The sequence below is a fragment of the Enterobacter sp. RHBSTW-01064 genome (genome assembly GCF_014103035.1).
In the GTDB taxonomy this organism is placed as follows: domain Bacteria; phylum Pseudomonadota; class Gammaproteobacteria; order Enterobacterales; family Enterobacteriaceae; genus Enterobacter; species Enterobacter mori.
Map to the genome: position 1 here is coordinate 455,027 of NZ_JABXOU010000002.1, position 111,567 is coordinate 566,593.

118 protein-coding genes, 2 tRNA genes, 1 other RNA gene and 5 pseudogenes (1 of these 126 running past the window's edge) are annotated in these 111,567 nt (G+C 54.6%); 59 read left to right on the forward strand and 67 right to left on the reverse strand.

Annotated elements, in window-relative coordinates; genetic code table 11:
* The first annotated feature begins 326 nt into the window (after window positions 1–326).
* The 3 genes and pseudogenes from HV355_RS24410 (at window position 327) to HV355_RS24180 (ending at window position 2,830) form a co-directional block, all read left to right on the forward strand.
* Window positions 327–647 (forward strand): hypothetical protein, encoded by a 321-nt coding sequence (locus HV355_RS24410; RefSeq protein ID WP_275943569.1) that lies wholly within the window; start codon window positions 327–329, stop codon window positions 645–647.
* Window positions 648–847: 200 nt separating this feature from the next.
* Window positions 848–1,307, forward strand: a pseudogene (locus HV355_RS08050) (beta-galactosidase subunit beta).
* 70 nt (window positions 1,308–1,377) lie between these two features.
* Window positions 1,378–2,830 (forward strand): annotated as a pseudogene (locus tag HV355_RS24180) (amino acid permease).
* 210 nt (window positions 2,831–3,040) lie between these two features.
* On the opposite strand, the pseudogene HV355_RS08065 reads toward HV355_RS24180, so the two are convergent.
* The 13 genes and pseudogenes from HV355_RS08065 to HV355_RS24020 all read right to left on the reverse strand — a co-directional run bounded on the left by HV355_RS08065 (window position 3,041) and on the right by HV355_RS24020 (window position 9,507).
* A pseudogene (locus tag HV355_RS08065) lies at window positions 3,041–4,105 on the reverse strand (glycosidase).
* Between the two features lie 174 nt (window positions 4,106–4,279).
* Complete coding sequence (locus HV355_RS24185; RefSeq protein ID WP_249420845.1) at window positions 4,280–4,516, reverse strand: hypothetical protein; 237 nt, start codon at window positions 4,514–4,516, stop codon at window positions 4,280–4,282.
* Window positions 4,517–4,624: 108 nt separating this feature from the next.
* Window positions 4,625–4,867 (reverse strand): alpha-amylase family glycosyl hydrolase, encoded by a 243-nt coding sequence (locus HV355_RS24190; RefSeq protein WP_346010238.1) that lies wholly within the window; start codon window positions 4,865–4,867, stop codon window positions 4,625–4,627.
* A 16-nt stretch (window positions 4,868–4,883) separates the two neighbouring features.
* Complete coding sequence (locus HV355_RS24195) at window positions 4,884–5,033, reverse strand: hypothetical protein (protein ID WP_249420846.1); 150 nt, start codon at window positions 5,031–5,033, stop codon at window positions 4,884–4,886.
* 470 nt (window positions 5,034–5,503) lie between these two features.
* Window positions 5,504–5,569 carry a hypothetical protein gene (locus tag HV355_RS24200; protein WP_249420860.1) on the reverse strand — a complete coding sequence of 22 codons (66 nt, stop codon included), beginning with the start codon at window positions 5,567–5,569 and terminating at the stop codon, window positions 5,504–5,506.
* A gap of 51 nt (window positions 5,570–5,620) precedes the next feature.
* Entirely contained in the window at window positions 5,621–5,830 is a 210-nt protein-coding gene (locus tag HV355_RS24205) for a hypothetical protein (protein WP_249420847.1), read from the reverse strand.
* A gap of 497 nt (window positions 5,831–6,327) precedes the next feature.
* Window positions 6,328–6,555, reverse strand: coding sequence for a hypothetical protein (locus HV355_RS24210; RefSeq protein WP_249420848.1), 228 nt, complete (start codon window positions 6,553–6,555; stop codon window positions 6,328–6,330).
* Window positions 6,552–6,812: a hypothetical protein gene (locus HV355_RS24215; RefSeq protein WP_249420849.1), complete on the reverse strand. Its 261-nt coding sequence runs from the start codon at window positions 6,810–6,812 to the stop codon at window positions 6,552–6,554. The genes HV355_RS24210 and HV355_RS24215 overlap by 4 nt, the downstream gene beginning before the upstream one ends.
* A 407-nt stretch (window positions 6,813–7,219) precedes the next feature.
* Complete coding sequence (locus HV355_RS24220) at window positions 7,220–7,441, reverse strand: hypothetical protein (protein WP_249420850.1); 222 nt, start codon at window positions 7,439–7,441, stop codon at window positions 7,220–7,222.
* A 31-nt stretch (window positions 7,442–7,472) separates the two neighbouring features.
* Window positions 7,473–7,859 (reverse strand): hypothetical protein, encoded by a 387-nt coding sequence (locus tag HV355_RS24225; RefSeq protein WP_249420851.1) that lies wholly within the window; start codon window positions 7,857–7,859, stop codon window positions 7,473–7,475.
* Window positions 7,860–8,082: 223 nt separating this feature from the next.
* Window positions 8,083–8,376, reverse strand: a complete 294-nt coding sequence (locus tag HV355_RS24230) for a hypothetical protein (protein ID WP_249420852.1) — start codon at window positions 8,374–8,376, stop codon at window positions 8,083–8,085.
* Complete coding sequence (locus tag HV355_RS24235; protein ID WP_249420853.1) at window positions 8,321–8,578, reverse strand: hypothetical protein; 258 nt, start codon at window positions 8,576–8,578, stop codon at window positions 8,321–8,323. The genes HV355_RS24230 and HV355_RS24235 overlap by 56 nt, the downstream gene beginning before the upstream one ends.
* A gap of 755 nt (window positions 8,579–9,333) precedes the next feature.
* Window positions 9,334–9,507: a hypothetical protein gene (locus tag HV355_RS24020; protein ID WP_220470688.1), complete on the reverse strand. Its 174-nt coding sequence runs from the start codon at window positions 9,505–9,507 to the stop codon at window positions 9,334–9,336.
* A gap of 551 nt (window positions 9,508–10,058) precedes the next feature.
* Here HV355_RS24020 and HV355_RS24240 point away from each other — a divergent pair.
* The 6 genes and pseudogenes from HV355_RS24240 (at window position 10,059) to HV355_RS08105 (ending at window position 14,650) form a co-directional block, all read left to right on the forward strand.
* Entirely contained in the window at window positions 10,059–10,211 is a 153-nt protein-coding gene (locus HV355_RS24240) for a hypothetical protein (protein WP_249420854.1), read from the forward strand.
* A gap of 11 nt (window positions 10,212–10,222) precedes the next feature.
* Window positions 10,223–10,429 (forward strand): hypothetical protein, encoded by a 207-nt coding sequence (locus tag HV355_RS24245; RefSeq protein ID WP_346010234.1) that lies wholly within the window; start codon window positions 10,223–10,225, stop codon window positions 10,427–10,429.
* A 358-nt stretch (window positions 10,430–10,787) separates the two neighbouring features.
* Window positions 10,788–10,970: pseudogene (locus HV355_RS24250) on the forward strand (hypothetical protein); the annotation flags it as partial.
* 39 nt (window positions 10,971–11,009) lie between these two features.
* Complete coding sequence (locus HV355_RS24255; protein ID WP_249420866.1) at window positions 11,010–11,366, forward strand: hypothetical protein; 357 nt, start codon at window positions 11,010–11,012, stop codon at window positions 11,364–11,366.
* 597 nt (window positions 11,367–11,963) lie between these two features.
* Entirely contained in the window at window positions 11,964–12,212 is a 249-nt protein-coding gene (locus HV355_RS24260) for a hypothetical protein (RefSeq protein WP_249420855.1), read from the forward strand.
* A 416-nt stretch (window positions 12,213–12,628) separates the two neighbouring features.
* Entirely contained in the window at window positions 12,629–14,650 is a 2,022-nt protein-coding gene (locus HV355_RS08105; RefSeq protein WP_182401586.1) for an NADPH-dependent 2,4-dienoyl-CoA reductase, read from the forward strand.
* Between the two features lie 138 nt (window positions 14,651–14,788).
* Here the strand turns inward: HV355_RS08105 and rlmG are convergent, their stop codons facing one another.
* Window positions 14,789–15,925 (reverse strand): 23S rRNA (guanine(1835)-N(2))-methyltransferase RlmG, encoded by a 1,137-nt coding sequence (rlmG, locus tag HV355_RS08110; RefSeq protein WP_023333530.1) that lies wholly within the window; start codon window positions 15,923–15,925, stop codon window positions 14,789–14,791.
* Window positions 15,926–16,008: 83 nt separating this feature from the next.
* On the opposite strand from rlmG, the gene HV355_RS08115 reads away from it, so the two are divergent.
* The 4 genes from HV355_RS08115 (at window position 16,009) to sstT (ending at window position 20,295) form a co-directional block, all read left to right on the forward strand.
* Window positions 16,009–16,512: a M48 family metallopeptidase gene (locus HV355_RS08115; protein WP_047347756.1), complete on the forward strand. Its 504-nt coding sequence runs from the start codon at window positions 16,009–16,011 to the stop codon at window positions 16,510–16,512.
* A 70-nt stretch (window positions 16,513–16,582) separates the two neighbouring features.
* Complete coding sequence (locus HV355_RS08120; RefSeq protein ID WP_182401588.1) at window positions 16,583–17,581, forward strand: Gfo/Idh/MocA family oxidoreductase; 999 nt, start codon at window positions 16,583–16,585, stop codon at window positions 17,579–17,581.
* A 250-nt stretch (window positions 17,582–17,831) separates the two neighbouring features.
* Window positions 17,832–18,797, forward strand: a complete 966-nt coding sequence (locus tag HV355_RS08125; protein ID WP_120158574.1) for a TerC family protein — start codon at window positions 17,832–17,834, stop codon at window positions 18,795–18,797.
* Between the two features lie 256 nt (window positions 18,798–19,053).
* Window positions 19,054–20,295, forward strand: a complete 1,242-nt coding sequence (sstT, locus tag HV355_RS08130; protein ID WP_126815499.1) for a serine/threonine transporter SstT — start codon at window positions 19,054–19,056, stop codon at window positions 20,293–20,295.
* A gap of 86 nt (window positions 20,296–20,381) precedes the next feature.
* Here sstT and HV355_RS08135 read toward each other — a convergent pair whose 3' ends face one another.
* The gene (locus HV355_RS08135; RefSeq protein ID WP_182401590.1) at window positions 20,382–21,869 is read right to left on the reverse strand and encodes an altronate dehydratase family protein; all 1,488 of its coding nucleotides are present in this window, start codon (window positions 21,867–21,869) and stop codon (window positions 20,382–20,384) included.
* Between the two features lie 17 nt (window positions 21,870–21,886).
* A complete protein-coding gene (gene uxaC, locus HV355_RS08140) occupies window positions 21,887–23,299 on the reverse strand; it encodes a glucuronate isomerase (protein WP_182401592.1) in 1,413 nt (470 codons plus the stop codon).
* A gap of 475 nt (window positions 23,300–23,774) precedes the next feature.
* Between uxaC and HV355_RS08145 the strand changes: the two genes are divergently transcribed.
* From HV355_RS08145 to HV355_RS08195, 11 genes are all read left to right on the forward strand, one after another.
* Complete coding sequence (locus HV355_RS08145; RefSeq protein ID WP_089600214.1) at window positions 23,775–25,073, forward strand: MFS transporter; 1,299 nt, start codon at window positions 23,775–23,777, stop codon at window positions 25,071–25,073.
* A 190-nt stretch (window positions 25,074–25,263) separates the two neighbouring features.
* The gene (gene exuR, locus HV355_RS08150) at window positions 25,264–26,040 is read left to right on the forward strand and encodes a transcriptional regulator ExuR (protein ID WP_010435883.1); all 777 of its coding nucleotides are present in this window, start codon (window positions 25,264–25,266) and stop codon (window positions 26,038–26,040) included.
* 344 nt (window positions 26,041–26,384) lie between these two features.
* On the forward strand, window positions 26,385–27,047 hold the full coding sequence (gene yqjA, locus HV355_RS08155; protein ID WP_010435886.1) for a DedA family general envelope maintenance protein YqjA: 663 nt from the start codon (window positions 26,385–26,387) through the stop codon (window positions 27,045–27,047).
* 2 nt (window positions 27,048–27,049) lie between these two features.
* Entirely contained in the window at window positions 27,050–27,433 is a 384-nt protein-coding gene (gene mzrA / locus HV355_RS08160) for an EnvZ/OmpR regulon moderator MzrA (protein WP_010435888.1), read from the forward strand.
* Window positions 27,434–27,576: 143 nt separating this feature from the next.
* Window positions 27,577–27,945 (forward strand): DUF1090 domain-containing protein, encoded by a 369-nt coding sequence (locus tag HV355_RS08165; RefSeq protein WP_010435889.1) that lies wholly within the window; start codon window positions 27,577–27,579, stop codon window positions 27,943–27,945.
* 29 nt (window positions 27,946–27,974) lie between these two features.
* Complete coding sequence (locus tag HV355_RS08170) at window positions 27,975–28,280, forward strand: YqjD family protein (RefSeq protein ID WP_010435890.1); 306 nt, start codon at window positions 27,975–27,977, stop codon at window positions 28,278–28,280.
* 2 nt (window positions 28,281–28,282) lie between these two features.
* Window positions 28,283–28,681: a phage holin family protein gene (locus HV355_RS08175; protein WP_010435891.1), complete on the forward strand. Its 399-nt coding sequence runs from the start codon at window positions 28,283–28,285 to the stop codon at window positions 28,679–28,681.
* Window positions 28,678–28,974 carry a YqjK-like family protein gene (locus HV355_RS08180; RefSeq protein WP_010435892.1) on the forward strand — a complete coding sequence of 99 codons (297 nt, stop codon included), beginning with the start codon at window positions 28,678–28,680 and terminating at the stop codon, window positions 28,972–28,974. The genes HV355_RS08175 and HV355_RS08180 overlap by 4 nt, the downstream gene beginning before the upstream one ends.
* A gap of 254 nt (window positions 28,975–29,228) precedes the next feature.
* Window positions 29,229–29,621: a DoxX family protein gene (locus HV355_RS08185; RefSeq protein ID WP_182401594.1), complete on the forward strand. Its 393-nt coding sequence runs from the start codon at window positions 29,229–29,231 to the stop codon at window positions 29,619–29,621.
* A 72-nt stretch (window positions 29,622–29,693) separates the two neighbouring features.
* On the forward strand, window positions 29,694–30,680 hold the full coding sequence (locus tag HV355_RS08190; protein ID WP_182401596.1) for a glutathione S-transferase family protein: 987 nt from the start codon (window positions 29,694–29,696) through the stop codon (window positions 30,678–30,680).
* Window positions 30,681–30,911: 231 nt separating this feature from the next.
* Window positions 30,912–31,277 carry a DUF805 domain-containing protein gene (locus tag HV355_RS08195; protein WP_010435895.1) on the forward strand — a complete coding sequence of 122 codons (366 nt, stop codon included), beginning with the start codon at window positions 30,912–30,914 and terminating at the stop codon, window positions 31,275–31,277.
* A gap of 41 nt (window positions 31,278–31,318) precedes the next feature.
* Here HV355_RS08195 and yhaJ read toward each other — a convergent pair whose 3' ends face one another.
* Window positions 31,319–32,221, reverse strand: a complete 903-nt coding sequence (gene yhaJ / locus HV355_RS08200; RefSeq protein ID WP_003862655.1) for a DNA-binding transcriptional regulator YhaJ — start codon at window positions 32,219–32,221, stop codon at window positions 31,319–31,321.
* 104 nt (window positions 32,222–32,325) lie between these two features.
* Between yhaJ and HV355_RS08205 the strand changes: the two genes are divergently transcribed.
* Window positions 32,326–33,027: a pirin family protein gene (locus HV355_RS08205; RefSeq protein ID WP_010435898.1), complete on the forward strand. Its 702-nt coding sequence runs from the start codon at window positions 32,326–32,328 to the stop codon at window positions 33,025–33,027.
* Between the two features lie 62 nt (window positions 33,028–33,089).
* On the opposite strand, the pseudogene HV355_RS08210 reads toward HV355_RS08205, so the two are convergent.
* A pseudogene (locus tag HV355_RS08210) lies at window positions 33,090–33,283 on the reverse strand (serine dehydratase subunit alpha family protein); the annotation flags it as partial.
* Window positions 33,284–33,526: 243 nt separating this feature from the next.
* On the opposite strand from HV355_RS08210, the gene HV355_RS08215 reads away from it, so the two are divergent.
* The 3 genes from HV355_RS08215 to tssD are packed head-to-tail and all read left to right on the forward strand — an operon-like array spanning window position 33,527 to window position 34,804.
* The gene (locus HV355_RS08215) at window positions 33,527–33,976 is read left to right on the forward strand and encodes an STM2901 family protein (protein WP_010435901.1); all 450 of its coding nucleotides are present in this window, start codon (window positions 33,527–33,529) and stop codon (window positions 33,974–33,976) included.
* Between the two features lie 2 nt (window positions 33,977–33,978).
* The gene (locus tag HV355_RS08220) at window positions 33,979–34,296 is read left to right on the forward strand and encodes a DUF1493 family protein (protein ID WP_010435902.1); all 318 of its coding nucleotides are present in this window, start codon (window positions 33,979–33,981) and stop codon (window positions 34,294–34,296) included.
* 22 nt (window positions 34,297–34,318) lie between these two features.
* A complete protein-coding gene (tssD, locus tag HV355_RS08225) occupies window positions 34,319–34,804 on the forward strand; it encodes a type VI secretion system tube protein TssD (protein ID WP_010435904.1) in 486 nt (161 codons plus the stop codon).
* Window positions 34,805–34,879: 75 nt separating this feature from the next.
* On the opposite strand, the gene HV355_RS08230 is transcribed toward tssD, so the two are convergent.
* The 13 genes from HV355_RS08230 to HV355_RS08290 form a co-directional block, all read right to left on the reverse strand.
* Complete coding sequence (locus HV355_RS08230; protein WP_182401598.1) at window positions 34,880–35,290, reverse strand: Spy/CpxP family protein refolding chaperone; 411 nt, start codon at window positions 35,288–35,290, stop codon at window positions 34,880–34,882.
* A gap of 153 nt (window positions 35,291–35,443) precedes the next feature.
* Entirely contained in the window at window positions 35,444–37,738 is a 2,295-nt protein-coding gene (gene pflB, locus HV355_RS08235) for a formate C-acetyltransferase (protein WP_182401600.1), read from the reverse strand.
* Window positions 37,739–37,753: 15 nt separating this feature from the next.
* Window positions 37,754–38,962: a propionate kinase gene (gene tdcD / locus HV355_RS08240; RefSeq protein ID WP_182401794.1), complete on the reverse strand. Its 1,209-nt coding sequence runs from the start codon at window positions 38,960–38,962 to the stop codon at window positions 37,754–37,756.
* A 30-nt stretch (window positions 38,963–38,992) separates the two neighbouring features.
* Window positions 38,993–40,324, reverse strand: a complete 1,332-nt coding sequence (tdcC, locus tag HV355_RS08245; protein ID WP_182401602.1) for a threonine/serine transporter TdcC — start codon at window positions 40,322–40,324, stop codon at window positions 38,993–38,995.
* A 9-nt stretch (window positions 40,325–40,333) separates the two neighbouring features.
* The gene (tdcB, locus tag HV355_RS08250; RefSeq protein WP_126815490.1) at window positions 40,334–41,323 is read right to left on the reverse strand and encodes a bifunctional threonine ammonia-lyase/L-serine ammonia-lyase TdcB; all 990 of its coding nucleotides are present in this window, start codon (window positions 41,321–41,323) and stop codon (window positions 40,334–40,336) included.
* Window positions 41,324–41,419: 96 nt separating this feature from the next.
* Window positions 41,420–42,340 (reverse strand): transcriptional regulator TdcA, encoded by a 921-nt coding sequence (gene tdcA, locus HV355_RS08255; protein ID WP_108416148.1) that lies wholly within the window; start codon window positions 42,338–42,340, stop codon window positions 41,420–41,422.
* Between the two features lie 793 nt (window positions 42,341–43,133).
* The gene (locus HV355_RS08260; RefSeq protein WP_220470689.1) at window positions 43,134–43,550 is read right to left on the reverse strand and encodes a hypothetical protein; all 417 of its coding nucleotides are present in this window, start codon (window positions 43,548–43,550) and stop codon (window positions 43,134–43,136) included.
* Window positions 43,540–44,961, reverse strand: coding sequence for a PAAR domain-containing protein (locus HV355_RS08265; RefSeq protein WP_182401604.1), 1,422 nt, complete (start codon window positions 44,959–44,961; stop codon window positions 43,540–43,542). The genes HV355_RS08260 and HV355_RS08265 overlap by 11 nt, the downstream gene beginning before the upstream one ends.
* A gap of 311 nt (window positions 44,962–45,272) precedes the next feature.
* An RNA gene (gene rnpB / locus HV355_RS08270) (RNase P RNA component class A) lies at window positions 45,273–45,649 on the reverse strand.
* Window positions 45,650–45,681: 32 nt separating this feature from the next.
* The gene (garK, locus tag HV355_RS08275; RefSeq protein WP_182401606.1) at window positions 45,682–46,827 is read right to left on the reverse strand and encodes a glycerate 2-kinase; all 1,146 of its coding nucleotides are present in this window, start codon (window positions 46,825–46,827) and stop codon (window positions 45,682–45,684) included.
* A gap of 76 nt (window positions 46,828–46,903) precedes the next feature.
* On the reverse strand, window positions 46,904–47,794 hold the full coding sequence (garR, locus tag HV355_RS08280) for a 2-hydroxy-3-oxopropionate reductase (protein WP_063143548.1): 891 nt from the start codon (window positions 47,792–47,794) through the stop codon (window positions 46,904–46,906).
* A 20-nt stretch (window positions 47,795–47,814) separates the two neighbouring features.
* Window positions 47,815–48,585, reverse strand: coding sequence for a 2-dehydro-3-deoxyglucarate aldolase (gene garL, locus HV355_RS08285; protein ID WP_010435924.1), 771 nt, complete (start codon window positions 48,583–48,585; stop codon window positions 47,815–47,817).
* A 15-nt stretch (window positions 48,586–48,600) separates the two neighbouring features.
* The gene (locus HV355_RS08290) at window positions 48,601–49,935 is read right to left on the reverse strand and encodes an MFS transporter (protein WP_010435927.1); all 1,335 of its coding nucleotides are present in this window, start codon (window positions 49,933–49,935) and stop codon (window positions 48,601–48,603) included.
* Between the two features lie 411 nt (window positions 49,936–50,346).
* Between HV355_RS08290 and garD the strand changes: the two genes are divergently transcribed.
* From garD to HV355_RS08330, 8 genes are all read left to right on the forward strand, one after another.
* Window positions 50,347–51,918, forward strand: coding sequence for a galactarate dehydratase (gene garD, locus HV355_RS08295; protein WP_108416144.1), 1,572 nt, complete (start codon window positions 50,347–50,349; stop codon window positions 51,916–51,918).
* Window positions 51,919–52,094: 176 nt separating this feature from the next.
* A complete protein-coding gene (locus HV355_RS08300; RefSeq protein WP_108416143.1) occupies window positions 52,095–52,949 on the forward strand; it encodes a tagatose bisphosphate family class II aldolase in 855 nt (284 codons plus the stop codon).
* Between the two features lie 34 nt (window positions 52,950–52,983).
* A complete protein-coding gene (gene gatZ, locus HV355_RS08305) occupies window positions 52,984–54,255 on the forward strand; it encodes a tagatose-bisphosphate aldolase subunit GatZ (protein ID WP_182401608.1) in 1,272 nt (423 codons plus the stop codon).
* Between the two features lie 13 nt (window positions 54,256–54,268).
* Window positions 54,269–54,736 (forward strand): PTS galactitol transporter subunit IIA, encoded by a 468-nt coding sequence (gatA, locus tag HV355_RS08310; protein ID WP_182401610.1) that lies wholly within the window; start codon window positions 54,269–54,271, stop codon window positions 54,734–54,736.
* Window positions 54,737–54,764: 28 nt separating this feature from the next.
* The gene (gene gatB, locus HV355_RS08315) at window positions 54,765–55,049 is read left to right on the forward strand and encodes a PTS galactitol transporter subunit IIB (protein ID WP_021242240.1); all 285 of its coding nucleotides are present in this window, start codon (window positions 54,765–54,767) and stop codon (window positions 55,047–55,049) included.
* Window positions 55,050–55,053: 4 nt separating this feature from the next.
* Window positions 55,054–56,427 carry a PTS galactitol transporter subunit IIC gene (locus HV355_RS08320; RefSeq protein ID WP_108416141.1) on the forward strand — a complete coding sequence of 458 codons (1,374 nt, stop codon included), beginning with the start codon at window positions 55,054–55,056 and terminating at the stop codon, window positions 56,425–56,427.
* Window positions 56,428–56,471: 44 nt separating this feature from the next.
* The gene (gene gatD, locus HV355_RS08325) at window positions 56,472–57,515 is read left to right on the forward strand and encodes a galactitol-1-phosphate 5-dehydrogenase (RefSeq protein WP_120159673.1); all 1,044 of its coding nucleotides are present in this window, start codon (window positions 56,472–56,474) and stop codon (window positions 57,513–57,515) included.
* 110 nt (window positions 57,516–57,625) lie between these two features.
* A complete protein-coding gene (locus tag HV355_RS08330) occupies window positions 57,626–58,399 on the forward strand; it encodes a DeoR/GlpR family DNA-binding transcription regulator (RefSeq protein ID WP_100166503.1) in 774 nt (257 codons plus the stop codon).
* Window positions 58,400–58,454: 55 nt separating this feature from the next.
* Here HV355_RS08330 and rsmI read toward each other — a convergent pair whose 3' ends face one another.
* Complete coding sequence (gene rsmI / locus HV355_RS08335; RefSeq protein WP_063146524.1) at window positions 58,455–59,318, reverse strand: 16S rRNA (cytidine(1402)-2'-O)-methyltransferase; 864 nt, start codon at window positions 59,316–59,318, stop codon at window positions 58,455–58,457.
* 62 nt (window positions 59,319–59,380) lie between these two features.
* Between rsmI and HV355_RS08340 the strand changes: the two genes are divergently transcribed.
* Genes HV355_RS08340 through dolP form a run of 4 tightly spaced genes read left to right on the forward strand, consistent with a single transcriptional unit; the run spans window position 59,381 to window position 63,071 of the window.
* On the forward strand, window positions 59,381–61,522 hold the full coding sequence (locus HV355_RS08340) for a penicillin-binding protein activator (RefSeq protein WP_182401612.1): 2,142 nt from the start codon (window positions 59,381–59,383) through the stop codon (window positions 61,520–61,522).
* On the forward strand, window positions 61,480–61,875 hold the full coding sequence (locus tag HV355_RS08345; RefSeq protein WP_042717561.1) for a YraN family protein: 396 nt from the start codon (window positions 61,480–61,482) through the stop codon (window positions 61,873–61,875). The genes HV355_RS08340 and HV355_RS08345 overlap by 43 nt, the downstream gene beginning before the upstream one ends.
* 20 nt (window positions 61,876–61,895) lie before the next feature.
* Window positions 61,896–62,486 (forward strand): DnaA initiator-associating protein DiaA, encoded by a 591-nt coding sequence (gene diaA, locus HV355_RS08350; protein ID WP_003861754.1) that lies wholly within the window; start codon window positions 61,896–61,898, stop codon window positions 62,484–62,486.
* 9 nt (window positions 62,487–62,495) lie between these two features.
* Window positions 62,496–63,071 (forward strand): division/outer membrane stress-associated lipid-binding lipoprotein, encoded by a 576-nt coding sequence (gene dolP, locus HV355_RS08355; RefSeq protein ID WP_089599837.1) that lies wholly within the window; start codon window positions 62,496–62,498, stop codon window positions 63,069–63,071.
* A gap of 49 nt (window positions 63,072–63,120) precedes the next feature.
* Here dolP and HV355_RS08360 read toward each other — a convergent pair whose 3' ends face one another.
* Together HV355_RS08360 and HV355_RS08365 are read right to left on the reverse strand one after the other, a co-directional pair.
* Window positions 63,121–64,158 carry a permease gene (locus HV355_RS08360; protein WP_010435957.1) on the reverse strand — a complete coding sequence of 346 codons (1,038 nt, stop codon included), beginning with the start codon at window positions 64,156–64,158 and terminating at the stop codon, window positions 63,121–63,123.
* A 40-nt stretch (window positions 64,159–64,198) separates the two neighbouring features.
* Window positions 64,199–64,843 carry an NAD(P)H-binding protein gene (locus HV355_RS08365; RefSeq protein ID WP_182401614.1) on the reverse strand — a complete coding sequence of 215 codons (645 nt, stop codon included), beginning with the start codon at window positions 64,841–64,843 and terminating at the stop codon, window positions 64,199–64,201.
* Window positions 64,844–65,096: 253 nt separating this feature from the next.
* Between HV355_RS08365 and HV355_RS08370 the strand changes: the two genes are divergently transcribed.
* Entirely contained in the window at window positions 65,097–65,615 is a 519-nt protein-coding gene (locus HV355_RS08370) for a type 1 glutamine amidotransferase domain-containing protein (protein ID WP_048981198.1), read from the forward strand.
* Here the strand turns inward: HV355_RS08370 and HV355_RS08375 are convergent.
* The gene (locus HV355_RS08375; RefSeq protein ID WP_126815480.1) at window positions 65,595–66,029 is read right to left on the reverse strand and encodes a YhbP family protein; all 435 of its coding nucleotides are present in this window, start codon (window positions 66,027–66,029) and stop codon (window positions 65,595–65,597) included. The two genes, HV355_RS08370 and HV355_RS08375, sit on opposite strands and share 21 nt — an antisense overlap.
* Before the next feature lie 14 nt (window positions 66,030–66,043).
* Here HV355_RS08375 and HV355_RS08380 point away from each other — a divergent pair, with 14 nt between their 5' ends.
* A complete protein-coding gene (locus tag HV355_RS08380; protein ID WP_174340077.1) occupies window positions 66,044–66,373 on the forward strand; it encodes a GIY-YIG nuclease family protein in 330 nt (109 codons plus the stop codon).
* On the opposite strand, the gene HV355_RS08385 is transcribed toward HV355_RS08380, so the two are convergent.
* Both HV355_RS08385 and HV355_RS08390 read right to left on the reverse strand, forming a co-directional pair.
* A complete protein-coding gene (locus HV355_RS08385; protein ID WP_010435964.1) occupies window positions 66,360–66,863 on the reverse strand; it encodes an N-acetyltransferase in 504 nt (167 codons plus the stop codon). The genes HV355_RS08380 and HV355_RS08385 overlap by 14 nt on opposite strands.
* Window positions 66,857–67,381: an SCP2 domain-containing protein gene (locus HV355_RS08390; protein ID WP_042715095.1), complete on the reverse strand. Its 525-nt coding sequence runs from the start codon at window positions 67,379–67,381 to the stop codon at window positions 66,857–66,859. Before HV355_RS08390 ends, HV355_RS08385 begins: the two co-directional genes overlap by 7 nt.
* Window positions 67,382–67,601: 220 nt before the next feature.
* Between HV355_RS08390 and HV355_RS08395 the strand changes: the two genes are divergently transcribed.
* The 3 genes from HV355_RS08395 (at window position 67,602) to HV355_RS08405 (ending at window position 70,569) form a co-directional block, all read left to right on the forward strand.
* Entirely contained in the window at window positions 67,602–68,597 is a 996-nt protein-coding gene (locus HV355_RS08395) for a peptidase U32 family protein (RefSeq protein ID WP_174340076.1), read from the forward strand.
* Between the two features lie 7 nt (window positions 68,598–68,604).
* Entirely contained in the window at window positions 68,605–69,483 is an 879-nt protein-coding gene (locus HV355_RS08400) for a U32 family peptidase (RefSeq protein WP_042715089.1), read from the forward strand.
* A gap of 78 nt (window positions 69,484–69,561) precedes the next feature.
* The gene (locus HV355_RS08405) at window positions 69,562–70,569 is read left to right on the forward strand and encodes a luciferase-like monooxygenase (RefSeq protein ID WP_182401616.1); all 1,008 of its coding nucleotides are present in this window, start codon (window positions 69,562–69,564) and stop codon (window positions 70,567–70,569) included.
* An 86-nt stretch (window positions 70,570–70,655) separates the two neighbouring features.
* Here HV355_RS08405 and mtr read toward each other — a convergent pair whose 3' ends face one another.
* The 12 genes from mtr to HV355_RS08465 form a co-directional block, all read right to left on the reverse strand.
* Window positions 70,656–71,900 (reverse strand): tryptophan permease, encoded by a 1,245-nt coding sequence (mtr, locus tag HV355_RS08410; protein ID WP_108416133.1) that lies wholly within the window; start codon window positions 71,898–71,900, stop codon window positions 70,656–70,658.
* A gap of 141 nt (window positions 71,901–72,041) precedes the next feature.
* Window positions 72,042–73,928, reverse strand: a complete 1,887-nt coding sequence (locus HV355_RS08415) for a DEAD/DEAH family ATP-dependent RNA helicase (protein ID WP_108416132.1) — start codon at window positions 73,926–73,928, stop codon at window positions 72,042–72,044.
* Window positions 73,921–74,001 (reverse strand): protein YrbN, encoded by an 81-nt coding sequence (gene yrbN / locus HV355_RS08420; RefSeq protein ID WP_098946273.1) that lies wholly within the window; start codon window positions 73,999–74,001, stop codon window positions 73,921–73,923. The genes HV355_RS08415 and yrbN overlap by 8 nt, the downstream gene beginning before the upstream one ends.
* 106 nt (window positions 74,002–74,107) lie before the next feature.
* A complete protein-coding gene (gene nlpI / locus HV355_RS08425) occupies window positions 74,108–74,992 on the reverse strand; it encodes a lipoprotein NlpI (RefSeq protein WP_003861782.1) in 885 nt (294 codons plus the stop codon).
* A 109-nt stretch (window positions 74,993–75,101) separates the two neighbouring features.
* The gene (gene pnp / locus HV355_RS08430; protein ID WP_089599830.1) at window positions 75,102–77,234 is read right to left on the reverse strand and encodes a polyribonucleotide nucleotidyltransferase; all 2,133 of its coding nucleotides are present in this window, start codon (window positions 77,232–77,234) and stop codon (window positions 75,102–75,104) included.
* Between the two features lie 242 nt (window positions 77,235–77,476).
* The gene (gene rpsO, locus HV355_RS08435; RefSeq protein ID WP_003861789.1) at window positions 77,477–77,746 is read right to left on the reverse strand and encodes a 30S ribosomal protein S15; all 270 of its coding nucleotides are present in this window, start codon (window positions 77,744–77,746) and stop codon (window positions 77,477–77,479) included.
* 155 nt (window positions 77,747–77,901) lie between these two features.
* Complete coding sequence (truB, locus tag HV355_RS08440; protein ID WP_108416131.1) at window positions 77,902–78,852, reverse strand: tRNA pseudouridine(55) synthase TruB; 951 nt, start codon at window positions 78,850–78,852, stop codon at window positions 77,902–77,904.
* Complete coding sequence (gene rbfA / locus HV355_RS08445; RefSeq protein ID WP_010435986.1) at window positions 78,852–79,256, reverse strand: 30S ribosome-binding factor RbfA; 405 nt, start codon at window positions 79,254–79,256, stop codon at window positions 78,852–78,854. Before rbfA ends, truB begins: the two co-directional genes overlap by 1 nt.
* Window positions 79,257–79,345: 89 nt before the next feature.
* Window positions 79,346–82,033 (reverse strand): translation initiation factor IF-2, encoded by a 2,688-nt coding sequence (gene infB, locus HV355_RS08450; protein WP_089599828.1) that lies wholly within the window; start codon window positions 82,031–82,033, stop codon window positions 79,346–79,348.
* Window positions 82,034–82,057: 24 nt separating this feature from the next.
* A complete protein-coding gene (nusA, locus tag HV355_RS08455) occupies window positions 82,058–83,560 on the reverse strand; it encodes a transcription termination factor NusA (protein ID WP_089599826.1) in 1,503 nt (500 codons plus the stop codon).
* Between the two features lie 28 nt (window positions 83,561–83,588).
* Entirely contained in the window at window positions 83,589–84,041 is a 453-nt protein-coding gene (gene rimP, locus HV355_RS08460) for a ribosome maturation factor RimP (RefSeq protein WP_032639709.1), read from the reverse strand.
* 207 nt (window positions 84,042–84,248) lie between these two features.
* Window positions 84,249–84,325 (reverse strand) — tRNA-Met (locus tag HV355_RS08465).
* A gap of 287 nt (window positions 84,326–84,612) precedes the next feature.
* On the opposite strand from HV355_RS08465, the gene argG reads away from it, so the two are divergent.
* A complete protein-coding gene (gene argG / locus HV355_RS08470; RefSeq protein WP_006178761.1) occupies window positions 84,613–85,959 on the forward strand; it encodes an argininosuccinate synthase in 1,347 nt (448 codons plus the stop codon).
* A 187-nt stretch (window positions 85,960–86,146) separates the two neighbouring features.
* Here the strand turns inward: argG and HV355_RS08475 are convergent.
* The 6 genes from HV355_RS08475 to rlmE all read right to left on the reverse strand — a co-directional run bounded on the left by HV355_RS08475 (window position 86,147) and on the right by rlmE (window position 91,740).
* A tRNA-Leu gene (locus HV355_RS08475) sits at window positions 86,147–86,233 on the reverse strand.
* Between the two features lie 9 nt (window positions 86,234–86,242).
* On the reverse strand, window positions 86,243–86,575 hold the full coding sequence (gene secG, locus HV355_RS08480) for a preprotein translocase subunit SecG (protein WP_182401618.1): 333 nt from the start codon (window positions 86,573–86,575) through the stop codon (window positions 86,243–86,245).
* 223 nt (window positions 86,576–86,798) lie between these two features.
* Window positions 86,799–88,136, reverse strand: coding sequence for a phosphoglucosamine mutase (glmM, locus tag HV355_RS08485; RefSeq protein ID WP_010436000.1), 1,338 nt, complete (start codon window positions 88,134–88,136; stop codon window positions 86,799–86,801).
* Window positions 88,129–88,977 (reverse strand): dihydropteroate synthase, encoded by an 849-nt coding sequence (gene folP / locus HV355_RS08490; RefSeq protein ID WP_182401620.1) that lies wholly within the window; start codon window positions 88,975–88,977, stop codon window positions 88,129–88,131. The genes glmM and folP overlap by 8 nt, the downstream gene beginning before the upstream one ends.
* A 99-nt stretch (window positions 88,978–89,076) precedes the next feature.
* A complete protein-coding gene (gene ftsH, locus HV355_RS08495; protein WP_010436002.1) occupies window positions 89,077–91,011 on the reverse strand; it encodes an ATP-dependent zinc metalloprotease FtsH in 1,935 nt (644 codons plus the stop codon).
* A gap of 102 nt (window positions 91,012–91,113) precedes the next feature.
* On the reverse strand, window positions 91,114–91,740 hold the full coding sequence (gene rlmE, locus HV355_RS08500; RefSeq protein WP_010436004.1) for a 23S rRNA (uridine(2552)-2'-O)-methyltransferase RlmE: 627 nt from the start codon (window positions 91,738–91,740) through the stop codon (window positions 91,114–91,116).
* Between the two features lie 127 nt (window positions 91,741–91,867).
* Between rlmE and yhbY the strand changes: the two genes are divergently transcribed.
* Window positions 91,868–92,161: a ribosome assembly RNA-binding protein YhbY gene (gene yhbY / locus HV355_RS08505; RefSeq protein ID WP_003861814.1), complete on the forward strand. Its 294-nt coding sequence runs from the start codon at window positions 91,868–91,870 to the stop codon at window positions 92,159–92,161.
* A gap of 151 nt (window positions 92,162–92,312) precedes the next feature.
* Here yhbY and greA read toward each other — a convergent pair whose 3' ends face one another.
* The gene (greA, locus tag HV355_RS08510; RefSeq protein WP_010436008.1) at window positions 92,313–92,789 is read right to left on the reverse strand and encodes a transcription elongation factor GreA; all 477 of its coding nucleotides are present in this window, start codon (window positions 92,787–92,789) and stop codon (window positions 92,313–92,315) included.
* 228 nt (window positions 92,790–93,017) lie between these two features.
* Between greA and dacB the strand changes: the two genes are divergently transcribed.
* From dacB to pmrB, 3 genes are read left to right on the forward strand one after another with little or no spacing between them, the layout of a single operon-like run.
* Window positions 93,018–94,451 carry a serine-type D-Ala-D-Ala carboxypeptidase gene (gene dacB / locus HV355_RS08515; protein WP_010436012.1) on the forward strand — a complete coding sequence of 478 codons (1,434 nt, stop codon included), beginning with the start codon at window positions 93,018–93,020 and terminating at the stop codon, window positions 94,449–94,451.
* Between the two features lie 2 nt (window positions 94,452–94,453).
* The gene (gene pmrA / locus HV355_RS08520; RefSeq protein ID WP_182401622.1) at window positions 94,454–95,116 is read left to right on the forward strand and encodes a two-component system response regulator PmrA; all 663 of its coding nucleotides are present in this window, start codon (window positions 94,454–94,456) and stop codon (window positions 95,114–95,116) included.
* Complete coding sequence (gene pmrB, locus HV355_RS08525) at window positions 95,113–96,156, forward strand: two-component system sensor histidine kinase PmrB (protein ID WP_010436015.1); 1,044 nt, start codon at window positions 95,113–95,115, stop codon at window positions 96,154–96,156. Before pmrA ends, pmrB begins: the two co-directional genes overlap by 4 nt.
* Window positions 96,157–96,189: 33 nt before the next feature.
* Here the strand turns inward: pmrB and cgtA are convergent, their stop codons facing one another.
* From cgtA to rplU, 4 genes are all read right to left on the reverse strand, one after another.
* Window positions 96,190–97,365: an Obg family GTPase CgtA gene (cgtA, locus tag HV355_RS08530; RefSeq protein WP_029739622.1), complete on the reverse strand. Its 1,176-nt coding sequence runs from the start codon at window positions 97,363–97,365 to the stop codon at window positions 96,190–96,192.
* Window positions 97,366–97,380: 15 nt separating this feature from the next.
* Window positions 97,381–98,346, reverse strand: a complete 966-nt coding sequence (locus HV355_RS08535; RefSeq protein ID WP_010436020.1) for a DMT family transporter — start codon at window positions 98,344–98,346, stop codon at window positions 97,381–97,383.
* A 95-nt stretch (window positions 98,347–98,441) separates the two neighbouring features.
* A complete protein-coding gene (gene rpmA, locus HV355_RS08540) occupies window positions 98,442–98,699 on the reverse strand; it encodes a 50S ribosomal protein L27 (protein WP_004385076.1) in 258 nt (85 codons plus the stop codon).
* Between the two features lie 19 nt (window positions 98,700–98,718).
* Complete coding sequence (gene rplU, locus HV355_RS08545; protein ID WP_010436026.1) at window positions 98,719–99,030, reverse strand: 50S ribosomal protein L21; 312 nt, start codon at window positions 99,028–99,030, stop codon at window positions 98,719–98,721.
* Between the two features lie 257 nt (window positions 99,031–99,287).
* On the opposite strand from rplU, the gene ispB reads away from it, so the two are divergent.
* Both ispB and sfsB read left to right on the forward strand, forming a co-directional pair.
* A complete protein-coding gene (ispB, locus tag HV355_RS08550) occupies window positions 99,288–100,259 on the forward strand; it encodes an octaprenyl diphosphate synthase (protein WP_108416129.1) in 972 nt (323 codons plus the stop codon).
* Between the two features lie 229 nt (window positions 100,260–100,488).
* On the forward strand, window positions 100,489–100,776 hold the full coding sequence (gene sfsB / locus HV355_RS08555) for a DNA-binding transcriptional regulator SfsB (RefSeq protein ID WP_120159724.1): 288 nt from the start codon (window positions 100,489–100,491) through the stop codon (window positions 100,774–100,776).
* 64 nt (window positions 100,777–100,840) lie between these two features.
* Here sfsB and murA read toward each other — a convergent pair whose 3' ends face one another.
* From murA to mlaF, 7 genes are all read right to left on the reverse strand, one after another.
* A complete protein-coding gene (gene murA, locus HV355_RS08560; RefSeq protein ID WP_089597743.1) occupies window positions 100,841–102,100 on the reverse strand; it encodes a UDP-N-acetylglucosamine 1-carboxyvinyltransferase in 1,260 nt (419 codons plus the stop codon).
* 51 nt (window positions 102,101–102,151) lie between these two features.
* On the reverse strand, window positions 102,152–102,406 hold the full coding sequence (gene ibaG / locus HV355_RS08565; protein WP_108416128.1) for a BolA family iron metabolism protein IbaG: 255 nt from the start codon (window positions 102,404–102,406) through the stop codon (window positions 102,152–102,154).
* A gap of 126 nt (window positions 102,407–102,532) precedes the next feature.
* Entirely contained in the window at window positions 102,533–102,826 is a 294-nt protein-coding gene (gene mlaB, locus HV355_RS08570; protein ID WP_108416127.1) for a lipid asymmetry maintenance protein MlaB, read from the reverse strand.
* Window positions 102,826–103,461 carry a phospholipid-binding protein MlaC gene (mlaC, locus tag HV355_RS08575; protein ID WP_010436040.1) on the reverse strand — a complete coding sequence of 212 codons (636 nt, stop codon included), beginning with the start codon at window positions 103,459–103,461 and terminating at the stop codon, window positions 102,826–102,828. The genes mlaB and mlaC overlap by 1 nt, the downstream gene beginning before the upstream one ends.
* 18 nt (window positions 103,462–103,479) lie before the next feature.
* The gene (mlaD, locus tag HV355_RS08580; protein WP_010436042.1) at window positions 103,480–104,028 is read right to left on the reverse strand and encodes an outer membrane lipid asymmetry maintenance protein MlaD; all 549 of its coding nucleotides are present in this window, start codon (window positions 104,026–104,028) and stop codon (window positions 103,480–103,482) included.
* A gap of 4 nt (window positions 104,029–104,032) precedes the next feature.
* Window positions 104,033–104,815 (reverse strand): lipid asymmetry maintenance ABC transporter permease subunit MlaE, encoded by a 783-nt coding sequence (gene mlaE, locus HV355_RS08585; protein ID WP_010436044.1) that lies wholly within the window; start codon window positions 104,813–104,815, stop codon window positions 104,033–104,035.
* Between the two features lie 7 nt (window positions 104,816–104,822).
* Window positions 104,823–105,635 carry a phospholipid ABC transporter ATP-binding protein MlaF gene (mlaF, locus tag HV355_RS08590; protein WP_010436047.1) on the reverse strand — a complete coding sequence of 271 codons (813 nt, stop codon included), beginning with the start codon at window positions 105,633–105,635 and terminating at the stop codon, window positions 104,823–104,825.
* 228 nt (window positions 105,636–105,863) lie between these two features.
* Between mlaF and HV355_RS08595 the strand changes: the two genes are divergently transcribed.
* The 7 genes in view from HV355_RS08595 to rpoN are tightly spaced (at most 47 nt apart) and all read left to right on the forward strand, a layout consistent with a single transcriptional unit that may run on beyond the window.
* Window positions 105,864–106,841 carry a calcium/sodium antiporter gene (locus HV355_RS08595; RefSeq protein ID WP_089597745.1) on the forward strand — a complete coding sequence of 326 codons (978 nt, stop codon included), beginning with the start codon at window positions 105,864–105,866 and terminating at the stop codon, window positions 106,839–106,841.
* 13 nt (window positions 106,842–106,854) lie between these two features.
* Window positions 106,855–107,841 (forward strand): arabinose-5-phosphate isomerase KdsD, encoded by a 987-nt coding sequence (gene kdsD, locus HV355_RS08600; protein ID WP_010436053.1) that lies wholly within the window; start codon window positions 106,855–106,857, stop codon window positions 107,839–107,841.
* A 14-nt stretch (window positions 107,842–107,855) separates the two neighbouring features.
* On the forward strand, window positions 107,856–108,422 hold the full coding sequence (kdsC, locus tag HV355_RS08605) for a 3-deoxy-manno-octulosonate-8-phosphatase KdsC (protein WP_148401075.1): 567 nt from the start codon (window positions 107,856–107,858) through the stop codon (window positions 108,420–108,422).
* Window positions 108,419–108,994 (forward strand): LPS export ABC transporter periplasmic protein LptC, encoded by a 576-nt coding sequence (gene lptC, locus HV355_RS08610; RefSeq protein ID WP_108416125.1) that lies wholly within the window; start codon window positions 108,419–108,421, stop codon window positions 108,992–108,994. The genes kdsC and lptC overlap by 4 nt, the downstream gene beginning before the upstream one ends.
* Window positions 108,963–109,517, forward strand: coding sequence for a lipopolysaccharide ABC transporter substrate-binding protein LptA (gene lptA / locus HV355_RS08615; RefSeq protein WP_010436059.1), 555 nt, complete (start codon window positions 108,963–108,965; stop codon window positions 109,515–109,517). The genes lptC and lptA overlap by 32 nt, the downstream gene beginning before the upstream one ends.
* Before the next feature lie 6 nt (window positions 109,518–109,523).
* Entirely contained in the window at window positions 109,524–110,249 is a 726-nt protein-coding gene (lptB, locus tag HV355_RS08620; RefSeq protein ID WP_010436061.1) for an LPS export ABC transporter ATP-binding protein, read from the forward strand.
* 47 nt (window positions 110,250–110,296) lie between these two features.
* On the forward strand, window positions 110,297–111,567 hold the 5' portion of the coding sequence (gene rpoN / locus HV355_RS08625) for an RNA polymerase factor sigma-54 (protein WP_042717706.1). Its footprint extends 163 nt past the window's final position; only the first 1,271 of its 1,434 coding nucleotides appear in the window; its start codon is at window positions 110,297–110,299; its stop codon lies beyond the right edge, outside the window.

The following is a 111,567-nucleotide window of genomic DNA, read 5'->3' on the forward strand; positions in this document are numbered from 1 at the left end:
TGGACCGTTAACGGGTGAGGAGCTGGATGCCCGCAGCCGAAGATGCTTCATTTCTTTCAAACCAACCATTGATAACCACAAACAAGAGTTCGAAAAGGCCTTTGGCAACCAAATCATTTACAGATTATTGCAGGAGCATCTCGCGATTTTGCCATTGAGCAAACCGATGCTACGCGATGACTGATGATTATCGCGCCCGCCGGTATTTGATTTCGGTATGCGCTGTACCTACCGCTGGCGGATTGCCGCAGACGGTCAGTTGAAGTGGAGCTTTCCGGCCAGCCTTACGGCGAGTACCGGGACATTATTCGTGCATCGCGGCTTCGATGGGCATCAACGGCGATTTGGGGCAGGTGGCGTATTACGGACGTGGTCCCGGTGAAAACTATGCCGATAGCCAGCAGGCCAACATCATCGATATATCTCGGCGCAGCAGCGTGGATGAGATGTTCGAAAACTATCCGGTCCGCAAACAACGGCAATCGTCAGGACGTGCGTGGGCAACGCTAACCAACCGCCACGGCACGCGGTCTGCTGGTGGCTCCGCAGCGCCCTATCGCCTGAGCGGCGCCGGCGCTATACGCCAGAAAATATCTTTGCCGCACAGCACTGTAATGCGCTGCAGCGCAGCGATGACATCACCCTGAATCTGGAGCACCAGGTGCTGGGCTTAGGTTCCAACTCGGGAAGCGAGGTGCTTGATTCCGGCGCGTCTGGTTTCCCGTTCGTTCAGCTACGGCTTCACGTTGTTGCCGGTTTCCGGTAGCGAATCTAGCGCTCAAACCGCCGCCAGCCGCGTCTTTTGGTACCGGTTCTTTTCCACGAATTTGCACAGCGAGAATACAAAATGAGGATCATCGACAACTTAGCGCAGTTCCAACAAATTTTTACGCATCCGGGAAGAAGTGGCAGCGCTGCGTCGAGAGCGATTGAAAATATTGATAATATTCAAACCGGGTCGCCCACTCTATCGGTGATTCCCTGAGCTATCGCGTGGAGACAGACTCCGCGACCGATGCGCTGTTTACCGGTCATCGTCGTTATTTTGAGATCCTCATTTACTACCTGCAAGGACAGCAAAAAAATAGGTATGCCGCCAAAAAGAGGAGTATCCGTGGTTGAATATTATCGCGATGAAACCGATCGCGAATATCTGAAAGGCTGTGGAAAAACCGTAGGGAAGTGCGCGAGAAGGACAAATGGTTATTTGTGACAACCATGAAGCCTATCGTTTTATTTGTAATAACGCAGTGAAAAAGTCGTACTCAAAGTCACCATCGAAAGATGGTTATTTTCATAATAAATAAAAAACACCAGGCGCGGCGCCGACGTTTGCGCCGCCAGTACCCTATAATAATCAGGAATCGGAGATGTGCTATGTCTGATACCAAACGTAACTCATCGGCAAGTTCGGCTTACTTTCACTCCACCTTGCCGCGGTTTATAGCTTTAATAACGTTATCAACAAAAATAATATTGAGCTTGGTCTGGCATCCGCACCGATGTTTTCCTCGCGACGATCTTCTACTTTATTCCGTTCTGCTTAATCATCGCTGAATTTGTCTTTCGCTGAATAAAAACTTCCCGAAGCCGGTGTCTATTGCATGGGTACTTGAAAAGTTCGCTGGGCGGACGTTGGGCATTTATTACCGCCTATACCTATTGGTTCGTTAACCTGTTCTTTTTTTTTACCTCGCTGTTACCCCGTGTTATCGCCTACGCCTCATATGCTTTAGGCTACAGGAATACATTCTGGACGCCGTTCCAACCCCACTGTGTTAAGTATGGTGCTGGTTGCCTTCTCCACTGGGTTTCGACCAACGGCGCAAAAATGTTAGGACCAATTACTTCTGCACCTCCACATTGATGCTGCTGCTGCAACCCTGTCCTACATCCTGCTGGCGGGTACTGCGCTGGTTGGCGGCGTACCTGCTGACCCTATCACCGTAGAACGCAATGATCCCGAATTTTTAACTGGGCCTTCCTCGGTATCTACAGATCTTTATGGCGGCAGGCGGTGCGGAGTCAATGCGTGTGTACGTCAACGACGTCAAGGGCGGGTCAAAATCTCGTTCGTGAAGGTCATTATCGTATTGCCGGGATTTTATTGGCGTGCTCTATTCCATCTCCTCGGTACTGATCAACGTCTTTTCGTGAGCAGCAAAGAGCTGAAAATTTACGGTGGTTCGGTACAGGTATTCCACGGCCCGGCGGCATACTTTGGCCTGCCGGAACTGATCGTTAACCGCTTTGTTGGCCGGTCTCCTTTACCGCGATGTTCGGCTCTCTGCTGATGTGGACCCAACGCCGGTGAAAATTTTCTTCTCTGAAATTCCGGCGGGTATTTTCGGTAAAAACCGTCGAATCTGAATGAAAATGGCGTTCCGGCCCGCACAGCTCGATTCAGTTTCCTGATTGTTATCCCGCGATGATTATCCCGCTCGGCTCCAATACCGTCGCAGGATTTAATGAACTTTGACCATCATCAACATGACCGCCGCCGCATCGATGCTGCGCCGGCTGTTTATTATGCTGGCTTTACCTGAATCTGCGCGCAAAACTGGACCACTTACCGCGCGACTTCCGTATGGGTTCGCAAAAAACCGGCATTATTGTGGTATCGATGCTGATTGTCCTTTTTCACCATCGGGTTTTTATTCCTCGACCTTCCCGACCGGTGGTAACATCATGACCATTATTTTCTATAACGTCGGGGATTGTTGTTATTTTCCTCGGTTTTGGCTGGTGGAAATACAGTAAATACATCAAAGGAGCTAACCAAAGAAGAAAAAAGCTATTGGAGGCGGCTCCCGCGTCAGATATTAATTAAAATATTAATAACGATTAGAGCGGTCTGTTTTCTTGCTCACCTGAAATAAAATGTGAAATTAAATATACAGACTTGGGCATTTTATTGCCCCTGCTCTTCTGTTGTGTACTTTTCATTATTTGCAGCAAAGATTCGTCCACCAGCGGCCGCAACGTGTGAATCGCCCCCTTGCCAGAAGGAGGTTTAGCAACCCAGAACGCTCTGCGGCATTTATTTAACCCCCAGATGCCGCCACAGTTTGTCCAGCGGCATTGTCGCCAGCGCCACACACCCTTCATCGGCGGCGCCGTACCAGACGTGCAGCGTCATCGGCGGATCGGCCCCCCCACAGGTGAACACCACGTTTGCCGAAGAAGCCTTCGCTCGTAGGGCGCATCTGGCTCAGCGCAACGGTACCGGTGATTTCGCCAGAATGCGGGTCGGCTCGTTGAGATCCAGCAGCAGCGCGCATGCACGTGGCGCTGATCGGCATCCACACCGTGGTGAATCTCCAGCCAGCCGCGATTCGGTTTTAATACCGGCGCGCCGCCGCTGATTTACGGCAAGTCCCGTGCATCGCCGGACCGTCCCAGCAGGGCGATGGTTGCGTGCAACATATCCGGCGACTCCGCAGATCCAGATTTCCGGATGACCGAAGTGGCACGGGGCCGGACGGGTCAGGGCGTGATATTTACCGGCGATCTTTTCCGGGAAAAGCAGACGTCGCGGTTGTCCGGACAGAGGGGGATCAACCCTTTTTTTCTCCACCGTGACAAAATCTTTGGTCACCGCCAGCGCGGGAGATCCCCAGCGACGACACCGCCGAGTAGTTGATGTACGGCGGTATCATCGATGCGGGTGATCCGGCGCGATCTTCGCAGCCGAACTCTTCATATTGCGTATCGGCGATGATAAACGGCTGGCTGTCAATCCGGAAAGTCACCCCGTCGCGACTGCGCGCCAGACGCAGATGCGACATGGAGGTCAGCCACACCCGCGCCGGATCGCTTTTCAGCACGATCACCCGCGGATCGCTGAAATCTATAAGGCGTTCTCATCCCGACGATCAAAACTGCGCGGTGGCCTGTACCCAGCCCGCATCGGTTTTTTCCAACAGCGGTACGACACGCTGCTGCGGATCGGAATTGATCACGCTTTCCGCCACCCGCGCAGCAAAACGATCTCCCCGTCACACTCCGTTACGCCAGCATTGAAAACACAATCGACCTTCCTGCCGGGCAGTGAAGGCGTCACGTCCGCCGGGGTAATCAACGGGTTTTTACTGTGCCTGTCCATGTACTCTCCTTTTGATCAAACATTGATTCTTGCCAATCCATTGCGCGTCCTCCCCGTACAAGCACTTCAGCCTCAATCTCCTGCCACGGATTGCGAGAACGGGCGCACCAAAGTTGATGGCGACCCAGACCTGCTCCGCCGCCGTCGAACAGGGTAAAAAACCAGACGCATTCGTCAGTGCGAGGTCAAGCGAGTCCTGCTGTCCCTGATGCAGCGCCGCAACGCGGCGGCGCAGGGAACGATAAGCAGCCGGTACTGATGCCAGAACGATGTTTCATCCTGCTGCTGGCGCTCCGGCGTTAAGTTCAGGGCGATATCGCCGCCGACGGGCATCCACGGCGCGACGGAAAAATCCGCCAAAGGGGCGTCGCGCCAGAGCGGCGCGCGCGAACCATCCCGCGAAATGTTCAATAGCCAGCGCCAGCGCCTGCGGGCTGCTGCGGCTGGCAGGGCGGTGCGGTAATGGGTTTTTCCCTGTATATCAAAAAGCTGCTCTGCCGTTTGCGGACGGGTAGTCGGTCACCCCAGCTCTTCGCCACGGAAGATAAACGGCACGCCGCTCACCGTTAGCTGAGCGCCAACACCGCCAGCGCCCCGCCCGGTATCTGCGCTCGTTTTCCGCCAAAGCCGGCTGATCATCCGCGACATATCATGGCTGAGAAAAACAGCGTCGGTAAACCCCGACTGCGCAGCCAGCGTAGTTTTTAACTGGCTGAAAAGACGGGAAACATCAAAAGGTTTTCTGGCTGCCGATATTAAAATTCAAACACCACGTCCATCAGTTTGCGGACTTTGGATAGCGGCTGAGCACGTCAGGGTCCTCGCTGCCGATTTCGCCAATCAGGAAATAGTCACCCTGCGCCCGAACATGGGGCACAGCCGTTGCAGCGTCTGCCCGGGAGTCGCGGCTGATTAACGTCAAATTCATGGCGCTGCTCGCCGTTCTCTTCCGGGATTTATCAGGCCCAATGCCGTCGGTAGTAAGAAAGTTGATGACGTCAAGAAGCGAAAACCGTCCACCCCCTGCCAACCGAAATCCACTACCGGTAAATTTCCTGTTCCACCGCGGGGTTGGCCCAGTTGAGATCCACGGCCGGGCGCGAATTTATGGTAATAAAACTCGCCGGTGTCTGGCTCAGCGGTCCCACGCGCTGCCGGAAAAGAAAGAACGCCAGTTATTCGGCTAGGCGGCGAAAAAGGGAAAATAATCACGATAGCGGCTGCCCGGATTATTCCACGCATCGCGAAACCGGGGATGTTCAGAGGAGACGCTGATTGACCACCAGATCGATAATCACCGAATGCCTCTGGCATGGCAGCCGTCAACCACCCGGCGAAAATCGTCGAGAGTAGCCGAAACGGGCGTCAACGGCGCAGTAATCGCTGATATCGTAGCCGTTATCCACCAGCGGGAGAGGGATAAAACGGCGTGATCCACACCGCGCCGATGCCCAGCGCCTGCAAATAATCCAGCCGGGAAAAATCAGGCCCGGAAAATCGCCCCTTCCGTCGTTATTAAGTTGCCGTCGCAAAACGAAGGCAGAGATAATTGGATAACAGGTACACGCCTGCCACCACGGTTGCTTTTTCACCGTCAACGTTCCTTATTTCAGTGATAACGACATGCCTTCGAGGAAGTATTTTTCTGAACAGAATAAACAGGACAACGATTGGCAGCATCTGCACCACCGACCCCGCCAGCACCGGTCCTGTTGTAGATGCCATAGGATTTGCTGAAGGTGGCGAGCAGCACCGAAAACGGCATTTTGTCCACTTTCCGCATCACGATCAGCGGCCAGAGAGGAAGTTGTCCCATGAGCTGGAAAAGGTGAACAGCGCGACACAATCGCCAGAATGTGGGATTTATTGAGCGGCATCATCACATGCCGCAGGATCCCCACAGGCTGGCGTGATCGAGCCTTGCGGCGTACAGGTAATCATTCGGCGTGCCCTTAAGCTCCTGCCGAAACCATAAAAATGCCCCCGTGCGCTCATCGCATACGGGCGGATCACTCGCCCCGTAGCTGTTGATCGGGCCCCAGTTCACGCATCAGGACAAACTGTGGAATGATGAACATAAAAGACCGGGAAAACCATCTGCACAATCAACAGGTTGCGAAACGCATTTTTGCCGCGAAACTCCGGTTTCGCGACGGCATATCCCACCAGCCATTGAGGTCAGCGTGACGCAGACGGTAATGGTGAGCGACACGAACAGCGAGTTAACGGGGTGCGCAAAAAGGTTTGTCCGCCCGGTTGCTGTTATCCAACAGAAAAAAGCGTAATTCTCGATCAGATGACCGGAAAACAGCCCGGTCGTGTAGATTTGCGCCGTCGGTTTCAGCGAGGGCAAGATCACCATCCAGATAAAAGGATAGAGCGGTGAGCGCCAGCAAAAACATCACACGGCGTGAATGAGCAGCGTTAAGGGAGTCAGTTTCTTCATTCACACAATCTCGATATGTTTTCGAATACTTTGCGGAAGACCCAGATGGCGAGGAAACTGCATGCCGCAACGAATAATCGACATGGTCGCCGCCCAGTTGGCTTCATTTTCTGGAACGCCACTTCCATACATCACCACCATCGGACTGGTGGTGCTGTTGAGCGGTCCACCGCCGGTGATAAGATACGGCTCGGTAAAGATGCTGAACGCCACACGGTGCAATCGCAGCACCATCACCATCACGATTTGCGCGTTCATCATCGGCAGGGTAATCGCCCAACTTTGCTTAAACTTCCCCGGTTTTATCCAACTGGTGCCGCGCTGTAAATATCCGCGGGGATCGCCACCATCCCGAATTAGAGAATCAGCCCGTAATAAACCAACGAATTTCCGGGTAACAATTAACGCAATGGATAACATGGCGCAGGTCAGGGTTGGTAAACCAGGAGTACAGAGATGCCGAAACTGGTCTGTAAAAATTGATTGACCGGCCCGTATTCGCTGAACAGTTTGCAAAGACGATGGAATAGGCCACCCCCGAAGAGATATTCGCCAGTAAAAAGCTCAGGGCAATAAAACTTTTCCCATTACTTAATTTTTTTTTTTTTTTTCGTAATCCCGCGGCAAACAGCAGCGAGGCAAGAAAAAGACAATCGGGATATACCACATTAAAAACGGCACACGTTCCACATCGACTGCGGCAGAAATAACGCGTCATGAAACACGCCAATGATATTCTGTAATCCGCTAAACGTCGGCGTGCCAATAAATTGCCAGTTCGTCACGCTAAGCACGACCAGCCAGCACAGCGGATAAAACCAGAACAGCAACGAATAACCGATCCACGTGGAGGCCAACAGGCCTCCGGTGCGGATTATCAATCCAGCCATTTTTTCCCCTTATTTCGCCCAGCGCAATGTGTTAATTTCCTGCGCGATTTATCGAGGGTGGCTGCCGGATCGGCGTGGTTGAAAATGACCTGGCTCCAGCATCTGCGTCATGCTGCGCTGAATCTCCGTGGTTTGCGTAGTGGCCGCTGGCGGCAGCGCGACGTCCACGTAAGATGCGATCGCCTTCTCCAGCGGGTTTTTCCTCAAAGTAATTCACAAACAGCGGATTACTCATTAAATCACTGCGTGCTGGCGGCATACCGGTCAACTCCAGCCAGCTCCGGTCGTGCTCGGCGTTGTTAAAGACCCACTGAATAAACGCCCACGCCTGCGCCTTTGCGCTTGCTGGAACTGAAAGATCACCACCCCCTTTGCTGTCGCCGAACGTATACGGTGGTCGCCTCTTTCCGGTGAGCATCGGCCCAATTGCAGCGTTTGGAGGATCTCCGGATACTGCTTGTGATAGCGAGCGATATCCACGGACCGCGCGCGGACGCCAGCACCTGTCCGGTCGCTAACGGATCGTCGGCGGCGGTGAAGTCGTAGCTGCTCCACTTGCTGTTAAAAGACTTTCCCCATAAAGGTCAGTACCGCCTGTCCGGCAGGATCGGCAAAACGTCGCCTGATGACCCGCGGAAGGTTTACCGCCGTTTGCGCATAGTAAAAGCGGAATAAAAATCGAACCAGCGTTCCCACCAGTTTTTCCCGGCGGTCATCTGGATAACATAGCCGTTATTATCCGCCGCCCGGCGCTCTGCCAGCTGATAAAGCTCATCATAACGGGGTCGGAACATGGTCAAAACCATACTGCTTGAGTAAATCGCCCGCCACCACCAGACGATAGGATTATCATAGATTGGCAGAACGTGTTGCTCCTGTTTAATTGCCAGCAGGAAAATAATTTTTGCCCATCTGTCGGTTATTAACGAGTTCATTAAAACCACTCATTTTAGACAGGTCTTCAAGCTGACCAATTTCCACCAACTGGCTGGCAAAACCGATAAAGATATTACGGAAATATCGGGTTCCGTGCCGGGAAGCCAGCGCGTTCATTATTGCCTCTTCAGAACTGCTGGCGGCAGGAATGGGCGTAAATTCGACCGGGGTATGCGCCGGGTCTTTATTCCATTCTTTCATAGTATTCCAGAAGGCTTCTTCATTTTCGTTTAGTGCCACCACATTTTAATTGGCATTTTTTGCTGTCTCTGATTTTTTATCATCCGGACCGCAACCAGCAAATACAAAATGTGAATAGTACACAGGCTGTTAATTTAGCTAATATTACAATTCTACGATAATTCTCCATTTACTTTCAATAAGTATTGATTTACCCTACCTGCTATTGAATGGAGCGTAAATTAACACCTTTTATGTTTAACGTTAAACAAATCACAAAACGATTTTTTGTTTAACGTTAAACTTTGCATCAACGTTCAACACAATGGACGATAGAAATAAATAATTCACGCCAATATATAAACCCAGCCAAATATATTAAACATGAAAATAAACGTTAATGATAATAAAGATAAGAAACGTATTACGATAAAATTATTGCTGAAGATTATGGGTATTTCCCATAATACCACGGTGTCCGAACGCATGGAATAATCCGGAAAAAATTATCTCGGAGCTGCGCCGCGAATTTTGCAATATGCCAGCGAGCTTGGCTTTCCACAGGGACCGGACGCTGGCGCGCGCTGCGTACCGGCAAATCCTGACACCATCGGCGTGATATTCAAACGACTCTATGAGTTACGTGTTTATCGATCCCCACGACATTGCGCTGATGCGGGGGATCGCCGTCCAGTGTGAAGAACAAAACGTCAATCTGAGTCTTTGATCCCTTTGCGTAAGCGGCAACAGACGCCGCTCAACACCCTGGTTGATGGCTATATTCTCAACCGCCACGCTAACATGCGGCCATGATCCAGCACGCGCTGGCTCATGGGCGTCCGGTGGTCACGCTCGATTTTCAGTTTTCCGACCACAGCAGCGTCTCCATCGATAACGCCTGCGCCATGCGCGATATTGCCCGCTATCTGGCCGATAAAGGTCATCGACATTTCGGCATCATCGCCTTTCCATCACAGCCCCTCGGCACAGGGAATGTGCGATTTGACCGCCCCCGTCACCGGCGACAACCTGCTGATGCTCTCCCCGCGTGAATGCCTGCCGGGAGGTTTTCCAGCAGCACGGCTTCGCCCTTGATACGTGCTGGCTGTATCAAACCCGACACGATGATGAAGAACACGGCGAACAGGCGGCCAAAGCGTTACTGGAACCCATCCGGAGATCACTGCGCTTATCTGCTCTTCCGATCGTTTCGCCGTCGGCGCGATCCACTGCCAACGGCAGCAGCTGGCGGTTCCGCAGCGGGTTGCCGTTACCGGTTTCGGATAATCTCGCCGTTGGAGGTGGCGGGAATACGTCTGACCACCATCGCGCAAGACGGAAAGAAAGGGGAAATGGCCGTCAAATTGCTGCTCACCAGAGGACCGGTGACCCACTGAATTGCCTTACCAGTTCCTCATCATTCGGGAGTCAGCCTGACTCATTAATTGAGAAGAGTAGATTATGGATGAACTAACCTGTTTTAAAGCCTACGACATTCGCGGTGAGGTTGGCGGTCAACCTGACGCGGGATATCGCGCTGCTTTCGCATCGGTCGCTTACGCCGCTCGGCGCCATCCGCGCCGGGGTAGTGATCGGCGCCGACATTCGCCTTAGCTCGGAATCGTTAAAATCCCGCCGTGACCGGACGGGCTGATTTCCAGCGGCGTGGATGTTATCGACATTGGCCTGTCAGGCACCGAAGAGATCTATTTCGCCACCCGGGAACTGCGTGCCGACGGCGGTCAGATAACCGCCAGCCATAATCCGGCGCAGTACAATGGTATGAAGCTGGTGCGCGAAGAGGCGCGTCCGATCAGTAACGACAACGGCCTGCTGGAGATAAAAGCGCTGGCGGAGCGCAACGATTCTTGACCGGTTGGTCCATCGTGGCAGCCTCATCCCTTATGATAATCGCCCCGCACGGATTGCCTGCCTGCTGCGCTTCCTTCAGCATCCGCCGACTCGCCCACTACGTATTGTGACCAACGCCGGACATGGCACCGTCGGGCCTGCGCTTGACGCGATCGCCGACGGACTGGCCCGTGCGGCGTTCAGATTGAGTTTATTCGCCTGCACCATCAGCCGGACGGTCATTTCCCCGGCAGGCGTGCCGAATCCGGATGCTGACGGATGAAAACCGCCTCATCCCCAGCAGGCGGTTATCGAAAATCAGGCTGATTTCGGCATCACTTGCGGATGGCGGATTTCGGATCGCACTGCTTCTTCTTTGATGAGTGTGGCCGCTTTATTGAGAGCTACCACTGGTTGGCCTGTTCGCCGAGCACTTCCTGCAACGCTCCGCAGGGCAGTCACATCATTCTCGACCCGCGCCTGGACGTGGAATACGCTGGACGTTGTAACCTCGCTGCGGCGGAATCGGTCATCAGCAAAAACCGGGCATGCCTTTATCAAAGCGAATGCGCGAAGAGGACGCGCGGTCTACGGCGGAGAAATGAGCGGCCACCACTACACCGCGATTTTGGCTATTGCGACAGCGGAATGGATCCCACTGGTATTGCTGCTGCAAATTATCGGCAGCGCGACAGCCGTCCGCTGTCGGCGTCGAACACGCCCAGTACGCTTTCCGGTTTCCGGCGAAATCAATCATGACGGTGGCCGATCCGCAATCGGTCATGCAATCCATCGCCTCCACTATCTGCAACCGGTGGCCTGCGTGACGATTGGCGATGGGTTGAGTATCGACTTCGTTGACTGGCGCTTCAACTACGCGCCTCCAACCGAGCCGCTGCTGCGCCTGAACGTGGAAAACCCGCGCGGATACGGCACTGTTGGCGCGCAAAACCGATGAACTTAACGCTGATTGCAGCCACGGGATTCTGACAAGGGGAGAGGTTATGACCGCGCTAAGCTTCTGAGCAATATTCACAAGGGGCAAGAAACACCATCATTGAAAATCTGTCGCTGGAGATCGCTCCGGGAGTTCATTGTGCTGGTTTGGCCTCCGGATGCGGGAAATCCACACTGCTGCGGATCATCGCCGGATCAAAATCCCCGACGGCGGTAAACTGGTGATGGAGGAAAAAGAGGTTCACGGCTTGCGGCGGGCAAACGCAACCTGTCGATGGTGTTTTCAGTCCTACGCCCTCTACCCGCATATGACCGTCAGGGAAAATCTGTCATTCGGTTTACGTAATATCCAACACGCCCGCCGCCGAGATTGATAAGCGGGATTCGCTCACGCCGCCAGCATGCCGAAGCTGGAAGAGATGCTGGACAGGCTGCCGCAGAATCTGTCCGGCGGGCAGCGCCAACGTGTGGCGATCATGTTCTATTGTCCAGCAACCGGAACTGTTTCTTGTTTGATGAACCGCTGCTCCACTCGATGCCGCGTTGGGGTCGATGCGCCGGAGATCCAGCAACTGCATAACACCCTGAAAAACACCCCATGATTTATGTAACGCACGATCAGGTGGAGGCGATGACGCTGGCCGATCGCATCGTGGTGCTTTACAAGGGAAAAAGTGAGCAGTGGGCACGCCCGCTGGAGCTGTATAACACCCCGGCAACCACCTGTTTGTCGGAGTTTATCGGCACGCCGAAAATCAATGTTCTTGCCAGCGGTCATGGCGTGAAGGCGCGCTGCATATCGCCGATAACCTCGTCTTCCGCCTCACCGGTCACCCGCAGGCGTTAGCGACGGGGACAAACTATTTGTCGCCATCCGCCCGGAGCATATGCAGTACCAGCAGACCGGGGATTTCACATTGCAAGGTCGTACCGGCTGTGTGAATTACAGGGCGACTCCACGCTGGTGTGGTTGGATTTGGCCGGCCACCCCGTGTGCCTGAAAGTCTTTTCAACAGCTTAGCTTCATGCCGGATCACCGCTTACGCTCACACGCACTGCACCCTAAAGTGTTACCCATGTTTCCGGTTCATACCCTGCGCTTATCCGGCCTACGGTTTTGTAGCCCCGGTAAGCGCAGCGCCACCGGGGAAGTTCTTTGAGATCTATCACAATCATTCGATCCCGCTTTTACCTTTCCGCTGCCGCTGGCTAAATTAGTAACTCATCCGACCACATAACAATAATTTTACACTGGAAGAGACTATGAGCCGCTACCCGTCGTTATTCGCCCCCCTCGATCTGGGGTTCACCACACTCAAAAACCGCGTGTTGATGGGCTCGATGCACACCGGGCTGGAGGAGCATCCGGACGGGGCCGAGCGTCTGGCGGCCTTCTATGCCGAGCGCGCCCGCCACGGGGTGGCGTTGATTGTCACCGGCGGCGTGGCCCCGGCTCCTTCCGGTGTGGGCATGGAGGGCGGCGCGGTTCTGAACGATGCGTCACAGCTGGCGCACCACCGCATTGTGACCGACGCGGTCCACCGCGAGGGCGGTAAAATCGCCCTGCAAATCCTGCACACCGGACGCTACAGCTATCAGCCGAACCTGGTCGCGCCGTCGGCTCTTCAGGCACCGATTAACCGTTTTAAACCTCACGCCCTCACCCACGACGAGGTCCTGGCATTGATTGACGACTTCGCCCGCTGCGCGGCGCTGGCGCGCGAGGCGGGCTACGACGGCGTTGAGGTGATGGGCTCAGAAGGTTACCTGATTAACGAGTTCCTCGCCGCCCGCACCAACCAGCGCGACGACGAATGGGGCGGCGACTATGCCCGCCGGATGCGCTTTGCCGTGGAGGTGGTGCGCGCGGTGCGCGAACGTGCGGGCGCGGACTTTATTATCGTTTTCCGCCTGTCGATGCTCGACCTGGTGGAAGGCGGCGGGACGTTCGAGGAAACCGTGCAGCTGGCGCAGGCGATTGAAGCCGCTGGTGCCACGATTATCAACACCGGCATCGGCTGGCACGAGGCGCGCATCCCGACCATCGCCACGCCGGTACCGCGCGCGGCGTTCAGTTGGGTGACGCGCAGGCTGAAAGGCAAAGTATCTGTTCCGCTGGTGACCACCAACCGCATTAACGATCCGCAGGTGGCGGACGATGTGATTTCGCGCGGCGATGCCGACATGGTGTCAATGGCGCGTCCGTTCCTGGCGGATGCAGAACTGCTCTCCAAAGCGCAAAGCGGCCGTGCGGATGAGATCAACACCTGCATCGGCTGTAACCAGGCCTGTCTGGATCAGATCTTCGTCGGCAAGGTGACCTCTTGCCTGGTTAACCCGCGCGCCTGCCATGAAACCAAAATGCCGGTCGTTCCGGCGGTCAATAAAAAACGCCTGGCCGTGGTGGGCGCTGGCCCGGCGGGGCTGGCGTTTGCGGTGAATGCCGCTTCCCGCGGGCACAGCGTGACGCTGTTTGATGCGCTGGCGGAGATTGGCGGTCAGTTTAATATCGCCAAACAGATCCCCGGCAAAGAGGAGTTCTATGAAACGCTGCGCTACTACCGCCGGATGATCGAGCTGACCGGCATCGATCTGCGGCTTAACCAGTTTGTCAGCGCGGCGGATCTGATCGGTTTCGACGAGGTGATCCTGGCGAGCGGGATCGTACCGCGCATGCCGGCGATCGAGGGTATCGATCATCCGAAGGTGTTGAGCTATCTGGACGTTTTGCGTGACAAAACGCCGGTTGGCGAGAAGGTGGCGATTATCGGCTGCGGCGGGATCGGCTTTGATACCGCCATGTACTTAAGCCAGCCGGGCGAGGCCACCAGCCAGAACATTGCCGAGTTTTGCGTGGAATGGGGTATCGACACCAGCCTGAGCCAGTCCGGCGGGCTACGCCCGGAAGGGCCGCAGCTGCCAAAAAGCCCGCGCCAGATCGTGATGCTCCAGCGTAAAGCCAGCAAGCCGGGTGAAGGTCTGGGAAAAACCACGGGCTGGATCCACCGCGCCACCCTGCTCTCACGCGGGGTGAAGATGATCCCGTCGGTCAACTACCAGAAGATCGACGACGAGGGGCTACACGTCACGATCGGCGGCGAACCGCAGCTGCTGCGCGTGGATCATGTCATTTTATGTGCCGGGCAGGAGCCGAAGCGCGATCTGGCGGATCCGCTGCGCGAAGCCGGTAAAACGGTGCATTTAATTGGCGGATGCGACGTGGCGATGGAACTGGACGCGCGGCGGGCAATTGCGCAGGGGACGAAGTTGGCTCTGGCGATCTAGGGCATTGCCGGGCGGCGCTTCGCTTGCCCGGCCTACGGGTTCGAGGCCATTGTAGGCCCGGTAAGCGAAGCGCCACCGGGCATCAGACCGCACACTACGTAGGCCTGCGCAAGCGAAGCGCCGCCAGGCAAAACAATCTTACCGACGACGACCCAGCTTCACCGCTTTCAGCACCACAAACTTATTGTTGGTCGCAATGGTGACGCAGTTGCCGAAAATCTTCTTCAGCTTGTGGAAGTAGTCCAGGTGGCGGTTCGCCACGATGTACAGCTCGCCGTTGATTTTCAGGCAGCGGCGCGCGTGGTGGAACATCTCCCACGCGACATTATCCGTCAGGGCGTGCTTCTGGTGGAACGGCGGGTTGCAGAACACGGCGTTGAAGCGGAACGGCTCTACGCCCGACAGCGCGTTGTTGATCATAAACTCGCAGCGATCCAGCGCTTCCGGCATGTTGGTTTCCACGTTCAGACGGCTGGAGGCCACCGCCATTGGCGACTCGTCGCTGAACACCACGCTGGCGTCCGGGTTCTTCGCCAGCAGCGTCAGGCCAATCACGCCATTGCCGCAGCCCAGATCGACAATCTCACCTTCCAGATTTTCCGGCAGATGTTCCATAAAGAAACGCGCCCCGATATCCAGCCCGGTGCGGGAGAAAACGTTCGCATGGTTGTGGATGGTCCAGTCGGTCCCTTCCAGCTTCCAGCTCAGGGTTTCTGGCGCGTCGGCCAGCTCCGGCGCGCTGAAGGTGCAGTTGATCAGGCGCGCTTTTTTCCAGGCCAGCGTCGTGGTGGTCGGGCCGAGGACTTTCTCGAACAGCTCCAGCGTCGAGGTGTGAATATCGCGCGCTTTGGCACCCGCGATAATGCGCGTTTCAGGCGTAACGACCTTACGCAGCGCGCGCAGCTGTTGCTCCAGCAGCGCCATGGTTTTTGGCACCTTAATCAGCACCACGCCCGGCGCCTGCGGGTAATCCGCGGTGCTGTCGAGGAACTTCACGCTGGACTCTTCGATGTCGTTATGGCGCAGGTTTTCACGCGTCGCCAGCTCGCTCAGGTAGGAATCGCCGATGCTGTATGGCGTGTGCTCCGCCAGGGCACAGCCCAGCGCGCCAAAGGCGTCATTCAGGATCAAAACCGGGCCGCGGATTTCAGTCTCATCCAACTGCTGCAGCAGATATTCATCCGCCGCTTCCCACGCCATGAGCGGGTTAACGTCGTCCGTTTCCGGGAAACGTTTAAGGTTGAGTGAACGGAAACCGTTGTCTAAGTGGCTCATCGGCCCTCCTGAATGGTAAAATTTGGCGTATCCCTGAAAAGGGTGCGTGAGTATACCCGTTTTATTGTCGATTTGGGGCGTTGATGAACCAACTTACTTATCTCCAGGGCTATCCGGAGCATTTACTGACTCAGGTTCGCAGCCTGATTGCCGAGCAGAAGCTCGGCGCGGTGCTGGAAAAACGCTATCCGGGCACGCACGATTTCGCGACCGATAAGGCCCTCTGGCAGTATACGCAGGATCTGAAAAGCCGTTATCTGAAGAGCGCGCCGCCGATCAACAAGGTGATGTACGACAACAAGATCCACGTGCTGAAAAACGCGCTCGGCCTGCACACCGCCATCTCCCGCGTGCAGGGCGGCAAGCTGAAGGCGAAGGCCGAAATCCGCGTCGCGACGGTTTTCCGTAACGCGCCGGAAGCCTTTCTGCGGATGATCGTCGTCCATGAGCTAGCGCATCTGAAAGAGAAAGAGCACGACAAAGCGTTCTATTCCCTGTGCTGCCACATGGAGCCGCAGTACCACCAGCTGGAGTTTGATACCCGGCTATGGCTTACGCATTTATCGTTAAATAGTAATGCGGAATAGCGCACGCGAATTGTCATGATGACGTGCTACAGTGGCTAAAGGTTCCCCGCTACGGAGTACGTAAACGTTTATGATACGTTTCGCAGTCATTGGAACGAACTGGATCACGCGCCAGTTCGTCGACGCCGCCCACGAAACCGGCAAATATAAGCTTACCGCGGTCTATTCCCGCAGCCTCGAGCAGGCGCAGAGTTTTGCTAACGACTACCTCGTTGAGCATCTCTTCAACTCGCTCGACGAGATGGCGCAAAGCGACGCCATTGACGCGGTCTATATCGCCAGCCCGAACTCCCTGCACTTCCCGCAAACGAAGCTGTTCCTCAGCCATAAAAAGCATGTGATTTGCGAGAAGCCGCTGGCATCGAATATTCAGGAAGTGGAAGCGGCCATTGCGCTTGCCCGCGAAAACCAGGTGGTGCTGTTCGAAGCGTTTAAAACCGCCAGCCTGCCGAATTTCCTGCTGCTGCAGCAGTCCCTGCCGAAAATTGGCAAAGTGCGTAAAGCCTTTATCAACTACTGCCAGTACTCGTCGCGCTACCAGCGCTACCTAGACGGCGAGAACCCGAACACCTTTAACCCGGCCTTCTCTAACGGCTCGATTATGGATATCGGTTTCTATTGTCTGGCCTCAGCCGTGGCGCTGTGGGGCGAGCCGCATGGCGTAACGGCCACCGCCAGCCTGCTGGAAAGCGGCGTGGATGCGCACGGTTTAGCGGTGCTGGACTACGGCGATTTCAGCGTGACGCTGCAGCACTCCAAGGTGAGCGATTCGGTGCTGCCGAGCGAAATTCAGGGCGAAGCGGGCTCGCTGGTTATCGAGAAGATCTCCGAGTGCCAGAAGGTGAGCTTTGTGCCGCGCGGCGGTAAAGCGCAGGAGCTGACGCAGCCTCAGCATATTAACACTATGCTCTATGAGGCAGATGTCTTCGCCCGTCTGGTGGAAGACAACGAAGTGAATCACCCGGGCCTCGCGGTGAGTCGCACCACGGCGAAACTGCAAACGGAGATCCGCCGTCAGACCGGCGTGGTGTTCCCGGCAGACGACGTGAGCGCGGAAGCTATCGCGTAAAACTGTGTAATGAAACCGTGCAGACCATTGACGAAACCAATGGTCTGACATATTTTGTTACCTGCAAAGGGGAGTAACTTCTTCGCCGGTGGATCGTCATTACGATGCGTTAAACACGCATCCGGTCGCCGGGCAACCCTCGTGGTTGTAAGTGAGACCTTGCCGGAAGGCGAGGTCTATGCATAAAAAGCTAACGGCTATCGTCTTCTGACCATGGCCGTTTTTGTTTTTTATGTGTAAGGAAAATAGTATGCATTCTGTCGGCACTCCAATGTTGTGGGGCGGATTCGCGGTAGTCGTGCTCATCATGCTGGCGATCGACCTCTTTTTGCAGGGTCGTCGTGGCGAGCACGGCATGAGCGTTAAGCAGGCCGCCGTCTGGTCGCTGGTCTGGGTTACCCTCTCACTCCTCTTCTGCGCCGCTTTCTGGTGGTATCTGGCCTCGACCGAAGGCCGCGCGGTGGCCGATCCTCAGGCGCTCGCCTTCCTCACCGGCTATCTGATTGAAAAAGCCCTGGCGGTTGATAACGTCTTCGTCTGGCTTATGCTGTTCAGCTACTTTGCCGTGCCTGCAGCCCTGCAGCGTCGCGTGCTGGTGTACGGCGTGCTGGGTGCCATTGTCCTTCGTACCATCATGATCTTCGCCGGCAGCTGGCTGATTACCCAGTTCGAATGGCTGCTGTATGTCTTCGGCGCGTTCCTGCTGTTCACCGGTATCAAAATGGCGCTGGCGAAAGAAGACGATACCGGTATCGGCGATAAACCGCTGGTGAAGTGGATCCGCGGCCATCTGCGCATGACGGACAAGATTGAGAGCGAGCACTTCTTCGTGCGCAAAAATGGCCTGCTGTTTGCCACCCCGCTGCTGCTGGTGCTGATTCTGGTTGAGCTTAGCGACGTGATTTTTGCGGTGGACAGCATTCCGGCGATCTTCGCGGTGACCACCGACCCGTTCATTGTGCTGACCTCTAACCTGTTTGCGATCCTCGGCCTGCGTGCGATGTACTTCCTGCTGGCGGGCGCGGCAGAACGCTTCTCGATGCTGAAGTATGGTCTGTCGGTGATCCTGGTGTTTATCGGCATCAAGATGCTGATCGTCGATTTCTACCACATCCCGATCGCCATTTCGCTCGGCGTGGTGTTCGGCATTCTGATCGTGACGCTGATTATCAATACCTGGGTTAACCGCCAGCACGATAAGAAGCAGCAGGCTTAATGCGTTTTGCCCGGTGGCGCTGCGCTTACCGGGCCTACAACGTCACTCCGTAGGCCGGGTAAGCGCAGCGCCACCCGGCATTTTCGTTAACCAATAGTTAAAAAACATGACGCAACACGTAAAAACCAGCATTTTACGCTTCCGCCTTTCGCTGCTTTCCCTGATACTCAACCAGGCAAACAAATACTTACATCCGGACACAAATGTGACTTAGAGCACATCCAGGATGGAACGCAATTTCACTCAGGAATAACGTATGAGCACACAATCACGCGGTCTGTTCGCGCGCCTGGCGCAGGGCAGTCTTGTAAAACAAATTCTGGTCGGGTTGGTACTGGGTATTCTGCTGGCGATGGTGTCAAAACCCGCTGCGGAAGCCACGGGACTGCTCGGGACGCTGTTCGTGGGCGCACTGAAGGCCGTTGCACCGGTACTGGTTCTGATGCTGGTGATGGCGTCAATCGCTAACCACCAGCACGGACAAAAAACCAACATTCGCCCTATTCTGTTCCTGTATCTGCTGGGAACCTTCTCGGCTGCCTTAACGGCCGTGGTGTTTAGCTTCCTGTTCCCGTCCACGCTGCACCTGACCAGCGCGGCCGGTGATATCACGCCGCCATCCGGCATTGTGGAAGTTCTGCGCGGCCTGCTGATGAGCATGGTTTCTAACCCTGTCACGGCGTTGATGAACGGAAACTACATCGGCATCCTGGTCTGGGCGATTGGTCTGGGCTTCGCGCTGCGCCACGGTAACGACACCACGAAACACCTGGTCAACGATTTGTCGAACGCCGTGACCTTTATGGTGAAACTGGTGATTCGCTTTGCGCCTATCGGGATCTTTGGTCTCGTTTCTTCGACGCTGGCAACCACCGGTTTCGACGCGCTGTGGGGCTACGCGCAACTGCTGGTTGTTCTGGTCGGTTGTATGCTGCTGGTCGCGCTGGTCATTAACCCACTGCTGGTGTTCTGGCAGATCCGCCGCAACCCGTATCCGCTGGTGCTGACCTGCCTGCGCGAGAGCGGCGTGTACGCCTTCTTCACCCGCAGTTCGGCGGCGAACATTCCGGTCAACATGGCGCTGGCGGAGAAGCTGAACCTGGACCGCGATACGTATTCCGTGTCGATCCCGCTGGGTGCAACCGTGAACATGGCGGGCGCAGCAATCACCATCACCGTGCTGACCCTGGCTGCGGTGCATACGCTGGGTATTCCGGTGGATCTGCCGACCGCACTGCTGCTGAGCGTGGTGGCGTCGCTGTGTGCCTGTGGCGCATCGGGCGTGGCGGGCGGTTCGCTGCTGCTGATCCCGCTGGCGTGTAATATGTTTGGCATCCCGAACGAGATCGCGATGCAGGTTGTGGCCGTCGGCTTTATCATCGGCGTGCTGCAGGACTCCTGCGAAACCGCGCTGAACTCCTCTACCGACGTGCTGTTCACCGCAGCGGCCTGTCAGGCGGAAGACGCGCGTTTAGCGAAGAATGCCCTGCGAGGTTAAAAAGAAAAGCCCGGTGGCGGCTACGCCTTACCGGGCCTACAGGGTTTAGTAGGTCGGGTAAGCGCTAGCGCCACCCGACAAAGCACTTACAGCGTCACACCACTCTTAAAAATCGCCAGCTCGCGGAAGTCGTTCTTCTCGTTACAGGTCTGCTTGCCGTTGGCAAATTCCACAATAGTGTCCACAAACTCCGTCAGCAGTTGCGGCATCGCTTTGCCGTGGATCAGCTGGCCCGCATCAAAGTCGATCCAGTGTTTTTTCTTCGTCGCCAGCTCGCTGTTGGTGGCGATTTTCACCGTCGGCACAAACCCGCCGTACGGCGTACCGCGACCGGTACTGAACAGCACCATATGACAACCCGCACCCGCCAGCGCGCTGGTGGCGACCGCATCGTTGCCCGGTGCGCTGAGCAGGTTCAGCCCGTGCGTTTTCAGGCGCTCGCCGTAGCGCAGCACGTCCACCACCTGGCTCGCGCCCGCTTTCTGGGTGCAGCCGAGGGATTTCTCTTCCAGCGTGGTGATCCCCCCCGCCTTGTTGCCCGGCGACGGGTTCTCATAAATCGGCTGATTATGGGCGATGAAGTACTGTTTGAAGTCGTTCACCATGGTGACGGTTTTCTCAAACGTCTCTTCGTCGCGGCAGTGGCTCATCAGAATACGCTCCGCGCCGAACATTTCCGGCACTTCGGTCAGCACCGTGGTGCCGCCGTTAGCGATGACGTAGTCGGAGAAACGGCCGAGCATCGGGTTAGCGGTAATGCCGGAAAGACCATCAGACCCGCCGCACTCCAGACCAAACTTCAGCTCGCTCAGCTTACCCGGCTCGCGCTTGTCATGGCGCATGACGTCATACAACTGATGAAGCTGCTCCACGCCCGCTTCCACTTCGTCGTCCTGATGCTGGCACACCATAAAATGCACGCGCTCAGGGTCGAATTCCCCCAGCGTGTCGCGGAAAGCGTCAACCTGATTGTTCTCGCAGCCAAGGCCAATCACCAGCACCGCCCCCGCGTTCGGGTGACGCACCATGTTTTGCAGCATGGTGCGGGTGTTAATGTGGTCGTCACCCAGCTGCGAGCAGCCGTAGGTATGGCTGAACAAATGCACGCCGTCAGTGCCTTCGGCATCATTGGTCTCTTTCAGGAAACGCGTCTGAATTTGACGCGCAATCCCGTTCACGCAGCCGACAGTCGGAAGGATCCACAGTTCATTGCGGATCCCCACCTCGCCGCTGGCGCGACGGTAGATCTGCACGTCACGATCTGCCGCCTGTCCGGCTTCCGCCTGGAAATCAGGTTGATAGCTGTACTCGTCCAGATCGCTCAGATTGGTGCGGGTATTGTGGGAGTGAATATATTCACCCGGTGCAATATCCGCCAGCGCATGACCGATGGGCAAACCGTACTTCACCACGTTCTCCCCTTTCGCAATGGGGATCAGGGCAAACTTGTGTCCACGCCCAATGGCCTGGCACAACGTGACCGACTGACCGTCGAACGTGACGTTCGTTCCTTCGGTCAAATCCGCCAGCGCGACGGCCACGTTATCCAGCGAATGGATTTTGATGTATTGCATATCAACCTCAGACGGCCTTAGTTCAGTTCAATGGCGAAGTAGTCACGCGCATTGTTAAAGCAGATGTTTTTCACCATTTCGCCCAGCAGTTGGATATCCGCTGGCGCTTCGCCCGCGTGCACCCAGCGCCCAATCATCTGGCACAGAATGCGGCGGAAATATTCATGACGGGTATAGGACAGGAAGCTGCGGCTGTCGGTCAGCATGCCGACAAAGCGGCTTAACAGGCCAAGCTGCGCCAGCTGCGTCATCTGACGCTCCATGCCGTCTTTCTGATCGTTGAACCACCAGCCGGAGCCGAACTGCATCTTGCCCGGCATCCCTTCGCCCTGGAAGTTGCCGACCATGGTACCCAGCACTTCGTTATCGCGCGGGTTCAGGCAGTAGAGGATGGTTTTTGGCAGCAGATTTTGCTCGTTCTGTTTGCTCAGCAGTTTGGACAGCTCTTCCGCCAGCGGACGGTCGTTGATGGAGTCGAAGCCCACATCCGCACCGATCAGTTTGAACTGACGCTGGTTGTTATTGCGCAGCGCGCCGATATGGTACTGCTGTACCCAGCCGCGACGGGCGTATTCCGCGCCGAGGAACACCAGCACCGCCGTTTTAAACTGCGCCACTTCGTGCTCGCTCAAGTCTTCGCCGGAGAGACGACGCGCCAGAATGCTGTCCAGCTCGGCTTCGTTTGATTCGGCAAACAGCACCACGTCCAGCGCGTGGTCAGAGACTTTACAGCCGTGCGCCGCAAAGTGATCCAGGCGTTTGGTCAGCGCGGTTTGCAGGTCAGCAAAACGACGAATATCGGTATCGGACACTTCCGCCAGCTTCGCCATGTAGTCAGTGAAGGTGGCCTGCTCAATGTTGAAGGCTTTATCCGGGCGCCAGCTTGGCAGCACTTTAATGTCGAAAGAGGTGTCTTTCGCAACGACGGCGTGGTGCTCGAGCGAATCGACAGGATCGTCGGTGGTGCCGACCATCTTCACGTTCATCTGCTTCATGATGCCGCGTGCGGAGAACGGTTCCTGCGCCAGCAGCGCGTTGCATTGATCCCAGATTTCATCCGCAGTCGCGGGAGAAAGCAGTTTACCGGTGATGCCAAACGGACGACGCAGTTCAAGATGCGTCCAGTGGTATAGCGGGTTGCCGATGGTATGCGGAACGGTGGCCGCCCAGGCGTCAAACTTCTCGCGATCGGTGGCATCGCCTGTGCACAGGCGCTCAGCGACGCCGTTGGTGCGCATCGCGCGCCATTTATAGTGGTCACCCTTCAACCAGATATCATACAGGTTTTTGAATCGGTAATTTTCGGCAACCTGCTGCGGCGGTAAATGGCAGTGGTAGTCGAAAATCGGCTGGTCTTTTGCGTAGTCGTGGTACAGGCGGCGAGCAAATTCGGTATCTAACAGAAAATCGTCGGTCATAAACGGCGTCATTATCGTCTTCCTCATTACGGGAGCGTCAGAAAGCGTATGTTCATATGCTGCAAAGTTATCACACCAATTTCCACCCACCGAAGTTTTTTTCGTGAGTCAGATCAATAAACGTCGACAAAAAAATTACCCCAAATGGAGTAAACCCCCTCACAGGCCGCGCCAATGCTGGCTTTGCTCGCACCTCGGAATATCCCTACAAAGATTCACACATTTGTGATGTCACTCACCTTTTAAAGTTGTATGACAAGTTATCGTTTCGCCGTCGCAAACACTACGCCGACGGAATGCATTGCTGGTGTCAAGAACATCAGATTTAACGGTACGGAAACCGACTTATGCACGATGACTTATGGCAAGGTTCGGGCCGTTCCGGGACATCTCCCGGTTATGCCCCTCCCGTTACTGAACAACTCCCGGCAACGGTTGAGTTGTTACCGTGTTCTGGCACGGAAATAACATAACGATGAGGTTTTACATGCGTAAAATTAAAGGGTTACGTTGGTATATGATCGCACTGGTGACGCTCGGCACCGTGCTGGGCTACCTGACGCGTAACACAGTGGCAGCAGCGGCTCCAACGTTGATGGAAGAGTTGCACATCACCACGCAGCAATACTCCTACATCATTGCGGCTTATTCCGCGGCTTATACCATCATGCAGCCTGTTGCAGGCTATGTTCTGGATATTCTGGGTACCAAAATCGGCTATGCCTTCTTCGCCGTAGCATGGGCGATTTTCTGCGGTGCAACCGCACTGGCAGGCAGCTGGGGCGGCCTGGCGCTGGCGCGTGGTGCGGTCGGTGCGGCTGAAGCCGCCATGATCCCGGCGGGCCTGAAGGCAAGCTCCGAATGGTTCCCGGCAAAAGAGCGTTCCATCGCTGTTGGTTACTTCAACGTCGGCTCGTCGATCGGTGCAATGATTGCGCCGCCGCTGGTGGTCTGGGCCATCGTGATGCACAGCTGGCAGATGGCGTTCATTATCTCTGGCGTACTGAGCTTTGCATGGGCAATGGCGTGGCTGGTGTTCTATAAACACCCGCGCGACCAGAAAAAACTCTCTGAAGAAGAACGTGAATACATCATTGGTGGTCAGGAATCTCAGCATCAGACCAACAACGGCAAAAAAATGACCGTCTGGCAGATCCTGGGCACTCGTCAGTTCTGGGGTATCGCCCTGCCGCGCTTCCTGGCAGAACCGGCCTGGGGTACCTTCAACGCCTGGATCCCGCTGTTCATGTTTAAAGTGTACGGCTTTAACCTGAAAGAGATCGCGATGTTCGCCTGGATGCCAATGCTGTTCGCAGACCTGGGCTGTATCGTGGGCGGCTACCTGCCACCGCTGTTCCAGCGCTGGTTTGGGGTGAACCTGATTGTCTCCCGTAAAATGGTCGTCACCATGGGCGCCCTGCTGATGATCGGCCCTGGCATGATCGGCCTGTTCACCAGCCCATATGTGGCTATCGCCCTGCTGTGTATTGGTGGCTTTGCGCACCAGTCCCTGTCCGGCGCGCTGATTACGCTCTCGTCTGACGTCTTCGGTCGTAACGAAGTGGCAACGGCCAACGGCCTGACCGGTATGGCGGCATGGACCGCTAGCACCATGTTTGCGCTGGTAGTCGGTGCCCTGGCGGATACCATTGGCTTTAGCCCGCTGTTCGCGGTGCTGGCTATCTTCGACCTGATGGGTGCGGTGGTTATCTGGACGGTGCTGAAAAGTAAATCCGCAGACGAACTGGCGAAAGAGTCCCTTGGGAAACCCGCTACGCAGAGTTAGCATTGTTGTGCCGGGTGGCGGCTTCGCCTTACCCGGCCTACAGCACCCAACAAAACCGTAGGCCGGGTAAGCGCAGCGCCACCCGGCATTTAAAGGCCGCTCAGTAGCGGCTTTTTTCATGGCGAAATCTGGAGACTGGCTCGCAAAAGTGGTATAACAAATCATCCGCCGTACCCTGCCTGGAGCGCATATGGAAATCACCGAACCACGTCGTTTATATCAACAACTTGCTGCCGAGCTGAAAGATCGCATCGAGCAAGGCGTCTATCTTGTCGGTGATAAACTTCCTGCTGAGCGCTTTATTGCGGATGAAAAGAGCGTGAGCCGAACGGTCGTACGCGAAGCCATCATCATGCTGGAAGTGGAAGGCTACGTTGAGGTACGCAAAGGCTCCGGCATTCATGTGATCTCCAACCAGGCAAAACACTCCCCGGCACCGGACGAAAATCTGGAATTTGCCAGCTACGGTCCGTTTGAGCTGCTCCAGGCTCGCCAGCTGATCGAGAGTAATATTGCCGAATTCGCCGCTACGCAGGTCACCAAGCAGGACATCATGAAGCTGATGGAGATCCAGGAAAACGCGCGTAAAGAAAAATGTTTCCGCGATTCAGAATGGGATCTTCAGTTCCACGTCCAGGTGGCGCTGGCCACGCAGAATACGGCGCTGGCCGCAATCGTGGAAAAAATGTGGACTCAGCGCGTTCATAACCCGTACTGGAAGAAACTGCACGATCATATCGATTCGCGCACCGTAGATAACTGGTGCGACGATCACGATCAAATCCTTAAGGCGCTGATTCGCAAAGATCCGCATGCGGCAAAACTGGCGATGTGGCAGCACCTGGAAAACACCAAACTGATGTTGTTCAACGAGACCAGCGACGACTTCGAATTTAACGCTGACCGCTATCTTTTTGCCGATAATCCCGTGGTTCATCTCGATACCGCATCCAGTCAGGCAAAATAGTCTCCCTTTCTGCTGGCAGGCGCTTCGCTGCGCCTGATGGCGAACTGGGGTAAGCAAAACATATATAGTGTCAGCCTTTGTAAAATCCCTCGCTCCCTTCCAGGGCTTACGCCAAAATCACTTCACCCCTGCAAATTCTGTGACGCAGAACGTCGGGCTTTGTTACAATTGGATTCACTTCGTTATTTTGTAAGTTAGTGCTTGCTAACCAGCCAATTAACAGGGAACAGTGTTGGCCACACACCAATGTGTCCGCGAGCGACCATAATGAAATCACAACAATGTCGCCGTGCTGTTTTTCCCGGATTACAGGCGTGACGTTAACCGATTTCCAGGAACACTGAATGGAACTTTTGACCCAACTACTGAATGCCCTGTGGGCTCAGGATTTCGAAACGCTGGCCAACCCTTCCATGATTGGCATGCTTTATTTTGTCCTCTTTATGATTCTGTTCCTTGAGAACGGACTGCTTCCTGCCGCCTTTTTACCGGGCGACAGTCTGCTGGTGCTGGTAGGCGTACTCTGTGCGAAAGGGGCGATGGCCTTCCCGCAAACCGTATTGCTGTTAACCATTGCGGCCAGCCTGGGCTGCTGGGTGAGCTACATTCAGGGGCGATGGCTGGGCAACACGCGGATCGTACAAAACTGGCTTTCGCATCTTCCGGCGCATTACCACCAGCGCGCGCACCATCTTTTCCATAAGCACGGGCTTTCGGCGCTGCTGATGGGCCGTTTTATCGCCTTTGTCCGTACTCTGCTGCCCACCATCGCCGGGCTGTCCGGTCTGAGCAGTACTCGCTTCCAGTTCTTTAACTGGATGAGCGGCCTGTTATGGGTATTGATCCTCACCACGTTGGGCTACGCGCTGGGCAAAACCCCGGTCTTCATGAAGTATGAAGATCAGTTGATGTCCTGCCTGATGCTGTTACCGGTGGTCCTGCTGGTCTTTGGCCTGGTGGGCTCGCTGGTTGTCCTGTGGAAAAAGAAATACGGCGCCAGGGGTTAACCATGGTTATCTCCCCGCTCGCCCTGCGTCGCGTCTCTTACGCCATGATCGCGCTGATGATGTTCAGCGTCCTGATCCTGGCATGGGCTGCGCTGCAGCATCAGGAATCGACGCTGGCAATACGTCCGGTGAATCAGGGCGCCAGCGTGCCGGATGGTTTTTCCATCTGGCATCATCTGGACGCCAACGGGATCCGCTTTAAAAGCATTACGCCGCAAGACGACGTGCTGCTGATAAAATTTGACTCCAGCGCGCAGAGTGCAGCGGCAAAAGCCGTGCTCGACAGAACGCTGCCGCAGGGTTATATCATTGCGCAGCAGGAAGACGACAGCCATGTTGCCTCCTGGATGTCGCTGCTGCGCGATACGTCGCATCGGTTTGGTTAATTACCAGGATTCCGAATCTTTTCACTCACTTTGGTGATTACGCCGTTTACTTACTATGCTTAAGTACGCGGAGCACCCCTCAGATGTTCTCCGCATAGTTCTGGATCACGGCTCACGCCGTAACACAATGGAAGGTTTCGATAATGAAATTCCGCATTACCCTGGCTCTGGCCCTTTTGTCTTTAAGCACAGCTTCATACGCCACCTCTCTCTGTCAGGAGAAAGAACAGGATATTCAGCGCGAGATCGGCTATGCCGAAAAGCATAACAATCAGCACCGCGTTGATGGCCTGAAGAAAGCGTTAAGCGAAGTGAAAGCCAACTGTTCCGACAGTAAGCTGCGTGCCGATCACCAGAAAAAAATCGCTGAACAGAAGGACGAGATAGCCGAGCGCCGTCAAGACCTGCAGGAAGCTAAAGAGAAAGGGGATGCGGAAAAAATTGCCAAGCGCGAGAAGAAGTTGAAAGAAGCGCAGGACGACCTGAAAGCGCTGGAAGCTCGCGATTATTGAGTTAACGGAAATCTCAACAGGAGAGAATCATGTCAAAAGATACTACGTCAGAAAATCTGCGCGCTGAACTGAAATCACTGGCGGACACCCTGGAAGAGGTACTTAGCTCTTCTGCCGATAAGTCGAAAGAAGAGGTCAGCAAACTTCGCAGCAAAGCGGAGCAGGCGCTGAAAGAGAGCCGTTATCGCCTCGGTGAAACCGGCGATGCGTTAGCTAAACAGACCCGTGAAGCCGCCGCGCGCGCTGACGAATATGTTCGCGACAATCCGTGGACGGGTGTGGGTATTGGCGCTGCCGTTGGTGTAGTGCTGGGTGTCCTGCTGACGCGTCGTTGATTATGGAAGATCCTCGTCACGCACAAGGGCCTGCTAATAACGTCCTCGGTATCGGCCAGCGTATATTAACCACGCTGGTCGGCATTGCCGAAACGCGCGTCCGGCTGGCAGTGGTTGAACTGGAAGAGGAGAAAGCCAATCTCTTCCAGATGCTGCTCATGCTCGGGCTCACCATGCTCTTCGCCGCGTTCGGTCTGATGAGCCTGATGGTATTAATCATCTGGGCTATCGACCCGCAGTATCGTCTTAACGCGATGATCGCCACCACGGTGGTGTTACTGGTTGCGGCATTGATTGGCGGCATCTGGACAATGCGTAAAGCACGCAGGTCCACCTTCCTGCGCCACACGCGTCAGGAGCTGGCTAACGATCGTTCGCTGCTGGAGGATGACAAGCCGTGAGCGATAAAGCCGAACGTCAAAAGCGAAAAGCGTATCTGCTAAGCCAGATCCAACAGCAACGGCTGGATCTGTCCGCCGGTCGTCGCGACTGGATCGAGGCAACACGTCCGTTCGACCGGGGCTGGAACACCTTCCTGAGCCTGCGTTCCTGGGCGCTGGTGGGCAGCAGCGTGATGGCTATCTGGACGGTTCGTCATCCTAATATGCTGATCCGCTGGGCACGTCGCGGCTTTGGTGCCTGGAGCGCCTGGCGTCTGGTGAAAGCAACGTTGCGGCAGCAGCAGTTACGCTAGCCTTCTTGCCGGGTGGCGGCTGTGCCTTACCCGGCCTACATTTTATCCGTAGGCCGGGTAAGCGCAGCGCCACCCGGCAAAAATCCCTCCCCCACGCTTACTCAATATCTTTGATAAAGATTGACAGTTTTCCTTGCTAACAATTGTCCCCCGCCCCGTTTATTATCCTCTCCATCGACAGCAGAGCCGCGGTATCTACCCGGAATTGCAGACAAATAAAGTTCAGCCGCTTATGTGGTTTCCTGGAGAGTAAAATGAAAAAATTAGAAGATGTTGGTGTACTGGTAGCACGTATTCTGATGCCAATTCTGTTCATCGTAGCAGGTTGGGGAAAAATCACCGGTTACGCGGGTACCCAGCAATATATGGAAGCCATGGGCGTGCCGGGGTTCCTGCTGCCTCTGACCATCCTGCTTGAGTTCGGCGGCGGCCTGGCAGTGCTGTTCGGCTTCCTGACCCGTACCACAGCGCTGTTCACCGCAGGCTTCACCTTGATGACGGCTTTCCTGTTCCACAGCAACTTTGCGGAAGGCGTGAACTCTCTGATGTTCATGAAAAACCTGACCATCGCGGGTGGCTTCCTGCTGCTGGCCATCACTGGCCCAGGCGCATACAGCATCGACCGCCTTCTGAATAAGAAGTGGTAAGCACGCTATACTGATTGAACACAAAGCGAGGAGATATCTCCTCGCTTTTGCTATCTGACGGAGGAGTAAAAAATGGGACAACTCGTAGACGGCGTCTGGCAGGATGTCTGGTATGACACCAAATCCACCGGGGGTCGCTTCAAGCGCTCTGTTTCGGCCTTCCGTAACTGGCTGACGGCCGACGGCGCAGCAGGCCCGAGCGGCGAAGGCGGCTTCGCGGCAGAAAAAGACCGTTATCATCTCTATGTTTCTCTCGCCTGCCCGTGGGCACACCGCACGCTGATTGTGCGCAAGCTTAAGGGGCTCGAATCCTTGATTCCGGTTTCGGTGGTCAACCCGCTGATGCTGGAAAACGGCTGGACGTTCGACAGTGATTTCCCTGCCGCCACCGGTGACGACCTTTATCACCACGATTTTCTCTACCAGCTTTACCTGCGCGCCGATCCACACTACACCGGGCGCGTTACCGTGCCGGTACTGTGGGACAAAAAAAACCAGACGATTGTCAGCAATGAGTCTGCGGAGATCATCCGCATGTTCAACACCGCGTTTGATGCCCACGGTGCCCGCGCCGGAGATTACTATCCGGTTGAGCTGCGTGAGAAAATTGACGAGCTGAACGGCTGGATCTACGACAACGTGAACAACGGCGTCTACAAGGCCGGTTTTGCCACCAGCCAGGAAGCGTATGACGAAGCGGTTGGAAAGGTGTTTGAATCACTGGAGCGCCTGGAGCAGATCCTCGGCCAGCATCGCTACCTGACGGGCAACCAACTGACGGAAGCTGATATCCGCCTGTGGACGACGCTGGTGCGTTTTGATCCGGTGTACGTCACCCACTTTAAGTGTGATAAACACCGCATCAGCGATTATCTGAACCTGTATGGTTTCCTGCGCGATATCTACCAGATGCCGGGTATCGCCGAAACGGTCGACTTCGACCATATTCGCACCCACTATTTCCGCAGCCACAAAACGATTAACCCAACGGGCATCATCTCCATTGGGCCATGGCAGGATCTGGATGAACCTCACGGGCGCGACGTTCGTTTCGGATAAATATTCAGGGCATCAATCAATACCCAAAATAATTCAAGTTGCATGAAGGCGGCGACGCAGCGAATCCCCAGGAGCGTACATTAGTACGTGACTGGGGTGAGCGAGGAAAGCCAACGCCCAGGCAACTTGAAGTATGACGGGTAAATGCCCTTTTTTAATTCACAATCTCCATCTATCCTTACCTCGATCGCTTAGAAAACAAGTGATTGACTGACTAATGAGGCAAGGAAAATGGACTGGTATTTAAACGTACTGCGCAACTACATTGGATTTGGTGGCCGCGCCCGCCGCAAAGAGTACTGGATGTTCGTTCTGGTGAACTTCATCCTCGCCCTGGTGTTGAGTATTGTGGACAAAATTCTGGGCTGGGAGCGTGCCGGGGGAGAAGGCATTCTCACCACGATTTATGGCGTATTTATTATGCTGCCGTCCTGGGCGGTTCAGTTCCGACGCCTGCACGATACCGATCGTTCAGCCTGGTGGCTCTTGCTGCTGTTGATCCCGATCGTGGGCTGGATTGTGATCCTGGTCTTTAACTGTCAGAACGGCACGCCGGGTGAAAACCGCTTTGGTCCGGATCCGAAAGCTGGCATGTAAATCAGAGCCCGGTGGCGCTTTCGCTTACCGGGCCTACGATTTTATTTATTGTGGTGGGCAAAAAGCTTTGGTATTTCGCGCAGGCACCAGGATTTGGCTTCGCCCATGCTGTCGCGTCGCCACGCCATAATGATATCCACCTCGCTGGTGTATTCCGGGCTGACAACGCGCAGCCGCCCTTCCGCAATGTCCTTTTCAACAAAAGGATAAGGCATCGTCGCCACACCCAGCCCGGCCAGCAATGCCTGACGCTTATCTTCCAGCGACGTGACGGTTAAACGCGGCTGTTTATCCAGCAGCTGTACCGTTAACACCGGACGTTCACGGGCGGTATCCGCTACCGCAACGCCACGATACTTCACGCGCGTAACCTCCGAAAGCGGCTCCGGCTCCTGATGGATCGGGTGATCCGGCGCGGCGACATAAACGTTCATCACGCTATAGAGCTTACGGGAGTTAATTTCTGACGAAGAACGGAAGTGCATGTCCGGCGCAATAACAATATCCGCCCTGCCCGTTTCCAGACGCTCCCACGCCCCTGCCAGTACCTCGGTAATGATCGACAGCTGCGTATTGGCTTTCGCAGCCAGGCGGTCCACCAGCGGGAACAGCGCTTCGGTCGGCACCAGCGCTTCAGTAACTAACGTCAGATGGGTTTCCCAGCCGCGCGCCAGCGCTTCGGCGTCCGTCGTGAGTTTATCCGCCGCTTCCAGCAGCACACGACCGCGCTCCAGCAGCATGCGGCCAACGTTCGTGAATTTTGTTCGATGGCCGGAGCGGTCAAACAGCACCACGTCCAGCTCTTCCTCCAGCTTCTGCATGGTGTAGCTCAGCGCAGACGGAACGCGCCCCAGTTCATCTGCCGCCGCAGCAAAACTGCCGCGTCGGTCAATCGCGTCCATGACGCGCAGCGCCTCAAGCGTCAATGCTCTCTCTTTAGCCATCTCGTTCTCATTCAGGAAATTTGAACATACCGGGCAGAATATCTGGCTAACAATGCAGCGTCCATACCTTTACCATTGTTTTAGTGTAAAGAGAGGTCAAGTTTATGATTACGACAAGAACAGCTAAACAGTGCGGACAAGCCGATTTCGGTTGGCTGCAGGCCCGCTACACCTTTTCCTTTGGACACTACTTTGACCCTAAACTCCTCGGTTACGCTTCATTGCGCGTGTTGAACCAGGAAGTGCTCGCTCCGGGCGCCTCTTTCCAGCCGCGTACGTATCCGAAAGTCGATATCCTGAACCTGATCCTGGAAGGCGAGGCAGAATACCGCGATAGCGAGGGCAATCATGTCCAGGCAAAGGCTGGCGAAGCGTTATTAATTTCCACGCAGCCGGGCATCAGCTACAGCGAGCATAACCTCAGCAAAGACAAAACGCTGACCCGCATGCAGCTGTGGCTGGACGCCTGCCCTGAGCGGGAAAATCCGCTGGTGCAGAAGATAGATTTAACGGACGATAAACAGCAGCTGATTGCATCGCCGGACGGCAGCAAAGGCAGTTTGCAACTGCGTCAGCAGGTGTGGCTGCACCACATCGAACTGAAGAAAGGTGAACAGGCGAGCTTCCAGCTTCACGGTCCGCGCGCCTATCTGCAGTCGATTCACGGTACGGTGCATGCAGTGACGCACACGGAAGAGAAAGAAGCGCTCACCTGCGGTGACGGGGCGTTTATTCGTGATGAAGCGAATATCACCCTGGTGGCGGATACGCCGCTGCGCGCGCTGCTGATTGATTTGCCGGTTTAGAGAACGCCCTCACCCTAACCCTCTCCCACAGGGAGAGGGAACCGATCGAGCCCCTGAACTCGCTACGCCTTACTCGCCATAATCTCAATAATCTGCCGGTCCGTTGCCTGCATCGAACGGCACGCCAGTGCGCACAGGTTGCCAATCGACTGCTCCACATCGTGCGCCACAATGCCCTCATTGCCTGTTAGCCCCCGTCGCAGATCGTCCCGCTAGCGTTGCCGACTATGTTGCCGATTTCCAGCGATTGCGATTCAGATTGCAGCAGGTACTTAATGTTGGTGTGAGAAAATCTTAACCGGAGCAAGGGAGAAAAAATCCCCATGAACTGGTAAAAAAAATAACCAAGACTTTCTAAGAATGATGTACTTTTAAAAATAGTAGCCCCTCTTGAAAAAACGAATATTTCGGAATTTATAAAGATGAATGCCCTACTCTCAGCCCTTTGTTTTTTATAGGATGACATCTCAACAAACCACCTGATAATTATGGTTATACTATGGACACCGTTGAAGAACTCAATGGAACATACTTTTATAAAGGTGTATGTAACATCTCCGCATCTGAGTTATTTTTTTGGATTTTTTTGGATGCCACCGATGAACAGTTCGGCGGATTAAAGGATGCAGTAATGATGGCCACTATGATTCTTGGTTTACCTATACTTGAAACCAGAACAAAGCCAGAAACGGCTACAATAGGCACATCTGTGGCATCTAAGTACCTGCGAGATCTACTGAATGTACAGCTACCACACCGCCTACCTACAATTACACTTGCAAGCTTTAAATACAGAAAACCAATGTATACCAAAAACTTAGGTGCATTCATTGGCCGATGGATACCTGCACTAGGAATAACCATACTTGCTGCAGATGTTGCAATGATAAGTTACAAAACGCTTTCAAGATATAATACGATTGCTCACCCAAAAGACCGGATTTGGTGAAGATGAACAGTGAAGCTGATGTTTTAAAATTCTTCAGGGATAATTTACCAGAACAAGGCACATTTACGGGTAAACGGATTCCCCTCGGGATAGATGATGTTTTACAGGATTACACGGATCTGGATGATATCGTATATGCCATTGAGAGATTCGAAAAAGAGTATCTTATCGAAGTTAACACTGGAAATTATTTCCCCTGGATTCAAACATGGTTTTTCAGGAAATGGTTTACAAAAGAACCGGTAAAGCAAATATCAAAGCCATTGACGGTAAGAATGTTTGCCGAAGCGGTAAAAGCAGGAAAATGGATACACGATTGATTTATAGAAGGAGTTTTTTATCATGGCCGTACCTGTTCACATTTGGTTCTATGACGACGGTGGCTCACTCATTAAAGGTTCATGTGATGTTCAGGATCGTGAAGGGAGTGTTGAAATTAGAGGTTTAACCCATAATTTGAGTATTCCAACCGATCCACTCTCCGGAAGATTAACCGGAACGAGGAAACACGCGCCTTTCCTGTTCGAGAAGGAAATTGATAGCTCATCTCCTTATCTTTATAAGGCGGTAGCGACAGGGCAAAACCTTAAGAAAGTTGAGATTAGATATTACCGAATTAATGACGCAGGTTGGGAGGTTGAATACTTTAGAACTGAGCTGGAAGGTGTGAAAGTTGTCTCAATCTCCCCTATTGTTAACGATACACGTAACTGCCCTGGTACTGGCCACCTTGAATCTGTTCAATTGCGCTACGAAAAAGCGACCTGGACCTATTGCGACGGGAATATTCAGTTTGCTGATGCATGGAATGAACGTGCGTCGGCATGATGTTTAGAATTCATTCTCACAGAATCCAATTGAAGCGATTCTGTGAGTTTTCATTTTAAATGATTGATTCCAGGATCACTCAGCCAGCGCGTTAGCCATATCGGTTCTGATCTGCTTACGCTGTTCCGGTGTCAATACCTGGCTGACGTCGAAGTAATATTTCACGCGGTAATAACGGGTCTGCTCTTCAATTTTGCTGAAGGCGGTAAGCTGGCTTTTCACCGTGCTTTCGTCCCATTTACCCGCCTGGAACATGTCGATCAACGCACCGTCCTTCACGCCCGTCATCGGGATCTTGCTGACATTTTCTTCCAGCTGCTGATGCAGATCTTCAATCTTTTTAACCTGCTCATTGCTAAGCTTCAGGTGCTGTACCAGCGGATCCTGCGATGGAGACGGGGCTGCCTCAACGTTCGCGGCCTGCGCGGTAAAACTGCACACCGCCAACGACGTTGCAACCAAAGCAATACGGGTCATTTTCATCATCTTACTGTCCTTACATTTTGTTATTTGAGAAAAGCAGGAGCATTGTTTTTCAAGAGCGGATGAATATGTGTGAGTAATTATATAAACAATTTTGTATGTTTAGCGGGCAAAAAAATGCCCCCTGCGTTGAGGGGGCATGAGACCTGAATGTCGTCAGATTGATTGCGTAAACGTTCGCGAAATCACATCCTGCTGCTGCTCGCGCGTCAGGGCGTTAAAACGCACCGCATAGCCTGACACACGGATCGTCAGGTTCGGGTAATTCTCGGGATGCGCGATGGCATCCAGCAGCATCTCCCGGTTCATGACGTTGACGTTCAGATGCTGCCCACCTTCAATAGATGCTTCGTGATGGAAATACCCGTCCAGCAGCCCCACCAGGTTGGTTTTGCGCACCAGCTCGTCCTTGCCCAGCGCCTGCGGCACGATGGAGAAGGTGTAGGAGATCCCGTCTTTCGCATAGGTGAACGGCAGCTTGGCAACCGACGTTAGCGAGGCCACCGCCCCTTTTCTGTCGCGTCCGTGCATCGGGTTCGCGCCAGGCGCAAACGGGGTGCCGCCGCGGCGTCCGTCCGGCGTGTTCCCGGTCTTCTGGCCGTACACCACGTTGGAGGTGATGGTCAGGATCGACTGGGTCGGCACCGCGTTGCGGTAGGTTGGCAGCGCCTGAATTTTCTTCATAAAGCGCTCCACCAGATCGCAGGCAATGCTGTCCACGCGGTCGTCGTTGTTGCCGTACTGCGGATAGTCCCCTTCAATCACGAAATCGACCGCCAGTCCGGTATGGTCGCGCACCGGCTTCACCGTGGCGTATTTAATGGCAGACAGAGAATCCGCGGCTACCGACAGTCCGGCAATGCCGCAGGCCATGGTGCGATAGACGTCCCGGTCGTGCAGCGCCATCAGCGAGGCTTCGTAGCTGTACTTATCATGCATGTAGTGAATGAGGTTCAGGGCGCTGATGTACTGCACCGCCAGCCAGTCCATAAAGTGATCGAGGCTCGCCATCACGGTGTCGTAATCCAGCACGTCGTCCAGCAGCGGCTCGGTTTTCGGACCGACCTGGATCTTCAGCTTCTCGTCCACCCCGCCGTTGATCGCGTACAGCAGCGTTTTGGCGAGGTTGGCGCGCGCGCCAAAGAACTGCATCTGCTTGCCGATCACCATCGGGCTGACGCAGCAGGCAATGGCGTAATCGTCGCTGTTGAAGTCCGCGCGCATCAGATCGTCGTTCTCATACTGCAATGACGAGGTGACGATCGACACCTGCGCGGCGTATTTCTTGAACGCGATCGGCAGCTGTTCTGACCAGAGGATCGTCAGGTTCGGCTCCGGTGCAGGCCCCATGGTGTGCAGCGTATGCAGATAGCGGAAGCTGTTTTTGGTCACCAGCGTGCGGCCGTCCAGCCCCATGCCGCCGATCACTTCCGTCGCCCAGATCGGATCGCCGGAGAAGAGCGTGTCGAACTCCGGCGTGCGCAGGAAGCGCACCATGCGGATCTTCATGATGAAGTGGTCGATCAGCTCCTGCGCCTGGACTTCATTCAGCCTTCCTGCCTGCATGTCGCGTTCAATGTAGATATCGAGGAACGAGGCCGTGCGCCCCAGCGACATCGCCCCGCCGTTCTGGGATTTCACCGCGGCAAGGTAGGCAAAATAGACCCACTGCACCGCTTCCTGGGCGTTTATCGCCGGACGTGAGGTATCAAAGCCGTAGTTCGCCGCCATCTGCTGGATCTGCAGCAGCGCGCGTTTGTGCTCCGCCAGCTCCTCACGCAGACGGATCGTCGCCTCGAGCTCTTCACCGCGCTCCAGTTTCCCCTGCAGATCCGCAAACTGCAGTTCACGCTCGCGCACCAGATAAGCAATCCCGTACAGCGCCACGCGGCGATAGTCGCCGATGATGCGCCCGCGCCCATAGCCGTCCGGCAAACCGGTCAGTACGCCGGATTTACGGCAGCGCATCATCTCCGGCGAGTAGACGTCAAACACGCCCTGGTTGTGGGTTTTGCGCAGGTCGGTAAACAGGTATTCAAACTGCGGATCCATCTCGCGGCCATAGGCTTCGAACGAGCTGCGGATCATGTTGATCCCACCGTACGGGTGCAGCGCGCGCTTGAGCGGCTTATCGGTTTGTAGACCAACGATCGTCTCCAGATCCTGGTCGATGTAGCCCGGCCCGTGGGCCGTAATGGTGGTGGCAATGTTGGTGTCAAAATCCACCGGAGCGTGGGTGGCGTTCTCCTGACGAATGCCGACCATTACCTTCTGCCACAGCGCAGTCGTTGCTGGCGTCGCCTGCGCGAGGAAAGCTTCATCGCCTTCATAAGGGGTGTAGTTATGCTGAATAAAATCGCGGACGTTGACGGCGTTTTTCCATTCTTCACCGCGAAACCCGGCCCATGCGTCGCTGTAGGGTGCGACGCCCGTATCGATTGTAACTTTCATGTGATTCTCGCTTTATCAGGCGTAAGCCGCAGCCGGGGTAACCTTCCCAAGACGGAGGGCGTCCAGCGCGATCATTTTTTCTTCGTTGGTAGGGACAACCGCGCAGGCCACGCGGGACGACTGGGTGCTAATGACGCGCTCACCCGCGCTGCCCGGCAGGGCATTTTTGGCATCGTCGAGGATGATGCCAAACACCTTCAGATGTTCCGCCACCAGCGCGCGGACAAGCTTCGAGTTTTCGCCAATGCCGCCGGTAAAGACCACCCCATCCAGGCGGTGCAGGGACGCCGCGTGACCCGCAATGTGCCGCGCAATGCGGTGAACAAAGGTGTGTATTGCCAGCTGTGCCCGCTCATTGTCTTCGTGCCAGGCTTTCTCCAGCGTGCGTAAATCGGAGGAGAGGCCGGAGATCCCCAGCAGCCCGGACTCTTTATTGACCACGCGCTCCAGATCCTCGAAGGACTGACCGGTCTGCTGGGCAATCCACGCCATCGCACCGAAGTCCACATCGCCGCAGCGCGTGCCCATCACCAGCCCTTCCAGCGGCGTCATCCCCATTGAGGTATCGACGCTTTCGCCGTTGCGCACCGCGCAGATGGACGCCCCGTTCCCGAGATGGGCAATCACCAGCCCGCTGTCATCGGGGGACAGCCCGAGAAGCGTATGCGCCTGCGCGGCAACGTAACGGTGAGAAGTCCCGTGGAAGCCGTAGCGGCGCACGCCCAGCTCTTCAAAATAGCGGTACGGTAGACCGTACAGATACGCCTGCGGCGGCAGCGTCTGGTGGAAGCTGGTATCAAATACCGCCACCTGCTGCACGCCCGGGAACAGGCGCTCTGCGGCTTCCACGCCGCTCAGGTTGGCGTAGTTATGCAGCGGCGCCAGCGGGGAGACCTGGCGGATCTGCGTAATCACCTCTTCCGTGATCAGGGTCGACTCGCTGAAGAGGTCGCCGCCGTGCGCAATGCGGTGGCCAATTAAGGCCACGCTGCTCATCAGGTTACGCTTCTCCAGCTCCAGGGCGATGGCAGCCAGCGCCCCTTCGTAGTCCTGGTGAGCCAGTCTGGCTGGCTCACCCCCGTTCACGGAAATAAAGGCCTTCTCGGTGTTGATCCCGTCTGCAATGCCCGTCATCAGGACATCGCAGCTGCTGGCATCGAGCACCGAAAACTTAACAGAGGACGATCCGCAGTTAATAACCAGTACAACCGGAAACTCAATCATCATGTGACTCCGCTCTTCCTGAGCAATGGGTTAGAACAGTTTGTAAACGATGTTCAGAATGGTCAGCAGGCCAACCACGGTAACGAAGATGTTCTCGGTACGGCCTTTGTATTTCGCCAGCGCCGGTGCTTTGCGGATGGCGTACATCGGCAGCAGGCACAGCAGAGAGGCGATGATTGGCGCGCCCATGGCTTCAATAAGGTCCAGAATGTTCGGGTTGGCGTAGGCCACTACCCAGGTGGAGCCCATGATGAACACCATGCTGATGGTATTCAGTTTGCCGACAGAGACTTTCTTCTTATCGCCCTTGTAGCCGAACTTGAGGATCAGGCCATTCAGACCTTCCAGCGTGCCCAGGTAGTGCCCGAAGAAGGATTTGAAGATAGCGACCAGCGCAATGATGGACGCGCCGTATTCCAGCACGGTGGCGAAGGTAGATTTAGTGCCTGACAGCGACGCGAAGTGGTTCGCCAGATAAGAGAGCACCGGAATGTTCTGCGCTTTGGCGTCCGCCATGTTCTGCGGAGAGAGGGTGAACAGGCAGCTGAAGGCGAAGAACATCACCACGGCCACCATCAGCAGGCTGGCGCGGCCGATGATTTTGGAACATTTCTGCTCGGTGAACTCTTTGCCGAACTCAGGTTCGTACTCTTCGCGCTTGGAGACCACAAATGAAGAGACGATAGGCGAGAAGTTGAAGGAGAAGACCATGATGGAGATCCCCAGCCATACGGTGACCAGAATGCCGTCATGACCGGTGAAGGCGATATCGCTCAGGTTGACCTGGTCGATCACCGCCGAGTTCCAGTAAGGGATCAGCGACAGGGAAATCAGCACCAGGCTGGCGATAAACGGGAACACCAGGAAGCTCATGACCTTCACCATCAGGTCTTTACCAAACCAGATAACAAAGGCCATCAGCAGCAGCAGGAACAGCGCCACAAAGCCACGGTTCAGCGCGGGCAGCTGGAGCTGGTTTTCCCAGAAGGTCATGAAGGTGTTGGTAATAGTGACGCCGTAAATCCACAGCAGCGGGCAAATCGCAAAGAAGTAGAGGAAGGTGATCACCACCCCGCCGGTCTTACCGAAGTGCTCTTCTACCGTTTCGGTGATGTTGCCCGAGACGTTACTGCCTGACAGGCACAGGCGCGCCAGCGCCCGGTGGCAGTAGAACGCAATCGGGAACGCGAGAACCAGCATCAGCAGAATAGGGATCAGGCCACCGAAGCCTGCGCGAATGGGGAAGAACAGCACGCCCGCGCCAATGGCGGTACCAAACAGGCCAAGCGTCCAGGTGGTATCAGACTTACGCCAGGAGGACGTTTTTGTCTGGCCAACGATAATGCTTTCTGTGTTGCTCATAGGTCACCTTTATGCGTCAACGAAGCCGGTAATTTGGGAAACACGGGAGAGATCGATATTGCCGCCGGAAATAATGCAGACGGTTTTACGACCCTGAATATAATGGTCAAGTTTGCCGCTTAATAACGCCGCGCAGGCCAGCGCGCCAGCACCTTCTGTCACCACTTTATTTCGCTGAATGAGCGCGATCATGCTGTTGCGAATATCGTCCTCGCTGACCAGAACAATGTCGTCAACTAATTCACGAACAATTTCGAAGGTTAATTTACCGGGACGAGAAACATCGCAGCCGTCCGCTAATGTGCCGGTGACGCGATGGTTGACGATTTCCCCGGTCTGATAAGACGCAGCCATACCGTGAACGTTCTCAGACTGCACGCCGATAATATTAATGGTCGGGTTGATGGATTTAATCGCCGTGGCAATTCCGGCAATTAATCCGCCGCCGCCGATAGGCACAATGACGTTATCCACGTCGTATAAATCTTCAAGAATTTCCAGACCGATGGTGCCCTGCCCGGCAATCACTTTTGGGTCATCGTAAGGCGGAATAAAAATGCGCCCTTCCATTTCGACAATTTCGCTGACCTTGGCGATGGTGTCGTTAAAGTTCTCGCCGTGCAGCACCACTTCGGCGGAGTAGTCGCGCGTGGCGGCAACTTTGGATTTCGGCGCGCCCATCGGCATCACCACTTTGCCGTCGATACCGAGCATGGCGCAGGAGAGCGACACGCCCTGCGCATGGTTTCCTGCCGAACAGGCGACAACGCCTTTGCGTTTTTCAGCATCGGTGAGCGAGCTTAACTTATTAAACGCGCCGCGAATTTTGAATGAACCGGTGCGCTGCATGTTTTCAAACTTCAGGAATATCTCACCCTTACAACGTTCGCTGAGATAATTCGAGCGCGGCATACCGGTTTTATAGATTTTTCCTGCCAGTCGTTTTCTGGCATCCTGAATATCTTCAATCGTTACCGGGAGATCGTAAGTAATGTGCATAATATCCTCGTTATAATAATTCATTGTTTTCAGGCAAAGTCAGGGTATCAGAGCGTTAAAAAGCGTCGCTCCGGGTGTTTTAAATCATCATTATTTCTATCGTCGTTTTTCGATATTCATCGACGAATATTGTTTTGCCAGTTCAACTAATACTGACGCCGATTTTTTAATACTGTAATTTTTTGACCACACGGCGGCATAACGCGCCACGGGTAATTCATCTTCCACCGGCAGAACAATAAACTGGTCCGAGCCGAATGGCGCAATCATGTCACGGGGGATCACCGTCAGGTAATCGGCATTGAGGACAAGGTTATAAATGGTAACGACGGAATCGGTCTGGACGATGTTTTCAATGCTGATGTGGTTGTCTTGCAGGGTGGTCAGAAGTTCTTTGTAGTAGCCCATATCGGTTTGCGGCATCACCCACTGCTCGTGCGTGAGCGATGCCAGTGTCGTCGGGCCGGTGCACGTTCGTGATTTGCTGGCGACCAGCACAAACTCGGACTCAAACAGCGGCTCGACGTGCAGGTCCTGCAGCAGCATTTCATCGCTTAACGTACCGATGGCAAAATCGAGTCGGCCGTCGCGGATAGCGGGCAGGAACGAAGAGAGCTGTGCTTCGTACATCGAGACGCGCGCTTTCGGGAACACTTCCTTGAATTTTTTGATCATCTCAGACAGGAAAGTGAAGCCTATCAGCGACGGATAGCCAAAGGAGACGTCCATAACGGTGCTAAAACTGAGGCTGTTGATCTCGCTCACCATGTTTTTCATTTCGCGGGTGATCGACTCTGAATACGAGAGCAGAACCTGGCCTGCTGCGGTCAACTTAACGCCCGTGTTTTTACGAATCATCACTTCAACACCGAAGTAGGACTCGATATCGCTGATGATTTTGCTGACGGCCGGTTGCGTCAGGCCCAGTTGTCTTGCCGCAGAACCTATGGAGCCACTTTTAATGACTTCCTGAAATACCACGAGGTGCTGTGTTTTCGGTAGAATAATAGTGTTCATAATATTCTGCGCTTATTTCCCTATGACGGAGCGAATTCTACCTAATAGTGTTTCAGGGGGTATGTGCTGTTACTCACAATTTGACTTTTCGCATCATTACCAACCTCGACAAAACAACATTAAAACACATATATATCAATGGGTTGATAATATAAAAACACACCAATACGCTGATATTGATCAACAAAAATGGCGGTAATAACTTTATTTTATGGTGATAACCACGGTGGATTTTTTGTATTTTAAAATATCAATAAAGACTATCTTTCAGACAATTAACGGCTAATAAACAACCATTTTCTATTTAAAACATTTTTGTGTTTTATCAAATAGAACAATAATGACGTTGCCCGCGAATACAAAAGGGTCGAATACATCACACATTCACACTGGGAATGTTTTTGAATTCAATATTCACATATCAAATGTGAAAACTATGAATACCATTACCGCAACATCAGCAACAAATTAACAACACTGAGAAAGCGTGCTTTTTTAGCGGGAAATTTTGTGATTAGGATCGTATCTGGTAAATGAATGGATGCATTAACACCATAAACAGTGAAATGTGCTTAGCGTCGCAATTTTGAGAATTGGTATCATTTGCCTACATGGCCGGATGACCAGAAAGCAAAAACCCCGCCGAAGCGGGGTTCTTTAAGAAGTTGAAGCTGACCGATAAGGCGGCTTCGTTCAACCATACGTCAGGCATCTGCGGCGCTGGAGTTGCCTTGTGTCGCAGACTGTATCTCACTCCGTGTGAGAGAGTAAAGCTCTACAATGGACGCGCCTTTCACACCCAACCATGCTTAATAGCTAACATTTGTAACACACCAACGATAAAAAACAACAGACTGACAACCGCTAGGTATATCTCCGCGTAGAATGGGCCAATAAGCCGTTTTGGTAGCCCACGAATAAAGTCCTTGTCATCATTTTTGGTCAGGATTGAGCTTTTATTCCACAACAGCGGCATGTATATAAAACTCACTTTTGTGCTGTATGCCACTTTGACATAAAGCGTGTTGACGTTCTCGAACAGCAATACAGCATCAGGCAAACTACCGTATCTTTCTTTGTACAGGATGCAGATCTCTTTAAATCTATCCCTGTTCAGAACTGAGGCTATGATACTGGCTATACCGAAGCCGAAAGCAAGTGCACCAATAATTACTGTTGCCTTGGCGCTAAGTAGGTCATCAATAGTCATTGCTTGTAACCTCATATAGCGATTCACCAACGAAGCCACCGAACGCGGATGTGGCTTTATCGCTCCCATATGCAATAGCGCCATTTACCCCAAGCGTACAAAGTAATGCTCCGGCACCTGCGGCTTCTATGGTTGCAGCGCCAAGCACTATCGCACAGACGGTATTTGCTGCGGCTGTACCCGCAATTTTACCAGCTATCGCACTGCCGATCAGGCTACCGGAAAACTCACCAATAGAGGTAAACGACGTTTTCGCACAATCTCGCCCCACGGTACAGGCTTCCGTGATCTTCGCTGCGGTATCCAAAGCGGACAGACCAATACCGATCTTCCCGGCGGTTTCCATCCACTTAACGTACTTCGCCAGCTTCTCGATATGGGTTGCGTAACCTTCAATATCGCTAACGCCTGTTTCGTTCCAGCGGTGCATGATTGAACGGCTGGAGAGGCCAAGAGCACTTTTCAGATCGGCGTACTCGTTGAACATGAAGCGATGTTTCATGAACATCTTAAGAACGCTATCAAGTTGACCAAACAAGCGGCGGCGCTCAACAAAAAATTGCTCGCCGATCAGTGAACCGCTGGTGATGTACTGATGTTTGTATGTCTTCTCGATCTCGACAAGAATTTTTTCGACTCGTTCGAAATATCCCTTCGCTGCTTCCGTCGCTCTTCCCACATTTCCAGCAGCGTCGTTTGCAGTGGTTACAGCAGCAGCGAACATCTCAATGGTGTCTTTGTGCTTGTAGAGAAAGTTGGCTTGCTGAATGGAGAGAGGAGCTAACGCTGCATCAATTCGCGCTTTCGCGGCCTGCATGTGGGCGATCTGTTCGTCGTCCTGTTTATCAGGATCAACTACCAGCATAATAGAACCGGCTTTGTATCTTTCATCCGGGCCGTTCAACGTGGAAAAGAGTTCTTTTACACCTGCAGGTGGGTTCTCTGTGAATAACAGACGTTGCCAGGCTTCTGTTGTCCCACCATACGGGATAATGGTAAAACCTGCATCGATACCTTTGGGTTTATCAGATTTTGGATCTTTTTTTGTAGATTGTGCGTGCTGAACGGGTTCGGGCTGTTCAGGAAGACCGGCAATCTCCCGTGAACCAATACTGGTTGGAATCACTTCATTATCAAGCTCGTAACTATCATAGAAGTTTGAGGGGACAAGGCGAGATCTACATGGGCAAGAACTTCGGCTGTGCAGCGTTCCAGCAATTCTCTTACCGTGGATAAAGTCGCTAATCCCTCCCGCAATACGGTATAGCCCTTCATGCTTGCCACAGGTTGCTCTGTGACCTTCGCAGACCATGTCTTTCCCAAAGTGCTGATGGTCAGGACATCCATCTATGATTACACCGCCACAGGCGGTTTTGTCTCCCCTGAAAAGATAATTGCCCTTGACTCCCATTAAAAGTCCCTTTACTTGCTGTCGTTCTATTTATCCCCTGTTCTCATTTTACAAATAAACCACATTATTCGAAATGTATTGTTGTTAAAATAAAATGTCATTTCGAATTATTCACCATGAAAATATTACTGTGTTCGTATTCAGGCAATGAATTAATAAAGCTCTTATTATTGAGCCTGAACCGTAAAGGTTTTTATGATCAGAAGAGGAGAAATTATTTATGGTGTTGCAGTAGGCAATATAAGAGTTATTGCAACCGTTGATGTTTCTCATTTCACCACCAGAGACACACCAACGATTGCTTAAAAAAAAGTTGAAGCTGACCGATAAGCCGGGTTCTGTCGTGGACAGTCATTCATCTAGGCCAGCAATCGCTCACTGGCTCAAGCAGCCTACCCGGGTTCAGTACGGGCCGTACCATGTGAACCCCTATTTGGCCTTGCTCCGGGTGGAGTTTACCGTGCCACGGACTGTTACCAGCCGCGCGGTGCGCTCTTACCGCACCCTTTCACCCTTACCTGATCCCGCTTGCGCGGGCCATCGGCGGTTTGCTCTCTGTTGCACTGGTCGTGGGTTTCCCCCCCAGGCGTTACCTGGCACCCTGCCCTATGGAGCCCGGACTTTCCTCCCCTCCGCCCGTCTCCCCCGAAAGGGACGACGACGAAGCGGCGACTGTCTGGTCAGCTTCGGCGCGCAGTATAGAGGGTTTGCGCGCCGCTGTCACCCTTGGGTGTGCATCCCCACCTGCAAAGTCGCGGCGATATTGCGTGAGGCGCGGTAAATGTTGTCATAGGCGCCGCGAAACGCCTCTTCCAGTGACCCAATGCTGGTCAGCACGCTGAACACGGCGTCAATGCCGTACTGGTGCACGACGCCCACGTCCTGGGTCAGGCTACCGGCAATGCCGATCACCGGCTTATGGTATTTTTTGGCGACGTTCGCTACGCCGACGGGCACTTTGCCGTGAATGCTCTGGCTGTCGATGCGCCCTTCCCCCGTCAGCACCCATGTGCAGTCGTGGATATGCTCTTCAAGATTGAGCGCCTGGGTAACAATCTCAATCCCGCTCTTAAGTTCCGCGCCGAGAAACGCCATCAGCGCTGCACCCATACCGCCCGCAGCACCGGCTCCCAGTACATGCTTCACGTCGATACGCAGGGATTTTTTAATCACGTCGGCAAAGTGGCTGAGATTGGCGTCCAGCTCGAGGATCATCCCCTCGGTCGCCCCTTTTTGTGGGCCAAAGACGCGCGACGCGCCTTTCTCTCCCACCAGCGGGTTGGTGACGTCGCAGGCGACGCGGATTGCGCAGCCCTTAAGCCGGGCATCCAGCCCTGAGACATCAATACTGTTAAGCGCCATCAGGCTGCCGCCGCCGTAGCCGATCTCCGTGCCGTTGGCATCGCTGAGCTTCGCCCCGAGCGCCTGCATCATTCCCGCGCCACCGTCGTTGGTCGCGCTGCCGCCGATGCCGATAATAATATTGCGCGCGCCTTTATCCAGCGCGCAGAGGATAAGCTCCCCGGTGCCGCGTGAAGTGGTAACCAGCGGGTTGCGCTGTGCCGGAGGGACTAATGCCAGACCGCTGGCTGCCGCCATCTCGATAAACGCCGTGCTGCCGTCGCCGGACATTCCCCAGCAGGCATTCACCTTCTCCCCCAGCGGTCCCGTCACCACGGCATGATGTTCGCTACCACGGGTGGCGGCGATCATCGCTTCAACCGTGCCTTCCCCGCCGTCGGCGACGGGAACAGAAACATAAAGTGCGTCGGGGAAGATTTCCCGAAATCCTTTTTCTATCGCCTGAGCTACCTCGGTGGCAGAAAGGCTTTCTTTATAAGAGTCTGGCGCGATTACGATTTTCATAGTTGTAGCCTGTTACAGCACGGATCCGGCCTGGACCGTAGGCCCGGTAAGCAAAGCGCCACCGGGCAGGACGTCATTAGCGAGCAACTTCCACTTTCGCCAGTTTTTCGTAGTAGCACGCGATGGCGCTATGGTCGGCGGTGCCCAGACCGTCCGCGCGCAGCGCCTGCATCATCTCCATGACTGCAGCGGTCAGCGGCAGCTGTGCGCCCACGCCGTGAGAGGTATCCAGCGCGTTAGCCAGATCTTTAATGTGCAAGTCAATGCGGAAACCCGGCTTGAAGTTACGATCCATCACCATCGGCGCTTTCGCATCCAGCACGGTGCTACCCGCCAGGCCGCCACGGATTGCCTGGTACACCAGATCCGGGTTTACGCCCGCCTTGGTGGCCAGCGTCAGCGCTTCTGACATCGCCGCGATATTCAGCGCCACAATCACCTGGTTCGCCAGCTTGGTGACGTTACCCGCGCCGATTTCACCGGTATGCACCACGGAACCGGCCATGGCCTTCATCAGGTCGTAATACTTGTCGAAAATCGCCTTGTCGCCGCCCACCATCACCGACAGCGTGCCGTCGATGGCTTTTGGCTCGCCGCCGCTGACCGGTGCGTCCAGCATGTCCACGCCTTTCACCTTCAGCGCCTCGCTGATTTCACGGCTGGCCAGCGGGGCAATAGAGCTCATGTCGATAACCACCAGGCCCGGCTTCGCGCCGTCGATAATGCCGTTCTCGCCCAGCGCGACCTCTTTCACATGCGGGGAGTTTGGCAGCATGGTGATGATCACATCGCACTGCTCGGCTATCGCTTTGGCCGTGGTTGCCGCTTCTGCCCCGGCTGAAATCACTTCAGCCACGGCGTCTGAATTACGGTCTAACACCACCAGTGAGTAACCCGCTTTGATGAGGTTCTTACTCATTGGTTTACCCATGATACCTAAGCCAATAAAGCCCACTTTCAGCGTCATAATCTTTTCCTCAGTGATGGTTATTTTTTAAAAGCGTCTGCTAATTTCTGCGTGGCGGAGCGGAACACGCCGAGATCGCTACCCACGGCAACGAACGTCGCCCCCCACTCCAGATAGCGGCGGGCATCGGCTTCAACCGGGGCCAGAATGCCGCAGGGTTTGCCGTGCGCTTTGGCACGAGCAAAGATGTGCTGAATGGCGCGCTGCACGTCAGGATGACCCGCATTGCCCAGATGCCCGAACGCAGCGGCCAGGTCGCTTGGACCGACAAAGATGCCGTCCACGCCGTCGGTGGCGGCGATGGCATCGACGTTATCCACGCCCTGCTGGCTCTCGATCTGCACCAGGATGGTGATGTTCTTGTTGGACTGGGCGAAGTAGTCCGGCACGGTGCCAAACATGTTGGCGCGGTGCGATACGGACACGCCGCGAATGCCCTCCGGCGGGTAGCGGGTAGAGGCCACGGCCAGCACCGCCTCTTCTTCCGTTTCCACGAACGGGATCAGGAAGTTGTAGAAACCGATATCCAGCAGGCGCTTGATGATGACCGGCTCGTTCGTCGGCACGCGTACCACCGGCGCGCTCGGGCTGCCCTTCAGCGCCATCAGCTGCGGAATAAAGGTGCTGATGTCATTTGGCGCATGTTCGCCGTCCAGCACCAGCCAGTCGAAACCGGCCAGTCCAAGCACTTCAGTGCTGATCGGGCTTGCCAGCGCGGACCAGCAGCCAATCTGGATCTGATGCGCCGCGAGGGCCGCCTTAAACTTATTCGGGAAGATATCGTTACTCATCGCTTATACCTTTGCTTATTTCTGCAATTCCATACGTTTGATGTCGCCTACCACGAACAGGTAGCAGAACATCGCCATCAACGCTGAACAGCCAACGAATACCAGTGCCGCGTTGAACGAATGCAGCTCACTGACCAGATAACCAATGACCAGTGGAGTCGCGATGGACGCCACGTTGCCAAAGACGTTAAATACTCCGCCGCACAGGCCAACAATCTCTTTTGGCGCGGTGTCGGAAATCACCGGCCAGCCCAGCGCGCCGAAGCCTTTGCCGAAGAACGCCAGCGCCATCAGGGCTACCACCAGCGTGGTGTTGTTGGTGTAGTTGCACAGAATGATGGACGACGCCAGCAGCATGCCGAGCACAATCGGTAGCTTGCGCGCCAGGGTTATCGACTTGCCCTGCTTAATCAGATAATCCGAGAACACCCCGCCCAGCACGCCGCCAGCAAAACCGCACAGCGCCGGAATGGAGGCCACCAGACCGACTTTCAGAATCGACATCCCTTTTTCCTGCACCAGATAAATCGGGAACCAGGTAAGGAAGAACCAGGTGATGGTGTTGATAAAGTATTGACCAAAAAAGACGCCCAGCATCATGCGGTTGGTCAACAACTGTTTGATGTAATGGAGCTTAGGACCGCCTGCGACCTGCGCACCGGGCTTTTTGTGGTCCATATCCACCACCGCGCCGCCTTCGGAGATGAACTTCAGCTCCTGCTCTGACATGCGCGGGTGATCGGTCGGGTTATGGATATACTTCACCCATACGCCGGTCAGCACAAAGCCAATCACGCCCATCACGGTAAAGACGTGTTCCCAGCCCCAGGCGAAGGTCAGCCAGCCCAGCAGCGGAGAGAAGATTGCCAGCGAGAAATACTGCGCGGCGTTAAACAACGCAGACGCGGTGCCGCGCTCTTTGGTCGGGAACCAGGCCGCCACGATACGGGCGTTTGCCGGAAAAGACGGCGCTTCCGAGAAGCCGAGCATAAAGCGCATGATGAACATCGACACGCCCGCCCAGGCGAGCGGGAAGACATCCACAAAGCCCTGCAGGAAGGTGAACAGCGACCAGAAGAACAGGCTGTAGGTATAGACCTTTTTGGAACCGAACTTATCCAGCAGCCAGCCGCCGGGAATTTGCATCAGCAGGTAGGCCCAGCCGAACGCAGAGAAGATATACCCCATCGAGACGGCACTGAGCTGCAGCTCTTTTGCTACTTCCGTACCGGCAATCGACAGCGTCGCACGGTCAGCGTAGTTAATGGCCGTGACGATAAAAATAATCAGTAATATTAAATAGCGAGTGGGCACACCCTTTTTCGATTCTACAACGGTATCCAGAATCATGTTTATTTCCTCAGGCACAGCGAAATTTATATTTATAATTTTAGAAAACATATTTCCTGATTATTTATCGATAGCAGGCAATATCAGGTAATTAACCAGACGCAATATCAATGTGATTCAGTATAATCACCACTTTATGGCATCGCACTGGATTAACGCTCAATTATCACACCTGAAATGAATAAGTTTTTGAGCATATGCACAAAGCACTGGGCGCTGCTGCACAGAATCACGTATTCACAGCCACAGTGCGCTATCTCTCGCTTTAGGGGGTGACCTGGATCACATTCTTATATCTCAAGTCCTGACATTCTTTATTTAAGTAAGCAGCGTCTTTATTTCGAAAATAAGTAAATAACTATCTGCATGGCTGCATTAATGATCAGACACTTTGCTGGAGAATAGTGAACAATGGCCGACATTGAAATTCGACAGGCATCGCCGACGGCGTTTTATATAAAAGTACATGACACCGATAACGTGGCGATTATTGTCAACGACAACGGCTTAAAAGCGGGAACCCGTTTCCCGGACGGGCTGGAACTGATTGAGCATATTCCGCAGGGGCATAAGGTGGCGCTGGTGGATATCCCGGCGCACGGTGAAATCGTGCGCTACGGTGAAATTATTGGCTATGCCGTTCGCGCTATCCCGCAGGGAAGCTGGATTGAAGAGTCGCTGGTTGAACTGCCAAAAGCGCCGCCGCTAAATACCCTGCCGCTGGCTACGCGCGTGCCTGAACCACTTCCGCCGCTGGAGGGCTATACCTTCGAAGGCTACCGCAACGCGGACGGCAGCGTCGGCACCAAGAACCTGCTCGGCATTACGACCAGCGTGCACTGCGTGGCGGGCGTGGTGGATTACGTGGTCAAAATCATCGAGCGCGACCTGCTGCCGAAATACCCGAACGTGGATGGCGTAGTAGGTCTGAACCACCTCTACGGCTGCGGCGTGGCGATCAACGCACCCGCGGCGGTAGTGCCAATCCGCACCATTCACAATATTGCCCTCAACCCGAACTTTGGCGGCGAGGTGATGGTCATCGGTCTGGGATGTGAAAAACTTCAGCCTGAGCGCCTGCTGCAGGGCACCGAGGATGTGAAAGCGATTCCGGTCGACGAGGCCAGCATCGTGCGCCTGCAGGACGAGCATCACGTCGGCTTTCGATCGATGGTCGACGATATTTTGCAGGTGGCTGAACGCCATCTGGACACGCTCAACAAGCGCCAGCGCGAAACCTGCCCGGCCTCTGAGCTGGTGGTGGGCACCCAGTGCGGCGGCAGCGATGCGTTTTCCGGCGTGACCGCCAACCCGGCTGTGGGCTATGCGTCCGATCTGTTTGTGCGCTGCGGCGCCACGGTGATGTTCTCCGAAGTGACTGAAGTGCGTGACGCCATCCATCTGCTGACGCCACGCGCCGTCAACGAAGAGGTGGGCAAGCGCCTGCTGGAAGAGATGGCCTGGTACGATAACTATCTTGATATGGGGCAAACTGACCGCAGCGCTAACCCGTCTCCGGGAAACAAAAAAGGCGGCCTGGCCAACGTGGTGGAAAAAGCCCTTGGCTCGATTGCTAAATCCGGCCAGAGCGCGATTGTCGAAGTGCTCTCTCCGGGCCAGCGCCCGACCAAACGCGGCCTGATTTATGCGGCAACGCCTGCCAGCGATTTCGTCTGCGGCACGCAGCAGGTGGCGTCCGGCATTACGGTTCAGGTCTTTACCACCGGGCGCGGCACGCCGTACGGCCTGATGGCGGTGCCGGTGATTAAAATGGCGACCCGCACCGAGCTGGCAAACCGCTGGTATGACTTAATGGATATCAACGCGGGCACCATCGCCACCGGGGAAGAGAGCATTGAGGACGTGGGCTGGAAGCTGTTCCACTTCATTCTGGATGTCGCCAGCGGGCGGAAGAAAACGTTCTCTGATCAATGGGGATTACATAATCAGCTGGCGGTGTTTAACCCGGCACCGGTGACGTGAGTTTGCTGTAAACCTCGCTTAGCATGGCTTCGGCCATGCTTTTTTTTGCTTTCATTTCTTTCGCATTCTTCCCTTTCGTTTCGATTCTTTCATTTTTAAGATGCCAATCACAAAATAACATTCCGAAACCCTATATTGTCTTTCACATAAACAAAACGAAAGGTTTCGGAGGAAAGATGTTCATCATCTCGTCGAAAGCGATGCTGCTGAAAGCACAGCGCGAAGGTTACGCCGTACCGGCATTCAATATTCATAATCTCGAAACGCTGCAGGTGGTCGTTGAAACGGCCTCTGAGATGCGCTCTCCGCTTATCGTGGCGGGTACGCCCGGCACATTCAGCTATGCCGGAACCGGTAACGTGGTTGCCATTGCCAGCGATCTGGCCAAAACGTACAACCAGCCACTGGCGATCCACCTCGATCATCACGAAGATTTCGACGATATCGCGCAGAAAGTCCAGAGCGGGATCCGCTCGGCGATGATCGACGGATCGCATCATCCATTCGCTGAAAATGTCGCGCTGGTGAAGAAAGTGACAGACTATTGCCACCGTTACGATGTGAGCGTGGAGGCTGAACTTGGCCGTCTTGGCGGGCAGGAAGATGACCTTGTGGTCGACAGCAAAGATGCGCTTTACACCAACCCGCTACAGGCACGCGAGTTTGTTGAATTAACGGGTATCGACTCATTGGCCGTCGCCATCGGTACCGCGCACGGCCTCTACACTGCCACGCCTAAACTTGATTTTGAACGTCTGGCAGAGATCCGCAATCAGGTCGATATCCCGCTGGTGCTGCACGGCGCTTCCGGTTTATCTACGGCCGATATCCTTCAGGCCATTCGCCTCGGTATCTGCAAGGTCAATGTTGCCACAGAACTCAAAATTGCCTTCTCGAATGCCCTGAAAACCTATCTCGCTTCACATCCCGAAACCAGTGACCCGCGACATTACATGGTGCCCGCCAAACGCGCCATGAAAGAGGTGGTGCGTAAAGTTATTAACGATTGTGGTTGTGAAGGAAAGCTCTAAATACGAAAGCCTGAAGTCCTGACCTGGAGGAAACGTGAAAGATATTATTACCCGCCATAAAGCGGGAGAAGATCTCGGTATTTGCTCAGTTTGCTCAGCGCACCCGCTGGTTATCGAAGCCGCATTGCGGTTCGATCTGCATACCGACAATAAGGTACTGATTGAAGCCACCTCAAATCAGGTGAACCAGTTCGGCGGTTACACCGGTATGAAACCCGCTGATTTCCGTGATTTTGTTCTGAAGATCGCTAAAGAGGTGGGCTTTCCGCATGAACGTTTGATCCTGGGCGGCGATCATCTCGGGCCAAACTGCTGGCAAAACGAACCGGCAGACGCGGCGATGGAGAAATCCATCGCATTGATCAAAGCCTATGTCGCGGCAGGGTTTAGCAAGATCCACCTGGACGCCTCAATGTCCTGCGCCGACGATCTTGTTCCACTCCCGCCAGGGGTGGTGGCACAGCGTGCCGCCCGACTGTGCAAAGCCGCAGAAGAGACGGCCACTGAAGAACAAAAAGCGGCGCTAACCTACGTGATTGGTACTGAGGTTCCCGTTCCCGGCGGTGAAGCCAGCAGTATTAACAGCGTTCATGTTACCCGTGTGGAAGATGCCGCGCAGACGCTGGAAACGCATCGTGAGGCCTTTGCCGCGCTCGGTCTGGACGAGGCGATGACGCGTGTGATTGCGTTAGTTGTGCAACCCGGCGTGGAGTTCGACCATACGCAAATCATTCACTACCAGCCGTACGCGGCAGAGGCGCTTTCCGGCTGGATCCGCCAGACCCCCATGGTCTATGAGGCACACTCCACCGACTACCAGACTCGTCAGGCCTATCGCGCTTTGGTTCGCGATCACTTCGCGATCCTGAAAGTCGGCCCGGCGCTTACCTTTGCCCTGCGAGAAGCCATTTTTGCCCTCGCACAAATGGAGAAGGCCCTCATCGCCCCTGAGCAACGCAGCCATGTGCTTGACGTGATCGACGAGGTCATGCTGAACGAGCCGGATTACTGGAAGAAGTACTACCGCCCTACCTGGAGCCAGGCAATGGTGGATATTCACTTTAGCCTGTCCGATCGCATTCGCTACTACTGGCCGCACCCGCGCATTCGCCAGAGCGTTGAGAGGTTAATCGCTAATCTGAGCGCAACCTCCTTGCCTCTGGGGCTGATCAGCCAGTTTATGCCCGTCCAGTTCGAACGATTGTCGATGAATGAGATCGCCGCAACACCGCAAAATCTCATCATCGACAAAATACAGGATGTATTACGCGCCTATCGATTTGGCTGCATCCCTGAACCCGTCTGATGCCGGAGAGTGTATGAGTCACGTTTTTGTCCGTACCGGAATTGAGTTTGAAACCTGCCAGCAGGCGCTGGCGCATATTGGCGAGGAGATGCTGGCTAACGGTGTTGTACACGCCACCTACCCTGCCGCCCTTCTGGAAAGGGAGATGAACTACCCCACCGGCATTGCCCTTGAACGCCATGCGGTCGCTATTCCGCACTGCGAAGCCGTACATGCGAAACACCCCGCGATTTACCTGATTCGTCCGGACAAACCGGTGCATTTTCAGCAGGCCGATGATGATGGCGAGGTCGCCGTCTCACTCATCATCGCGTTAATCGTTGAAAACCCTGCGGCGCAAATGAAATTGCTGCGCCGCCTTTTCAGTGAGCTACAAAACCCGGATACGCTGGACATGCTGCTGGCTGCGCCCGCAGAGCGCCTGGCCGATCGTTTCCGGGAGACGATCCTTGAGCCTGTCGTCTGTGCCCAGGATTCATAACATACTGATAATAAAAAAGGAGTGCCCTATGAAACGCAAAGTTATTGTTGCCTGTGGCGGTGCTGTCGCCACCTCAACCATGGCAGCAGAAGAGATCAAAGAACTGTGTGAAGCCCACCACATTGAGCTGGATCTGGTCCAGTGCAGGGTAACTGAAATCGAAACCTATATGGACGGTGCAGACCTGATTTGTACCACGGCGAAAGTTGACAGAGCCTTTGGCGACATCCCGGTGGTGCATGGCATGCCGTTTGTATCCGGCGTCGGCATCGAAGCCCTGCAGCAAAAAATTCTGACCATCCTCGAGGGGTAAGAACATGTTTACCGAAATCATGCGGTACATCCTCGATCTGGGGCCAACCGTAATGCTGCCAATCGTCATCATCATCTTCTCTAAGCTGTTGGGGATGAAGCTGGGCGATTGCTTTAAATCCGGCCTACATATCGGCATTGGCTTCGTCGGGATCGGGCTGGTTATCGGCCTGATGCTTGACTCCATCGGCCCGGCGGCCAAAGCGATGGCTGAGCAGTTCCAGATTAACCTGCACGTGGTGGATGTCGGCTGGCCAGGTTCATCCCCAATGACCTGGGCATCACAGATTGCGCTTATCGCTATCCCTGTTGCCATTGGCGTCAACGTTATCATGCTGGTGACGCGGATGACGCGGGTGGTGAACGTCGATATCTGGAACATCTGGCACATGACCTTCACCGGTGCGATGCTGCACCTGGCAACCGGCTCTTACTGGCTGGGGATCCTGGGCGTTGTGGTGCACGCCGCGTTTGTTTACAAGCTGGGGGACTGGTTTGCCAAAGACACGCGGGACTTCTTCGGTCTGGAAGGGATCGCCATCCCTCACGGCTCGTCAGCTTACCTCGGCCCAATCGCCGTTCTGGTCGATACGATTATCGATAAAATCCCAGGCCTGAAGCGTATTCATTTTAGCGCTGACGACGTGCAAAAACGCTTTGGCCCGTTTGGCGAACCGGTCACGGTAGGGTTTGTGATGGGACTGGCCATTGGCATGCTGGCAGGCTACGACGCCAAATCCGTTCTCCAGTTGGCCGTGAAAACCGCCGCCGTGATGCTGCTAATGCCGCGCGTTATCAAACCGATCATGGACGGCCTGACGCCGATTGCTAAACATGCCCGTAAACGTCTGCAGGCAAAGTTTGGTGGGCAGGAGTTCTTAATCGGTCTCGATCCGGCGCTGCTGCTGGGCCATACATCTGTCGTCTCCGCCAGCCTGATTTTCATCCCGCTCACTATCCTGATTGCTGTTCTGGTGCCGGGAAACCAGGTGTTGCCGTTCGGTGACCTTGCCACTATCGGCTTTTTTGTGGCGATGGCGGTCGCGGTGCATCAGGGCAACCTGTTCCGCACGCTTATCTCTGGCGTCATCATCATGGGCATTACGCTGTGGATTGCGACCCAGACCATCGGCCTGCACACCCAGCTTGCGCAAAATGCTGGCGCGTTGAAAGCTGGCGGGCTGGTGGCCTCCATGGACCAGGGCGGTTCACCCGTCACCTGGCTGCTCATCCAGTTGTTCACCTGGCAAAACGTGGTGGGGTTCATCGTGATTGGTGCAATTTACGTCACCGGCATCCTGCTCACCTGGCGACGTGCCCGCGTGTTTAGCGCGGCAGAAAAGAACGCCGCTACCCCGCAAAGCCAGACGGTGTCTTGATATCCGGGGAGCCATGCTCCCCTCTTTTTCTTTCTGGAGTGAATATGAAATCAGTGGTAATTCACGCTGAGGGCAACGTGCGCGTTGAAGAACGTCCAATCCCTCACATTCAGGCTGCGGATGATGTGCAGGTGCGTATTGCCTGTTCAGGATTATGTGGCTCCGATATTCCGCGAATTTTTGCCGGAGGGGCACATTATTATCCCATCACCCTGGGGCATGAATTTAGCGGTCATGTCGAAGCCTGTGGTACCGAAGTGCACGATCTCAAGGCAGGCGATCCGGTTGCCTGCGTGCCATTACTGCCCTGCTTTTCCTGTCCGGCGTGTGAAAAAGGCTACTTCTCGCTCTGCAAGCAGTATCAGTTTGTCGGATCGCGCAGCGAAGGCGGCAACGCGGAATATATCGTGGTGAAGCGAGCAAACCTGTTCCGCCTTCCTGCAGAGATGGCAATTGAAGATGGGGCATTTATTGAGCCCATAACCGTAGGGCTACACGCGTTTCATCTCGCTTCCGGCTGCGAGGGTAAGAACGTCATCATTGTCGGCGCAGGCACTATCGGCCTGCTGGCGATGCAGTGTGCACTGGCATTGGGCGCCAACAGCGTAACCGCGATCGATATCAACGACGATAAGCTCGCGCTGGCAACAACGCTGGGGGCAACTCAGGTGTTTAATAGCCGCGCTCTGGCCGCAGACGACATCCTCAACGCCTTGAGCGACAACCCGTTTGATCAGTTGGTTCTTGAGACTGCTGGCACACCGCAAACCGTTACGCTCGCCATTGATATCGCCGGGCCGCGGGCCCAGGTCGCTCTGGTGGGTACGCTGCATCATGACCTGAACTTACCTGCGGCGACATTTGGCAAGATACTGCGTAAGGAGTTGACGCTTCTGGGAAGCTGGATGAATTATTCGGCCCCGTGGCCGGGTGAAGAATGGGAAACCGCGGCACGCCTGCTCACAGAGAAAAACCTGCAGTTAAAGCCCCTTATTGCTCATACCGGCGATAGCGATAGCTTTGCTCAGGCCGTGCAGGGACTAAACGGTGCGCCAATGCAGGGCAAAATCATGCTGCGCTTCGCGTAGTGCTTCGAGCCAGCAACCTGAGCTGGCTCACATTTCCTTTCGAATATTACCGTACCCCTTTCGCATACCTTCGATTAGAATAGAGGCAGTTAATTATCAGGCATTTCAATATGAACTCATTTGAGCGACGCAATAAAATCGTTGACCTCGTCAACGCGCAGGGCAGTGTCATGGTGCTGGATCTGTCGAATATGTTTGGCATTTCAGAAGTGACGATTCGAACAGATCTGCGCCTGCTGGAAGAAAAAGGATTGGTCACGCGTTTTCACGGTGGCGCAGCAAGACCCGGCAGCAGCCTGGCGGAAAGCGAAAATCAGGAAGTGGTGCTGGAAGACCGTTATAAGCTGGCAAGCGACCCGAAAAAGCGCATCGCACAGGCTGCAGCGGCCATGATTGAAGAAGGGATGACGATCATTCTCGATAGCGGTAGCACCACCATGCTCATCGCCGAAGCACTCACCAAAAAAGCCAATATCACCGTCATCACCAACAGCCTGCCTGCCGCGTTTGCCCTCTCGGAAAATAAAGATATTACGCTCGTGGTCTGCGGCGGTACCGTGCGCCATAAAACGCACTCTATGCATGGCACCATCGCCGAGCGCTCTCTGACCGGGATAAGCGCGGACCTGATGTTTGTCGGCGCGGACGGTATTGATGCCACCAACGGCATTACAACGTTCAATGAAGGCTATTCGATAAGCAGCGTGATGGCTGCCGCCGCGCATAAGGTGATTGCCGTGCTGGACGCCAGCAAGTTCAACCGGCGCGGGTTCAACCAGGTGTTGCCGATGGAAAAAATCGACTGTGTGATTACGGATGATGGGATCGGAAAACACGAAAAAGAACTGTTGGGTAAAACGGGCACCGAGATCATCACTGTATAGTGTGCAGGCCGGGTAAGGCACAGAGCCGCCACCCGGCAAAACAGGCAGCAGGAGCTTACTCCCCCTGCTGCTCCAGCGCATACTTATACAGCGCATTTTTCTTCACGCCGTGAATTTCCGCCGCCAGCGCAGCGGCCTTCTTCAGCGGCAGTTCCGCCTGCAGCAGCGCCAGCGTGCGCAGCGCGTCGGCAGGCAGTGCGTCTTCCTGCGCTTTATGCCCTTCGACAATCAGCACCATTTCACCCTTGCGGCGGTTTTCGTCTTCCTTCACCCACGCCAGCAGTTCGCCCACTGGCGCGCCGTGGATCGTTTCCCAGGTTTTGGTCAGCTCGCGCGCCAGCACCACGTAGCGGGATTCACCCCAGACAGTCACCATATCTTCCAGGCTTTCCAGCAGGCGGTGGGTGGATTCGTAAAAAATCAGGGTGCGCGGCTCGGCTTCCAGATCCTTCAATACGTCGCGACGGCCTTTGGATTTAGCTGGCAGGAAGCCTTCATAGCAGAAGCGGTCAGACGGCAGACCTGCGGCGCTTAACGCAGCAATCGCCGCGCACGGCCCCGGCAGCGGCACCACGCGAATACCGGCTTCGCGACAGGTACGCACCAGGTGATAGCCAGGATCGTTGATCAGCGGCGTACCGGCGTCGGAGACCAGCGCAATGTTCTGCCCTTCCTTAAGTTTCGCCACCAGCGTTTCGGCTTTTTGTTGCTCATTGTGATCGTGCAGGGCAAACAAACGGGCGTTAATCGCGAAATGTTGCAGCAGTAAGCCGGTGTGGCGGGTATCTTCAGCGGCAATTAAATCAACAGCTTGCAACACAGTGAGCGCACGTTGGGTAATATCAGACAAATTCCCGATAGGAGTAGGTACAATATAAAGCTGGCCTTGAGAATTATCTGCCGTTTCGTGTTGTTTCATTGTTTCGTCCGTATTGCCGATTTAATATTGAGCATTGCGTAAAAAAAATCACTGGATACAGTATGGTACCGTTAACGTTTCTTCGAAAAAAAGCCACGCGCAGCGTGCCGCTTCTGCTCGCAGCCCTGATCTTTGCAGGCTGTGGCACCCAGGCACCCGATCAGACCGCTGCCCATATGCAGGGATCCGCTCAGGCTGATTCTGGCTTTTATCTGCAACAAATGTCGCAGAGCTCAAATGATACCAAGACCAACTGGCAATTACTCGCCATTCGTGCACTGCTGAAAGAGGGTAAAACCCAGCAGGCAGCCGAACTGTTCAATCAGCTACCGCAGGATCTTAACGACGATCAGCGCCGCGAGCAGGGTCTGCTCTCTGCTGAACTGAAGGTGGCGCAGAAAGATTATGCGGCTGCGAAGAAAATCCTTGGAGACATCGACGTCGGTGCGCTGGACAAAAACCAGCAGGCGCGCTTCTGGCAGGCGGGAATTACCGCTGAGCAGGGGCGCCCTTCCCTGACGCTGCTGCGCGCGCTTATCGCCCAGGAGCCGCTGCTCGCCGGTGCGGATAAACAGAAAAATATCGATGCAACATGGCAGGCGCTCGCCTCCATGACCCAGGAACAGGCGCAAACGCTGGTTATTAACGCCGACGAAAATGTTTTGCAGGGCTGGCTGGATCTGCAGCAGATGTGGTTTAACAACCGCAGCGACCCAACGATGTTGAAAGCAGGTATTACCGACTGGCAAACCCGCTACCCGCAAAACCCGGGCGCGAAAATGTTGCCGACGCAGCTGGTGAATGTGCAGAACTTTAAGCCAGCCTCGACCAGCAAAATCGCGCTGCTTCTGCCGTTGAATGGCCAGGCGGCGGTCTTTGGTCGCACCATTCAGCAAGGCTTTGAAGCGGCGAAAAACGGGACGACTGCCGTAAGCGGTAGTGCCGTACCGGCTCAGTCCGCACAGGCAGCCAACGTGAACGACGTTGTCAGCCCTTCTGCCGCTGAAACCAGCGACCTGACTGCAGCACAAGCGCCAGCGCAGGGGACAATGCAGAACCCGGTCACCGCGCCGACGACGCCACCAGCCGCAACGCCTGCACCTGAAGCAGTACAGGCTCCTGCGGAAACTCAGGCTCCCGTGACGGCTGAACAGCCACAACCGCAAGCCGCGCCAGCAGAACAGCAACCTGCCACGCAGCCTCAGGCCGTGGCAACCACCAGCGCCAACCCGAGTGCTGAGCTGAAAATCTACGACACCACCGCTCAGCCGCTCGATCAAGTGCTGGCGCAGGTGCAAAAAGATGGCGCGAGCATCGTTGTCGGTCCCCTGCTGAAAAACGACGTGGATACGCTGATAAAGAGCAACACCACGCTGAACGTGCTGGCGCTTAACCAGCCAGAGAACGTGCAGAACCGCGCCAACATCTGCTACTTTGCTCTCTCGCCAGAAGATGAAGCCCGCGACGCGGCGCGTCATATTCACGAACAGGGTAAACAGGCGCCGCTGCTGCTGATCCCGCGCAGCGCGTTGGGCGATCGCGTCGCCAATGCCTTTGCCGATGAGTGGCAGAAGATCGGCGGTGGCGTGGTGTTGCAACAGAAATTCGGTTCCGCCTCAGAACTGCGCGCTGGCGTCAACGGCGGCGCAGGTATCGCCCTTAACGGCAGCCCGGTCAGCTCCAGCCTGCCGCAGCAGCAGAGCGTGACCATCGGCGGCCTGACCATTCCGGCTCCTCCTACCGACGCTCAAATCAGCGGTGGCGGCAAAGTGGATGCGGCCTACATTGTCGCGACGCCGGAAGAGATTGCTTTCATCAAGCCGATGATTGCGATGCGCAACGGCAGCCAGAGCGGCGCAACCCTCTACGCCAGCTCGCGCAGCGCGCAGGGCACCGCAGGCCCGGATTTCCGTCTGGAAATGGACGGCCTGCAGTACAGCGAAATCCCAATGCTCGCGGGCAGCAACCCGCCGCTGATGCAGCAGGCGCTCAGCTCGGTACGTAACGACTACTCGCTGGCACGTCTGTACGCCATGGGCGTGGATGCGTGGGCGCTGGCAAACCACTTCACCCAGATGCGTCAGGTGCCGGGCTTCGAGCTCAACGGCAACACGGGCGATCTGACCGCTACTCAGGATTGTGTGATTAACAGGAAGTTATCATGGCTCAAATACCAGCAGGGGCAGATCGTCCCGGCCAGTTAAGCCGCAAAGCGACCGGCGATGCGTGGGAGTTAAAAGCGCGTCGCTGGCTTGAAGGCAAAGGACTGCGTTTTATCGCCGCCAACGTCCGCGGGCGCGGCGGCGAAATCGACCTGATCATGAAAGACGGTCAGGTCACCGTGTTTGTAGAAGTGCGTTTTCGACAGTCCTCCCGTTTTGGCGGTGCTGCCGCCAGCGTGACGCTCGCCAAACAACATAAATTATTACAGACTGCCCACTTGTGGCTTGCCCGCCATAATGGGAGCTTTGATACTGTGGATTGCCGGTTCGATGTGATAGCCTTCACCGGAAATGAGATCGAATGGCTTAAAAACGCTTTTGGCGAAGACGCATAATTGAGATTTAAAGGGATAACGTGCTCGAAAGAATTAAAGTGTGCTTCACAGAAAGCATTCAAACACAGATTGCCGCGGCGGAAGCCCTCCCGGACGCGATCTCCCGCGCAGCCATGACGCTGGTACAATCTCTTCTGAACGGCAACAAAATCCTCTGTTGTGGCAATGGCACTTCAGCCGCCAACGCACAGCATTTTGCTGCCAGCATGATCAATCGTTTTGAAACAGAACGCCCGAGTTTACCTGCCATTGCACTTAATACCGATAATGTGGTCTTAACAGCGATTGCTAACGATCGTCTGCATGACGAGATTTACGCGAAGCAGGTGCGGGCCTTAGGCCATGCCGGGGACGTGCTGCTGGCCATCTCCACGCGCGGTAACAGCCGGGATATCGTTAAAGCCGTTGAAGCGGCGGTCACCCGCGATATGACTATCGTTGCGCTGACCGGCTATGACGGCGGCGAGCTGGCAGGTTTACTGGGGCCGCAGGATGTGGAAATTCGCATTCCGTCTCATCGTAGCGCGCGTATTCAGGAGATGCACATGCTCACGGTGAACTGCTTATGCGATCTGATCGATAACACGCTTTTCCCTCACCAGGATGATTAAGGAGTTCTAATGAAGGCTTTATCGACCCTTGCAGTCCTTATGTCTGCACTTCTACTTCAGGGATGTATTGCCGCTGCTGTTGTCGGTACCGCAGCTGTCGGCACCAAAGCGGCGACCGATCCGCGTTCTGTCGGGACGCAGGTTGATGACGGTACGCTGGAGCTGCGCGTCAACAGTGCGCTGTCGAAAGACGAACAAATCAAGAAAGAAGCGCGTATTAACGTAACGGCTTATCAGGGCAAAGTGCTGCTGGCAGGCCAGGCGCCTAATACCGAATTAGCCTCCCGCGCTAAACAGATCGCGATGGGTGTAGAAGGGACAACAGAGGTGTTCAATGAAGTGCGCCAGGGCCAGCCAATTGGTTTGGGCGATGCGTCTTCCGATACCTGGATCACCACCAAAGTGCGCTCTCAGCTCCTGGGCTCGGACCAGGTGAAATCGTCAAACGTGAAAGTGACCACCGAGAACGGCGAAGTGTTCCTGCTGGGTCTGGTGACTGAGCGTGAAGGGAAAGCGGCGGCGGATATCGCCAGCCGGGTGAGCGGCGTGAAGCACGTCACCACCGCGTTTACTTATATCAAGTAATTCACACCTGACTGTAAGCCCGGTAAGCGCCAGCGCCACCGGGCTTTTTTTACATCAACGCAATACTGCCCACAATCACCCCACTCAACGCCACCAGCCCCGCCGTCAACCACAGCGCTTTCGCGGGGAATGACTTACGCAGCATGATAAGCGACGGCAGGCTGATCGCCGGCAGCGTAATCAGCAGCGCCAGCGCCGGGGCGGTCCCCATGCCCGCCAGCATCATGGTCTGAACAATCGGAATTTCCGCCGCCGTTGGGATCACGAAGAGGCAGCCTGCAACGGCCATCGCAATGACCCACATCAGCGTGTTGTCGATAGCGCCATCCGCATGCGGGAAGAGCCAGACGCGCGCCGCCCCCAATACCAGCACCGCCAGGATATAAACCGGGATGGTGCTCCAGAAAAGCTGCCACAGCGCGATACCCCAGCGAGCAAAAAAACCACCCTGCGGCTCGCTGATGTCCAGCTCAACGGCAGCGGTCTCAGGCGCGTTGTCCTTCACCAGTTTTTGCACCAGCGTCGCCACCACCAGCACCGTCGCCAGCCCGGCAACCAGGCGGATCGCAGCAAAATGCCACCCAAGCACAAAGCCCATAAAGACAAGCGTTGCCGGGTTGAGCAGCGGGTTACCCATCCAGAACGCCAGCGCGCCGCCCATCGACACGCGCTGACGACGCATACCCGCCGCAACCGGTGCGGCGCAGCAGGAGCACATCATGCCCGGCAGGGAGAAAATCGTCCCCAGCAGCGTGCCCTGAAAACGCGGCTGGCCGAGTGTTTTCACCAGCCAGTTACGCGGGATGAGCACCTGTATCAGCGAGCCCAGAATCACGCCCAGTACAGCGGCTTTCCAGACGGCAAGGAAGTAGACCATGGCGTAATCCCACGCCGCCTGAAGCGGGCTGGAATCAGCCTGAGCGAGAATAGATTTACCGATGCTGTGCGTTTCGGCGGCGGTGAAGGCTTTGCCGTAGTACGGCTGCCATTTCACATACCAGAGGCCAACAATGACCACGAGAAAGAAAAGTGCGGGCTTCCACCATTGAACAGGTGTTGCCGCCTGAGATGAAGACTGACCAGTCATAGCATTCCCCGGAGAGTATTAGGTTATTAGCCGGGGGAGTTTACGCCTCGTCCTGGGCGATTTCACGCAGTTTTGCCGAAGGGATAATGTTGACCCCGACTTTCAACGGTGCCAGCCCCTCTTTTAGCATCGCAAGGGCGACGTCCCGCGCCTCGATAGATTTCCAGTTGCCGGGAAGGATCGTAAACAGCGGGGCCAATATCGACTCGTTAAACCGGCGTTCGTCCCTGTGGCCGCTGAGCATCGAGGGGCGCACAATCGTCAGCTGCTCCCATTTCTGCGCAATCAGCGCATCCTCCATCTTGCCCTTCACCTTGTTGTAGAAGAATGGCGATCCGGCATTGGCGCCCAGCGCGCTGACCACCAGAAAATGTTTGGCCCCCAGTTTTTTCGCCGTGAGCGCCGTGTCCACCACCAGCGTATAGTCGGCATGGATAAATGCCTCTTTGCTGCCCGCCTCACGCAGCGTGGTACCCAGACAACAAAAGGCGATATCAATGGGATCCTGGACCTGCGCAAGCGCGTCCGTCAGCTGCGGATCGTGCGGGTTAAATACGCCGGAGACGTCCGCCAGCGGCCGACGCGTAGGCGCTGCAATGTAGTTCACGCGGCGATCCTGAATCAGCAACCGCAGCAGATGATCCCCCACCAGCCCGGTGGCGCCCGTAATCAGTACCTGACTCATCGTATCCCCTTTACAGAATTGTCCGTTTGCGAACTCAGCGTGGTCGACCACACTTATACCCTAAATAATTCGAGTTGCAGGAAGGCGGCAAGGGAGTGAATCCCCAGGAGCTTACATAAGTAAGTGACTGGGGTGAACGAGTGCAGCCAACGCACATGCAACTTGAAGTATGACGGGTATAGAAGTCTGTTACAGGTAAGTATTTACCACAAGCGGAGAAAAATCAGTCTGAACCCAAAACAACGGAGGAAGCATGGGCAAGAAAATCGCAGTCTTGATTACCGACGAGTTTGAAGATTCAGAATTCACCTCTCCTGCAGAGGCGTTCCGCAAGGCGGGACATGAGGTCATCACCATTGAGAAAGAGGCGGGCAAAACGGTGACAGGCCATAAGGGCGAGGCCACGGTGACGATTGATGAGTCTATCGATAACGTTAGCCCCTCAGATTTTGACGCCCTGCTGTTACCCGGCGGCCATTCACCGGATTCCCTGCGCGGAGATGAGCGCTTCGTCACCTTCACCCGTGACTTTGTGAGCACCGGTAAGCCGGTATTTGCTATCTGCCACGGCCCACAGCTGCTGATCAGCGCCGAAGTCGTGCGCGGGCGTAAGCTTACCGCCGTGAAGCCGATCGTTATCGATCTGAAAAACGCAGGCGCTGAGTTCTACGATCAGGAGGTGGTCAACGACAAAGACCAGCTGATCACCAGCCGAACCCCGGACGATCTCCCGGCGTTTAACCGCGAAGCGCTACGCCTGCTCGGCGCGTAGCCAGTGCAGCTTCTTGCCAAAGCCCAGGGTGTTGTCGGTAAATTTCAGCTCATCGAGGCGGATTTCCCACACCGGGGCTTTTAGCGCAGCGGCAACAGGAAAGCGGCGCGTGTAGTGCCTACGATGCGCGTCGCTCTCTTCTCCATCCAGCCGACGAATTTCACCTTTGAACTGCACGCCGCGGATCAGCGCGACCGTTTTCGGCTGGCCGTTTACCGTGCCCGCCACCTTTGCCTGCTGTCCGGTCATCTGCGCATGACGCGTGTTGTCTTCACTCATGACATAAAACGCCACGCGCTCAGGGTCGTAGTAGTAAAACGCATTTGCGCACCACATCTCACCCTCGTCACAGACGCACCAGGTGACAACATGCTGCTTCGCCAGCCAGCGGTTAATGGCGGCCAGTGTTTCCATTTTCGTTCTCTCTCATGCTATGGTGCGTTTACCTTAACATACTGAATCTGTTTACCGTGTGCTGGTTTCTCTATCTTGTCCGAACCGCTGATAACGCACTCTACACCGGGATCACCACCGATGTGGCGCGGCGTTTTTTACAACATCAAACGGGGAAAGGTGCAAAGGCGCTGCGGGGGAAAGGGGAACTGCAGCTGGCATTTTCAGCCGCAGTGGGCGACAGATCGCTGGCGCTCAGGCTGGAATACCGCATCAAGCAGCTCACGAAGTGCCAGAAGGAGCGCCTCGTCACCGGAGACGGCTCCTTTGAGGCGCTACGCGAGAGCCTGATTAAAAGCGATTGAAATGATCGTGGTAGTCCACCAGGCCATTGACGCCGTTGAGGGCGTCGTCCGCCAGACGGTGCACCTGGAAAGCGGATTCCGTACCCGGCCAGCGGCATCGCAGGTCGTAATGTGCGGCCTGCTCGAAGCCTAATCGACCATAGAACGCCGGATCGCCCAGCGTGACCACGGCGGCATAGCCAAACTCATTCAGCGAGTCCAGCCCTTCATAGACCAGCTGGCGCGCCAGACCTTGCCCGCGATAGTTTTCATCTACCGCCAGCGGTGCCATTCCTACCCACTGAAGATCGTCGCCCTGAACGATGACCGGGCTGAAGGCGACATAGCCGACAACCTGACCTTCATCATCGGTAGCAACCAGACCCAGCGTGATCAGGCCGTCTTCACGGAGATCGTGGACCAGTTGAGCTTCCGCATCGCTCTCAAAAGAGCGGCGCAATAACGCATCGATACCCGGTGCATCAATCCCAATTTCGACTCGAATCAGCATGGCTCACCTACTGAAGTGTGTTTACCGTCCGGCGGGGTTTTCAGCCCGGCCTCAACAAAATCTGCCATTTGCATCAACATCACGCGCAGCGCTTTCGGCATCTGCTCCAGCTCAATGGCATCCATTAAATTCTTCACGTACAGGCCAAGTTCCGTATCGCCTTCAATCACCAGACGACGCTGGAAGAAGAGCGTATCCGGATCCTGCTTACGTGCGGCAATCATCAGCAGATCGCTGGCATCAGCGCTAAAGCTCACGTCCGCCTCTGCGGATTCGCGCACGATCAGCTGGCCGTTCTCTACGGAGGTAAACCAGCGCAGCCCGATGTCGCGTACCTCAATGCTCAGCCAGCGGCCTTCCAGGAACTCCAGCTCGCCGTCCTGCAGTGCCTGGCGGAACTGCCAGCTCAGGACCTGCTCCAGCACCTGGCGCTTAAGCGCGAACGGTGCCAGCTTGACCGGCACGCTCAGCATAGATGGACCCAATTGTACGAGACGTGAACGCAGTTTCTCCAGCACGAGCTTTACTCCCTGATATCTGTAATCCCGCTATTTTGCCACATCCATTCCGGAACATAGCGGCGTAAATCAACAAACCGTCGTCCGGCTTACCTCATTATTGGTGTCATCAATACGCCATTAGCTGCCTTAAATCAAAAATTGTCGCCTGTGGGTTAATTAAAATCCCAGCTCGTTAACAATTTTGCGATCCCTGCGATCGAGAACATCAGGATAAATTATGGAGCTGCTCTGCCCTGCCGGAAACCTTCCGGCGCTTAAGGCGGCCATCGAAAATGGGGCCGATGCGGTCTATATCGGGCTAAAGGATGATACCAACGCCCGCCATTTTGCTGGCCTCAACTTTACGGAGAAAAAGCTTCAGGAAGCCGTTAACTTCGTTCATCAGCACCGCCGCAAACTGCACATTGCCATCAACACCTTTGCCCATCCTGATGGCTACGCCCGCTGGCAGCGCGCGGTGGACATGGCGGCACAGCTGGGTGCGGATGCACTGATCCTGGCCGACCTTGCCATGCTTGAGTATGCAGCAGAACGCTATCCGCATATTGAGCGCCACGTCTCTGTTCAGGCATCCGCCACCAACGAAGAAGCCGTGCGTTTTTATCATCAAAACTTCGACGTGGCCCGCGTGGTTCTGCCGCGCGTGCTCTCTATTCATCAGGTTAAGCAACTCGCGCGCGTCACGCCAGTGCCGCTGGAAGTTTTTGCCTTTGGCAGCCTGTGCATCATGGCCGAAGGCCGCTGCTATCTCTCCTCTTATTTAACCGGTGAATCGCCGAATACCGTCGGAGCCTGCTCCCCTGCCCGCTTTGTTCGCTGGCAGCAGACCCCTCAGGGGCTGGAGTCTCGCCTGAATGAGGTGCTGATTGACCGCTATCAGGACGGTGAAAACGCCGGTTATCCAACCCTATGCAAAGGCCGTTACCTGGTCGACGGCGAGCGCTACCACGCGCTGGAGGAGCCAACCAGCCTCAACACGCTGGAACTGCTGCCGGAACTGCTGGCGGCCAATATTGCCTCGGTGAAAATCGAGGGTCGCCAACGCAGCCCGGCCTACGTGAGCCAGGTGGCGAAAGTATGGCGTCAGGCCATCGACCGCTGCATGGCGGACCCGCAGAGCTACGCTCCGCAGGCGGCCTGGATGGAGACGCTCGGTTCGATGTCCGAAGGCACGCAAACCACCCTTGGCGCGTATCACCGTAAATGGCAGTGAGATAACCATGAAATATTCATTAGGACCGGTGCTCTACTACTGGTCAAAAGAGACGCTGGAAGATTTTTACCAACAGGCCGCCGCCAGCAGCGCCGATGTGATTTACCTCGGCGAAGCGGTGTGCAGCAAGCGCCGTGCCACCAAAGTGGGCGACTGGCTGGATATGGCGAAAAGCCTGGCCGGAAGCGGCAAGCAGGTGGTGCTCTCGACGCTTGCGCTGGTGCAGGCGTCTTCCGAACTGGGCGAGCTTAAGCGCTATGTCGAGAACGGCGAATTCCTGCTGGAAGCGAGCGATCTCGGCGTGGTGAACATGTGCGCTGAACGCAAGCTGCCGTTTGTCGCGGGCCATGCCCTGAACTGCTATAACGCCGTGACCCTGCGCCTGCTGCTTAAGCAGGGGATGACGCGCTGGTGCATGCCGGTTGAACTCTCCCGCGACTGGCTGGCAAACCTGCTGAATCAGTGCGACGAGCTGGGCATTCGCAATCAGTTTGAAGTGGAAGTGCTGAGCTACGGGCATCTGCCGCTGGCCTACTCCGCCCGCTGCTTTACCGCGCGCTCGGAAGACCGCCCGAAAGACGAATGCGAAACCTGCTGCATCAAGTACCCGAACGGTCGCAGCATGCTGTCGCAGGAAAATCAACAGGTGTTTGTCCTCAACGGCATTCAGACCATGAGCGGCTATGTCTATAACCTCGGCAACGAGCTGGCGTCGATGGACGGGCTGGTGGATATGGTGCGTTTGTCGCCGCTGGATACCGGCGTGTTCGCGATGCTGGATGCCTTCCGCGCCAATGAAAACGGCGCCGCTCCGCTGCCACTGACGGCAAACAGCGACTGCAACGGTTACTGGAAACGTCTCGCCGGGCTGGAACTTCAGGCGTAAAAAAGGCTCACTTTGTTAACAACGGTTATCATTTTTTAATGCAGTATTAAAGATTCACCGTCGACAAAGTGAGCTGTTATGACTGACAAAACCATTCCGTTTTCGGTGCTGGATCTGGCGCCGATCCCTCAGGGTTCCTCGGCTCGAGAAGCCTTTTCGCACTCTCTCGATCTCGCTCAACTGGCCGAAAAGCGTGGCTATCACCGCTACTGGCTGGCCGAGCACCACAACATGGTGGGCATCGCCAGCGCCGCCACCTCGGTACTGATTGGCTATCTGGCAGCCAATACCACTACCCTGCACCTGGGCTCCGGCGGCGTGATGCTGCCAAACCACGCCCCGCTGGTGATTGCCGAGCAGTTTGGCACCCTGAACTCTCTCTATCCGGGGCGTATTGATTTGGGCCTTGGTCGTGCGCCGGGCAGCGACCAGCCGACCATGCGCGCCCTGCGCCGCCATATGAGCGGCGATATCGACAACTTCCCGCGCGACGTGGCCGAACTGGTGGACTGGTTCGACGCGCGCGATCCTAACCCGCACGTGCGCCCGGTCCCGGGCTACGGTGAGAAGATCCCGGTTTGGTTGTTGGGATCAAGCCTGTATAGCGCTCAGCTCGCCGCGCAGCTTGGGCTGCCGTTTGCCTTCGCCTCGCACTTCGCACCGGATATGCTGCATCAGGCGTTGCATCTTTACCGCACGAACTTCAAACCGTCCGAGCGTCTGGAGAAGCCGTACGCGATGGTCTGTATCAGCATCATTGCCGCCGACAGCAATCGCGACGCGGAATTCCTGTTTACCTCCATGCAGCAGGCATTTGTGAAGCTGCGTCGCGGTGAGACGGGCCAGCTGCCGCCGCCGGTGGAGAATATGCATCAGCTGTGGTCAGCCTCAGAACAGTATGGCGTTCAGCAGGCGCTGAGCATGTCGCTGGTGGGTGATAAAGCGAAAGTGCGTCACGGGCTGGACGCGGTGCTGCGCGAAACGCAGGCGGATGAAATTATGGTTAACGGCCAGATTTTCGATCATCAGGCGCGATTGCATTCGTTTGAACTGGCGATGCAGGTGAAAGAAGAGTTGGTGGGGTAGCCTTTTTGCCCGGTGGCGCTTCGCTTACCGGGCCTACGGGATCGCGTAGGCCGGATAAGGCGTAGCCGCCATCCGGCACAAAAGACTCACTGGTAAACAGGCAACAGGTTAAAACTCGACAGCACGTGTACCAGCGCGTTACCAACACCAAACACCAGAATCAGCGCAATCATCGGCTTGCCGCCCCAGACGCGGAATTTCGGGCTGCCGAAGCGTTTACGTGATTTACGCGCCAGCAGCGCCGGTACAATCGCCGCCCAGATGGTTGCCGCCAGGCCGGCATAACCGATGGCGTACAGGAAGCCGTTCGGCCACAGCAGACCACCCACAATCGGCGGCAGGAAGGTCAGCAGCGCGGTTTTGAAGCGCCCCATCGCAGAATCATCAAAGCCAAACAGATCCGCCAGGTAGTCAAACAGCCCCAGGGTCACGCCGAGGAATGAACTCGCCACCGCAAAGTTAGAGAAGACCACCAGCAGCAGATCCAGACTGCGGCTGTTCAGCACGCCGCTCAGGGCCTGCACCAGCACGTCGATGTTACCGCCCTTCTGCGCAATGCCGATAAATTCTGGACGTGGGATGTTGCCCATCGTCCCCAGCAGCCAAATCACGTACAGCCCAAGCGCCAGCAGCGTACCGTAGACCAGACACTTCACAATGGTGCGCGGATCTTTGCCGTAGTACTTCATCAGGCTCGGCACGTTGCCGTGGTAGCCGAACGACGCCAGACAGAACGGCAGCGTCATCAGCAGGTACGGCGTGTAGGAGGTGTTCACTTCGGCGACGTTAAACAGCGTGGCGGGCGTCACGTGCCCCAGCAGGCTGCCGAAGGTCAGGAAGAAGGTGATGACCTTAGCGCCCAACACGATCGCCGTCATGCGGCTCACCGCCCTGGTACTCATCCAGACGATAAACGCCACGCCCAGTGCAAAGCAGAGCCCCGCCAGACGCGCCGGAACGTTCAGCGACATCTCAGCAAAAGTGTGGTGCAGAATCGAGCCGCTCGCGGAGATATACGCATAGGTCAGGATGTAGAGCACAAACGCGATGGACAGCCCGTTCACCAGGTTCCAGCCTTTGCCCAGCAGATCTTTGGTGATGGTGTCGAAGCTGGAGCCAATGCGGTAGTTGAGGTTGGCTTCAAGGATCATCAGCCCGGAGTGGAGCATACAGAACCAGGTGAACACCAGCGCCGCCAGCGACCAGAAGAACCACGCACCGGACATGACCACTGGCAGGGAGAACATCCCAGCACCAATGATGGTACCGCCGATGATCACCACGCCGCCAAGCAGCGAGGGTGACGTTTGGGTGGTGGTTAGTGTCGCCATACAGCCATTACTCCAGTCAAAAATGTGGTATGCAGTTTAATGTGCAGCACTGTACCAGTACAAGAGTACAAAGGGAATAAAAAAAGCCCCGATAGCAATTATCGGGGCTGTATATATTACTTTACGTCAGTGGCGTAAGGCTTACGCGTCACGGCGACGGCTTGAGCTGTCGTCACGACGTGGGCCACGGCTTTCACGGCGTTCGCCGGAGAAACGACGTGGTTCACCACGACCTTCGCTGCGACCGCCTTCACGACGTTCGCCACCGAAGCTGCGGCCACCGCCACGACGTTCGCCACCGCGGTCAGAGCGAGGCTGTGCATCACCCATCAACTGCATGTTCATCGGCTTGTTCAGGATGCGAGTACGCGTAAAGTGCTGCAGTACTTCGCCCGGCATGCCTTTTGGCAGTTCGATGGTGGAGTGAGTGCCGAACAGCTTGATGTTACCAATGTAACGGCTGCTGATGTCGCCTTCGTTAGCGATCGCGCCAACGATATGACGAACTTCAACACCGTCATCACGGCCAACTTCAATGCGGTACAGTTCCATTTCGCCAGCGTCACGACGCTCGCGACGTGGACGGTCTTCACCACCACGCTCTGGACGGTCACCGCGTGGGCCACGGTCATTACGGTCGCCACGACGTTCGAAACGATCGTCACGGTCACGGAATTCACGCTTAGGACGCATTGGCGCATCTGGTGGCACGATCAGGCTACGTTCGCCCTGAGCCATTTTCAGCAGTGCTGCAGCCAGGGTTTCCATATCCAGCTCTTCGCCTTCAGCGGTAGGCTGAATCTGCGACAGCAGCGCACGGTACTGATCCAGATCGCTGCTTTCCAGCTGCTGCTGGACTTTCGCGGCGAATTTTTCCAGACGGCGTTTGCCCAGCAGATCTGCGTTTGGCAGGTCAGCTTCTGGAATGGTCAGCTTCATGGTGCGTTCAATGTTACGCAGCAGACGACGCTCGCGGTTCTCAACGAACAGCAGCGCACGGCCAGCACGACCCGCACGACCGGTACGACCGATACGGTGAACGTAAGACTCAGAATCCATTGGGATGTCGTAGTTTACAACCAGGCTGATACGCTCAACGTCCAGACCACGTGCTGCCACGTCGGTTGCAATCAGGATATCCAGACGACCGTCTTTCAGACGCTCCAGAGTCTGCTCACGCAGGGCCTGGTTCATGTCGCCGTTCAGCGCTGCGCTGTTGTAGCCGCTACGCTCCAGGGCTTCAGCCACTTCCAGGGTCGCGTTTTTGGTACGAACGAAGATGATCGCCGCATCAAAATCTTCTGCTTCCAGGAAACGTACCAGCGCTTCGTTTTTGCGCATGCCGTACACAGACCAGTAGCTCTGGCTGATGTCCGGGCGAGTGGTCACGCTGGACTGAATACGCACTTCCTGCGGCTCTTTCATGAAGCGGCGGGTAATGCGACGGATAGCTTCTGGCATGGTTGCAGAGAACAGAGCGGTCTGATGACCTTCCGGGATCTGCGCCATGATGGTTTCGACGTCTTCGATGAAGCCCATACGCAGCATTTCATCTGCTTCATCCAGTACCAGGCCGCTCAGTTTAGAGAGGTCCAGAGTACCGCGCTTCAGGTGATCCAGCAGACGGCCCGGCGTACCGACGACAATCTGTGGGCCCTGGCGCAGGGCGCGTAACTGCACGTCATAACGCTGGCCGCCGTACAGGGCTACCACGTTTACGCCGCGCATATGTTTAGAGAATTCCGTCATTGCTTCAGCAACCTGAACAGCCAGTTCACGGGTTGGAGCCAGGACGAGGATCTGCGGAGCACGCAGGTCCGGATCGATGTTGTTCAGCAGCGGCAGCGAGAACGCTGCGGTTTTTCCGCTACCAGTCTGGGCCATGCCCAGCACGTCACGACCGGCGAGTAAATGCGGTATGCATTCTGCCTGGATCGGAGATGGTTTTTCGTAACCCAGATCGTTAAGGGATTCAAGGATAGGAGCCTTCAGGCCCAGATCTGCAAAAGTGGTTTCGAATTCAGCCATGTAGTACAAGTGCCTCGATATTAATGGCGGCCAGTCTACATAACTCATCGTGAAAATTTTCGGTAATTTTCATTGAAAGTGTGAACCGGCTCAAAGTAGGTGTATTGACGAACAACAACGCCCTCACCAGTTAAGGTGATGGCAATCAAAAGATTACGGGCTGATGTTTATGTCGTCAGCTATTGCTGGTCCGATTCTGCCAGGTCGTCTTGCTCCTGGCCCAAGAGCGATAATTCCAACAATGCATAACGGTGCTCAACGAAGTTGTGTACGTTGTTAGCAACCGCTAATTTGAACAGTGCCGTAGCGCTGTCCATATCCCCCAGACTTAGGTAGTACTTACCTAAATAGAAGTTGGTTTCACTGAGATGCTCAGCGAGCGAGGTGTTATCCGTTGCGTCCGCCTTGAGGCGTTCCATTAGCGTTGCTTCGCTAATGTTGCCCAGGTAGAACTCGACAATGTTCCATCCCCATTGTTCCTTGTCCGATTTCTCGAAGCGCTGTTTCAGTGCTTCTTTGGCCTGCTTCTCATCGAGCTTCTGCTCAACGATGTAAAGCCACAGGCTGCGGAAAGGATCATTAGGATCGTCTTGATAAAACGCCAGCAGATCATCTTGCGCTAACTTATCACGACCGCCGTAATACAATGCGATACCGCGATTCAAGTGCGCGTAGTTGTAAGTTGGATCAAGCTCAAGTACAGAATCAAACGCTTCATAGGCAGCATCAAAATTGCCTGCCTGCGTTAAGTAAATGCCTAAGTAATTGAATACTTCAGGCATATCAGGTCGAATTGCCAGCGCTTGTGAAAAATCATTCCGCGCTAATGCCCTCAGACCGAGACTATCATACAACACTCCGCGCTCATATAAAAGCTGTGCGCGTTCGTCATCGGTTAAAGCCCGACTGGCAAGAATTTGTTCCATGCGTGCCAGAATCACTTCCTGCTGCAAAGTCGGTTGCAATGGCACTGCGAGGACTTCGCTCTTACGCCAGGCAGAGTTGCTGCATCCTGCCAGCGTTAAAGCTGTCGCAACGAAACACCAGCGCAAAAAAGGCTTCATTTCCCACTCCCGAAGACAACTATTGGATGAACGTCCTGTCCCCCGGCGGCTTAACAAGGCGTCCTGCCTGATAATAAACCCTCCGCCGAAGCGGAGGGCAAATGCTACCTTACTCGCCTTGTTCTGCGGCTGGCGCTTCTGGCGCAGCGGCAGGAGACTGCTCGGTTGCTTCTTTAATGCTCAGACGGATACGGCCCTGACGGTCAACTTCCAGAACCTTAACCGGCACTTCCTGACCCATCTGCAGGTAATCGGTCACTTTCTCAACGCGCTTGTCAGCGATCTGAGAGATGTGAACCAGACCTTCTTTACCGCCACCGATGGCAACGAATGCGCCAAAGTCAACGATACGGGTCACTTTACCGGCATAGATACGGCCCACTTCGATCTCTGCAGTGATCTCTTCGATGCGGCGGATAGCGAATTTCGCTTTTTCGCCGTCGGTCGCTGCGATCTTCACAGTACCGTCATCTTCGATTTCAATCGTGGTGCCAGTCTCTTCGGTCAGCGCACGGATTACGGAACCGCCCTTACCGATAACGTCTTTGATCTTGTCTGGATTGATCTTGATGGTGTGGATACGCGGAGCGAACTGAGAAATGTCGCCACGTGGCGCGTTAATCGCCTGTTCCATCACGCCCAGGATGTGCAGACGCGCACCTTTAGCCTGGTTCAGAGCAACCTGCATGATCTCTTTGGTGATACCTTCAATCTTGATATCCATCTGCAGCGCAGAGATACCTTCGCGGGAACCCGCGACTTTGAAGTCCATATCGCCCAGGTGGTCTTCGTCGCCCAGGATGTCAGACAGAACAACAAAGTTGTCGCCTTCTTTCACCAGACCCATAGCGATACCAGCCACAGCGGCTTTGATTGGTACGCCTGCATCCATCAGCGCCAGAGAGGCACCACACACGGAAGCCATGGAAGAAGAACCGTTAGATTCGGTGATTTCAGAAACCACACGCACGGTGTACGGGAATTTGTCAGCTTCTGGCATCACTGCCAGTACGCCGCGCTTCGCCAGACGACCGTGACCAATTTCACGACGCTTCGGCGAGCCAACCATACCGGTCTCACCTACGGAGTACGGAGGGAAGTTGTAGTGGAACAGGAAGCTGTCAGTACGCTCGCCCATCAGTTCGTCGATGTTCTGTGCGTCACGTGCGGTACCCAGGGTCGCGGTAACCAGCGCCTGTGTTTCGCCACGGGTGAACAGTGCGGAACCGTGAGTACGTGGCAGTACGCCAGTACGAACGTCCAGACCACGGATCATGTCTTTTTCGCGGCCATCGATACGCGGTTCGCCTGCCAGTACGCGGCTACGAACGGTGTTTTTCTCGATAGCGTGCAGAATTTCGCTCAGCTCGTTAGCATCCAGGGATTCATCTTCAGCCAACAGCGTCGCGATGGTTTCAGATTTGATGACGTCAACCTGAGCGTAACGCTCTTGTTTGTCGGTGATGCGGTATGCATCGCTCAGACGTGCGCCTGCCAGTGCAGCAACGCGTGCATTCAGCGCGTCGTTAACCGCTTCTGGCTGCCAGTCCCAACGTGGTTTACCGGCTTCTTTCACCAGGTCGTTGATGTTCTGGATAACGATCTGCTGCTGGTCGTGGCCAAATACCACAGCGCCCAGCATCTGGTCTTCGCTCAGCAGTTCAGCTTCGGATTCAACCATCAGAACCGCTGCTTCAGTACCGGCAACCACCAGGTCCAGCTTACTTTCTTTCAGCTCTTCCTGGGTTGGGTTCAGCACGTACTGGTCGTTGATGTAGCCAACGCGCGCGGCACCGATTGGGCCATTGAATGGAATACCAGACAGTGACAGGGCAGCAGATGCGCCGATCATAGCAACGATGTCCGGGTTAACCTGTGGGTTAACGGAAACAACGGTCGCGATAACCTGTACTTCGTTAACGAAGCCTTCCGGGAACAGTGGACGAACCGGGCGGTCAATCAGACGCGCGATCAGGGTTTCGCCTTCGCTTGGACGGCCTTCACGACGGAAGAAACCACCCGGGATTTTACCGGCAGCGTAGGTACGCTCCTGGTAGTTAACGGTCAGCGGGAAGAAGTCCTGACCTGGTTTAGCTTTTTTCTGGCCAACAACGGTAACGAATACCGCGGTGTCATCCATGCTTACCATAACGGCAGCAGTAGCCTGACGTGCCATCATGCCGGTTTCCAGCGTGACGGTATGTTGACCATACTGGAATTTACGAACGATCGGATTCAGCAAAGTTCTGTCCTTTCTTAAATGTATGACAGCACACCACAGGTGTGCTGACGATTTAACCCGACCTTCTTCGCATCCTCGCGACTAATGACAACCGACACCCCCATGGGTGAAGCCTCTCATTAGCCGCGCGAACCTCTGCAATGAAGATCATTTATAGCAACAATACAATAGTTTCCAGTGAATTGCTGCCGTCTGGTTGAAAAAAGGGGCCATCAGGCCCCCTTTTCTGAAACTCGCAAGACTTAGCGACGCAGACCCAGACGCTCGATCAGCGCGGTGTAACGTGCAACATCTTTACGTTTCAGGTAGTCGAGCAGTTTACGACGCTGAGAAACCATACGCAGCAGACCACGACGGCTGTGGTGATCTTTTTTGTGCTCTGCAAAGTGACCCTGCAGGTGGTTAATCTGTGCAGTCAGCAGTGCAACCTGAACTTCGGTAGAACCGCTGTCGTTAGTACCACGACCAAACTCAGAAACGATTTTAGCTTTAGCTTCAACGCTTAGAGACATTTTCAAACTCCAGAATATAAAGAATGTAAGGATGCCGATCTCTAATTCAGCAATCCCAGTATACGACCAACAAATTGTTAAACAATTTGCAGATCGTTAAGCGGCGATATTCTACTCGTCTCCCCTGCTTATCGCAAGGTGAGGTGTTATCGCCGTCACGCTTCGATCGGATACTCGACGACCAGACGACGCGGCGCAACGCGCCCTTCACCGTCCATTTCGCCCATACCGATGAATTTCCCGTCGTCACCTTCCGTCACGCGTACCAGCCCTTCAAGCGGCGCATCCGCCGTACGAACCGGGTTGCCGTTCTTAAAGTAAACGGACGATGTTAAAGGAAGATTAACGATCGGGAAGTCCGCCGCCGGACTGTCCATTGGCATCAGCAAGGGATCCAGCAATTCTGCTGGCGCTTTTCCCTGCACTTCCGCCTGTTCAACCAGCTCGCGAAGATGCTCAAGCGTCACCATGCGTTCGACCGGATACTTGCTGACAGCCAGACGACGCAAGTAAATCACATGCGCCCCGCAGCCCAGCTTTTCACCGAGGTCATCGATGATGGTACGAATATAGGTGCCTTTCGAACAGTGTACTTCCAGCTCCAGCTCATCGCCTTCATGGCGAATGAACAGCAGTTCATACACGGTAATCGGACGGGCTTCACGCGGAACGTCGATGCCCTGGCGCGCATATTCGTAGAGCTTCTTGCCCTGATATTTCAGCGCCGAATACATCGACGGCACCTGCATCGTGTCACCACGGAAGCTTTCCAGCGCCGCATCAAGCTGCTCTGCGCTGAAGGTCACCGGGCGCTCTTCGACTACCTGGCCATCCGCGTCGGAGGTATCCGTGCGCTGGCCCAGTTTAGCGATAACGCGATAACGCTTATCGGAATCCAGCAGATACTGGGAGAACTTTGTCGCCTCTCCCAGGCAGACCGGCAGCATACCGGTCGCCAGCGGATCCAGCGCGCCCGTATGGCCCGCACGGTTGGCGTTAAAAATACGCTTCACTTTTTGCAGTACGTCGTTGCTGGATGCGCCCTGCGGTTTATCCAGCAGCAGTACGCCATGCACGTCGCGACCGCGACGACGAGGACGACTCATCAGTCCTCCTTGCTGTCGTCCGCTGGGTTCACACGACGCTCATCGTCATGTTTCACCACGCTGGTCACCAGGTTGGACATGCGCATACCTTCTACCAGCGAGTTATCGTAGAAGAAGGTCAGCTCAGGCACGATACGCAGACGCATCGCTTTGCCGAGCAGAGAGCGGATGAAACCAGAAGCTTCCTGCAGCGCTTTAATGCCGTTTTTCACCGCGGCTTCGTCCTGATCGTTCAGGAAAGTCACGAACACTTTGGCATACGCCAGATCGCGGGACATCTCAACACCAGACACGGTGGTCATCATACCAATACGCGGGTCTTTAATTTCACGCTGCAGAATGAGTGCGATCTCTTTCTGCATTTCCTGCGCTACGCGCTGAGGGCGACCAAATTCTTTCGCCATAATAAATTCTCCAGACAAAAAAGGGGCTAAAAGCCCCTTTTAAAATTATTGCCGGGTGGCGCGAGGCGATCCCGGCTTACAATCGGTAATTAAGCGATGGTACGCTGAATTTCGATGATCTCGAACACTTCGATCATATCGCCAACGCGAACGTCGTTGTAGTTCTTCACGCCGATACCACATTCCATGCCGTTACGGACTTCGTTAACGTCATCTTTGAAGCGGCGCAGGGATTCCAGCTCGCCTTCGTAGATAACCACGTTGTCACGCAGTACGCGGATTGGGTTGTGACGCTTGATGTTACCTTCGGTAACCATACAGCCCGCGATCGCACCGAATTTCGGTGATTTGAACACGTCACGTACTTCAGCCAGACCGATGATCTGCTGTTTCAGCTCAGGAGACAGCATGCCGCTCATCGCTGCTTTCACTTCGTCGATCAGGTTATAGATGACGGAGTAGTAACGCAGATCCAGGCTTTCAGCTTCAATCACTTTACGCGCAGACGCATCCGCACGAACGTTGAAGCCAACCAGGATAGCGTTGGAGGCAGCAGCCAGGGTTGCGTCGGTTTCGGTGATACCACCTACGCCAGAACCGATGATCTTCACTTTCACTTCGTCGGTAGACAGTTTCAGCAAGGAGTCGGAGATCGCTTCCACAGAACCCTGAACGTCAGCTTTCAGAACAACGTTCACTTCGTGAACTTCGCCCTCGGTCATGTTCGCGAACATGTTCTCGAGTTTAGATTTCTGCTGACGAGCCAGTTTAACTTCACGGAATTTACCCTGACGATACAGTGCAACTTCACGCGCTTTCTTCTCGTCACGCACAACGGTCACTTCGTCACCGGCAGCCGGAACACCGGACAGGCCCAGGATTTCCACTGGAATGGACGGACCCGCTTCCAGGACTTCCTGACCCAGTTCGTTACGCATCGCACGAACGCGGCCGTATTCGAAACCACACAGAACGATGTCGCCTTTGTTCAGCGTGCCTTCGCGAACCAGAACGGTTGCAACCGGACCACGGCCTTTATCCAGGAAGGATTCGATAACCGCGCCGCTTGCCATACCTTTACGAACCGCTTTGAGCTCCAGAACTTCAGCCTGCAGCAGGATAGCGTTCAGCAGGTCGTCAATACCGGTACCCGCTTTTGCAGATACTGGGATGAACTGTGCTTCACCGCCCCACTCTTCCGGCATAACGCCGTACTGAGACAGTTCGTTCTTCACGCGATCCATATCGGCTTCTGGCTTATCGATTTTGTTGACTGCAACAACCAGAGGTACCTGCGCCGCTTTTGCGTGCTGGATAGCTTCAATGGTCTGTGGCATCACGCCATCGTCTGCCGCAACAACCAGTACAACGATATCCGTTGCCTGAGCACCACGAGCACGCATTGAGGTAAACGCTGCGTGGCCTGGGGTATCCAGGAAGGTGATCATGCCGTTTTCGGTTTCTACATGGTAAGCACCGATGTGCTGGGTAATACCACCCGCTTCGCCGGATGCCACTTTAGTAGAGCGAATGTAGTCAAGCAGAGAGGTTTTACCGTGGTCAACGTGACCCATGATGGTCACAACTGGTGCACGCGGTTCAGCCGCTGCGCCAGTGTCACGGTCGCTCATTACTGCTTCTTCCAGCTCGTTTTCACGACGCAGGATAACTTTGTGGCCCATCTCTTCAGCAACCAGCTGTGCGGTTTCCTGGTCGATGACCTGGTTGATGGTCGCCATTGCACCCAGCTTCATCATCGCTTTGATGACCTGAGAGCCTTTAACGGCCATCTTGTTCGCCAGATCGCCAACGGTGATGGTTTCACCAATCACAACGTCACGGTTAACGGCCTGAGCTGGCTTCTGGAAGCCCTGCTGCAGAGCGGAACCTTTACGCTTGCCGCCTTTACCACCGCGAACGGCTGCACGCGCTTCTTCACGGTCAGCTTTAGATTCAGCGTGCTTGTTACCTTTTTTCGCTGGACGCGCGGCTTTGGTGTTACGACCACGGCCACGGCCGCCTTCAACTTCACGGTCGTTGTCGTCTTCAGCCTGACGCGCGTGCTGAGAAGTGGTCACATGATAGTCGCTGGTGTCTTCAGTCGTTTCAGCGGTATTCACGCCATTCTTCTCGTTTTCTTCTGCCATACGGCGCGCTTCTTCAGCAACACGGCGAGCTTCTTCTTCCAGCTTACGGCGGGCTTCTTCTTCCGCTTTACGCTTCAGCTCGGCAGCTTCATTTTCACGGCGGGCTTTTTCAGCCTGGGCGGTTTTGGTCATTTCGTCTGTCTGTTGATTGCTCACTTTGTCTTTTTCCGCAGCGTCACGCTTCACTTTATCACTTGCGTCGCGTTTCGCTTTTTCTGCGGCCTCACGTTCAGCTTTTAATTCTGCTTCACGTTTGGCGGTTGCTTCCGCCGCACGCTGAGCTTGTTCTTCCGCTTCACGCTGTGCCTGCTCTTCCGCAGCAAGGCGTTCTGCCTCTTGCGGATCACGTTTTACAAAGGTGCGCGTCTTGCGGACTTCAATTTGTACCGATTTACTTTTGCCACCGGTACCAGGGATGTTTAACGTGCTACGCGTTTTGCGCTGCAGCGTTAACTTGTCAGGCGTAGAGCCGTGTTCACGGTTCAGGTGCGTTAACAAGGTTTGTTTTTCTTGCGCGGTCACCGAGTCATCAGCGGACTTCGGGATCCCTGCATCAGCAAATTGCTGTACCAGGCGGTCCACGGAGGTCTGAATCTCAGCAGCCAGCGATTTTACAGTTACATCAGTCATGCTGTTCCTTCCTGCTACAGTTTATTACGCTTCGTCGCCGAACCAGCAAATATTACGTGCGGCCATGATGAGCTCGCCGGCTTTCTCGTCGGTTAAACCTTCGATATCAGCCAGGTCATCAACGCCTTGCTCAGCGAGATCTTCCAGCGTACAAACACCACGGGCAGCCAGCTTGAACGCAATCGCACGATCAAGACCTTCCAGATTCAGCAGGTCATCAGCCGGCTTCTTATCGCCAAGGCTTTCTTCCTGAGCCAGTGCCAGGGTGGTCAGTGCGTTTTTAGCGCGTTCACGCAGGGCTTCAACAGTCTGTTCATCCAGACCGTCAATTTCCAGCAGCTCTTTCATTGGCACATAGGCCAGTTCTTCCAGCGTAGAGAAACCTTCTTCAACCAGAACAGTGGCGAAGTCTTCGTCAATATCCAGGTATTTAGTGAAGGTATCGATCGCCGCATGGGCTTCAGCCTGATGCTTAGCCTGCAGGTCATCAACGGTCATCACGTTGAGTTCCCAGCCGCTCAGCTGTGACGCCAGGCGTACGTTCTGACCGTTACGGCCGATTGCCTGCGCCAGGTTGCCCGCTTCAACAGCGATATCCATGGTGTGTTTGTCTTCGTCAACAACGATAGAGGCAACATCAGCTGGAGCCATTGCGTTGATCACGAACTGCGCCGGGTTGTCATCCCACAGAACGATATCAATACGTTCCCCGCCCAGCTCAGTAGACACTGCCTGGACACGCGCGCCGCGCATACCGACGCAAGCACCGACCGGGTCGATACGCTTGTCGTTGGTTTTCACCGCAATTTTCGCACGGGAGCCCGGATCGCGAGCCGCCGCTTTAATCTCAATAACTTCTTCACCGATTTCCGGTACTTCGATACGGAACAGTTCAACCAGCATTTCTGGTTTAGAACGGGTCACGAACAGCTGTGCACCACGCGCTTCAGGACGCACGGCGTACAGAACACCACGGATACGGTCGCCTGGACGGAAGTTTTCACGCGGCAGCATATCTTCGCGCAGGATTACGGCTTCAGCGTTACCCGGCATCCCTTCGGATTTGATCTCCAGCGAGATGTTGTCGCGGTTCACTTTCTTCACCACACCGGTGATGATTTCGCCTTCCTGATCGCGGAACTGATCGACAACTAGCGCGCGCTCGGCTTCGCGAACTTTCTGCACGATAACCTGTTTAGCGGTCTGGGTCGTGATACGGTCGAAGGTCACAGATTCAATCTGATCTTCAACGTACTCACCCACGTTCAGACTTTCGTCTTCATAACGCGCCGCTTCCAGCGTGATCTCTTTGGTCGGCTGGGTCACTTCTTCAACGATTACCCAACGACGGAATGTATCGAAGTCACCGCTTTTACGATCGATTTCTACGCGAACATCGATCTCTTGTTCATATTTTTTCTTGGTTGCTGTAGCCAGTGCACTTTCCAGCGCTTCGAAAATCTTCTCACGCGGCAGTGATTTCTCGTTGGAGACGGCTTCAACAACAGCCAAAATTTCTTTGTTCATCGCGGGCTTTTCACCTCAATCCAGACTGTTAAAAGTGGGGAACCAGGTTCGCCTTCTGGATATTACTCAGCGCGAACACTTCATCTTTGCCGTCGACTGTCACCGTGATCATTTCACCATCAACGGCTTTGATAATTCCCTGCCATTTACGGCGGTTCTGTACGGCCATACGCAGAACGAGAGCCACTTCTTCACCGGTAAAGCGCACATAGTGCTCGGCCGTGAACATCGGGCGATCGAGGCCAGGTGAGGAAACTTCCAGGTTGTACGCAACGGTAATCGGGTCTTCAACATCAAGAACCGCACTCACCTGGTGGCTAACATCAGCACAATCATCAACATTGATGCCATCTTCACTATCAATATAGATGCGCAGCGTCGATGTACGGCCGCGAACGAATTCGATGCCGACCAGTTCGTAGCCCAGTGCTTCGACCGGTGCAGTAATCATCTCTGTTAATTTTTGCTCTAATGTGGACAAGCCCACCCCCAAGACATAAAAAAAGGGCGTAAAGCCCAGTTATTCTGTAGTCAGATAACAAAAAACCCCGATAAATCGGGGCTTTAGATAACTGAACCCTATAGCCACAACTGTGGCCTGGAGCACTCTCCGAAAGAATTTTTTCAAATCCAGCTACGAAGGCTCTAAGTCTTCACAGTATATTTGAAAAAGAACTTTATGGGAAAGTGGTTGCGGGGGCCGGATTTGAACCGACGACCTTCGGGTTATGAGCCCGACGAGCTACCAGGCTGCTCCACCCCGCGCCTGAAACGTGGCAAATTCTACGCGTTTTAGGTAGAAAATGCAAATAATGCTGGGATTTGGTACCGAAGACGGGACGTAAAATCGGCGTTCAGTATATTGATAGTTGACCCCGCCTGTCAAGGCAACTTCCGCCAGATCGATTAGACCAAATTTTTTACAAAAAACGCATGAGTCTCTTCCGGTCTTCGGCAAAAGATGATTAAATGAATACTCACTTATTTTGCATAAAAATGCACAAGAGAGCGAAATCGGTCTCTAATCAGTCAATCAAGCAGGGTTTTATTATATGACGACGATTCTCAAGCATCTTCCGGTAGGACAACGTATTGGCATCGCTTTCTCAGGCGGCCTGGATACCAGCGCTGCACTGCTGTGGATGCGCCAAAAGGGAGCGGTTCCGTATGCATATACTGCGAACCTGGGACAGCCAGATGAGGAAGATTATGACGCGATCCCTCGTCGTGCCATGGAGTATGGCGCAGAGAACGCACGACTGATTGACTGCCGCAAACAGCTGGTAGCCGAAGGTATCGCTGCGATTCAGTGCGGTGCTTTTCATAACACCACTGGCGGCCTGACCTATTTCAATACCACTCCGCTGGGCCGCGCCGTGACGGGCACCATGCTGGTTGCCGCCATGAAAGAAGATGGCGTGAATATCTGGGGTGACGGCAGTACCTATAAAGGCAACGATATCGAACGTTTCTATCGTTATGGCCTGCTGACCAACGCCGAACTGCAGATTTACAAACCGTGGCTGGATACCGACTTCATCGACGAACTGGGTGGTCGTCATGAGATGTCTGAATTCATGATTGCCTGCGGTTTTGACTATAAGATGTCCGTCGAAAAAGCGTACTCCACCGACTCCAATATGCTGGGTGCAACGCACGAAGCGAAAGACCTGGAATTCCTGAACTCCAGCGTGAAGATCGTTAACCCGATCATGGGCGTGAAGTTCTGGGACGAGAACGTCAAAATTCAGGCTGAAGAAGTCACCGTACGCTTCGAGCGCGGCCATCCGGTTGCGCTGAACGGTAAAACGTTCTCAGACGACGTTGAGCTGATGCTGGAAGCTAACCGCATTGGCGGTCGTCACGGTCTGGGCATGAGCGATCAGATTGAAAACCGTATCATCGAAGCGAAAAGCCGTGGCATCTATGAAGCCCCGGGAATGGCGCTGCTGCACATCGCTTACGAGCGCCTGCTGACCGGTATTCATAACGAAGACACTATCGAACAGTATCACTCTCATGGTCGTCAGTTGGGTAAACTGCTGTACCAGGGCCGCTGGTTCGATCCGCAGGCGCTGATGCTGCGTGATGCACTGCAGCGTTGGGTGGCAAGCGCAATCACCGGTGAAGTAACGCTGGAACTGCGTCGCGGCAATGACTACTCCATCCTGAATACCGTGTCTGACAACCTGACCTATAAAGCAGAACGTCTGACCATGGAGAAAGGTGATTCGGTCTTCTCTCCGGATGACCGTATCGGTCAACTGACCATGCGTAACCTGGACATCACCGATACCCGCGAGAAGCTGTTCAACTATGTTGAGAATGGCCTGCTCTCCGCCAGTTCCGGTAACGGCCTGCCGCAGGTTGAAAACCTGGAACACAGCGATAAGAAGTAATAGTTACTCAGAAATGCAGAAGGCGCCCAATGGGCGCCTTTTTTATGCTCTTCGTAGGCCCGGTAAGCGCAGCGCCACCGGGCAACATGGCGGGTGGCGCTGCGCTTACCCGCCCTACAAAAGATCGGAGACAAACGATATACAGACGAAAAAAAAGACGTCTTGCGACGTCTTTCTTCTGGAATATTGGTACCGAGGATGGGACTCGAACCCACAAGCCCGTTAGGGCACTACCACCTCAAGGTAGCGTGTCTACCAATTCCACCACCTCGGTACTGAATACTTACTGCGGGATATCGCTGGTCGGCTTAGCCGGTGCAGTTGGCTGAGTTTGCTCAGTTTTCGCTGGCGCGCTCAGATTTTCCCACTCGCTTCCTTTACTGGTCTTGTTGCTGTTGATATTACCCAGCACCAGACTGATGATGAAGAACAGCGTAGCCAGAATCGCCGTTGTACGGGTCATGAAGTTCGCAGAACCACTTGAACCAAACAGCGTACCGGAAGCGCCTGCTCCGAAGGAGGCTCCCATATCAGCGCCTTTACCTTGCTGCAGCATGATCAGCGCTACAAGAGCGATGGCTACAATAAGGAAAATAACTAAAAGAGCTTCGTACATAATCAACCTGTTCCTTGCGGATTTGCCGCATACCAATGCTTCGACCAATTAGCAGGATTTTTGTTTCCCACTGAAGCGGGTGTGAATACTAACCAAAGCGAATGACCTTCGCAAGGGCATTTTCGACGCATTGTATCAACTGCGGAAAAAAACAGCAAAAAGCCATTAAATGCTTAAAACAAAGGCGGCAAGCGCCGCCTTTTTAAACACTTACTGTGAAAAGTTATGCAGCTTTCACCGCATCCGCGATGCGATGCGCGAATTCAGTCACCTGCGCTTCGTCTTCGCCTTCAACCATCACGCGAATCAGTGGCTCGGTACCCGATTTACGCAGCAGTACACGGCCACGATTGCCCAGGGCCGCTTCAACGTCAGCCATCACCGCTTTCACGTTGTCATTTTCAAGCGGATCGCCTTTACCCGCTGTGAAACGCACGTTAACGAGGATTTGCGGGAACATCTTCATACCGCTGCAGAGATCGTGCAGGCTCATATGGTTGCGCGCCATGGCAGCAACAACCTGCAGACCCGCCACGATGCCGTCACCGGTGGTGGTTTTATCGAGCAGGATCACGTGACCGGAGTTTTCCGCACCGATTCGCCAGCCCTTCTCCTGCAATTTTTCCAGCACATAGCGGTCTCCCACTTTCGCGCGGACAAACGGAATACCGAGCTGTTTCAGCGCCAGTTCCAGGCCCATGTTGCTCATCAGCGTACCTACCGCGCCGCCACGCAACTGCCCCTGACGCAGACCTTCACGTGCAATGATGTAGAGGATCTGATCGCCGTCGACCTTGTTACCTTCGTGGTCGACCATGATCACACGGTCACCGTCGCCATCGAGGGCAATACCCAGATCGGCTTTTTCCGCCAGCACGCGCGCCTGCAGGGCACGCACGTCCGTCGCCCCCACTTCTTCGTTGATGTTAAGACCATCCGGCTCACAGCCGATGGTGATGACTTTCGCACCCAACTCGCGGAAAACATTCGGAGCAATGTGGTAGGTCGCACCGTTTGCACAGTCCACCACAATTTTAAGATGGGCTAGACTCAGCTCATTCGGGAAGGTGCCTTTGCAGAATTCGATATAGCGACCCGCGGCATCGACGATACGGTTCGCTTTGCCCAGCTCAGCGGAGTCGACACAGGTGATCTCTTTTTCCATTTCCGCTTCAATGGCCTCTTCAACATCATCCGGCAGCTTGGTGCCGTCAATGGAGAAGAACTTGATGCCGTTGTCGTAGAACGGGTTATGAGAAGCCGAGATAACAATCCCCGCTTCCGCACGGAAGGTGCGCGTCAGGTAAGCCACAGCAGGCGTTGGCATTGGGCCTGTAAAGGAGGCAGAAAGCCCCGCAGCTGCCAGACCGGCTTCCAGCGCAGATTCCAGCATATAGCCTGAAATACGGGTGTCTTTACCGATGATGATCTTACGGGAACCATGACGTGCCAGCACCTTGCCAGCAGCCCAGCCCAGTTTCAGGACAAAATCAGGGGTGATTGGAGCATCGCCTACGCGCCCACGGATACCATCGGTACCAAAATATTTACGATTACTCATAGCGTTTGTTTTCCTTCGCTGCCAGTGTGGCTTCCACCACACGCATGGCTTCTACTGTTTCTTTTACGTCATGGACACGAATAATGTGCGCGCCTTGCATCGCTGCGATCACCGCGCAGGCCAGGCTACCACTCAGGCGTTCACTCGGCCCCACATTCAGCAACTGCCCAATCATCGACTTTCTCGACATCCCCACCAGCAACGGCAGGCCGAAGTGATGAAATTCTGATAAGCGCGCAAGCAGCGCATAATTGTGAGAGAGATTTTTACCGAAACCGAACCCCGGGTCGAGCAGCAATTTCTCTTTTGCGATACCCGCACGCTCGCAGCGCGCAATATGCTCAATAAAGAAGCGATTCACGTCGGCAAAGACATCGTCGTACTTCGGCGCTTCCTGCATGGTTTTCGGCTGCCCCTGCATGTGCATCAGGCAGACCGGTAGGCCAGTTTCCGCAGCCGCCTCCATCGCGCCAGGCTCAGTCAGTGAGCGAATGTCATTGATAATGTGAGCGCCCACTCTCGCCACTTCACGAATCACCTCAGGTTTCGACGTGTCAACGGAGATCCACACCTCAAATCGCTGAGCAATAGCCTCAACCACAGGCACCACGCGCGCCAGCTCTTCTTCCACAGAAACGTCCGCCGCGCCCGGGCGCGTCGATTCTCCACCGACATCAATGATGGTGGCACCTGCATTGATCATTAAATTTGCGTGCTTAACCGCCTCGATAAGCGTGTTATGCGTGCCGCCGTCAGAGAAGGAGTCAGGGGTAACATTCAGGATCCCCATCACATGCGGATGCGAGAGATCGAGATGCGAGTCCTGGGCGAAGAGTTTCATGGCTAAAATCCCTGGTATTTATAAGGTTTAACGGATAAGAAAAACCCCGGAGCAAGCTCCAGGGTTTGAGGTACAGACAAACATTTCAACAGAAGAGACTTACTTGTCGCCCAACTGTTCTGACATGGTATTACCCGGGTTTGGCGTACGCGGTTCATCAACCGGGCGCGGCGCACGCGGGGTGCCATTGTTGTCAGAATTGTTGGAAGCACCAGGATCTTCCCAGCCAGCTGGCGGACGCACTTCACGGCGTGCCATCAGGTCGTCAATCTGCGGTGCATCGATGGTCTCATATTTCATGAGCGCATCTTTCATCGAATGCAGGATGTCCATATTGTCGTTCAGGATCTGGCGAGCGCGTGCATAGTTACGCTCTACCAAAGATTTTACTTCCTGGTCGATGATACGTGCCGTCTCATCGGACATATGTTTCGCTTTAGCCACAGAACGGCCCAGGAACACTTCACCCTCTTCCTCTGCATACAGCAGCGGACCGAGTTTGTCGGAGAAGCCCCACTGCGTCACCATGTTACGTGCCAGGTTTGTCGCGACTTTGATGTCGTTGGACGCACCGGTAGAAACATGTTCCACACCGTAGATAATCTCTTCTGCCAGACGACCGCCGTACAGGGTCGAGATCTGGCTTTCCAGCTTCTGACGGCTGGCGCTGATCGCGTCGCCTTCAGGCAGGAAGAAGGTCACACCCAGCGCGCGACCACGTGGGATAATCGTCACTTTATGCACCGGATCGTGTTCCGGAACCAGGCGACCGATAATCGCGTGACCTGCTTCGTGGTATGCCGTGGACTCTTTCTGCGCTTCCGTCATCACCATGGAGCGACGTTCCGCACCCATCATGATTTTGTCTTTCGCTTTCTCGAACTCCACCATGGACACCACGCGCTTGTTACCGCGAGCGGCAAACAGGGCAGCTTCGTTGACCAGGTTAGCCAGGTCCGCACCGGAGAAGCCCGGGGTACCGCGCGCAATAATTGCTGCGTCGATATCTGGCGCCAGCGGTACGCGACGCATGTGGACTTTCAGAATCTGTTCACGACCGCGAACATCCGGCAGCCCCACCACGACCTGACGGTCGAAACGGCCTGGACGCAGCAGCGCTGGGTCAAGTACGTCCGGACGGTTAGTCGCCGCGATAACGATAATACCTTCGTTACCTTCGAAGCCGTCCATTTCAACCAGCATCTGGTTCAGCGTCTGCTCACGTTCATCATGACCACCGCCCAGACCTGCGCCACGCTGGCGGCCTACGGCGTCGATTTCATCGATGAAGATGATGCACGGTGCTGCCTTCTTGGCCTGTTCGAACATGTCACGCACACGAGATGCACCCACACCCACGAACATTTCGACGAAGTCAGAACCTGAAATAGTAAAGAACGGCACCTTCGCTTCACCCGCGATAGCTTTCGCCAGCAGGGTTTTACCGGTACCCGGAGGACCCACCATCAGAACGCCTTTCGGGATCTTACCGCCCAGTTTCTGGAAACGGCTCGGCTCACGCAGGTATTCAACCAGTTCGCCCACTTCTTCTTTTGCTTCGTCACAACCTGCAACGTCAGCAAACGTGGTCTTGATCTGATCTTCCGTCAGCATACGCGCTTTGCTCTTACCGAACGACATGGCACCTTTGCCACCGCCGCCCTGCATCTGACGCATAAAGAAGATCCAGACGCCGATAAGAAGCAGCATCGGGAACCAGGAAATGAAGATAGAAGCCAGCAGGCTTGGTTCTTCTGGCGGCTCGCCAACCACTTTGACGTTTTTAGTCAGAAGGTTATCGAGCAGCTTAGGATCGTTCACCGGGATGTAGGTCGTGTAACGGTTACTATCTTTCTTGGTAACGTTTATCTCACGTCCGTTGATACGCGCTTCGCGAACCTGGTCCTGATTGACCTCCTGCAGGAAGGTAGAATAATCCACCTTGCGGCCATTCGACTCGCTGGGCCCAAAGCTCTGGAATACTGACATCAGCACGACGGCAATGACCAGCCAGAGAATTAGGTTTTTCGCCATGTCACTCAAGGGATTAACCTCACATTACAACTGTGTTAAAAACAGCGTCAGGATACTCTATATCCAGTTTCATTCAAACTTTCGCCTGAAATCTACCGGTTATCATTTTCGCCCGGTCGCTACAATATACACTTCACGGGAACGCGCCCGGGAAGAGTCCGGCTTACGAACTTTAACCTTCGCAAACAGGGAGCGAATTTCCTTAAGGTACTCCTCGAAACCTTCGCCCTGAAACACCTTCACAACAAAACTACCACCAGGCGCTAGTACATCACGACACATTTCTAACGCTAGCTCCACCAGATACATGCCGCGGGGGATATCCACCGCCGGTGTTCCGCACATATTTGGTGCCATATCAGACATGACAACCTGGACCTTACTGTCACCCACACGTTCAAGTAACGCTTTTAGCACTAATTCATCACGAAAATCGCCCTGAAGGAAGTCGACACCGACGATGGGATCCATTGGTAAAAGATCGCATGCGATGATTCGACCCGCTCCGCCGATCTGCGTTACCGCATACTGGGACCATCCGCCAGGGGCAGCACCGAGGTCAACAACCGTCATCCCCGGTTTAAAAAGTTTGTCACTTTGCTGTATTTCATCAAGTTTAAACCAGGCGCGGGAACGTAACCCCTTTTTCTGCGCCTGCAGAACATATTTATCGCTAAAGTGTTCCTGAAGCCAGCGGCTGGAACTGGCAGAACGCTTTTTACCTGTCATTTAACTTTTCCGTCCGGGTTCATCGTTGCTTACCTTTGACGTAAATTTCTACGCTGCTATTTGGCGATATTAGGGAGATGGCGGTAGAATGAACCGTTTTCAATCCCAACGTAAGCAAAAATATACGATGAATCTGAGTACTAAACAAAAACAGCACCTTAAAGGTCTGGCACATCCGCTCAAGCCTGTAGTTATGCTTGGCAACAATGGTTTGACCGAAGGGGTGCTTGCCGAGATTGAACAAGCGCTGGAACACCACGAGCTGATCAAGGTGAAAATCGCCTCTGAAGACAGAGACACTAAAAACCTGATCGTGGAAGCCATCGTGCGCGAAACCGGCGCCTGTAATGTACAGGTCATCGGTAAAACGCTGGTGCTCTATCGCCCATCTAAAGAGCGCAAAATCTCGCTGCCACGTTAAGGATATCCCTAATCGAACACATTTTCTGTGTAAAACGAGGGATTTCTGTCAGCAGGTGAGCAAAATGCCACGCTCCTTGAGTTGTTAAAAGGCCGCTATGCGGCCTTTTTCTTTTCTTTACAATGTATCAACATCTCAGTGGAGAAGCGAATTACAGGTACTCGACCTTAATAATTTCGTATTCCACTTCACCACCTGGGGTACGGATCACGACCACATCGTCTTGCTCTTTGCCAATCAGGCCACGCGCGATGGGTGAGTTCACTGAAATGAGGTTCTGCTTAAAGTCTGCCTCATCGTCACCCACGATGCGATACGTTTGCTCTTCGTCGTTGTCCAGGTTCAGGACACTTACGGTAGAACCAAAGATCACGCGGCCATTGTTTGGCATCTTAGTGATGTCGATCACCTGCGCATTAGACAGCTTTGCTTCGATGTCTTTAATACGCCCTTCACAGAAGCCCTGCTGCTCACGCGCCGCATGGTATTCAGCGTTCTCTTTCAGGTCGCCATGCTCGCGCGCATCCGCGATAGCGGCGATAATTTCAGGGCGACGCACGGATTTTAGGAAATCCAGCTCTTCGCGCAGTTTTTCGGCACCACGTAAGGTCATCGGAATAGCTTGCATTTGTTATACCTCTTAAACATTCCTGTTGGGAGCAGTGTTCCCTGCTCCTGCCCCCCTAAGCGGGCAAGAAGCAAAAAGAAAACCGACCCGGGAGCAACGCCCCAGGTCAGCAGCAATTTTTCAATTTGATACGCATTTTACCGCGAAGTTCACTATGGGTCATCGTTTACTTTGCAGTGCTATGCACCGTAGTATGACGGTTTGTTTTCGGGTTGTTAGCGCGAGATTATGCGATTTTCCAGTTTTATCATCGGATTGACTACCAGTATGGCGTTCGCCGCTCAGGCCGCGAACGTTGATGAGTACATTAATCAGCTGCCCGCAGGCGCTAACCTTGCGCTAATGGTGCAGAAGGTTGGCGCCCAAGCCCCTGACATTGACTTTCACAGTCAACAGATGGCGCTGCCTGCCAGTACCCAGAAGGTGATCACTGCGCTCGCCGCCCTGCTTCAGCTTGGCCCTGACTTCCGGTTTACTACCACGCTTGAGACCAAAGGTAACGTCGAAGGTGGCGAACTGAAAGGCGATCTGATTGCCCGCTTTGGGGGTGATCCAACCTTCAAGCGCCAGGATATCCGCAATATGGTGGCGGTGCTGAAAAAATCCGGCGTAACAAAAATCGATGGCAACGTGCTGATCGATACCTCCATTTTCGCCAGCCACGATAAAGCGCCCGGCTGGCCGTGGAATGACATGACGCAGTGCTTTAGCGCCCCGCCTGCTGCGGCCATCGTTGACCGTAACTGCTTCTCCGTGTCGCTCTACAGCGCCCCCAAGCCGGATGATTTAGCCTTTATACGCGTGGCGTCCTACTACCCGGTCACGATGTTCAGCCAGGTACGCACATTAGCAAAAGGATCGCCGGATGCGCAGTATTGCGAACTGGACGTCGTGCCGGGCGATCTTAACCGTTTCACACTCACCGGCTGCCTGACGCAGCGTGCCGATCCGTTACCGCTGGCCTTCGCCATTCAGGACGGAGCGGGTTATGCGGGTGCGATACTGAAAGACGAACTGAAACAGGCTGGCATCACCTATTCTGGCTCGCTGATGCGTCAGACACAGGTTAATCAACCGGGTACCGTCATCGCCAGCAAACAGTCTGCGCCGCTACATGACCTGCTTAGGATTATGCTGAAAAAGTCAGATAACATGATTGCTGACACCGTGTTCCGCATGATTGGTCACGCCCGTTTCGGCGTACCCGGTACCTGGCGTGCGGGGTCAGACGCCGTTCGTCAGATCCTGCGCCAGCAGGCGGGGATCGATCTTGGTAATACCATCGCCGTCGATGGCTCCGGGTTATCGCGTCACAATCTGATCTCCCCAGCCACCATGATGCAAGTGCTTCAGTACATTGCCCAACATGACACTGAGCTAAACTTTATTTCGATGCTGCCACTTGCCGGGCATGACGGTTCGCTTCAGTATCGGGCAGGGCTTCATGCTGCGGGTGTTGATGGCAAAGTGTCAGCGAAAACAGGTTCGCTGCAGGGGGTTTATAACCTTGCAGGCTTTATCACCACAGCCAGCGGACAACGCATGGCATTCGTGCAGTATCTTTCCGGCTATGCCGTCGAACCGACCGATCAGCGTAATCGCCGTATTCCGCTGGTGCGCTTCGAAAGCAGGCTATACAAGGACATCTACCAGAATAACTAACGATGAAACTACTCATAGTTGAAGACGATTTGTTATTGCAGGAAGGGTTGGCGCTCGCGCTGGCGAATGAAGGATACGCGCTCGATTGCGCCGCTACGGCGGCAGAAGCCGATGCGCTGATCCAGAGCGGTGAATATAGCCTGGTGATCCTCGATTTAGGTTTACCGGATAAAGACGGCGCGACGCTGCTCAGCCAGTGGCGCCGCCGTGGCGTTGAAAATCCCGTGCTGATCCTCACGGCGCGCGATGCCATTGAAGACCGCATTCACGGTCTGGACGCCGGTGCGGATGATTATCTGGTGAAACCTTTTGCCCTCGCAGAACTTCAGGCGCGCGTGCGGGCACTGATCCGCCGCTATCAGGGACACAGCGATAACACGCTGACTGACGGTGATATTACGCTGAATCTTCAGACGCAACAGGTGTTGCGTAAGTCCCAGCCTGTCGAAGTGACCCCAAAAGAATTTGCCCTCCTGACGCGTCTCATCATGCGGAGCGGTCAAACGGTACATCGCGAGACGCTGCAGCAGGATATCTACTCCTGGCAGGACGATCCGGGTTCAAATACCCTTGAAGTTCATATTCACAATCTGCGGCGCAAGCTCGGCAAAGAACGGATCAAAACAGTCCGTGGCGTCGGATACCGCCTGGAGAGCCAGAAATGAACAGTATGCGTCGGCGATTAATGGTTTTGCTGGCGATTATCCTATTGTTTTTTCAACTTATCAGCGTGATTTGGTTATGGCATGAAAGCCGTGAACAGATTGGCTTTCTGGTGAATGAAACACTCTCGGCGAAAGCACGTAACAAGCACGTTGAGAAAGAGATCCGTGAAGCGATTGCGTCGCTGCTGGTCCCTTCTCTGGTGATGGTCGGTTTTACCCTGCTCTTCTCCTTCTGGGCGGTGACCTGGATAACCCGGCCGCTTAACAAATTACGTGCCAGCCTGGCCAACCGGTCAGCCGACAATCTAACGCCGCTGCCCATGTATTCCGATATGGAAGAAATTGGCGCAGTGACGACATCGCTAAACCAACTGCTGGCGCGTCTTGATCATACCTTACAGCAGGAGCGTCTTTTCACCGCTGATGCCGCACACGAGCTACGCACACCGCTTGCCGGGATTCGGTTGCATCTGGAATTAATGGCCCAGTCTGGCTCACCACAAGCCACCACGTTGATTAGTCGTATCGATCAGTTGATGCACACCGTTGAACAGCTGCTGATGCTGGCGCGAGCCGGACAGGCGATGGCAAGCGGTCACTACGATACGGTCCACTGGACAGAGAATATTATTGCGCCGCTGGGTCTTGAGCACGAAGCCAAAGACCATACGGTGATATGGCCTGCTAAAAGCACACTTACCGTGCAGGGAGACGCCGTACTCCTGCGCCTGATGCTCAGAAATTTGCTGGAGAATGCCGCCCGCTATAGCCCAACGGGGACGACCATCGAAGTCAAATTAGTGGAAATTGACGGCGGAACGCAGGTCAGCGTGGTGGATCAGGGCCCTGGAATCGATGAGGCACATCGACAGTCCATTACCGAGCCTTTCCGTCGGCTCGACCAGCGCTACGGTGGCAGCGGCCTGGGGCTGAGTATTGTTCAGCGTATCGTTCAACTCCACCATGGTAATTTAATGCTGGAGAACGGCGCTGAGGGCGGCTTAATCGCCAGCTGCTGGTTGCCGTCGACGTTAGGATAAAAAAAAGCCCCTTAGCGGGGCTTCTTTCAGGTATTAATGCTTGTAGATGAACTCAACGCCTTCTTCGTCGTCTTCATCCCAGTCATCGTCCCAGTCTTCATCATCGTCTTCCGCTTCCAGCTCTTCGAGCTGCTGACGGTGGTAGTCATCCCACATGAATTCGACTTTTTCAGGCTGTTTAGCCTCTTCCGCCTGAACGATTGGGTTCTCGATGATAAAGGTCATCACATCCCAGCAGAGATCTTTCACGCCAACCTGGCTTGCCGCAGAGATCAGGTAATATTTATCTTCCCAACCCATCGCTTCAGCAATGGCTTTCGCTTTTGCTTCAGCTTCGGCTTTATCCATCAGGTCGATCTTGTTAAAGACCAGCCAGCGTGGCTTACCTGCGAGTTTTTCGCTGTATTTTTCAAGTTCGCCAATGATGATACGGGCGTTTTCGACCGGATCGGACTCATCGATTGGATTAATGTCAACGATGTGCAGCAATACGCGGCAGCGCTCAAGGTGTTTCAGGAAGCGAATACCCAGTCCTGCGCCTTCTGCCGCGCCCTCGATCAAACCAGGGATATCAGCGACAACAAAGCTCTTTTCGTGGTCCATACGGACAACGCCCAAGCTTGGCACCAGCGTCGTAAACGGATAATCCGCCACTTTTGGCTTAGCGGCTGATACAGCACGGATAAACGTCGATTTACCGGCGTTAGGCATACCCAGCATACCGACGTCAGCCAGCAGCATCAGTTCCAGCTGCAACTCGCGCGTATCGCCCGGTGTCCCCATGGTTTTCTGACGCGGAGCACGGTTAACCGATGATTTAAAACGGCTGTTACCCAGACCGTGCCAGCCACCTTTAGCAACCAGCAGGCGCTGACCGTGTTTGGTCATATCACCCATGGTTTCACCGGTGCCCTGATCAATCACTCGCGTACCGACCGGAACCTTGATGTTGACGTCTTTACCACGTTTACCCGTACAGTCACGGCTCTGGCCGTTCTGGCCGCGCTCGGCACGGAAAGATTTTTCGAAACGGTAGTCGATCAGCGTGTTGAGGTTTTCATCCGCCTCCAGCCACACGTCACCACCATCGCCACCGTCACCGCCGTCAGGGCCGCCACGAGGAATATATTTTTCACGGCGGAAGCTTACACAACCGTTACCGCCATCACCTGCCACGACCAGAATCGTCGCTTCATCAACAAACTTCATTTTACTCTCCGTAACTCATTCGCCTGAGCGGGGGACTACTACGACCGCTTCATTTTTGCGCCAACGCCCCCAGAGACGATGACCAATGGCGGAATACATCGCACCCGCAACCACGACAAACGCACCGAGATAACCCAACAAGTTGAGCATCGGCTTGACGAAGACATCGGGCCAGGCCATTGATAACAAATCTGAAAATAACAGCGTAAACAGCGGAGTCAGCGTGATTAACGCACTTACCTGCGCTGCCTGCCAGCGCGCCATTGCCTCAGCCAGCGCGCCATAACCGACCAGCGTATTAAGCCCACAAAAGATGAGGCACGCCAGTTGCCAGTCGCTAAGCTGAGTAATCACACCCGGCTTTGCTAACGGCAGTAATGCTATTGTACACAAAGTGTACAACAAAAGGAGGATCTGCTGTGAGGCCAGACGACGCAATAACACCTTTTGCGCGACGCCATAACTCACCCAGACCGTTGCTGCCCCGACACCGAAAATCACACCCCAGGTGTAATCCGTCAGGCGGGTGAAAATCTCAACCAGGCTGGTGTTGAAAAACATCACCAGACCACAGAGCAGCATGCTCGCCCCGATAATCTGCGTTCCGCGCATCTTCTCCTTGAGGATAAAGACGCTGGCGACCATCATGCCGACCGGTGAAAGCTGGCCGATCACCTGCGACGCCGTGGGGCTGAGATATTGCAGGGAGGAGCTAAACAGGATGAAGTTACCGAACAGGCCGCCCGTCGCAATAGCCAGTAAAACCAGCCAGCGCGGCTTTCGGAAGAGACGCAGCGGTGGAAGCTTACCTTTGATCGCCAGAATGGCACCGAGGCCTATGCTTGCCATCAGGAAGCGATAAAACACTACCGTCGGCGGCTCCATCACGTCCAGTACCTGCTTCATTGCAATTGGCAGTGCACCCCAGCACATTGCGGTGGTGAGCGCCAAAAGAATACCTATGCCGGCCTGCTGCTTCATGCCCGTTTTCCCTACAGAAAATTTTCCGGGTTTCCAATGTAAAAAGCCCCGCAACACGTTGCGGGGCTTTAATCCGTTACCGGACCGAGAAAACCTTACTCAGCAACGATGCTGATGTATTTACGGTTGTTCGGGCCTTTAACTTCAAATTTCACTTTACCGTCTGCTTTAGCAAACAGAGTGTGGTCACGACCGCAACCTACGTTGTTGCCAGCGTGGAATTTGGTACCACGTTGACGAACGATGATGCTACCCGCCAGAACGGATTCGCCACCGAAACGCTTAACGCCAAGGCGTTTAGCTTCTGAATCGCGACCGTTACGTGTGGAGCCGCCAGCCTTTTTATGTGCCATTTAAATCTCTCCTCAGGTCTTAGGCGCTGATGCCAGTAATTTTCACATCAGTGAACCACTGACGGTGGCCCTGCTGCTTACGGTAGTGCTTACGACGACGAAACTTAACGATTTTAACTTTCTCGCCACGACCGTGTGCAACAACTTCAGCTTTGATCACGCCGCCATCAACGAAAGGAACGCCGATTTTGACTTCTTCACCGTTTGCGATCATCAGAACTTCAGCGAATTCAACAGATTCGCCAGTTGCGATGTCCAGCTTTTCCAGGCGAATGGTCTGACCTTCGCTTACTCGGTGTTGTTTACCACCACTTTGGAAAACCGCGTACATATAAACTCCGCTTCCGCGCACATCCTCGTATGAATCAGAGTGCGCTATAAATATTCACAATAGGGCGCGAATATTACGCAAAACGCGAGCCTTTGACAAGTGCTACCATCAATACATGAAGAAAAAAAACACAACACGTACGGTAACGTTTATCTGAGCCGTTTTTTCAGTACAATCAGCGATACTATTGATAAACCGAAACCCTTTGTGAACCCACACTCCGTGGGATAAACAGGATAAAAAGCCCGGCTTTTGCGATGAATTTAGAAAAAATCAACGAGTTAACCGCGCAAGATATGGCGGGTGTGAATGCAGCAATCCTGGAGCAACTCAACTCTGATGTTCAGCTGATCAATCAGTTGGGCTATTACATCGTTAGCGGCGGCGGTAAACGCATTCGCCCGATGATTGCCATTCTGGCCGCTCGCGCCGTTGGCTATCAGGGAAATGCCCACGTCACGATTGCGGCCCTGATCGAATTTATCCACACAGCCACGCTGCTGCATGATGACGTGGTGGATGAATCAGACATGCGTCGTGGCAAAGCAACCGCGAACGCAGCATTTGGCAACGCAGCCAGCGTTCTGGTGGGGGATTTCATCTATACCCGTGCTTTCCAGATGATGACCAGCCTCGGCTCGCTGAGAGTGCTGGAAGTGATGTCTGAAGCGGTAAACGTTATCGCTGAAGGTGAAGTCCTGCAGTTGATGAACGTTAACGACCCGGATATCACCGAAGAAAACTACATGCGCGTGATTTACAGCAAGACGGCGCGCCTGTTTGAAGCGGCGGCGCAATGCTCTGGCATCCTTGCTGGCTGCACTGAAGCCCAGGAAAAAGGGCTTCAGGATTATGGCCGTTATCTGGGGACTGCCTTCCAGCTGATCGATGATTTGCTGGACTACAGTGCCGACGGCGAAACGCTCGGCAAAAACGTTGGGGATGACCTGAACGAAGGCAAACCGACGCTGCCGCTGCTCCATGCAATGCGTCACGGAACCCCCGAGCAGGCGAAACTGATCCGTGAAGCGATCGAGCAAGGAAATGGTCGCCATCTTCTGGAACCTGTACTGGAAACAATGGCACTCTGCGGATCGCTGGAATGGACGCGTCAGCGTGCTGAAGAAGAGGCAGATAAAGCCATCGAAGCACTTCAGGTGATTCCGGACAGCCCGTGGCGTGACGCGCTGATTGGCCTTGCCCACATCGCCGTACAACGCGATCGTTAATCCTTCCCTCTTCTCCCCGTGGCCACACGGGGAGATTCTAATAAGCACCAATAAATTCCATAATCATGTTAAATCATCGGCTTACATTCCGCATGAATAAAGCCATGTCATATTCTGAATATTGCTTCCAGTAACGCGAACTTTTTAGAACACATGTTCGAAGAAGGTATAGTAGCCCTGTCATTTCAGGAGAAATGGCGTGGGTGAAAACGAACACAAGGACAGCTTTATGGATATGAAACTGATCGACTGGCACTCAGCGGATATTATTGCGGCACTGCGCAAAAAAGGGACATCACTGGCGGCGGAATCGCGCCGTAACGGGTTGAGCTCATCGACGCTGGCAAACGCACTGACTCGCCCGTGGCCGAAGGGAGAATTGATTATTGCGACGGCGCTGGAAACGCACCCGTGGATCATCTGGCCGTCACGCTATCACGACCCCATAACTCACGAATTTATCGACAGAACGCGCACGATGCGCCAGAAGAAGTTGCAGAAGGAGCAGTCGGAGTAACACTGCAAATTTAACAGCATCAGCAATCCCCCGGCCTTTACAGGCCAGGGGGGTGCAAGAACGATTACTCGCCTTTCACACGCTCGATATTTGCACCCAGCGCGCGCAGTTTGTCTTCGATACGCTCGTAGCCACGATCGATGTGGTAGATACGGTCAACAACAGTCGTCCCTTCCGCGATACAGCCCGCCAGCACCAGGCTTGCAGACGCGCGAAGATCGGTTGCCATCACCTGCGCACCAGACAGTTTTTCCACGCCGTGGCAAATGACCGTGTTGCTTTCGATCTCAGCGTGTGCGCCCATACGGATGAGTTCCGGCACGTGCATGAAGCGGTTCTCGAAGATGGTTTCAGTGATGAAGCCAGTGCCTTCAGCAACCAGGTTTAACAGCGTAAACTGAGCCTGCATGTCCGTCGGGAACGCCGGATGCGGTGCAGTACGCACATTGACGGCTTTTGGACGCTGGCCGTGCATATCAAGGCTGATCCAGTCTTCGCCGATTTCGATATCCGCACCCGCATCGCGCAGTTTAGCCAGCACCGCATCCAGGGTATCAGGCTGAGCGTTGCGACAAACAATCTTTCCGCCAGAGATCGCTGCAGCGACCAGGAAGGTACCGGTTTCGATACGGTCCGGCAGAACGCGATAGACACCGCCGCCCAGGCGTTCAACGCCTTCGATGGTGATACGGTCGGTACCCTGGCCGGAAATCTTCGCACCCAGCGCCACGAGGAAGTTTGCGGTATCCACAATTTCCGGTTCACGCGCGGCGTTTTCAATGATGGTCGTGCCTTCTGCCAGCGTCGCCGCAGACATAATGGTGACGGTAGCGCCCACGCTCACTTTGTCCATGACAATGTGCGCACCTTTCAGACGACCGTTAACGGACGCCTTGACGTAACCTTCTTCCAGTTTGATCTCCGCGCCCAGTTTCTCCAGGCCAAAGATGTGCAGGTCAACCGGACGCGCGCCGATGGCGCAGCCGCCCGGCAGTGATACCTGACCCTGACCAAAACGCGCCACCAGCGGGCCAAGCGCCCAGATGGATGCGCGCATGGTTTTCACCAGATCGTATGGCGCAGAGAAGTTGTTGACGTTGCTGGCGTCGATCCAGACGGAGCCGTTACGCTCGACTTTCGTGCCCAACTGGGTGAGCAACTTCATGGTGGTGTCGATATCTTTCAGCTTAGGTACGTTCTGAATTTCTACCGGCTCTTCCGCGAGCAATGCAGCAAAGAGGATGGGCAGCGCAGCGTTTTTTGCGCCAGAAATTGTGACTTCGCCCTGGAGACGCGTTGGCCCCTGTACACGAAATTTGTCCATGTAATTGCTCTCTTATAAATTCAACCGTGCTGCGGGCGTCTCGCCCTCAGCTCAAAAACCGTTTAGTTTGCGATCGCGTGCCCACTCTTGCGGGGTGAACGCTTTAATCGACAGGGCGTGGATGCGATTATCCGCAATGTATTCCATCAGCGGCGCATAGACAGCCTGCTGTTTCTTCACACGACTCATCCCGTCAAAGATCTCACCCACAGCAATAACCTGGAAGTGACTGCCATCGCCAGAGACGTGGGCTTCCTGAAGGGTGAGCGCATTCATCAGCACTGCCTGGATTTCATTATTTTCCATGGGGTCTATATCATCTGATAGTGAAAACAAGCCCAACATCTTAGAGCAAAGTGGCGTCGTCTTAAACAAGCAAAAAGCCCCGACGATGAAACTGTCAGGGCTTTCAGAAGTAACGCACTGAAAATATTAGTGCGGTAAAACGTCCTGAGGCAGATTATAAAGCTGCGCCAGGGTCATGACGTTATCGCTCGCGCCGTGAAGCCTGACGTTTGCACCCTGCGTTTTACCCACTGCGATCAGATGGGTGAGCAGCGCAACACCCGCCGTATCGACCCGCGAGACATCGCTTAAATCAATCAGCGTCACGCCCTGCATGGCTTCGTGGCGTTTATCCCACAGCGGGTTCAGCAGATCCTGATCGAGCTCACCAGACAGCTTTAACGTCTCGCCTTCACGCGACCAGCTCAGTTGCTGCGACATTACTTTTTCTCGTCCAGGGTAATTTTCTGACGAGAGATAGACTGCAGCTGTGCGGTCAGGCCATCAATGCCTTTCGTGCGCAGCAGGTCGCTCCACTCATTCTGTTTGGTGGTGATCATGCTCACCCCTTCGGCAATCATGTCATACGCCTGCCAGTTTCCAGTCTGGCTGTTTTTACGCCACTGGAAGTCCAGACGAACCGGCGGACGGCCGTTAGGATCGTTAATCGTCACGCGGATAGGCACGATGGTGGCATCGCCCAGCGGCTGTTCAGGCGCAATCTGGTAGGTCTGGCCGTGGTACATCGCCAGCGCCTGGCCGTAAGCCTGTTTCAGGTATTCACGGAACGCAGCAAAGTAAGCCTCCCGCTGTGCAGGGGTCGCATCTTTGTAGTAACGGCCCAGCACCAGCGCGCCTGCATATTTGATCTGCACATACGGCAACAGTTCCTGATCGACCACATCACGCAGGTAATCAGGATTAGCACGAATCTTCGGCTGTTCGTTTTTAAGACGATCAAAGGTTTTCTTCGCGGCCGCGTCCATCTGTTTGTACGGGTTGCTCTGATCTGCAGCCTGCGCCGCAGTGAGAGGGGCAATGACCAGCATGGCAACCATTAGCAGTCGTTTAAACATGAATGACTTCTCCTGAAATTAATTCGCAGCACCAGGGGTTGGCGCAACATTGGTAGGGTCTTCACTCTGCGCAGGGGCAGCGTCAGACTTTTTATCATCCCCTTTACTGTTGTAAAGGAACTGACCAATCATATCTTCCAGCACCATCGCGGACTTCGTATCCTGGATCACGCTCCCGTCTTTAAGGATAGTCGTTCCCAGCTCAGGATCTTCAAAGCCAACGTTAAGTGCCAGATATTGTTCGCCAAGCAGACCGGAGGTACGGATGGAGAGCGAGCTGGTATCAGGAATGTGGTTATAACGCTCTTCAATATCCATCGCTACGCGCGGCAGATAGGTTTTCTCATCCAGCGTAATGTCTGATACGCGTCCAATCACCACGCCGCCAATACGGACCGGTGAGCGCGCCTTCAGGCCACCGATGTTATCGAAGGTGGCATAAACGCGATACGTCGGCTCGGTGCGGACAGAGGTGATATCCGCCGCTCTCAGGCAGATAAACAGGGCTGCCAGCAGCGCCAGTAACAGGAATACGCCAACCCAAATTTCATTTTTTCTCGTTTGCATGAACTCAATTCCCAAACATCAGTGCGGTGAGCACAAAATCCAGACCCAGTACGGCCAGCGACGAATGAACGACGGTACGTGTCGTTGCACGGCTGATGCCTGCCGAGGTTGGAATAGCATCATACCCGTTGAATAACGCAATCCAGGTGACCGTAATGGCAAAGACCACGCTCTTGATTAGACAGTTCACAAGATCCATCCGCAGGTCGATGGCGTCCTGCATCGCGGACCAGAAGAAACCGGCATCAATACCTTTCCAGTGCACGCCGACTAACGACCCACCCCAGATACCGACCGCCACAAAGAGGATAGTCAGCAGAGGTAACGAAATCACACCCGCCCAAAAACGCGGTGAGATGACGCGACGCAGCGGATCGACCGCCATCATTTCCATACTGGAAAGTTGCTCGGTGGCGCGCATCAATCCGATTTCTGCCGTTAAGGCAGAGCCCGCACGTCCGGCGAACAGCAGCGCAGCAACAACCGGCCCCAGCTCACGCAGCAGCGAGAGCGCCACCAGCATTCCGAGGCTGGTTTCCGCACTGTAGGTTGTCAGCACCAGGTAGCCTTGCAGCCCAAGCACCATACCAATAAACAGACCGGACACGATGATGATCAGCATCGACAACACGCCGACATTATAAAGTTGCCGCACCAGCAAAGGCGCGTGCTTGCGGAATTCCGGTTTGCCGACCAGCGCGTTGAATAACATCAATCCGGCACGCCCGAACGTCCTGATGGTTTTTATGCCACGGTGTCCGAGCGCAGCCAACGCATTTAACAGCATGAGTGGCTTAACTCCCTATTCCCAGTAAATCGTCACGATAGTCGCCAGCCGGGTAGCGGAATGGCACAGGGCCATCTGCAATACCGTCGAGGAACTGCCGCACCCGCGGATCGCAATTTTCCTGCAGCGCCTGGGCGCTACCGTGTGCGACGATCTTTTTGTCCGCCACGATGTAGGCGTAATCGGCAATGCTCAACACTTCCGGCACATCATGAGATACCACAATGCAGGTGACGCCCAGCGCGCTGTTTAATTCAGAAATTAACTTCACCAGCACGCCCATGGTGATAGGGTCTTGTCCCACAAACGGTTCGTCAAACATGATTAAATCGGGTTCAAGCGCAATGGCACGCGCCAGCGCGGCACGGCGCGCCATACCGCCAGAGAGTTCAGACGGCATCAATTTTGCTGCGCCACGCAGACCAACGGCTTCAAGCTTCATCATGACGGTGCTTTTCAGCAGTTCGGGCGGCAGATGGGTATGTTCACGCAGCGGGTACGCCACATTGTCAAAGACGTTCATATCCGTGAACAAAGCCCCCGACTGAAAGAGCATGCTCATGCGTTTGCGGACGGTATACAGACGCGAGCGCGACATCTCCGGGACGTTCTCGCCATCGAAGAGGATTTCGCCACCGTCCGGGGGAATTTGCCCCCCAATAAGACGCAGCAACGTCGTTTTACCGATCCCTGACGGGCCCATAATGGCGGTGATTTTGCCATGCGGCACGGTCAGCGAAATATCATCAAATATCAATCGGTTGCCGCGAGAGAAACTGACACCACGGACATCGACTAAATTCGCCATCGTTTGGCTCATTTATGGTTCCTTTCTTACCCTGCCTCAGGCTAAGCATGAGGCTTAAATCAGCCCTAAACGCCACATTTTTACAGAATATTGCCTGTAGAGGTTAGCGAAAGCTGGCATTTGTTTTACTTTTCCGGCGCATAAAGTCAAAATTAGGAATTCGTTACGACTCAGGCTGTATGCAGCGCCAACAATTCCTGCGCGGTGGACCGGCAAGTATACCTGAAGAAAGGACTTTTGATGCTTTTAGCAACAGCACTGTTAATAATTGGTTTACTTTTGGTGGTCTACAGTGCTGACCGTTTAGTGTTTGCCGCATCAATTTTGTGCCGACTGATTGGCGTTCCCCCTCTCGTCATCGGAATGACGGTGGTTAGCGTCGGCACCTCACTCCCTGAAATCATCGTCTCTGTCACGGCATCGCTGCATGACCAGACAGACCTTGCTATTGGCACCGCGATTGGCTCCAACATCGTCAATATCCTACTGATTTTAGGTTTAGCCGCATTGCTGCACCCATTTCGCGTGCATTCCGATGTTCTGCGCCGTGAATTGCCGCTAATGTTAATCGTAAGCCTGCTGGCGGGCTATGTGCTGTATGACGGGGTGCTGAGCTACGATGATGGCATTTTCTTGCTCGCCCTCGCCGCGATATGGCTGCTGTATAGTGTTAAAATCGCCCGTCAGGCAGAAAAACAAGGGCACGACAGCCTGACCCGAGAACAGGTTGCCGAACTCCCGCGTGAAGGTACGTTGCCTGTGGCGTTATTGTGGCTGGGTGTCGCGCTAATCATTATGCCGATGGCAACGCGCATGGTCGTCGATAACGCGACGGTGCTGGCAAACTATTTCGCCATGAGCGAACTGACAATCGGCCTGACGGTGATTGCTATCGGTACCAGTCTGCCTGAGCTGGCCACCGCCATCGCGGGCGCGCGCAAAGGTGAAGATGATATCGCCATTGGTAATATCATCGGCTCGAATATTTTCAATATCGCGATCGTGACGGGCCTGCCAGCCCTGATCTCACCGGGGCCGTTTAACCCGATGGCGTTCACGCGCGATTACGGAGTGATGTTGCTTGTCAGCGTCATTTTTGCCCTGCTCTGCTGGCGGCGGCAACGACAAATTGGCAAAGGCGCAGGCGCACTGCTGACGGGTGGATTTATCGTATGGATGGCGATGCTGTACTGGCTCTCGCCGCTTCTCTCTGGGTAAACGGAAACGCATTATGTCGCAAATAGAATTGCAGCCGGGTTTTGACTTTCAGAAAGCAGGAAAAGAGGTTCTGGAGATTGAACGTGAAGGTCTGGCGCAGTTAGATCAGTACATTAATCAGGATTTTAGTCTGGCATGTGAGAAGATTCTCTACTGTGCCGGTAAAGTCGTGGTAATGGGAATGGGCAAGTCCGGCCACATTGGACGCAAAATGGCGGCGACCTTTGCCAGCACGGGAACGTCATCGTTCTTCGTGCACCCAGGGGAAGCGGCGCACGGCGACCTCGGGATGGTCACCCCGCAGGACGTGGTTATCGCACTGTCGAATTCCGGTGAATCCAATGAGATCCTGGCCCTGATCCCGGTACTGAAGAGACTACAGGTCCCGCTTATCTGTATGACCAGCCGCCCGGAAAGCAGTATGGCGCGTGCGGCGGATATTCATCTGTGCGTAAAAGTGCCCAAAGAAGCCTGCCCGCTTGGCCTTGCGCCAACGTCCAGCACGACGGCAGCACTGGTGATGGGCGATGCCCTTGCCGTTGCGCTGCTTGAAGCCCGTGGTTTTACCCCTGAGGATTTTGCGCTTTCTCACCCAGGCGGTGCGCTGGGCCGTAAGCTGCTGCTCAGGGTCAACGATATTATGCACACGGGCGATGAGATCCCTCACGTCAGCAAAGAGGCTTCCCTGCGCGACGCGTTACTGGAAATTACCCGTAAAAATCTGGGTATGACGGTGGTGTGCGACGATCTGATGAAAATTCAGGGAATATTCACCGACGGCGACTTACGCCGGGTGTTCGATATGGGCGTGGACGTTCGCACATTGGGTATCGCAGACGTCATGACGCCAGGCGGAATTCGCGTGCGTCCGGGCATCCTTGCGGTAGATGTCCTGAACCTGATGCAGTCCCGTCATATTACCGCAGTGATGGTTGCCGATGGCGACCAGTTGCTGGGTGTGGTACATATGCATGATCTTCTGCGCGCAGGCGTAGTGTAATGAAGGATAAGACAATGAGTAATGCGGGTGCATCTCTTGCAACCTGTTATGGTCCGGTAAGCGCGCACATGATGGCAAAGGCGGAAAACATCCGTCTGTTGATTCTTGATGTGGATGGCGTGCTCTCCGATGGCCTGATTTATATGGGCAATAGCGGCGAAGAGCTGAAAGCATTTAACGTTCGCGACGGGTACGGCATTCGTTGCGCGCTCACGTCCGGCATTGAAGTTGCTATTATCACCGGACGGAAAGCTAAACTTTTAGAAGACCGCTGCGAAACGCTGGGCATTACCCATTTGTATCAGGGGCAGTCCGACAAAATGGTCGCCTTTAACGATTTGCTGGCGAAGCTGGCAGTCGCACCTGAGAACGTGGCCTATGTTGGTGATGATTTGATCGACTGGCCGGTGATGGCGAAAGTGGGTCTGAGCGTGGCGGTTGCTGACGCACACCCGCTGCTTCTCCCACGCGCGGATTACGTCACCCGGATCAACGGTGGACGAGGGGCGGTCCGTGAAGTCTGCGATCTGCTTCTGCTCGCGCAGGGCAAGCTTGATGAGGCCAAAGGGCAATCGATATGAGTAAAACCAGACGTTGGGTTATCATTCTGCTTTCGCTTGTCGCATTGGTACTGATTGGCGTGAACCTTGCCGACCGTGACGATGCACAAACAGAAGTGGTTAATACGAGCGAGCCAACCTATAAAAGCGATCACAGTGATACTGTGGTGTATAGCCCTGAAGGTGCGCTGAACTATCGCCTGATTGCCCAGCACGTGGAATATTTTTCCGATGACGGTATCTCGTGGTTTACCCAACCGGTGATGACCACCTTTGATACTGACAAAACCCCGACGTGGTCAATTAAGTCAGACCGGGCAAAACTGACAAATGACCGTATGCTTTATCTGTACGGCCACGTTGAAGTCAACGCCCTGACCGCTGACTCACAACTGCGCAAAATTACGACGGATAACGCCCAGATCAACCTGGTGACCCAAGACGTGACTTCGCAAGATTTGGTCACACTGTATGGCACAACATTTAATTCCAGCGGTTTAAGAATGCGCGGGAACTTACGCAGCAAAAACGCCGAGCTGATTGAAAAGGTTAGAACCTCCTATGAAATTCAAAACAAACAAACTCAGCCTTAAAGCCATTATCGCCAGCGCACTGCTGGCGGCCAGTCTTCCCGCGATTGCTGTGACTGGCGATACCGAACAGCCTATTCATATCGAATCCGACACTCAGTCCCTTGATATGCAAGGTAACGTCGTCACCTTCACCGGTAACGTCGTGATGACCCAGGGCACCATCAAAATTAACGCCGATAAAGTGGTCGTTACCCGTCCGGGCGGCGAGCAGGGCAAAGAGATTATTGATGGCTATGGTAATCCGGCCACGTTCTACCAGATGCAGGACAATGGCAAACCGGTGAAAGGCCGCGCGTCGCATATGCACTATGAGCTGGCGAAGGATCTGGTCATCCTGACCGGTAACGCCTATCTGGAACAGCTGGACAGCAATATTACCGGCGACAAGATCACCTATCTGGTCAAAGAGCAGAAAATGCAGGCCTCCAGCGAGAAAGGCAAACGCGTCACCACCGTGCTGGTTCCATCGCAGCTGCAGGATAAAGGCAAAGGCCAGGCTCCGGCACAAAAGAAGAGTAACTAATTCGTTATGGCAACATTAACTGCAAAAAACCTCGCGAAAGCGTATAAGGGCCGCCGTGTCGTCGAAGATGTCAGCCTGACCGTCAACTCCGGCGAAATTGTGGGTTTGCTTGGCCCTAACGGTGCAGGGAAAACCACCACCTTCTACATGGTGGTGGGCATTGTGCCGCGTGATGCTGGCAACATCATCATTGATGACGAAGACATTAGCCTGCTGCCGCTGCACGCGCGCGCGCGCCGTGGTATCGGCTACCTGCCGCAGGAAGCCTCAATCTTTCGTCGTTTGAGCGTCTACGACAACCTGATGGCCGTGCTGCAGATCCGTGACGACCTGACCAGCGAGCAGCGCACCGACCGCGCCAACGAGCTGATGGAAGAGTTTCATATCGAACATCTTCGCGACAGTCTTGGTCAGGCGTTGTCCGGGGGTGAGCGTCGTCGTGTCGAGATTGCACGTGCGCTGGCCGCCAACCCGAAATTCATCCTGCTGGATGAACCCTTCGCGGGCGTTGACCCAATCTCCGTTATTGATATCAAACGCATTATCGAACACCTGCGCGACAGCGGGCTTGGCGTGCTGATCACCGACCACAACGTCCGTGAAACGCTGGCCGTCTGTGAACGCGCCTACATTGTGAGCCAGGGCCATCTGATTGCCCACGGTACACCGCAGCAAATCCTCGAAGATGAGCATGTTAAGCGCGTGTACCTTGGGGAAGACTTCAGACTCTGATAGGGTAGAGGTAACGTAACGCCAAACCGGAGAAAAATGCTCTGAACATGAAGCAAGGTTTGCAATTAAGGCTCAGCCAACAACTGGCGATGACGCCGCAGCTACAGCAGGCGATTCGTCTGTTGCAGCTGTCCACGTTAGAACTCCAGCAGGAGCTCCAGCAGGCGCTGGACAGTAATCCGTTGCTGGAGCAAACCGATCTTCATGACGAGGTAGAAACCCAGCAAACGCAGGACACTGAAACGCTCGACACCGCTGATGCGCTCGAACAAAAAGAGATGCCGGACGAGCTGCCGCTGGACGCCAGCTGGGATGAAATCTACACCGCCGGAACCCCTTCCGGCACGCGTGCAGACTACCAGGACGACGAGCTACCGGTTTACCAGGGTGAAACCACCCAGTCACTGCAGGATTACCTGATGTGGCAAGTGGAGTTGACCCCCTTCTCTGATACCGACCGCGCCATTGCGACCTCGATTGTCGATGCCGTTGACGATACGGGTTATTTAACCGTAACCCTGGACGACATCCTGGAAAGTATCGGCGACGACGAGATCGAACTCGAAGAGATCGAAGCGGTTCTGAAGCGCATTCAGCGTTTCGACCCGGTCGGTGTGGCCGCGAAAGATCTCCGCGATTGCCTGCTGATCCAACTGTCGCAGTTCGCCAAAGAGACGCCGTGGATTGAAGAAGCCCGCTTAATCATCAGCGATCATCTTGATCTGCTGGCGAATCACGATTTCCGCACTCTGATGCGCGTCACGCGTCTGAAGGAAGAGGTGCTGAAAGAGGCGGTGAATCTGATCCAGTCTCTCGATCCGCGTCCCGGCCAGTCGATCCAGACCAGCGAACCGGAATATGTCATTCCGGATGTGTTAGTCAGAAAACACAACGGTCGCTGGGTGGTCGAGCTGAACTCAGACAGCATTCCTCGCCTGCAAATCAACCAGCAGTACGCCTCCATGTGCACCAGCGCGCGCAATGACTCCGATAATCAATATATTCGTAGCAATTTGCAGGAAGCACGCTGGCTGATCAAAAGTCTGGAGAGTCGAAATGACACGCTGCTGCGCGTGAGCCGCTGTATTGTTGAACAACAGCAGGCCTTTTTTGAGCAGGGCGAAGAGTTTATGAAACCGATGGTACTGGCGGACATCGCCCAGGCCGTCGAGATGCATGAATCAACCATTTCTCGCGTGACCACGCAGAAGTATCTGCACAGTCCACGCGGTATTTTTGAGCTTAAGTATTTCTTCTCCAGTCATGTGAATACGGAAGGCGGCGGCGAAGCCTCGTCAACGGCCATTCGCGCACTGGT

Excerpts from the sequence above, each read along its gene's own strand:
- HV355_RS08595 (WP_089597745.1), top strand. The coding sequence starts at position 105,864 with ATGCTTTTAGCAACAGCACTGTTAATAATTGGTTTACTTTTGGTGGTC.
- yhaJ (WP_003862655.1), bottom strand. The coding sequence starts at position 32,221 with ATGGCTAAAGAGAGAGCATTGACGCTTGAGGCGCTGCGCGTCATGGAC.
- HV355_RS08195 (WP_010435895.1), top strand. The coding sequence starts at position 30,912 with ATGGACTGGTATTTAAACGTACTGCGCAACTACATTGGATTTGGTGGC.
- nusA (WP_089599826.1), bottom strand. The coding sequence starts at position 83,560 with ATGAACAAAGAAATTTTGGCTGTTGTTGAAGCCGTCTCCAACGAGAAA.
- yrbN (WP_098946273.1), bottom strand. The coding sequence starts at position 74,001 with ATGAAAATTACCGAAAATTTTCACGATGAGTTATGTAGACTGGCCGCC.
- dacB (WP_010436012.1), top strand. The coding sequence starts at position 93,018 with ATGCGATTTTCCAGTTTTATCATCGGATTGACTACCAGTATGGCGTTC.
- gatB (WP_021242240.1), top strand. The coding sequence starts at position 54,765 with ATGAAACGCAAAGTTATTGTTGCCTGTGGCGGTGCTGTCGCCACCTCA.
- cgtA (WP_029739622.1), bottom strand. The coding sequence starts at position 97,365 with ATGAAGTTTGTTGATGAAGCGACGATTCTGGTCGTGGCAGGTGATGGC.
- HV355_RS24205 (WP_249420847.1), bottom strand. The coding sequence starts at position 5,830 with ATGGCATCTACAACAGGACCGGTGCTGGCGGGGTCGGTGGTGCAGATG.
- HV355_RS08375 (WP_126815480.1), bottom strand. The coding sequence starts at position 66,029 with ATGGAAACACTGGCCGCCATTAACCGCTGGCTGGCGAAGCAGCATGTT.
- HV355_RS08300 (WP_108416143.1), top strand. The coding sequence starts at position 52,095 with ATGTTCATCATCTCGTCGAAAGCGATGCTGCTGAAAGCACAGCGCGAA.
- HV355_RS24225 (WP_249420851.1), bottom strand. The coding sequence starts at position 7,859 with ATGCTCACCGGAAAGAGGCGACCACCGTATACGTTCGGCGACAGCAAA.
- tdcA (WP_108416148.1), bottom strand. The coding sequence starts at position 42,340 with ATGAACACTATTATTCTACCGAAAACACAGCACCTCGTGGTATTTCAG.
- HV355_RS08345 (WP_042717561.1), top strand. The coding sequence starts at position 61,480 with ATGGCTCAAATACCAGCAGGGGCAGATCGTCCCGGCCAGTTAAGCCGC.
- HV355_RS08265 (WP_182401604.1), bottom strand. The coding sequence starts at position 44,961 with ATGGGAGTCAAGGGCAATTATCTTTTCAGGGGAGACAAAACCGCCTGT.
- yhbY (WP_003861814.1), top strand. The coding sequence starts at position 91,868 with ATGAATCTGAGTACTAAACAAAAACAGCACCTTAAAGGTCTGGCACAT.
- gatD (WP_120159673.1), top strand. The coding sequence starts at position 56,472 with ATGAAATCAGTGGTAATTCACGCTGAGGGCAACGTGCGCGTTGAAGAA.
- HV355_RS08230 (WP_182401598.1), bottom strand. The coding sequence starts at position 35,290 with ATGATGAAAATGACCCGTATTGCTTTGGTTGCAACGTCGTTGGCGGTG.
- HV355_RS08135 (WP_182401590.1), bottom strand. The coding sequence starts at position 21,869 with ATGCAATACATCAAAATCCATTCGCTGGATAACGTGGCCGTCGCGCTG.
- HV355_RS08415 (WP_108416132.1), bottom strand. The coding sequence starts at position 73,928 with ATGGCTGAATTCGAAACCACTTTTGCAGATCTGGGCCTGAAGGCTCCT.
- greA (WP_010436008.1), bottom strand. The coding sequence starts at position 92,789 with ATGCAAGCTATTCCGATGACCTTACGTGGTGCCGAAAAACTGCGCGAA.
- HV355_RS08400 (WP_042715089.1), top strand. The coding sequence starts at position 68,605 with ATGAAATATTCATTAGGACCGGTGCTCTACTACTGGTCAAAAGAGACG.
- kdsD (WP_010436053.1), top strand. The coding sequence starts at position 106,855 with ATGTCGCAAATAGAATTGCAGCCGGGTTTTGACTTTCAGAAAGCAGGA.
- HV355_RS24255 (WP_249420866.1), top strand. The coding sequence starts at position 11,010 with ATGAGCGGCCACCACTACACCGCGATTTTGGCTATTGCGACAGCGGAA.
- HV355_RS08175 (WP_010435891.1), top strand. The coding sequence starts at position 28,283 with ATGGAAGATCCTCGTCACGCACAAGGGCCTGCTAATAACGTCCTCGGT.
- rpmA (WP_004385076.1), bottom strand. The coding sequence starts at position 98,699 with ATGGCACATAAAAAGGCTGGCGGCTCCACACGTAACGGTCGCGATTCA.
- infB (WP_089599828.1), bottom strand. The coding sequence starts at position 82,033 with ATGACTGATGTAACTGTAAAATCGCTGGCTGCTGAGATTCAGACCTCC.
- mlaE (WP_010436044.1), bottom strand. The coding sequence starts at position 104,815 with ATGCTGTTAAATGCGTTGGCTGCGCTCGGACACCGTGGCATAAAAACC.
- HV355_RS24230 (WP_249420852.1), bottom strand. The coding sequence starts at position 8,376 with ATGAACTCGTTAATAACCGACAGATGGGCAAAAATTATTTTCCTGCTG.
- tssD (WP_010435904.1), top strand. The coding sequence starts at position 34,319 with ATGGCCGTACCTGTTCACATTTGGTTCTATGACGACGGTGGCTCACTC.
- HV355_RS08340 (WP_182401612.1), top strand. The coding sequence starts at position 59,381 with ATGGTACCGTTAACGTTTCTTCGAAAAAAAGCCACGCGCAGCGTGCCG.
- HV355_RS08405 (WP_182401616.1), top strand. The coding sequence starts at position 69,562 with ATGACTGACAAAACCATTCCGTTTTCGGTGCTGGATCTGGCGCCGATC.
- tdcC (WP_182401602.1), bottom strand. The coding sequence starts at position 40,324 with ATGAGCAACACAGAAAGCATTATCGTTGGCCAGACAAAAACGTCCTCC.
- sstT (WP_126815499.1), top strand. The coding sequence starts at position 19,054 with ATGAGCACACAATCACGCGGTCTGTTCGCGCGCCTGGCGCAGGGCAGT.
- HV355_RS24260 (WP_249420855.1), top strand. The coding sequence starts at position 11,964 with ATGATTTATGTAACGCACGATCAGGTGGAGGCGATGACGCTGGCCGAT.
- HV355_RS08365 (WP_182401614.1), bottom strand. The coding sequence starts at position 64,843 with ATGAGTCAGGTACTGATTACGGGCGCCACCGGGCTGGTGGGGGATCAT.
- mlaD (WP_010436042.1), bottom strand. The coding sequence starts at position 104,028 with ATGCAAACGAGAAAAAATGAAATTTGGGTTGGCGTATTCCTGTTACTG.
- HV355_RS24220 (WP_249420850.1), bottom strand. The coding sequence starts at position 7,441 with ATGGCTGGATTGATAATCCGCACCGGAGGCCTGTTGGCCTCCACGTGG.
- gatA (WP_182401610.1), top strand. The coding sequence starts at position 54,269 with ATGAGTCACGTTTTTGTCCGTACCGGAATTGAGTTTGAAACCTGCCAG.
- HV355_RS08360 (WP_010435957.1), bottom strand. The coding sequence starts at position 64,158 with ATGACTGGTCAGTCTTCATCTCAGGCGGCAACACCTGTTCAATGGTGG.
- HV355_RS08125 (WP_120158574.1), top strand. The coding sequence starts at position 17,832 with ATGCATTCTGTCGGCACTCCAATGTTGTGGGGCGGATTCGCGGTAGTC.
- rbfA (WP_010435986.1), bottom strand. The coding sequence starts at position 79,256 with ATGGCGAAAGAATTTGGTCGCCCTCAGCGCGTAGCGCAGGAAATGCAG.
- rsmI (WP_063146524.1), bottom strand. The coding sequence starts at position 59,318 with ATGAAACAACACGAAACGGCAGATAATTCTCAAGGCCAGCTTTATATT.
- garD (WP_108416144.1), top strand. The coding sequence starts at position 50,347 with ATGGCCGACATTGAAATTCGACAGGCATCGCCGACGGCGTTTTATATA.
- truB (WP_108416131.1), bottom strand. The coding sequence starts at position 78,852 with ATGAGTCGTCCTCGTCGTCGCGGTCGCGACGTGCATGGCGTACTGCTG.
- HV355_RS24020 (WP_220470688.1), bottom strand. The coding sequence starts at position 9,507 with ATGTCGATGACCTTTATCGGCCAGATAGCGGGCAATATCGCGCATGGC.
- exuR (WP_010435883.1), top strand. The coding sequence starts at position 25,264 with ATGGAAATCACCGAACCACGTCGTTTATATCAACAACTTGCTGCCGAG.
- lptC (WP_108416125.1), top strand. The coding sequence starts at position 108,419 with ATGAGTAAAACCAGACGTTGGGTTATCATTCTGCTTTCGCTTGTCGCA.
- lptB (WP_010436061.1), top strand. The coding sequence starts at position 109,524 with ATGGCAACATTAACTGCAAAAAACCTCGCGAAAGCGTATAAGGGCCGC.
- HV355_RS24235 (WP_249420853.1), bottom strand. The coding sequence starts at position 8,578 with ATGAAAGAATGGAATAAAGACCCGGCGCATACCCCGGTCGAATTTACG.
- mlaC (WP_010436040.1), bottom strand. The coding sequence starts at position 103,461 with ATGTTTAAACGACTGCTAATGGTTGCCATGCTGGTCATTGCCCCTCTC.
- HV355_RS08120 (WP_182401588.1), top strand. The coding sequence starts at position 16,583 with ATGATACGTTTCGCAGTCATTGGAACGAACTGGATCACGCGCCAGTTC.
- lptA (WP_010436059.1), top strand. The coding sequence starts at position 108,963 with ATGAAATTCAAAACAAACAAACTCAGCCTTAAAGCCATTATCGCCAGC.
- HV355_RS08370 (WP_048981198.1), top strand. The coding sequence starts at position 65,097 with ATGGGCAAGAAAATCGCAGTCTTGATTACCGACGAGTTTGAAGATTCA.
- HV355_RS08385 (WP_010435964.1), bottom strand. The coding sequence starts at position 66,863 with ATGCTGATTCGAGTCGAAATTGGGATTGATGCACCGGGTATCGATGCG.
- garR (WP_063143548.1), bottom strand. The coding sequence starts at position 47,794 with ATGACGCTGAAAGTGGGCTTTATTGGCTTAGGTATCATGGGTAAACCA.
- HV355_RS08260 (WP_220470689.1), bottom strand. The coding sequence starts at position 43,550 with ATGACTATTGATGACCTACTTAGCGCCAAGGCAACAGTAATTATTGGT.
- pmrB (WP_010436015.1), top strand. The coding sequence starts at position 95,113 with ATGAACAGTATGCGTCGGCGATTAATGGTTTTGCTGGCGATTATCCTA.
- murA (WP_089597743.1), bottom strand. The coding sequence starts at position 102,100 with ATGGACAAATTTCGTGTACAGGGGCCAACGCGTCTCCAGGGCGAAGTC.
- mzrA (WP_010435888.1), top strand. The coding sequence starts at position 27,050 with ATGGTTATCTCCCCGCTCGCCCTGCGTCGCGTCTCTTACGCCATGATC.
- folP (WP_182401620.1), bottom strand. The coding sequence starts at position 88,977 with ATGAAACTCTTCGCCCAGGACTCGCATCTCGATCTCTCGCATCCGCAT.
- tdcD (WP_182401794.1), bottom strand. The coding sequence starts at position 38,962 with ATGATTGAGTTTCCGGTTGTACTGGTTATTAACTGCGGATCGTCCTCT.
- HV355_RS08165 (WP_010435889.1), top strand. The coding sequence starts at position 27,577 with ATGAAATTCCGCATTACCCTGGCTCTGGCCCTTTTGTCTTTAAGCACA.
- pmrA (WP_182401622.1), top strand. The coding sequence starts at position 94,454 with ATGAAACTACTCATAGTTGAAGACGATTTGTTATTGCAGGAAGGGTTG.
- HV355_RS08380 (WP_174340077.1), top strand. The coding sequence starts at position 66,044 with ATGCTATGGTGCGTTTACCTTAACATACTGAATCTGTTTACCGTGTGC.
- rlmE (WP_010436004.1), bottom strand. The coding sequence starts at position 91,740 with ATGACAGGTAAAAAGCGTTCTGCCAGTTCCAGCCGCTGGCTTCAGGAA.
- secG (WP_182401618.1), bottom strand. The coding sequence starts at position 86,575 with ATGTACGAAGCTCTTTTAGTTATTTTCCTTATTGTAGCCATCGCTCTT.
- uxaC (WP_182401592.1), bottom strand. The coding sequence starts at position 23,299 with ATGACGCCGTTTATGACCGACGATTTTCTGTTAGATACCGAATTTGCT.
- HV355_RS08145 (WP_089600214.1), top strand. The coding sequence starts at position 23,775 with ATGCGTAAAATTAAAGGGTTACGTTGGTATATGATCGCACTGGTGACG.
- HV355_RS08290 (WP_010435927.1), bottom strand. The coding sequence starts at position 49,935 with ATGATTCTGGATACCGTTGTAGAATCGAAAAAGGGTGTGCCCACTCGC.
- HV355_RS08170 (WP_010435890.1), top strand. The coding sequence starts at position 27,975 with ATGTCAAAAGATACTACGTCAGAAAATCTGCGCGCTGAACTGAAATCA.
- HV355_RS08185 (WP_182401594.1), top strand. The coding sequence starts at position 29,229 with ATGAAAAAATTAGAAGATGTTGGTGTACTGGTAGCACGTATTCTGATG.
- mtr (WP_108416133.1), bottom strand. The coding sequence starts at position 71,900 with ATGGCGACACTAACCACCACCCAAACGTCACCCTCGCTGCTTGGCGGC.
- HV355_RS08395 (WP_174340076.1), top strand. The coding sequence starts at position 67,602 with ATGGAGCTGCTCTGCCCTGCCGGAAACCTTCCGGCGCTTAAGGCGGCC.
- HV355_RS08190 (WP_182401596.1), top strand. The coding sequence starts at position 29,694 with ATGGGACAACTCGTAGACGGCGTCTGGCAGGATGTCTGGTATGACACC.
- ibaG (WP_108416128.1), bottom strand. The coding sequence starts at position 102,406 with ATGGAAAATAATGAAATCCAGGCAGTGCTGATGAATGCGCTCACCCTT.
- HV355_RS08105 (WP_182401586.1), top strand. The coding sequence starts at position 12,629 with ATGAGCCGCTACCCGTCGTTATTCGCCCCCCTCGATCTGGGGTTCACC.
- sfsB (WP_120159724.1), top strand. The coding sequence starts at position 100,489 with ATGGATATGAAACTGATCGACTGGCACTCAGCGGATATTATTGCGGCA.
- garK (WP_182401606.1), bottom strand. The coding sequence starts at position 46,827 with ATGAAAATCGTAATCGCGCCAGACTCTTATAAAGAAAGCCTTTCTGCC.
- garL (WP_010435924.1), bottom strand. The coding sequence starts at position 48,585 with ATGAGTAACGATATCTTCCCGAATAAGTTTAAGGCGGCCCTCGCGGCG.
- mlaB (WP_108416127.1), bottom strand. The coding sequence starts at position 102,826 with ATGTCGCAGCAACTGAGCTGGTCGCGTGAAGGCGAGACGTTAAAGCTG.
- argG (WP_006178761.1), top strand. The coding sequence starts at position 84,613 with ATGACGACGATTCTCAAGCATCTTCCGGTAGGACAACGTATTGGCATC.
- HV355_RS08535 (WP_010436020.1), bottom strand. The coding sequence starts at position 98,346 with ATGAAGCAGCAGGCCGGCATAGGTATTCTTTTGGCGCTCACCACCGCA.
- HV355_RS24215 (WP_249420849.1), bottom strand. The coding sequence starts at position 6,812 with ATGATGAACGCGCAAATCGTGATGGTGATGGTGCTGCGATTGCACCGT.
- HV355_RS08320 (WP_108416141.1), top strand. The coding sequence starts at position 55,054 with ATGTTTACCGAAATCATGCGGTACATCCTCGATCTGGGGCCAACCGTA.
- dolP (WP_089599837.1), top strand. The coding sequence starts at position 62,496 with ATGAAGGCTTTATCGACCCTTGCAGTCCTTATGTCTGCACTTCTACTT.
- yqjA (WP_010435886.1), top strand. The coding sequence starts at position 26,385 with ATGGAACTTTTGACCCAACTACTGAATGCCCTGTGGGCTCAGGATTTC.
- rplU (WP_010436026.1), bottom strand. The coding sequence starts at position 99,030 with ATGTACGCGGTTTTCCAAAGTGGTGGTAAACAACACCGAGTAAGCGAA.
- HV355_RS08115 (WP_047347756.1), top strand. The coding sequence starts at position 16,009 with ATGAACCAACTTACTTATCTCCAGGGCTATCCGGAGCATTTACTGACT.
- HV355_RS08215 (WP_010435901.1), top strand. The coding sequence starts at position 33,527 with ATGGACACCGTTGAAGAACTCAATGGAACATACTTTTATAAAGGTGTA.
- HV355_RS24410 (WP_275943569.1), top strand. The coding sequence starts at position 327 with ATGGGCATCAACGGCGATTTGGGGCAGGTGGCGTATTACGGACGTGGT.
- HV355_RS08220 (WP_010435902.1), top strand. The coding sequence starts at position 33,979 with ATGAACAGTGAAGCTGATGTTTTAAAATTCTTCAGGGATAATTTACCA.
- nlpI (WP_003861782.1), bottom strand. The coding sequence starts at position 74,992 with ATGAAGCCTTTTTTGCGCTGGTGTTTCGTTGCGACAGCTTTAACGCTG.
- HV355_RS08330 (WP_100166503.1), top strand. The coding sequence starts at position 57,626 with ATGAACTCATTTGAGCGACGCAATAAAATCGTTGACCTCGTCAACGCG.
- rlmG (WP_023333530.1), bottom strand. The coding sequence starts at position 15,925 with ATGAGCCACTTAGACAACGGTTTCCGTTCACTCAACCTTAAACGTTTC.
- kdsC (WP_148401075.1), top strand. The coding sequence starts at position 107,856 with ATGAGTAATGCGGGTGCATCTCTTGCAACCTGTTATGGTCCGGTAAGC.
- pflB (WP_182401600.1), bottom strand. The coding sequence starts at position 37,738 with ATGAAAGTTACAATCGATACGGGCGTCGCACCCTACAGCGACGCATGG.
- HV355_RS24195 (WP_249420846.1), bottom strand. The coding sequence starts at position 5,033 with ATGAATTTGACGTTAATCAGCCGCGACTCCCGGGCAGACGCTGCAACG.
- mlaF (WP_010436047.1), bottom strand. The coding sequence starts at position 105,635 with ATGAGCCAAACGATGGCGAATTTAGTCGATGTCCGTGGTGTCAGTTTC.
- ftsH (WP_010436002.1), bottom strand. The coding sequence starts at position 91,011 with ATGGCGAAAAACCTAATTCTCTGGCTGGTCATTGCCGTCGTGCTGATG.
- rpsO (WP_003861789.1), bottom strand. The coding sequence starts at position 77,746 with ATGTCTCTAAGCGTTGAAGCTAAAGCTAAAATCGTTTCTGAGTTTGGT.
- tdcB (WP_126815490.1), bottom strand. The coding sequence starts at position 41,323 with ATGCACATTACTTACGATCTCCCGGTAACGATTGAAGATATTCAGGAT.
- ispB (WP_108416129.1), top strand. The coding sequence starts at position 99,288 with ATGAATTTAGAAAAAATCAACGAGTTAACCGCGCAAGATATGGCGGGT.
- HV355_RS08205 (WP_010435898.1), top strand. The coding sequence starts at position 32,326 with ATGATTACGACAAGAACAGCTAAACAGTGCGGACAAGCCGATTTCGGT.
- glmM (WP_010436000.1), bottom strand. The coding sequence starts at position 88,136 with ATGAGTAATCGTAAATATTTTGGTACCGATGGTATCCGTGGGCGCGTA.